Annotated in this window: 92 protein-coding genes, 1 tRNA gene and 1 pseudogene (1 of these 94 running past the window's edge); 44 read left to right on the forward strand and 50 right to left on the reverse strand. The window is 69.5% G+C overall.

Annotated features, from left to right (window positions below; genetic code table 11):
• Positions 1 to 167: 167 nt before the first annotated feature.
• Complete coding sequence (locus ACTZQ5_RS12675) at positions 168 to 1,205, reverse strand: phosphatase PAP2 family protein (protein ID WP_443585652.1); 1,038 nt, start codon at positions 1,203 to 1,205, stop codon at positions 168 to 170.
• Between the two features lie 164 nt (positions 1,206 to 1,369).
• On the opposite strand from ACTZQ5_RS12675, the gene ACTZQ5_RS12680 reads away from it, so the two are divergent.
• On the forward strand, positions 1,370 to 1,504 hold the full coding sequence (locus tag ACTZQ5_RS12680) for a hypothetical protein (protein WP_443585553.1): 135 nt from the start codon (positions 1,370 to 1,372) through the stop codon (positions 1,502 to 1,504).
• A complete protein-coding gene (locus ACTZQ5_RS12685) occupies positions 1,501 to 2,082 on the forward strand; it encodes a DUF1826 domain-containing protein (protein WP_443585554.1) in 582 nt (193 codons plus the stop codon). Before ACTZQ5_RS12680 ends, ACTZQ5_RS12685 begins: the two co-directional genes overlap by 4 nt.
• Here ACTZQ5_RS12685 and ACTZQ5_RS12690 read toward each other — a convergent pair.
• A complete protein-coding gene (locus ACTZQ5_RS12690; RefSeq protein ID WP_443585555.1) occupies positions 2,063 to 3,340 on the reverse strand; it encodes a chymotrypsin family serine protease in 1,278 nt (425 codons plus the stop codon). The two genes, ACTZQ5_RS12685 and ACTZQ5_RS12690, sit on opposite strands and share 20 nt — an antisense overlap.
• Before the next feature lie 134 nt (positions 3,341 to 3,474).
• Here ACTZQ5_RS12690 and ACTZQ5_RS12695 point away from each other — a divergent pair, with 134 nt between their 5' ends.
• The 4 genes from ACTZQ5_RS12695 to ACTZQ5_RS12710 all read left to right on the forward strand — a co-directional run bounded on the left by ACTZQ5_RS12695 (position 3,475) and on the right by ACTZQ5_RS12710 (position 8,718).
• The gene (locus ACTZQ5_RS12695) at positions 3,475 to 5,625 is read left to right on the forward strand and encodes a TonB-dependent siderophore receptor (protein WP_443585556.1); all 2,151 of its coding nucleotides are present in this window, start codon (positions 3,475 to 3,477) and stop codon (positions 5,623 to 5,625) included.
• An 8-nt stretch (positions 5,626 to 5,633) separates the two neighbouring features.
• The gene (locus ACTZQ5_RS12700; RefSeq protein ID WP_443585557.1) at positions 5,634 to 6,179 is read left to right on the forward strand and encodes a hypothetical protein; all 546 of its coding nucleotides are present in this window, start codon (positions 5,634 to 5,636) and stop codon (positions 6,177 to 6,179) included.
• The gene (locus tag ACTZQ5_RS12705; protein WP_443585558.1) at positions 6,176 to 7,639 is read left to right on the forward strand and encodes a PepSY-associated TM helix domain-containing protein; all 1,464 of its coding nucleotides are present in this window, start codon (positions 6,176 to 6,178) and stop codon (positions 7,637 to 7,639) included. The genes ACTZQ5_RS12700 and ACTZQ5_RS12705 overlap by 4 nt, the downstream gene beginning before the upstream one ends.
• Positions 7,640 to 7,701: 62 nt before the next feature.
• Positions 7,702 to 8,718, forward strand: coding sequence for an LLM class flavin-dependent oxidoreductase (locus ACTZQ5_RS12710; protein WP_443585559.1), 1,017 nt, complete (start codon positions 7,702 to 7,704; stop codon positions 8,716 to 8,718).
• On the opposite strand, the gene ACTZQ5_RS12715 is transcribed toward ACTZQ5_RS12710, so the two are convergent.
• Positions 8,719 to 10,110, reverse strand: a complete 1,392-nt coding sequence (locus ACTZQ5_RS12715; RefSeq protein WP_443585560.1) for a carboxylesterase/lipase family protein — start codon at positions 10,108 to 10,110, stop codon at positions 8,719 to 8,721.
• A 142-nt stretch (positions 10,111 to 10,252) separates the two neighbouring features.
• Here ACTZQ5_RS12715 and yghU point away from each other — a divergent pair, with 142 nt between their 5' ends.
• A complete protein-coding gene (yghU, locus tag ACTZQ5_RS12720) occupies positions 10,253 to 11,131 on the forward strand; it encodes a glutathione-dependent disulfide-bond oxidoreductase (RefSeq protein ID WP_443585561.1) in 879 nt (292 codons plus the stop codon).
• A gap of 6 nt (positions 11,132 to 11,137) precedes the next feature.
• On the opposite strand, the gene ACTZQ5_RS12725 is transcribed toward yghU, so the two are convergent.
• Entirely contained in the window at positions 11,138 to 12,850 is a 1,713-nt protein-coding gene (locus ACTZQ5_RS12725; protein ID WP_443585562.1) for a DUF2339 domain-containing protein, read from the reverse strand.
• A 330-nt stretch (positions 12,851 to 13,180) separates the two neighbouring features.
• Here ACTZQ5_RS12725 and ACTZQ5_RS12730 point away from each other — a divergent pair, with 330 nt between their 5' ends.
• Complete coding sequence (locus ACTZQ5_RS12730) at positions 13,181 to 14,221, forward strand: LacI family DNA-binding transcriptional regulator (RefSeq protein WP_443585563.1); 1,041 nt, start codon at positions 13,181 to 13,183, stop codon at positions 14,219 to 14,221.
• Positions 14,222 to 14,295: 74 nt separating this feature from the next.
• Here the strand turns inward: ACTZQ5_RS12730 and ACTZQ5_RS12735 are convergent, their stop codons facing one another.
• Genes ACTZQ5_RS12735 through ACTZQ5_RS12745 form a run of 3 tightly spaced genes read right to left on the reverse strand, consistent with a single transcriptional unit; the run spans position 14,296 to position 16,500 of the window.
• Positions 14,296 to 14,886, reverse strand: coding sequence for an NADPH-dependent FMN reductase (locus tag ACTZQ5_RS12735; RefSeq protein WP_443585564.1), 591 nt, complete (start codon positions 14,884 to 14,886; stop codon positions 14,296 to 14,298).
• 58 nt (positions 14,887 to 14,944) lie between these two features.
• Positions 14,945 to 15,772 (reverse strand): alpha/beta fold hydrolase, encoded by an 828-nt coding sequence (locus ACTZQ5_RS12740; protein WP_443585565.1) that lies wholly within the window; start codon positions 15,770 to 15,772, stop codon positions 14,945 to 14,947.
• Positions 15,773 to 15,801: 29 nt separating this feature from the next.
• The gene (locus tag ACTZQ5_RS12745; RefSeq protein ID WP_443585566.1) at positions 15,802 to 16,500 is read right to left on the reverse strand and encodes a pirin family protein; all 699 of its coding nucleotides are present in this window, start codon (positions 16,498 to 16,500) and stop codon (positions 15,802 to 15,804) included.
• A 105-nt stretch (positions 16,501 to 16,605) separates the two neighbouring features.
• Here ACTZQ5_RS12745 and ACTZQ5_RS12750 point away from each other — a divergent pair, with 105 nt between their 5' ends.
• The gene (locus tag ACTZQ5_RS12750) at positions 16,606 to 17,529 is read left to right on the forward strand and encodes a LysR family transcriptional regulator (RefSeq protein ID WP_443585567.1); all 924 of its coding nucleotides are present in this window, start codon (positions 16,606 to 16,608) and stop codon (positions 17,527 to 17,529) included.
• A gap of 36 nt (positions 17,530 to 17,565) precedes the next feature.
• On the opposite strand, the gene ACTZQ5_RS12755 is transcribed toward ACTZQ5_RS12750, so the two are convergent.
• Both ACTZQ5_RS12755 and ACTZQ5_RS12760 read right to left on the reverse strand, forming a co-directional pair.
• Positions 17,566 to 19,137, reverse strand: a complete 1,572-nt coding sequence (locus ACTZQ5_RS12755) for an MGH1-like glycoside hydrolase domain-containing protein (protein ID WP_443585568.1) — start codon at positions 19,135 to 19,137, stop codon at positions 17,566 to 17,568.
• Positions 19,134 to 20,747 (reverse strand): glycoside hydrolase family 43 protein, encoded by a 1,614-nt coding sequence (locus ACTZQ5_RS12760; RefSeq protein ID WP_443585569.1) that lies wholly within the window; start codon positions 20,745 to 20,747, stop codon positions 19,134 to 19,136. Before ACTZQ5_RS12760 ends, ACTZQ5_RS12755 begins: the two co-directional genes overlap by 4 nt.
• A gap of 302 nt (positions 20,748 to 21,049) precedes the next feature.
• Here ACTZQ5_RS12760 and ACTZQ5_RS12765 point away from each other — a divergent pair, with 302 nt between their 5' ends.
• The 4 genes from ACTZQ5_RS12765 (at position 21,050) to ACTZQ5_RS12780 (ending at position 27,668) form a co-directional block, all read left to right on the forward strand.
• Complete coding sequence (locus ACTZQ5_RS12765) at positions 21,050 to 24,262, forward strand: TonB-dependent receptor domain-containing protein (protein ID WP_443585570.1); 3,213 nt, start codon at positions 21,050 to 21,052, stop codon at positions 24,260 to 24,262.
• A 71-nt stretch (positions 24,263 to 24,333) separates the two neighbouring features.
• Positions 24,334 to 25,917, forward strand: a complete 1,584-nt coding sequence (locus ACTZQ5_RS12770) for a rhamnogalacturonidase (RefSeq protein ID WP_443585571.1) — start codon at positions 24,334 to 24,336, stop codon at positions 25,915 to 25,917.
• Positions 25,914 to 27,026: an endo-1,4-beta-xylanase gene (locus tag ACTZQ5_RS12775; RefSeq protein ID WP_443585572.1), complete on the forward strand. Its 1,113-nt coding sequence runs from the start codon at positions 25,914 to 25,916 to the stop codon at positions 27,024 to 27,026. The genes ACTZQ5_RS12770 and ACTZQ5_RS12775 overlap by 4 nt, the downstream gene beginning before the upstream one ends.
• A 114-nt stretch (positions 27,027 to 27,140) precedes the next feature.
• On the forward strand, positions 27,141 to 27,668 hold the full coding sequence (locus ACTZQ5_RS12780) for a MarR family winged helix-turn-helix transcriptional regulator (protein WP_443585573.1): 528 nt from the start codon (positions 27,141 to 27,143) through the stop codon (positions 27,666 to 27,668).
• Between the two features lie 10 nt (positions 27,669 to 27,678).
• On the opposite strand, the gene ACTZQ5_RS12785 is transcribed toward ACTZQ5_RS12780, so the two are convergent.
• Both ACTZQ5_RS12785 and ACTZQ5_RS12790 read right to left on the reverse strand, forming a co-directional pair.
• A complete protein-coding gene (locus ACTZQ5_RS12785) occupies positions 27,679 to 30,216 on the reverse strand; it encodes a PAS domain-containing hybrid sensor histidine kinase/response regulator (RefSeq protein ID WP_443585574.1) in 2,538 nt (845 codons plus the stop codon).
• A gap of 142 nt (positions 30,217 to 30,358) precedes the next feature.
• Positions 30,359 to 31,117, reverse strand: a complete 759-nt coding sequence (locus ACTZQ5_RS12790; RefSeq protein WP_443585575.1) for a Crp/Fnr family transcriptional regulator — start codon at positions 31,115 to 31,117, stop codon at positions 30,359 to 30,361.
• A 591-nt stretch (positions 31,118 to 31,708) separates the two neighbouring features.
• Here ACTZQ5_RS12790 and ACTZQ5_RS12795 point away from each other — a divergent pair.
• From ACTZQ5_RS12795 to ACTZQ5_RS12815, 5 genes are all read left to right on the forward strand, one after another.
• Positions 31,709 to 40,396, forward strand: coding sequence for a BapA/Bap/LapF family large adhesin (locus ACTZQ5_RS12795; RefSeq protein ID WP_443585576.1), 8,688 nt, complete (start codon positions 31,709 to 31,711; stop codon positions 40,394 to 40,396).
• Positions 40,397 to 40,508: 112 nt separating this feature from the next.
• Entirely contained in the window at positions 40,509 to 41,849 is a 1,341-nt protein-coding gene (locus tag ACTZQ5_RS12800) for a TolC family protein (protein WP_443585577.1), read from the forward strand.
• Positions 41,846 to 43,984 carry a type I secretion system permease/ATPase gene (locus tag ACTZQ5_RS12805; RefSeq protein ID WP_443585578.1) on the forward strand — a complete coding sequence of 713 codons (2,139 nt, stop codon included), beginning with the start codon at positions 41,846 to 41,848 and terminating at the stop codon, positions 43,982 to 43,984. The genes ACTZQ5_RS12800 and ACTZQ5_RS12805 overlap by 4 nt, the downstream gene beginning before the upstream one ends.
• Positions 43,981 to 45,168 carry an HlyD family type I secretion periplasmic adaptor subunit gene (locus ACTZQ5_RS12810; protein ID WP_443585579.1) on the forward strand — a complete coding sequence of 396 codons (1,188 nt, stop codon included), beginning with the start codon at positions 43,981 to 43,983 and terminating at the stop codon, positions 45,166 to 45,168. Before ACTZQ5_RS12805 ends, ACTZQ5_RS12810 begins: the two co-directional genes overlap by 4 nt.
• Positions 45,165 to 45,614, forward strand: coding sequence for a MarR family winged helix-turn-helix transcriptional regulator (locus ACTZQ5_RS12815; protein ID WP_443585580.1), 450 nt, complete (start codon positions 45,165 to 45,167; stop codon positions 45,612 to 45,614). The genes ACTZQ5_RS12810 and ACTZQ5_RS12815 overlap by 4 nt, the downstream gene beginning before the upstream one ends.
• 48 nt (positions 45,615 to 45,662) lie before the next feature.
• Here ACTZQ5_RS12815 and ACTZQ5_RS12820 read toward each other — a convergent pair.
• Positions 45,663 to 45,752: transfer RNA gene (locus ACTZQ5_RS12820), tRNA-Ser, on the reverse strand.
• A 178-nt stretch (positions 45,753 to 45,930) separates the two neighbouring features.
• On the opposite strand from ACTZQ5_RS12820, the gene ACTZQ5_RS12825 reads away from it, so the two are divergent.
• The gene (locus ACTZQ5_RS12825; RefSeq protein ID WP_443585581.1) at positions 45,931 to 46,707 is read left to right on the forward strand and encodes a DUF1134 domain-containing protein; all 777 of its coding nucleotides are present in this window, start codon (positions 45,931 to 45,933) and stop codon (positions 46,705 to 46,707) included.
• A gap of 34 nt (positions 46,708 to 46,741) precedes the next feature.
• Here the strand turns inward: ACTZQ5_RS12825 and pyrC are convergent, their stop codons facing one another.
• Positions 46,742 to 47,779, reverse strand: coding sequence for a dihydroorotase (gene pyrC, locus ACTZQ5_RS12830; protein ID WP_443585582.1), 1,038 nt, complete (start codon positions 47,777 to 47,779; stop codon positions 46,742 to 46,744).
• 80 nt (positions 47,780 to 47,859) lie between these two features.
• Between pyrC and ygfZ the strand changes: the two genes are divergently transcribed.
• Positions 47,860 to 48,588 (forward strand): CAF17-like 4Fe-4S cluster assembly/insertion protein YgfZ, encoded by a 729-nt coding sequence (gene ygfZ, locus ACTZQ5_RS12835; RefSeq protein WP_443585583.1) that lies wholly within the window; start codon positions 47,860 to 47,862, stop codon positions 48,586 to 48,588.
• On the opposite strand, the gene ACTZQ5_RS12840 is transcribed toward ygfZ, so the two are convergent.
• From ACTZQ5_RS12840 to ACTZQ5_RS12925, 18 genes are all read right to left on the reverse strand, one after another.
• Positions 48,567 to 49,868 carry a UDP-glucose dehydrogenase family protein gene (locus ACTZQ5_RS12840; RefSeq protein WP_443585584.1) on the reverse strand — a complete coding sequence of 434 codons (1,302 nt, stop codon included), beginning with the start codon at positions 49,866 to 49,868 and terminating at the stop codon, positions 48,567 to 48,569. The genes ygfZ and ACTZQ5_RS12840 overlap by 22 nt on opposite strands.
• Before the next feature lie 296 nt (positions 49,869 to 50,164).
• Positions 50,165 to 51,289 (reverse strand): OmpA family protein, encoded by a 1,125-nt coding sequence (locus ACTZQ5_RS12845; RefSeq protein ID WP_443585585.1) that lies wholly within the window; start codon positions 51,287 to 51,289, stop codon positions 50,165 to 50,167.
• A 114-nt stretch (positions 51,290 to 51,403) separates the two neighbouring features.
• Complete coding sequence (locus ACTZQ5_RS12850; protein ID WP_443585586.1) at positions 51,404 to 51,907, reverse strand: DUF2793 domain-containing protein; 504 nt, start codon at positions 51,905 to 51,907, stop codon at positions 51,404 to 51,406.
• Positions 51,908 to 51,909: 2 nt separating this feature from the next.
• Complete coding sequence (locus ACTZQ5_RS12855; protein WP_443585587.1) at positions 51,910 to 54,087, reverse strand: GTA baseplate fiber-binding domain-containing protein; 2,178 nt, start codon at positions 54,085 to 54,087, stop codon at positions 51,910 to 51,912.
• A gap of 401 nt (positions 54,088 to 54,488) precedes the next feature.
• Positions 54,489 to 55,286 carry a phage/gene transfer agent baseplate hub protein gene (locus ACTZQ5_RS12860; RefSeq protein ID WP_443585588.1) on the reverse strand — a complete coding sequence of 266 codons (798 nt, stop codon included), beginning with the start codon at positions 55,284 to 55,286 and terminating at the stop codon, positions 54,489 to 54,491.
• Positions 55,283 to 57,547, reverse strand: coding sequence for a DUF2460 domain-containing protein (locus ACTZQ5_RS12865; RefSeq protein WP_443585589.1), 2,265 nt, complete (start codon positions 57,545 to 57,547; stop codon positions 55,283 to 55,285). Before ACTZQ5_RS12865 ends, ACTZQ5_RS12860 begins: the two co-directional genes overlap by 4 nt.
• A gap of 112 nt (positions 57,548 to 57,659) precedes the next feature.
• Positions 57,660 to 58,199: a tail tape measure protein gene (locus tag ACTZQ5_RS12870; protein ID WP_443585590.1), complete on the reverse strand. Its 540-nt coding sequence runs from the start codon at positions 58,197 to 58,199 to the stop codon at positions 57,660 to 57,662.
• Positions 58,192 to 58,392 (reverse strand): phage tail assembly chaperone, encoded by a 201-nt coding sequence (locus tag ACTZQ5_RS12875; RefSeq protein WP_443585591.1) that lies wholly within the window; start codon positions 58,390 to 58,392, stop codon positions 58,192 to 58,194. The genes ACTZQ5_RS12870 and ACTZQ5_RS12875 overlap by 8 nt, the downstream gene beginning before the upstream one ends.
• Positions 58,389 to 58,727, reverse strand: a complete 339-nt coding sequence (locus ACTZQ5_RS12880) for a gene transfer agent family protein (RefSeq protein ID WP_443585592.1) — start codon at positions 58,725 to 58,727, stop codon at positions 58,389 to 58,391. Before ACTZQ5_RS12880 ends, ACTZQ5_RS12875 begins: the two co-directional genes overlap by 4 nt.
• The gene (locus ACTZQ5_RS12885) at positions 58,724 to 59,131 is read right to left on the reverse strand and encodes a phage major tail protein, TP901-1 family (RefSeq protein WP_443585593.1); all 408 of its coding nucleotides are present in this window, start codon (positions 59,129 to 59,131) and stop codon (positions 58,724 to 58,726) included. Before ACTZQ5_RS12885 ends, ACTZQ5_RS12880 begins: the two co-directional genes overlap by 4 nt.
• A gap of 13 nt (positions 59,132 to 59,144) precedes the next feature.
• Entirely contained in the window at positions 59,145 to 59,549 is a 405-nt protein-coding gene (gp17, locus tag ACTZQ5_RS12890; protein WP_443585594.1) for a tail completion protein gp17, read from the reverse strand.
• A complete protein-coding gene (locus ACTZQ5_RS12895; RefSeq protein ID WP_443585595.1) occupies positions 59,546 to 60,007 on the reverse strand; it encodes a head-tail connector protein in 462 nt (153 codons plus the stop codon). The genes gp17 and ACTZQ5_RS12895 overlap by 4 nt, the downstream gene beginning before the upstream one ends.
• A gap of 84 nt (positions 60,008 to 60,091) precedes the next feature.
• Positions 60,092 to 61,093 (reverse strand): phage major capsid protein, encoded by a 1,002-nt coding sequence (locus ACTZQ5_RS12900; protein WP_443585596.1) that lies wholly within the window; start codon positions 61,091 to 61,093, stop codon positions 60,092 to 60,094.
• 119 nt (positions 61,094 to 61,212) lie between these two features.
• Positions 61,213 to 61,575, reverse strand: coding sequence for an HK97 family phage prohead protease (locus ACTZQ5_RS12905; RefSeq protein ID WP_443585653.1), 363 nt, complete (start codon positions 61,573 to 61,575; stop codon positions 61,213 to 61,215).
• The gene (locus ACTZQ5_RS12910; RefSeq protein ID WP_443585597.1) at positions 61,572 to 61,880 is read right to left on the reverse strand and encodes a DUF6127 family protein; all 309 of its coding nucleotides are present in this window, start codon (positions 61,878 to 61,880) and stop codon (positions 61,572 to 61,574) included. Before ACTZQ5_RS12910 ends, ACTZQ5_RS12905 begins: the two co-directional genes overlap by 4 nt.
• Positions 61,877 to 62,980, reverse strand: coding sequence for a phage portal protein (locus ACTZQ5_RS12915; RefSeq protein ID WP_443585598.1), 1,104 nt, complete (start codon positions 62,978 to 62,980; stop codon positions 61,877 to 61,879). Before ACTZQ5_RS12915 ends, ACTZQ5_RS12910 begins: the two co-directional genes overlap by 4 nt.
• Before the next feature lie 43 nt (positions 62,981 to 63,023).
• Positions 63,024 to 64,355: a DNA-packaging protein gene (locus ACTZQ5_RS12920; RefSeq protein WP_443585599.1), complete on the reverse strand. Its 1,332-nt coding sequence runs from the start codon at positions 64,353 to 64,355 to the stop codon at positions 63,024 to 63,026.
• Positions 64,352 to 64,909: a hypothetical protein gene (locus ACTZQ5_RS12925; RefSeq protein ID WP_443585600.1), complete on the reverse strand. Its 558-nt coding sequence runs from the start codon at positions 64,907 to 64,909 to the stop codon at positions 64,352 to 64,354. Before ACTZQ5_RS12925 ends, ACTZQ5_RS12920 begins: the two co-directional genes overlap by 4 nt.
• A 285-nt stretch (positions 64,910 to 65,194) precedes the next feature.
• Between ACTZQ5_RS12925 and ACTZQ5_RS12930 the strand changes: the two genes are divergently transcribed.
• Positions 65,195 to 65,908 (forward strand): PAS domain-containing protein, encoded by a 714-nt coding sequence (locus ACTZQ5_RS12930; RefSeq protein WP_443585601.1) that lies wholly within the window; start codon positions 65,195 to 65,197, stop codon positions 65,906 to 65,908.
• 237 nt (positions 65,909 to 66,145) lie between these two features.
• Here ACTZQ5_RS12930 and ACTZQ5_RS12935 read toward each other — a convergent pair whose 3' ends face one another.
• The 4 genes from ACTZQ5_RS12935 to ACTZQ5_RS12950 all read right to left on the reverse strand — a co-directional run bounded on the left by ACTZQ5_RS12935 (position 66,146) and on the right by ACTZQ5_RS12950 (position 68,285).
• On the reverse strand, positions 66,146 to 66,439 hold the full coding sequence (locus ACTZQ5_RS12935) for a hypothetical protein (protein ID WP_443585602.1): 294 nt from the start codon (positions 66,437 to 66,439) through the stop codon (positions 66,146 to 66,148).
• Positions 66,440 to 66,524: 85 nt separating this feature from the next.
• On the reverse strand, positions 66,525 to 66,722 hold the full coding sequence (locus ACTZQ5_RS12940) for a hypothetical protein (protein ID WP_443585603.1): 198 nt from the start codon (positions 66,720 to 66,722) through the stop codon (positions 66,525 to 66,527).
• Between the two features lie 107 nt (positions 66,723 to 66,829).
• Complete coding sequence (dapF, locus tag ACTZQ5_RS12945; protein ID WP_443585604.1) at positions 66,830 to 67,786, reverse strand: diaminopimelate epimerase; 957 nt, start codon at positions 67,784 to 67,786, stop codon at positions 66,830 to 66,832.
• A gap of 67 nt (positions 67,787 to 67,853) precedes the next feature.
• Positions 67,854 to 68,285 (reverse strand): DUF6456 domain-containing protein, encoded by a 432-nt coding sequence (locus ACTZQ5_RS12950; RefSeq protein WP_443585605.1) that lies wholly within the window; start codon positions 68,283 to 68,285, stop codon positions 67,854 to 67,856.
• 88 nt (positions 68,286 to 68,373) lie between these two features.
• Here ACTZQ5_RS12950 and ACTZQ5_RS12955 point away from each other — a divergent pair, with 88 nt between their 5' ends.
• The 4 genes from ACTZQ5_RS12955 (at position 68,374) to ACTZQ5_RS12970 (ending at position 74,141) form a co-directional block, all read left to right on the forward strand.
• The gene (locus ACTZQ5_RS12955) at positions 68,374 to 68,931 is read left to right on the forward strand and encodes a helix-turn-helix domain-containing protein (RefSeq protein WP_443585606.1); all 558 of its coding nucleotides are present in this window, start codon (positions 68,374 to 68,376) and stop codon (positions 68,929 to 68,931) included.
• A gap of 448 nt (positions 68,932 to 69,379) precedes the next feature.
• The gene (locus ACTZQ5_RS12960; RefSeq protein ID WP_443585607.1) at positions 69,380 to 71,245 is read left to right on the forward strand and encodes an ABC-F family ATP-binding cassette domain-containing protein; all 1,866 of its coding nucleotides are present in this window, start codon (positions 69,380 to 69,382) and stop codon (positions 71,243 to 71,245) included.
• A gap of 323 nt (positions 71,246 to 71,568) precedes the next feature.
• Positions 71,569 to 71,886 carry an ArsR/SmtB family transcription factor gene (locus tag ACTZQ5_RS12965; protein ID WP_443585608.1) on the forward strand — a complete coding sequence of 106 codons (318 nt, stop codon included), beginning with the start codon at positions 71,569 to 71,571 and terminating at the stop codon, positions 71,884 to 71,886.
• Between the two features lie 167 nt (positions 71,887 to 72,053).
• Positions 72,054 to 74,141, forward strand: coding sequence for a catalase (locus ACTZQ5_RS12970; RefSeq protein WP_443585609.1), 2,088 nt, complete (start codon positions 72,054 to 72,056; stop codon positions 74,139 to 74,141).
• 494 nt (positions 74,142 to 74,635) lie between these two features.
• Here ACTZQ5_RS12970 and ACTZQ5_RS12975 read toward each other — a convergent pair whose 3' ends face one another.
• Together ACTZQ5_RS12975 and ACTZQ5_RS12980 are read right to left on the reverse strand one after the other, a co-directional pair.
• Positions 74,636 to 74,908: a DUF3297 family protein gene (locus ACTZQ5_RS12975; protein WP_443585610.1), complete on the reverse strand. Its 273-nt coding sequence runs from the start codon at positions 74,906 to 74,908 to the stop codon at positions 74,636 to 74,638.
• A gap of 93 nt (positions 74,909 to 75,001) precedes the next feature.
• Complete coding sequence (locus ACTZQ5_RS12980) at positions 75,002 to 75,361, reverse strand: hypothetical protein (RefSeq protein ID WP_443585611.1); 360 nt, start codon at positions 75,359 to 75,361, stop codon at positions 75,002 to 75,004.
• 327 nt (positions 75,362 to 75,688) lie between these two features.
• Here ACTZQ5_RS12980 and ACTZQ5_RS12985 point away from each other — a divergent pair, with 327 nt between their 5' ends.
• Complete coding sequence (locus ACTZQ5_RS12985) at positions 75,689 to 77,980, forward strand: TonB-dependent receptor (protein ID WP_443585654.1); 2,292 nt, start codon at positions 75,689 to 75,691, stop codon at positions 77,978 to 77,980.
• Positions 77,981 to 78,299: 319 nt separating this feature from the next.
• On the opposite strand, the gene typA is transcribed toward ACTZQ5_RS12985, so the two are convergent.
• From typA to ACTZQ5_RS13000, 3 genes are all read right to left on the reverse strand, one after another.
• A complete protein-coding gene (gene typA / locus ACTZQ5_RS12990; protein WP_443585612.1) occupies positions 78,300 to 80,141 on the reverse strand; it encodes a translational GTPase TypA in 1,842 nt (613 codons plus the stop codon).
• 150 nt (positions 80,142 to 80,291) lie between these two features.
• Complete coding sequence (locus ACTZQ5_RS12995; protein ID WP_443585613.1) at positions 80,292 to 80,735, reverse strand: hypothetical protein; 444 nt, start codon at positions 80,733 to 80,735, stop codon at positions 80,292 to 80,294.
• A gap of 39 nt (positions 80,736 to 80,774) precedes the next feature.
• Positions 80,775 to 81,911, reverse strand: a complete 1,137-nt coding sequence (locus ACTZQ5_RS13000; RefSeq protein ID WP_443585614.1) for an outer membrane protein assembly factor BamB family protein — start codon at positions 81,909 to 81,911, stop codon at positions 80,775 to 80,777.
• Between the two features lie 327 nt (positions 81,912 to 82,238).
• On the opposite strand from ACTZQ5_RS13000, the gene ACTZQ5_RS13005 reads away from it, so the two are divergent.
• The 3 genes from ACTZQ5_RS13005 (at position 82,239) to ACTZQ5_RS13015 (ending at position 85,102) form a co-directional block, all read left to right on the forward strand.
• The gene (locus ACTZQ5_RS13005; protein ID WP_443585615.1) at positions 82,239 to 83,477 is read left to right on the forward strand and encodes a toxic anion resistance protein; all 1,239 of its coding nucleotides are present in this window, start codon (positions 82,239 to 82,241) and stop codon (positions 83,475 to 83,477) included.
• Between the two features lie 4 nt (positions 83,478 to 83,481).
• Positions 83,482 to 84,213 carry a hypothetical protein gene (locus ACTZQ5_RS13010; RefSeq protein WP_443585616.1) on the forward strand — a complete coding sequence of 244 codons (732 nt, stop codon included), beginning with the start codon at positions 83,482 to 83,484 and terminating at the stop codon, positions 84,211 to 84,213.
• A 64-nt stretch (positions 84,214 to 84,277) separates the two neighbouring features.
• The gene (locus ACTZQ5_RS13015; RefSeq protein ID WP_443585617.1) at positions 84,278 to 85,102 is read left to right on the forward strand and encodes a glycoside hydrolase family 16 protein; all 825 of its coding nucleotides are present in this window, start codon (positions 84,278 to 84,280) and stop codon (positions 85,100 to 85,102) included.
• 4 nt (positions 85,103 to 85,106) lie between these two features.
• Here ACTZQ5_RS13015 and ACTZQ5_RS13020 read toward each other — a convergent pair whose 3' ends face one another.
• Together ACTZQ5_RS13020 and ACTZQ5_RS13025 are read right to left on the reverse strand one after the other, a co-directional pair.
• A complete protein-coding gene (locus tag ACTZQ5_RS13020; RefSeq protein ID WP_443585618.1) occupies positions 85,107 to 86,291 on the reverse strand; it encodes an MFS transporter in 1,185 nt (394 codons plus the stop codon).
• A 365-nt stretch (positions 86,292 to 86,656) separates the two neighbouring features.
• Complete coding sequence (locus tag ACTZQ5_RS13025; protein ID WP_443585619.1) at positions 86,657 to 88,876, reverse strand: beta-glucosidase; 2,220 nt, start codon at positions 88,874 to 88,876, stop codon at positions 86,657 to 86,659.
• Between the two features lie 205 nt (positions 88,877 to 89,081).
• Here ACTZQ5_RS13025 and ACTZQ5_RS13030 point away from each other — a divergent pair, with 205 nt between their 5' ends.
• The 11 genes and pseudogenes from ACTZQ5_RS13030 (at position 89,082) to ACTZQ5_RS13080 (ending at position 104,293) form a co-directional block, all read left to right on the forward strand.
• A complete protein-coding gene (locus ACTZQ5_RS13030; protein WP_443585620.1) occupies positions 89,082 to 92,153 on the forward strand; it encodes a TonB-dependent receptor in 3,072 nt (1,023 codons plus the stop codon).
• 168 nt (positions 92,154 to 92,321) lie between these two features.
• Positions 92,322 to 93,827 (forward strand): tryptophan halogenase family protein, encoded by a 1,506-nt coding sequence (locus tag ACTZQ5_RS13035; protein WP_443585621.1) that lies wholly within the window; start codon positions 92,322 to 92,324, stop codon positions 93,825 to 93,827.
• Positions 93,824 to 94,540, forward strand: coding sequence for a SapC family protein (locus ACTZQ5_RS13040; protein ID WP_443585622.1), 717 nt, complete (start codon positions 93,824 to 93,826; stop codon positions 94,538 to 94,540). Before ACTZQ5_RS13035 ends, ACTZQ5_RS13040 begins: the two co-directional genes overlap by 4 nt.
• Positions 94,533 to 95,555 carry a cupin-like domain-containing protein gene (locus tag ACTZQ5_RS13045; RefSeq protein ID WP_443585623.1) on the forward strand — a complete coding sequence of 341 codons (1,023 nt, stop codon included), beginning with the start codon at positions 94,533 to 94,535 and terminating at the stop codon, positions 95,553 to 95,555. Before ACTZQ5_RS13040 ends, ACTZQ5_RS13045 begins: the two co-directional genes overlap by 8 nt.
• Complete coding sequence (locus ACTZQ5_RS13050; protein ID WP_443585624.1) at positions 95,552 to 97,030, forward strand: tryptophan halogenase family protein; 1,479 nt, start codon at positions 95,552 to 95,554, stop codon at positions 97,028 to 97,030. Before ACTZQ5_RS13045 ends, ACTZQ5_RS13050 begins: the two co-directional genes overlap by 4 nt.
• Complete coding sequence (locus ACTZQ5_RS13055) at positions 97,030 to 98,082, forward strand: LacI family DNA-binding transcriptional regulator (RefSeq protein WP_443585625.1); 1,053 nt, start codon at positions 97,030 to 97,032, stop codon at positions 98,080 to 98,082. The genes ACTZQ5_RS13050 and ACTZQ5_RS13055 overlap by 1 nt, the downstream gene beginning before the upstream one ends.
• A 79-nt stretch (positions 98,083 to 98,161) precedes the next feature.
• On the forward strand, positions 98,162 to 99,358 hold the full coding sequence (gene uxuA, locus ACTZQ5_RS13060; protein WP_443585626.1) for a mannonate dehydratase: 1,197 nt from the start codon (positions 98,162 to 98,164) through the stop codon (positions 99,356 to 99,358).
• Complete coding sequence (locus ACTZQ5_RS13065) at positions 99,355 to 100,107, forward strand: FadR/GntR family transcriptional regulator (RefSeq protein ID WP_443585627.1); 753 nt, start codon at positions 99,355 to 99,357, stop codon at positions 100,105 to 100,107. The genes uxuA and ACTZQ5_RS13065 overlap by 4 nt, the downstream gene beginning before the upstream one ends.
• Positions 100,108 to 100,198: 91 nt before the next feature.
• Positions 100,199 to 103,252: a ligand-binding sensor domain-containing protein gene (locus ACTZQ5_RS13070; RefSeq protein WP_443585628.1), complete on the forward strand. Its 3,054-nt coding sequence runs from the start codon at positions 100,199 to 100,201 to the stop codon at positions 103,250 to 103,252.
• Between the two features lie 84 nt (positions 103,253 to 103,336).
• Positions 103,337 to 104,008 (forward strand): annotated as a pseudogene (locus tag ACTZQ5_RS13075) (HAD-IC family P-type ATPase); the annotation flags it as partial.
• A gap of 57 nt (positions 104,009 to 104,065) precedes the next feature.
• A complete protein-coding gene (locus ACTZQ5_RS13080) occupies positions 104,066 to 104,293 on the forward strand; it encodes a winged helix-turn-helix domain-containing protein (RefSeq protein ID WP_443585655.1) in 228 nt (75 codons plus the stop codon).
• A gap of 76 nt (positions 104,294 to 104,369) precedes the next feature.
• On the opposite strand, the gene ACTZQ5_RS13085 is transcribed toward ACTZQ5_RS13080, so the two are convergent.
• Both ACTZQ5_RS13085 and ACTZQ5_RS13090 read right to left on the reverse strand, forming a co-directional pair.
• Positions 104,370 to 105,998 (reverse strand): M28 family metallopeptidase, encoded by a 1,629-nt coding sequence (locus ACTZQ5_RS13085; protein WP_443585629.1) that lies wholly within the window; start codon positions 105,996 to 105,998, stop codon positions 104,370 to 104,372.
• Positions 105,999 to 106,061: 63 nt separating this feature from the next.
• Positions 106,062 to 108,929: a M16 family metallopeptidase gene (locus tag ACTZQ5_RS13090; RefSeq protein ID WP_443585630.1), complete on the reverse strand. Its 2,868-nt coding sequence runs from the start codon at positions 108,927 to 108,929 to the stop codon at positions 106,062 to 106,064.
• A 502-nt stretch (positions 108,930 to 109,431) separates the two neighbouring features.
• Here ACTZQ5_RS13090 and ACTZQ5_RS13095 point away from each other — a divergent pair.
• Together ACTZQ5_RS13095 and ACTZQ5_RS13100 are read left to right on the forward strand one after the other, a co-directional pair.
• Positions 109,432 to 109,998 carry an RNA polymerase sigma factor gene (locus tag ACTZQ5_RS13095; RefSeq protein ID WP_443585631.1) on the forward strand — a complete coding sequence of 189 codons (567 nt, stop codon included), beginning with the start codon at positions 109,432 to 109,434 and terminating at the stop codon, positions 109,996 to 109,998.
• Complete coding sequence (locus ACTZQ5_RS13100; RefSeq protein ID WP_443585632.1) at positions 109,995 to 110,966, forward strand: FecR family protein; 972 nt, start codon at positions 109,995 to 109,997, stop codon at positions 110,964 to 110,966. Before ACTZQ5_RS13095 ends, ACTZQ5_RS13100 begins: the two co-directional genes overlap by 4 nt.
• A 152-nt stretch (positions 110,967 to 111,118) precedes the next feature.
• On the opposite strand, the gene ACTZQ5_RS13105 is transcribed toward ACTZQ5_RS13100, so the two are convergent.
• A complete protein-coding gene (locus ACTZQ5_RS13105) occupies positions 111,119 to 111,340 on the reverse strand; it encodes a hypothetical protein (RefSeq protein ID WP_443585633.1) in 222 nt (73 codons plus the stop codon).
• Between the two features lie 122 nt (positions 111,341 to 111,462).
• Here ACTZQ5_RS13105 and ACTZQ5_RS13110 point away from each other — a divergent pair, with 122 nt between their 5' ends.
• On the forward strand, positions 111,463 to 111,723 hold the full coding sequence (locus ACTZQ5_RS13110; protein WP_443585656.1) for a DksA/TraR family C4-type zinc finger protein: 261 nt from the start codon (positions 111,463 to 111,465) through the stop codon (positions 111,721 to 111,723).
• On the forward strand, positions 111,720 to 112,571 hold the full coding sequence (locus ACTZQ5_RS13115; protein ID WP_443585634.1) for an exonuclease domain-containing protein: 852 nt from the start codon (positions 111,720 to 111,722) through the stop codon (positions 112,569 to 112,571). Before ACTZQ5_RS13110 ends, ACTZQ5_RS13115 begins: the two co-directional genes overlap by 4 nt.
• A gap of 107 nt (positions 112,572 to 112,678) precedes the next feature.
• Here the strand turns inward: ACTZQ5_RS13115 and ACTZQ5_RS13120 are convergent, their stop codons facing one another.
• The 5 genes from ACTZQ5_RS13120 to ACTZQ5_RS13140 form a co-directional block, all read right to left on the reverse strand.
• Positions 112,679 to 112,831, reverse strand: a complete 153-nt coding sequence (locus ACTZQ5_RS13120; protein ID WP_443585635.1) for a hypothetical protein — start codon at positions 112,829 to 112,831, stop codon at positions 112,679 to 112,681.
• 168 nt (positions 112,832 to 112,999) lie between these two features.
• Complete coding sequence (locus ACTZQ5_RS13125; RefSeq protein ID WP_443585636.1) at positions 113,000 to 113,677, reverse strand: hypothetical protein; 678 nt, start codon at positions 113,675 to 113,677, stop codon at positions 113,000 to 113,002.
• A gap of 87 nt (positions 113,678 to 113,764) precedes the next feature.
• A complete protein-coding gene (locus ACTZQ5_RS13130) occupies positions 113,765 to 114,061 on the reverse strand; it encodes a hypothetical protein (RefSeq protein WP_443585637.1) in 297 nt (98 codons plus the stop codon).
• Positions 114,062 to 114,200: 139 nt separating this feature from the next.
• Entirely contained in the window at positions 114,201 to 114,758 is a 558-nt protein-coding gene (locus ACTZQ5_RS13135) for a hypothetical protein (protein ID WP_443585638.1), read from the reverse strand.
• Between the two features lie 427 nt (positions 114,759 to 115,185).
• Positions 115,186 to 115,343, reverse strand: partial view of a M16 family metallopeptidase gene (locus ACTZQ5_RS13140; RefSeq protein WP_443585639.1) — the 3' end only. 2,710 nt of this gene lie beyond the right edge of the window; 158 of the gene's 2,868 nt are visible here — the last part of the coding sequence; its start codon lies off the right edge, out of view; it ends in the stop codon at positions 115,186 to 115,188.

The raw sequence follows: 115,343 nt of genomic DNA on the forward strand, positions 1-115,343 counted from the left end.
TCCGAGAGCGATACAAGCGCCTGGTTGTCGATGACCACTCCAGCAAGCCGTCCGGCCCGCCGCTGCGGTGACACCCATCTAGGCCCACCTCACAACCCCGTCAACACCATTTTGCAGTTTTTTGACGAAAGTCCGGAACCTTCGTCGCTCACCCCTGTCGGCAGCTGCTAGCCTGCGGTGCGTTCCGGCATGGCGCGGTGCAGGACGAGGATCGCTGCCGCAGCCACCATGGCGCCCAGCATCATGTCGGTGAGATAATGGGTGCCCTCCACCGGCGTCGCGAGCAGCATCGCCGCGTTCAGCGCCAGCACGGGCCAGCGGAGAACGGCGATCCGCCACGCGGCCTGGATGTAGATCACCGCCGCGGCCGTGTGGAAACTCGGTGCGGACACTAGGCCCCGCAGATGAGCGAGGTCGACGATGCGGACATGCCCGTCCCGCAAGGCCGGGATCAGCCCCTGCTGCCATTGCTCGCTCTCCGGCATATAAGGGATCGCCCCATGCCATAGGTACGAAAAGGGGCCGACCGCCGGCGTGAACGCATAGAGGACCAGCGTCGCCACCGCAGTCAACCAGAAGGTGGCGAGAAACCGCTGCGCCATCAGCCGCTGCCCCTGCATCGCGGCATAGCCGAGCAGCACGGCGGGCGTCAGATAGATGCTGCGATAGGCCCCCAGCCCCAGTGTCTGCAGCCAGGGATGCGCCGCGGTCGTCCGGTACCAGGCGAGCCAGTCGAACCCCATCGCCGAATCGATTCGCTGGAGGGCGGCATCGTGGAACCCGTGGGTGAGCGCCGCGATCGGGTAGCTCGCCACCGCGCCGGTCAGCGCGATAAGCGTGAACAGCGCATAGAATTCGGCGATGTCCGCCACCACCTGCCCATGCCGCCACGGCAGCCGCGCAGCGGTGAGCCGCACCGCCAGCGCGAGGCCGCCGCACAGCAGATACGGCAGGTTGCCCCTGCTGGACGGCACGATCGACAGCCCCGCCGCGTGCAGCAGCAGCGCGACCACCACCAGGCTCGCAGAGATCGCGGCCAGCAACGGCCGGCCATAACCGCGCATCGGCGGCGCGGCGGGTATCGACCCGGACCCGGCATAACGTTCGGCAGTGGCATAGGCATCGGCGGCATAACTGTGGGGCAAGGGCGACACTCTCTTGGAGGCATCCGCCTCCGCCAGCGCACCTTGCTCCACTATGAACATGTCCGGCAAGCCGTGCGTCCCGCACGCTGTACAGGATCGCCTCGCCTCATGTAGCGTGATACTATGTATCATTTCTTGGAGGAGTCGAGGCGAATGACGTACACGCGCTCACCTGTGAACCAGTTCCCGCCAACCATGCCGCGTGGCGTGTGGCGGTGATCGGCATGGACGCAGCGTGGATCCGCCGACGCCTCGACGCGGCGCCGGTTCGCGCGACCGGGTTCATGCCGGGGCTGGGGACCGCCCCTGCCGATCCGTTCCCCGCCTGGGGCGAGCGCATGGTGGAGACGGCGGCATGAGCGTCGCCGCGCTCGCCCGGACCGAGGCGGTGGCGATCGGTGGTGATTCGCTGGTCCTTGCCCGCATCGTCGTGCCGGAGGTCCATCTGGCGATCTGGCGCCGGTCGCTGCCGCCCGCGTTCGCCGCGCTGGCGGCGGCGGATCGTGCCGCGCTGGACGATGTCGATGCGGAGCTGGAGCTTGCCGCACTCGACACCATGCTTCCCGTCATCCTTGCCGATGCGGGCCATCGTGCGCCGGCGGATGCGGTGCGCGAGATCGTATCGCTGGCGGCGATGTTCGCCGCGATCATGGCCGCCGACCGGTTGCGCATCCGGCTGGAGGTGGTGGAGACCGACGCCTGCCGCCGCTTCCACGCCGATCACGTCACCGCCCGGCTGCTCACCACGCTGGCGGGGCCGGGCACGCAATGGATGCGCGTCGGCGAGGAAGGCCCGCCCGAACAGCTGGCCGCGGCCGAGGTCGCGATCTTCAAGGGCCGGCGCTGGGCCGAGGAGCCGGCGATCCTCCACCGCTCGCCGCCGATCGCGGGGAGCGGCACAGACCGGCTGTTGCTGGTCATCGATCCGCTGGGATGATCGCGGGTGCTGGCGTCGGCGGCGCGGCGGCGGTGAGCAGCTGCCAGCCGACCGGCAGATAGTCGGTCGACATATAGAAATAGAAGGCGCAGCTGCCGTCGGCGCGATAGCTGCCGCCTTTCAGGATGCCATAGGCGGTGGTGCCGAGGAACACGGGGCTGCCGCTGTCGCCGCTCTTGCACACCGGCCCGGCGACCGTGGTCCAGGTCGGCAGGCAGGCGCCGCCGCACAGGTCGCCGGCCGGCGCGAAATCGGTCAGCTCGACCAGCGAGCAGCTGTAGCCGGTGCGCTCGCCACGATGGCAGACGACGTCGCCGGCGCGCGTTCCCGCCCGGCCGCGCGCACCGGTGACCGGGCGGCTGACGGTACGGGCAGTATCGGCGAAGAACAGTGGCGCGAGCGGCACGGCGCTGGCGTTGATCTGCACGTCCTGGTTGCCCCAGCCCCACTGGCCGACGAAGGGCAGGTCGGTATCGCGCCCCTCCGCGTCGCGAGCGCTCAGCGCATCGGGACAATGCGCCGCCGTCGCCAGCGCGGTGCGCAGTCCGTCGGTGACGACGAAGCCGGCGGTGCACAGATAGCGGTGCGAATCGCCCGGCGGACTGCCGGTGACGCGTGCCCCGCCCTGGATGCCGGCGCCGGCCATGTCGAGCGCCGGCGTGTCGATCACCCGCAGCCGCACCGGCACGCGGGTGAGCGCCGCAAGGCGAGCGGCGAGCGGCCCCGCCCCTTCCCGATCGACGTCGCGCGGGGCCACCACGACGACCAGCTCGCCGGTCCGCGGGTCGAGGCCCATGCCGGGCGGCGCAAGCAGGCTCTGCCGGATCGGCTGCTGATAGGCGGCGATCGCCTGCACCAGTTCGGCATGGCTGGCGGCGGCACCGGTGCGATAGGTCACGACCACGGGTTCGCCGTCCAGCAGCACCGTCTCGTCGGGGACGGGCACATCGCCGGTCAGCAGCACCACGATGCGAAACGTCGGACGATGATCGATGGCGATGCCGGCCAGGCGCCCGGCATAGCGTGCGGCGAGTGCGTCGGTGAGCGGGCCGCTCGCCGCCTGCAAGCGCAGCTGGCGCACCGCCATGTCGAGCGGGACGCCAAGTCGGTCCGCCACCGCGGCGGCGTCCTGCAGCAATGCCGTATCGCCGGATTGGGTCGCGGCCACGGGCGGCGCGACGACCTGCGCCGACGCCGGCGTTGCCGCCATGGCCAGCGCCGCCGCTACCATTCCACCGATCCGCACGATCCACCCCACCGCGCCAATCTAGCGCAGCAACCTAGCTGAACCCTGAACGCCGGCACCCGCGCCACCCCCGTATAATGATAACGACTTGCAATAGCCAGAATCTGCGCTATGCCGCGCCCTGAGTTCAGGGAGTTTCACGAGACATGACGGCCTTCATCGCCTTGCTGGCGGCCACCGCGGCGGTTGCACCGAATACCGATCCGGTCGCCGACCCGCAGCGCAGCGACGACATCGTCGTCACCGGCAAGCGCAGCGAAGGCAGCGAGGATTACGGCGTCAAGGATCAGCGCACCGCCACCCGCCTGCCGCTGAGCCTGCGCGAGACGCCGCAGTCGGTCAGCGTCGTCACCCGCGCGCAGATCGAGGACTTCCAGCTCAACGACGTCAATGCGCTGCTCGCCACCGTTCCGGGGGTCAACGTGCTCGCCGGCGAAACCGACCGCGTCTATTATTCGGCGCGCGGCTTCGACATCCAGACCTTCCAGATCGACGGGGTCGGCCAGCCCTTCTCCTTCGGCATCCAGACCGGATCGATCGACACCGCGGCCTATGACCGGGTCGAGGTGGTGCGCGGCGCGCCGGGCCTGTTGTCGCCGACCGGCAATCCCTCGGCGGTCATCAACTTCATCCGCAAGCGTCCCTATCGCGAGTTCAAGGTGTCGGGTGCCGCGCAATATGGCTCGTTCGACAACCTGCGTCTCGACGGCGACGTCAGCGTGCCGCTGACCAAGGATGGCGGCATCCGCGCACGCGCGGTCGGATCCTACCTCGACACCGACAGCTACCTCGACCGGTATCGCCTGCGCCGCTGGACCGGCTATGGCATCGTCGAGGCCGATCTGGGGCCGAACACGGTGCTGAGCGGCGGCTACGGCCACCAGGACCATCGCAGCCATGGCGCGATGTGGGGCGCGATCCCGCTCTATTATACCGATGGCACGCGGATCGATTTCGGGCGCGACAGCAATTATGCGCCGGAATGGTCGAGCTGGGGCGTCGTCGACCGCCAGATCTTCGGAGACCTGACCCACGACCTCGGCAACGGCTGGACCGCCAAGTTGAGCGTGCTGCGCAAGGCGACCAGCGAAGCCGACACCTTGTTCTACATCTTCGGCAACCCGGTGCGCGGGGCGCCGGGCGGGATCGGCACCGATGCGAACGGCAACCCGGTCGGCATCCAGAGCTACCCCGGCGCCTTCAAGGGCGAGGCGCGCAACCTGACCATAGACGCCTATGCCAGCGGCAAGGTCGCCGTCGGCGGGCGCGAGCACGACGTGATGTTCGGCGTCCAGCGCGGGGCCGAACGCTACCGGCAATATTCGAGCTACGACGTGTCGGCGATCAACGTCTTCCTGCCGCTCGACACCCTGTTCGACGGCACCTTCGCCAAGCCCAACTTCCCGTCGCCCTACGACCTCAGCCTCAGTTCCCATACGCGGCGCGAGACGGTGTACGGCCTCGTCCGCCTCAATCTCGCCGATCCGCTGAAGGTGATGCTCGGCGGCAACCTGACCCATGCGACCAGCGAGGGCGCGTCGTACGGCACGCCGACCAATTACGACAATCGCCGCTTCCTGCCGTTCGTCGGCGCGACCTACGACCTCACGTCGACGATCAGCGCCTATGCGAGCTATGCGACGATCTTCAATCCGCAGACCCAGTTCGACGCCGGCAACCGCCTGCTCGCGCCGATCACCGGCGACAATCTGGAGGCGGGGCTGAAGGGGGCGTGGTTCGGCGGCCGGTTCAACGCCAGCGCCGCGCTGTTCCAGGCGCGGCAGAACAACACCGCGGAGGCGGCGGGTTTCGACACGGTGCTCGGCCGGCAGATCTACAAGGGCGTCGACGCGACCTCGCAGGGTATCGAGATCGAGATGAGCGGCCAGCCCGCCGCCGGCGTGCAGGTGACCGGCGGCTTCACCGTCATGCGCGTGCGCGGGGAGGACGACCAGCCGGTGCGCACCTTCGTGCCGCGCAACACCGGGCGCCTGAACGTCACCTGGAGCCCCGAGGCGTTCCGCCAGCTGAAGCTGGGCGCGTCGGTGAACTATCAGAGCCGCTTCTACTTCGTGCCCGGCGCGGTTTCGAGCACCACCGGCCAGCCCGTCCGCCTGACGCAGGGCGATGTCGCCACCGTCGATCTCGTCGCACGCTATGCGCTGACCGATCATGTCGCGGTGAGCGCCAACCTGCAGAATGCGACCAACGCCAGATACCTGACCGCCCTCACCTTCGACCAGAGCCGCTATGCCGCGCCGCGGACGATCCTGGGGACGGTGAGCGTGCGCTACTGATCGCGGCCATGACGATTCCCGCCGCCCTGATCCTGATCGCCGCCGGCATGCTGCTGGTCCGCTTCGGCTGGGACGGCGGGCGGGCCGCGGCGGCGGCCGGCTGGGCGGCGGCGATGCTGGGCCTCGCCCTGCTCGTCGCGCGCGACGGCGCCTGGGGGCTGGCGATCGGCACGGTCGTCGGCATGGCCTGTGCGCTGGCCATCGTCTTCCACGCTGGCTGGATTTCGCCGGCGAAGATCGCACGGCCGCCGCGCGAGGCACCGGCGATCCTGCTGCCGCGGCGCTGGGGCGATCTCGCCCGCCGCGTGGCGGTGTTCGTGCTGGCGGTGCCGGTCGCCTTCGCGGCGGCGCAGTGGCTGGCGTTCGGGGCACAGGCACTGGCGCGGAGCGGCGGCGCAGACGCGGCGGACGCGACCGCCCTCACGCTACTGCTGCAACCCGTGGCATGGGGCCTATTGATGACGTGGCAGATGACCCGCAGCGGCCCCGCCCGCATGATCGCAGCGCCGCTCGCCGCCGCGCTGCTCGGCACCGCTTTGTGGGGCGCAGCATGAGCCGGCCGCAGACGCTGGTGCAGCGCGCGCTCGGCGGCCATGCCGCGATCGGCCTGCTGGTGAGCGCGCTCCTCTACCTCATCGCGCTGTCCGGCACGATCGTCGTCATCCACGATCGCTGGCAGCGCTGGGAACAGCCGACGATTGCCGAAACCGCGGTGATGACCCCGCAGGCGGCGCAGGCGGCGATGGCCGCCGGGCTGGCGCAGGACGCCGGCAAGCCGGCGACCACGCACCTCTACCTGCGCATGCCGACCGCCGACCTGCCGCGCGCGGTGGTGACCACCGACCACGGCGGCTGGTACGTCGATGCGAGCGGCCGGGTGACGGGGCCCGAGGCGCATGCCTGGACCGAATTCGTCATCGCCCTGCACGAATACCTCCATTTGCCGGCGAGCTGGGGCATGATCCTGGTCGGCGCACTCGGCGTGGCGCTGTGCGCGCTGGTGCTGACCGGCGTGCTGGCGCATCCCCGCATCGTCCGCGACGCCTTCCGGCTGCGCATGCGCCACAACGACCAGATCGCGCGCGCCGACTGGCACAACCGGCTGGGGGTATGGACCCTGCCCTTCGTACTGGCGGTGGCGCTGACCGGCGCGTTCATCGGCCTCGGCAGCGTCGGCTTCTCGGTGCTGGCCAAGGCGTCCGGCGGCACGCTGGAACAGGCCTATGCCCCGATCTTCGGCACCGAACCGCCCGCCGATGCCGCGCCCGCCCCGCTCGCCGATATCGCCGCCGCGCTGGCGACGCTGCACGCCCGCATGCCCGACGCCGCGCCGACCTATGTCATCGTCCACGATCCGGCGACGCGTGGCAGCCATGTGCAGATCATCGCCGAACTGCCGCGGCGGCTGATCTACGGCGAAACCTTCACCTTCGATCCCGCCGGGCGCTTCACCGGGGCGCTCGGCCTGTCCGACGGCGCGATCGGCAAGCAGGTCGCGGCCTCCACCTACAACCTCCATTTCGGCAATTACGGCGGCCTCGCGGTCGAGGCCGCCTATATGCTGCTCGGCCTTGCCCTGTGCGTCGTCACCGCGACCGGCACCACCTTGTGGTTGCAGAAGCGCCGCCGCCGCGGCCTCGGCGGAACGCACCTTGCCGCGGCATGGGCGGTGATCGTGTGGGGGGCGCCGCTCGTACTCGTCGCCACGATCTGGCTGCGCGCGCTGGCTGGGGCCGAGGCGCCGCTGGTCGCCGCCTTCTGGGGATCGCTCGCCGCCGCGCTGGTCGTCGCGGCGGTGCGGCCGGGCTGGGTCCTCGCGCTGCCGCTGCGCGACGCGACGGCGGCCGGCACGATCGCGACGGCGCTCGTGCATCTCGCACTGTTCCACGCTGCGCCGCTGCCCGTGCTGGGGATCGACGCGGCCATGGCGCTGTGCGGCGCCGCCCTGATGCTGCTGCCGCGGATGGTCGCCCCGCGCCCGGCCCGTTACGGAAACGCAGCGGTTCCCGCCTGAGCCTTGTCGCGGCGGTCCGCCGTCCTCAGCTTGGGCCGGTCAAGCAGATGGACCCCAGCCCCATGAAGAACATCGGTTTCCTGTCGTTCGGCCATTGGTCCGCCGCGCCCGGATCGGCGACGCGCTCGGCACGCGACGTGCTGCTCCAGTCGATCGACCTCGCCGTTGCCGCCGAGGAACTGGGTGCGGACGGCGCCTATTTCCGCGTCCACCATTTCGCGCAGCAGCTCGCCTCCCCCTTCCCGCTGCTCGCCGCGATCGGTGCGCGCACCAGCCGCATCGAGATCGGCACCGGCGTCATCGACATGCGCTACGAAAACCCGTTCTACATGGTCGAGGATGCGGGATCGGCGGACCTCATCAGCGGCGGGCGGCTGCAACTCGGCATCAGCCGCGGCTCGCCGGAACAGGTGATCGACGGCTGGCGCCACTTCGGCTACGCCCCCGCCGCCGGCGAGAGCGACGCCGACATGGGCCGCCGCCATGCCGAGGTGTTCCTCCAGCTGCTGAACGGCGAAGGCTTCGCCCGGCCCAATCCGCGCCCGATGTTCCCCAACCCGCCGGGCCTGCTGCGGCTGGAGCCGCATGCCGAGGGATTGAAGGACCGGATCTGGTGGGGATCGGGCAACAACGCCACCGCCGTCTGGGCGGCGAAGCTCGGCATGAACCTGCAAAGCTCGACGCTGAAGGCGGACGAAAGCGGCGAACCGTTCCACGTCCAGCAGGCGCGGCAGATCCGCGTCTATCGCGAAGCCTGGGCCGAGGCGGGGCATGCCCGCACCCCACGCGTATCGGTGTCGCGCGCGATCTTCCCGATCCTCGACGATCAGGATCGCGCCTATTTCGGCCGGGGCGACAGCAGCGACCAGATCGGCGTCATCGACAACATGCGCGCGGTGTTCGGCCGCTCCTATGCCGCCGAGCCCGACCGGCTGATCGAGCAGTTGCGCGCGGACGAGGGGATCGCCGAAGCCGACACGCTGTTGCTCACCGTCCCCAACCAGCTGGGCGTCGCCTATAACGCCCATGTGATCGAGGGCGTGCTGCGCCACGTCGCGCCGGCGCTCGGCTGGCGCTGATCATTCCGGCGCCAGCGTCGCGGTGCCGGCCGGGGTCAGCGTCAGCATCGCCCGGTCGGTGTCGCGATACGGCCGCCAGGGCGTGCCGCCGCCATTGGGGTCGCCGCGCTTGACGAAATCGACCAGGTAGCGGCTCATCACCCGCGCCGCGGTGCGATCGGCCGCGACGGTGCGGTCGCCGTATTTGATCTCCGCGGTATCGAAGAAGAAGGGGATGTCGGTGGCATGCGCTGCGCCCTTGGTGTCCGGCGTCCGCGCCGATCCCGCGACATAATCGAAGCGGTAGTAATAGACCGGCACGCCCTGCCCGGCGAGCAGGCCCGCGATCTCGCGCGCGCCGGCGATCATCGGGCCGGCGGGGCCGCCGATATCGTCGCTGGTCGCGCCGATCATCACCGGCACGTGCACGAAGCCGCCGGTGCGATATGCCGTTCCGACATCCACGAAATCGCGACCGTCCGGCACCGGCCCGCTATACCCCGTCGCGCGGCCCAGCGTCGCGAGGTTGAGGCCGTCGACGACCTGTTCGGCGGACAGCGCGCGCAGCCGCTCCGCGGCCTGCGGATCGTCGGCGGCGATCCCCTTCGCTTGCGCAAAGGCGATCCCTGCCGCCTCCGCCGTGGCGATGCCGTTCGGGTCCGGTGCCGCCGACCCGCCCGATTGCACCACCGCGGCGCGGAACAGCCCACGCGCCGTTGGCGAGGTGACGAGCGCGTGCACCGACCGGCCACCGGCGCTTTCGCCGACGATCGTCACCGCCCGCGGATCGCCGCCGAAGCGCGCGACATTGGCCTGCACCCAGCGCAGCGCAGCCAGCTGGTCGAGCAGGCCGAAATCGACTTCGCGTGCGCCGCCCCCCTTGCCCAGCGCGGGATGCGCGAAGGCGCCGAACCGCCCCAGCCGATAGTTGAAGCTCACCACCACGATGCCCTGCCGCGCCAGCGCCGCACCGCTGTAGGTCGGCGGCGACGACCCGCCGTTGACGAAGCCGCCGCCGTAGATCCACACCATCACCGGCAGCCTGGCCCCCACACGCGTTCCCGCCGGCCTCCAGACGTTGGCGTACAGGCAGTCCTCCGCCGGGGTCGTGCCGAGTGGCGCCGCGTCGCTCGGGAAGGGCAGCTGCATGCAATCGGCGGCATAGCGGCGCGCATCGCGAACCGCGGTCCAGCGCGCAGGGGCCTGCGGCGCCCGCCAGCGCAAGGCGCCGACCGGCGGCGCGGCAAAGGGAATCCCCTTCCAGGAATCGACACCCGCCTCGCTTGCGCCGCGCACCGGCCCGTCCGCGGTCGCGACGACGAGCCGGTCCGGCGCGGAGGCGGATGACGCCACGCCGCCTGCCACCGTCGCCGCCACCGCGGCCAGCACCTGCCCGATCGGGAACCCCGCCATATCCGAATCCTCTGCCCTGCCAGTTGTTTGCCTCATGCTGCCACGCCCGCACGGCAGCCGGCAACCGCCCTGCCGCAGACGGGCTCGTCCCCGCCTGCCCACTCGGCTATGCGGAGCGACGCGAGGATAAAGGACAGGTACAATGACCGATGAAGCCGGTGCGAACAACCAGCCCGCAGGCTATGTGCCGCCCGCGGTGTGGGAATGGGACCGATCGAACGGCGGCCAGTTCGCCCAGATCAACCGCCCCGTCTCCGGCGCGACGCATGACGCGCCGTTGCTGGTCGGGCGCCACCCGTTGCAGCTCTATTCGCTCGGCACGCCCAACGGGCAGAAGGTGACGATCCTGCTCGAGGAGCTGCTCGCCGCGGGCCATGCCGGGGCGGAATATGACGCCTGGCTGATCGAGATCGGCAAGGGCGACCAGTTCGGCAGCGGCTTCGTCGCGCTCAATCCCAATTCCAAGATCCCGGCGCTCGCCGACCATGCCGCGACGCCGCCGACGCGCCTGTTCGAAAGCGGATCGATCCTGCTCTACCTCGCCGAACGGTTCGGCGCCTTCCTGCCGAGCGCGCCCGCGGCCCGTGCCGAAACGATCAACTGGCTGATGTGGCAGATGGGCTCGGCCCCCTTCGTCGGCGGCGGCTTCGGCCATTTCTACGCCTATGCCCCGTTCAAGATCCAGTACGCGATCGACCGCTATGCGATGGAGGCGAAGCGCCAGCTGCACGTGCTCGACACGCATCTGGCGACGCGCGACTATCTGGCGGGCGATGCCTATACGATCGCCGATATGGCGGTGTGGCCGTGGTATGGCGGGCTGCTCGACGGCGCCTATGACGCGCGGGAATTCCTCGACGTCGGCGCCTATCCGCATCTCGCCCGCTGGTCGGCGGCGATCGCCGCGCGCGAGCCGGTGCGCCGTGGCCGCATCGTCAACCGCGTGACCGGCGAACCCGGCACGTTCCTGCGCGAACGCCACGAGGCGGCGGACATCGACCGGGCGCTCGCCGGCGGCTGACCGGCGTCACCCCGTCACGCGCCGCCACGGCTGCGCATCGCGCACATCGAGCCGGCACAGCCCGGTGAGCCCATGTCGCCGCGCATAGGCAAGCGCGCGCGCGTCGTAATCCGCCGCCCACGGCGCGCCGAACGCCCAGTCCGGCGGGTTGAAGGTGGAAAAGCCGTTGATCGTCGGCACCTGCCAGCGCTCGGCGAGCAGCATCGCATCGACGTTGTGCGGGTAGAGCGCGTGCAGCTCCGCGTTGATGTACAGCGGCTCGGCCTGCCGCGTCGCCACGACGTAGACGCTGGTGCAGCCCGCCGGCGGCGCCGGAACGGCGGCGAGCGCGGCGCCATGGCGGCTGCGGCTCAGCTGCGCCGGCGTTTCCGCACTCAGGTTCTCGACGACCAGCACGCCCGCCAGCCCCGCCGCCAGCCACGGCCGCGCCGCGGCGAAACGCTCGGCGCGCTCCTGCCAGGCGGCGAGCGCGATCAGCAGGAACGGCAGCGTCAGCCACAATTGATAGCGCGACACCACGCGCATCCCCTTGGCGCCCGGCACCAGCTCGAACACCAGCCCCCAGGGCGAGGCGTACCAGAATTGCAGCGTCAGCGCCCAGGCGACCATCATCGCCAGCGCGAACGCGCGCCATGCGACCGGTGCCGTCCGATCGATCCCGACGCGGCGCCGCACCACGATCCGCCACGCCGCCGCCAGCACCAGCACGGCGAGGATCGGCGGCAGCCCCGCTTCATGCTCGCCGCCGAAGACGCGGCCCGGCAACGCGGGATCCTCGGGCAGCAGCCAGTGCGCCAGCGCCAGCAGCGGCCGGAACAGCCAGCCCCACAGGTAATTGCCCGCGCCGACGTTCACCATGTCGATGCCCGGCGTCACCAGATAGCCCAGCATCTCCTGATAGGGTTCGCCCCCCGTCTCGCGCATCGTCGGCAGGTAGGTGGCGAGGAACGGCACGATCAGCACCGCAAAGGCGCCCAGGCCGCAGGCGAGCGTCGCACCATGATCGCGCGCCAGCCGCCCCGCCGCGGCAGGCCGCCACCGGCCGCTCAGGGCGGCCCAGCAGGCGACGAACAGGCACGCCGAAAAGATCGTGAACCAGGCCATGTAGTAACCGGTCATCAGCCAGGCGGCGACGAGCGCGGCGAGCATCACCGCCAGCATGCGCGCCCGCGCGCGGCGCCCGTCCCGCTCCGCGCGCACCGCGCTGATCGCCAGCATCATCGCCACCGGCTGCAAGGCCACGCTCTGCAATTGCGCATGCACCGCCTGCAGGTGGATGTTGCTCGCTACCGTCCACAGCAAGGCGACCAGCGCCCCCGCGATCCAGCCGCGGGCGAGCGTACGGGCGGTCAGCCGATAGGCGGCGACGAACCCGATCGTCTTGAAGGTCCAGACGTTGAGCGTGTCGGCGTGAAACGGATCGGCGACCAGCCGCCAGCCGCTGTAGACCAGCCCGTACAGCAAATAGCCGTCGTTATAGCCGAGCGTGCCGCGGTACGGATGGAAGTAGAAGGTGTCGCGCCAATGCGCCGCGCCGGTCAGCACGTTGCGCCAATGTTCGAGGATGCTGATCTCGATGATCGCATCGCCGCGCTCGCCGAAACCGAGATCGAACCCGCTCGTCAGCGGCCCGCGAAAGAACAGCGCCATCGCGACGCAATAGGCGAACAGCACCGCAGCGGCCCGGACAGGTCCGCCGTCGCGGTACAGTCTTTCCATCTCCCTCGCCTACGGCCGGCACACCGCCATGTCCATATCGGTACCATTCCGGCACCGGACGGCTGCCGGCTGCGGGTAAAGGCGCATGCCATGCCAATATTCTCCGTCACCCCGGACTTGTTCCGGGGTCCACCGTGCCGCAAGACCCATAGTGTATCGATCCGCGGCACGGTGGATGCCGGACCAGGTCCGGGGTGACGGAGGATTGAAGAACACCCCCGGATCGGACACCTCATATGCGATAGCCCTGCCCTGGCGGGGGAGGATGAAGGGAATCCTCATCTTGAGTGTCGATCAGCCCCAGGACGACGACGGAAGGACGGTGACAGCTTGGCAGACGACCCGATAGGCCGCGCGGCCCCGCTGCGGCGCGCGACGATCACCGATGTCGCGGCCTATGCGAACGTGTCCAAGAAGACGGTGTCGCGCGTCATCAATCGCGAACCCAATGTCACGCCCCGGATGTTCGCCCGCGTCGAGGCGGCGATCCGCGACCTGCACTTCAGCCCCAATGCGCAGGCGCGCAGCCTGGCGCTCGGCCGGTCGTTCCTCGTCGGGCTGATCTACGAAAATCCCAGCCCGACCTATGTCGTCAACATGCAGCTCGGCATCCTCGACGTCCTGCGGCCGGAGGGGATGGAGCTGGTCGTCCATCCCTGCCGGCGCGATGCGGCGACGATGCTCGACGATATCCGCGCGGTGATCCAGCGCCAGCGCCTAGACGGCGTCATCCTGCCGCCGCCCCTGTCGGAGGACGAGGCGCTGGTGGCGCTGCTCCAGGCGATCGGCTGTCCCTATGTGCGGATCGCCTGCACCGCCCTCGACGCGCCCGGACGCATGGTGGTGAGCAACGACGCCTGGGGCGCGGCCGAGGCGGCGGAACGGCTCGCCGATCTCGGCCATCGGCGTATCGCCCTCTTGCGGGGTCCCGCCTCCTATCGCTCGTCGCACGTCCGCGGCGATGCCTTCACCGCCGCGCTCGCCGCGCGCGGGCTCGCGGTGGCAGCGGAGCATGATGTGGAGGGCGGCTATACCTTCGAAAGCGGCGTCGCGGCGGGGCACCGGCTGCTCGCCCTCGCCGAACCGCCGACCGCGGTGTTCGCGCTCAACGACGACATGGCGATCGGCGTCATGCAGGCGGCGCGCGAGCGCGGCCTCGCCCTGCCGCAGGACCTGTCCGTCATCGGCTTCGACGACCTGCCGATGGCCGCGCGGGTGTGGCCCAACCTCACCTCCGTCCGGCTGCCGATCCGCGAGATGGGCGCGAGCGCGTCACGCACCCTGCTTGCCGCCCTGTCGGGCGAGGTGGCGGAGGGCGACGCCGTGATCCGGCCGACGCTGGTGGCGCGCCAATCGGATATCGCACCGTAACATCGGCACGCGGGCGACGATCCGGTGCACGCCTCGTACCGATTCGAGGGTGATGCCCTTCGGCGTTCGTGCCCTCAATAGGGCGGCGCGCGGCGCGCGCGCTGCTCGCGTGCCGCTTCGGTCCACCAGCCCAGATCGTCGGCGAAGCGAGGAAAGGCCCGCTCCAGCGCCGCGCCGCCCTCGCCCGTAGGCGTGCCGTCCGCGTCGAAGGCGCGGCCGATGCCGCCGACCGCCAGCGTGCTCGACGTGACCACCATCCCCATTTCCGACAGGATGCCGTGCCAGGCGAGCTCGGCGCGCGCGCCCGCGAACCGGCCGGCGGAATAGCTGGCGATCGCGGCGGGACGCCAATACCATTCCTCCAGGAAATGGTCGGTCAGGTTCTTGAGGCCCGGCTGCACGCTCCAATTATATTCGCCGGTGACGAAGACGAAGGCGTCGGCCGCGCGGATCTTCGCCGCCAGTTCCGCCATCGCCGGCGGCGCCTCGCCTTGCCGATATTCCTTGAACATGCGGTCGAGCATCGGCAGCCCGACCGCCTTGGCATCGATCAGCTCGGGCTCGGCACCACGCGCACGAAAGGCGGTGACCAGCCATTCCGCCAGCGCGATGCCCTGCCGGTCTGACCGGTACGAGCCGTAGAGGATCAGGATGCGGTCGGCCATGGAACGGGTCCTTGCAAAGGGAAAGGGCGCGGCGGGGGGTCCGTCGCGCCCGTCGTGCTCAACCCTCGATGAAGGCGAGCAGGTCCGCGTTGATGACATCGGCATGCGTGGTCGGCATGCCGTGCGGCAGGCCGGGATAGCTCTTCAGCACGGCGCCCGCGACGATATCGGCGGACATTTTGCCCGTCGTCGTGAACGGCACCACCTGATCGTCCTCGCCGTGCATCACCAGCGTCGGCACGCGGATCGCCTGCAGGTCGGCGGTGAAGTCGGTTTCCGAGAATGCCTTGATGCCGAGCGTGTGGGCGAGGATGCTGCCCGTCATCCCCTGCCGCCACCAGTTGCGGCGCACGCCGTCCTTCACCTCGGCGCCGTCGCGGTTGTAGCCGAAGAAAGGCAAGGTGAAGTCCCAGAAGAACTGCGCGCGATTGGTCGCGGTCTGACTGCGTACCTCGTCGAACACCGCGATCGGCACGCCATCGGGATTCGCGTCCGTCTGGACCATGATCGGCGCGACCGCGCTGACCAGCACCGCCTTGGCGACCCGGCCCGGCCTGGCCTGCGCGACATAGCGCGCCACCTCGCCGCCGCCGGTCGAATGGCCGACGTGGATGGCTTGCCGATGATCCAGCGCGTCGGTCAGGGCGACCACGTCGGCGACATAGCTGTCCATGTCGTGGCCGGTCGCCGATTGAGAGGAGCGACCATGCCCGCGCCGGTCGTGCGCGACGACGCGATAGCCCTTGGCGACGAAGAACATCATCTGCGCATCCCAGTCGTCCGAGCTCAGCGGCCAGCCGTGATGGAAGTGGATGACCTGGGCGTCGCGCGGGCCCCAGTCCTTGTAGAAGATCTCGGTCCCGTCGGCGGTGGTGATGAAGGGCATGGTCTGTCTCCCTGTTCGAATGGTTGGCGTCAGGCGGCGTCGACAAGGACGATTTCGGCATCCTCCAGCGCGGTGACGGAGAGGATGGCCTCATCCTTGATCGCGGCGCCATCACGTGCATCGATGCGCACGCCATTCACGTCGATCGCGCCGGTGGCGGGGACCAGATAGGCGTGGTGGCCGGCGCCGAGCGCGTATTCGGCCGTCTCGCCCGCCTTGATCGTCGCGCCGAGCACGCGGGCGTCGGTGCGGATCGGCAGCGCGTCGCTATCGCCGTCGATGCCGCTCGCCAGCGTCACGAACGCCCCCGCGCGGTCGCCCTTGGGGAACGGCTTGGCGCCCCAGGACGGCTGGCCGCCGCGGCTCTTGGGCTCGATCCAGATCTGGAAGATGCGGGTTTCGCCGGGTTCGCGGTTGTATTCCGAATGGCGCACGCCGGAGCCCGCGCTCATCACCTGCACGTCGCCCGCCTCGGTCCGGCCGATGTTGCCGAGCGAATCCTGATGCGTGATCGCGCCGTCGCGGACGTAGGTGATGATCTCCATGTCGGCATGGGGATGCGGCGGAAAGCCGGTGCCGGCGGCGATCGTGTCGTCGTTCCACACCCGGATCGGCCCCCAGCCCATCTTGGCGGGATCGTAGTAGCTGGCGAACGAGAAATGGTGCTTGGCATCGAGCCAGCCGTGGTTGGCACCACCGAGTTCGGCGAAGGGGCGGCGTTCGATCATGGCGTATCTCCTTGGCGGGGAGCGGCGTTTCGCTCCGTTGCAAGCAAGATGGGCGATGATGCCGCTTGACGAAACGGCAATGATGGCATTGCATCGTTGCCGAAAATGCCACGCCGTCTCCCCGATCTCGAAGCCTGGGCGATCTTCGCCAAGGTCGCCGAAACCGGCTCCTTCGCGCGTGCCGCGCAGGAACTCGGCCTCGCCAATCCTACCGTGTCGAAGGCGATCACCCGGCTGGAGGCGCGACTGGGCGTCGCGCTGCTCGCGCGCACCTCGCGGCAGCTGACGCTGACCGAGGGCGGGCGCGGCGTGCTGGAGCGCGCCACCCGCATCCTGCGCGAGGGCGAGGCGGCGGAGGACGAGGCGACCGAACAATCGGCGGCGCCGCGCGGCCGCGTCAGGGTGAGCGCACCGCTGTCGTTCGGGATCGGCTATATGGCGGCGACGCTGCCCGGCTTCCTCGCCGCCTATCCCGAGGTGACGCTGGATATCGCACTGAGCGACCGCCACGTCGATCTGATCGCCGAGGGGTTCGACTTGGCGCTGCGCATCGCGCGGCTGGAGGATTCGTCATTGCTCGCGCGGCGGCTGTGTACGGTAAGACTGCTGCCGGTCGCCGCGCCCGCCTATCTCGATGCGCACGGCCGCCCCAGCCACCCCGCCGAGCTGCGCGATCATCGCGCGCTCGCCTATACCGGCGGCGCCTCGCCGGGGCTGTGGCGCTTCACCCATCCGCAGTTCGGCGAGGAGGCGGTGACCCCCCGCGTCGGCCTGTGGACCGACAATGCCGACCTGCTCGCCCCCGCCCTGCGCGCCGGCGCGGGGCTGGCCCTGCAACCCGAATTCCTCGTCTGGCGCGACCTGCAGGAGGGCGCGCTGGAGGTCGTGATGCCCGACTGGTCCGCGCCTCCCCTCGCGCTCTACCTGCTGATGCCACCCTCCCCGCTCAGGCCGCTGCGCGTGCAGGTGGTGATCGACCATCTCGCACAGGCGTTGAAGGAGGCGCCGTGGAGCTGCGAACAGGGGTGATCGGTCGAACGGGGCCACCCTTGGCCGCTCACCCGATCACACCGCCAGCTGCTGGTTGACGCGCAGCCGCACCGTCCGATCCCCCTGCCCCGGCCGCACCAGCTTGACCCGCTGCGACGCCGGGTCGACGCCGACCAGCCGCTTCGGCACGCCCGCCGCGTCGGTCACCAGCCGCGCTGCGCCGCCCGAGACGCGGGCCACCGGCCGGCCGTCCAGCGTCAGTTCCGCGCCGTCCCCGCGATAGCGGATCGCCGCCCGCCGCCCGCCATCGGTGCGCAGCGCCAGCACTGCGTCGCGGGCGGCGGCATGCCGCGGCCGGATCGTCCAGTGCAGGTCCTCGCCCTCTTCGCGCACGCCGATCAGCCGCCAGGTATAGTCCACCATCACCAGCGCGCAGGGCGAATAATCGGGCTCGTCCGCCCCCTTGGTGAAGACGCCGGTGTCGGGATCGATCTGCTGGCGGAAGCTCATGTCCGCCTGGATCGCCTCGCACCATTGATCCATCATCCGCGTGAACTCGGCGCCGCGGCCGTAATGGTCGAACCAGCGCCCTGCGCGAAGCGCGGTCAGCGCCTGCGCGGCGCCGCCCCAGCTGTTCGCCGGAATCGGCCGCACGAACGTCGGATCGTTCACCGCGATCGAGGGCAGCGGGAATCGTGTCCAGAACGCCTTGGGGTTACCCAGCTGCCGTTCCCACATCCGGTCGAACATCGCCTGGTCCGGCACCCGTTCGCCGCACATCCGGCTGAGGATGTCGGATCGGATCGCGACGAACCGGTCCTGCGGATCGCGATCATAGAAGGCCGCATCCTCCGCCGACCAGAGGCGCGCGACGATCGCGCCCCGCAAAGCCTCGGCCCGCTCGCGCCAGCGCTCCGCCTCCACCCGCTGGCCGAGCGCATCCGCCATCGCCGCCAGCGCCAGCCGGCCGCCATAGACGGTCGCCGACAGGTCGGGGCACAGCCGCGGCAGCGCCGGGTCGGCGGCATGCACCTTGGCGTTCTTGTTGGGGCATTGGTTGGGAAGGCCCCGCCAGCGCGGGCTGTTGTCGTGCCCGGTGTCGTAGGTGCAGAAGCCCTCGACCAGGCCGGTCCGCCGCGTGTCGCGATAGCGGCCCAGCCACGCATCCCACATCGCACCGCCGCGATACGCCTGTTCGAGCAACGCCGAATCGCCGGTCGCGCGGGCGAGTTCCCAGGCGGTGGCGGCGATCGGCACCACCATCTGGATCTGGCCGAAGCCGGTCTCCGTCTCCTTGTTGTTCGCCGGCAGCTGCCCGTCGGCGCGTTGCAGCTCGAAGAAGGTGAGGTGGCTGTCGCGCGCCACGTCGGGCCGCCATTTGCGATAGACCAGCGCCTCGTGCGGCCCGCATTCCTGCCAGATGCCGCGGTACACCGATCCCTCGATCAGCACCGGCCGGTTGACATAGGGCATGACCTGCACGTTGCCGGCGAGGATGGCGAGCGCCTTGTCATAGGCGGCCTGCCAGCGCGCGTTGCCGGTGGTGAAATGCGGCGCATCCGGATCGGCGGGGGCCGCGGCGGCGCGCACCGCGCCCGGCACGGTCAGCGCCGCGCCGGCGGCGAGGAACAGGCGACGATCGATCATGCGGCATCTCCCGACAGGGGTTCGACGCGGACCCAGTCGATGTCGACCGACCCGCCCGGCGTCTTGTGCGTGTAGGTGAACAGCGCCGGCCGCGATCCCTTCCACCACGAAAAGCGCGCCAGCGGAATGGCATCGCCGAGTGCGACGAACCGGCGCCCGCCATCCAGGCTGTAGCTGTAGCGCACCGTCTGCTCCGGCCCCACCTCGGCGCGCAGGTCGATACCGCGCCCGGTCAGCGCGACCGAAGGCGTCTCGCGTCCCTCGCTCGCCAGCGTCACGCGAGTCGTGCCGCCATCGCGCACCAGCCCGATCCAGCTCGGCCGCACGCCGAACAGCGACAGGCCGGCGCGCTGGCCGTCGGTCATCCGGGCGGGATCGATGCGCACGGTGATCCGGCGGCGCGGCCCCTGCAGGATCTGCGTCAGCGTGTTGCGCGCGGTGACCAGATGATCCGCCCGCCCCGCGGTCAGCCGCAGGAAGCCGGGCCGGGCGGTGAGGCTCCAGCGCGCGGCATCGGGATTGTGGTTCCACTCCCATTGCACGCCGAGCCGCGGCGAATCGAAGCCGTCCGAATCCTGCAACCGGTCGCGCGACGGCGGCGACCCGGTGTCGGGGATGCGGAAAGTCGCGACGGGCTGGCCGCCGTCGGTGCCGGGGATCGGCTGCCCGATCATCGGCCAATCGTCTTTCCAGACGAGCGGCTCCAGATAGGTGATCCGGCCGAATGCGCCGGTGCTGTTGAAATGGATGAACCAGCCCTCGCCGGAGGGCGTCTCCACCCAGCCGCCCTGGTGCGGCCCCTGCACCGCGGTGCTCCCCTGGCTCAGCACCACGCGCTGCTCGTACGGCCCGCGGATCGATCGCGCGCGCAGCGCCACCTGCGCGCCCTTCTCGACCCCGCCGAAGGGCGCGAGGATGTAGTAATAGCCGCCGCGCTTGTAGACCTTGGGCCCTTCGAGGATCGGCAGCTTCGCCTTGTCCTCGACGATCACCGTGCCGGCGTCGAGCACGCGGGTCCCGTCCGCGCTCATGCGATGGAGGATCAGCGGACCGGCACCGTGGCGCGAATGCACCAGCCAGGCGGTGCCGTCATCGTCCCAGAACGGGCAGGGATCCTCCAGCAGCGGCTGGTCGATCACCTTGACCGGCGCGCTCCACGGCCCCTCCGCCCGCGCCGCGGTCGCCATGAAGATGCCCTCGTCGGGTGTCGCCCAATAGACGTGGAAGCGGCCGGCATGGAAGCGGATCGACGGCGCCCAGACGCCGCCGGCATAACGCGTGCCGCCGACCGGCTTGGAGATCGCATCGGTCAGCGTGTGCGGCCCCGGCATGTCGTATTCCGGCGCGAACGGCAGCCGCGGCAGGACGTGGCCTAGGATACGCCAATGCACCAGATCGCTGGAGGCGAGGATCGGAATGCCCGGCGAGAAATGGAAGCTGGACGCGACCATGTAATAGGTCTTGCCGACCCGGATCACGTCGGGATCGGAATAGTCGGCATAGAGGATCGGATTGGCATAGGTCTTCGCCGCAGGTCCGGCATCGACGCCGGCCGATCCGGTCGCCAGCAGGCATGCGGCGAGCCACCAGCCCTTGGTTCGTCCGGTCATCCTGTCTCTCCCTCTTCGTGGGCGGCGCTGCTGCCCCGCCTCGTTAGCGCTATCTCGCTCCCAATGCTCGGGCAGCGGGAATAAAGTCCGACATATAGCCGTCCCATCAGATGGTTAGGCCACATCCATGATGGTAACGCTACCTCTTGACACCGCATCCCTCAACCATAATAAGGCTTCCCATAATATGGTACGCCAATCCGCCGAGGGGGCGGAACGGCACAGCGGATTGTCCGCCGATACACCGCGAGCGCTGGCCGGTCCTGCGACCGAGCACAGCGCCGCAACAAAGGGAGGATTGCATGAAGGACCTCGTCCACCGCCGCCGTCGCGCGCAGTTCCTGTGCGGCACGATGCTCGCACTCGGCCTTGCCGCCGCGCCCGCCGCCGCGCAGACCGCCGTGCAGCCCGGCGCCGCCTCGCCCGCGTCCCCCACCGGCGAACAGCCGCAGCTGCCGCCCGCGCCGACCGACGCCGATGGCAACCCGCAGACCAGCACGGTGCAGGACCCCAACGGCCAGGCCGGCAGCGCGGTCAACGCCGCTGGCCAGGCCGCCGATGAAGGCACCGGCGCCGACATCGTCGTGACGGGATCGCGCATCGCCCGCAACGGCTTCGATGCCTCCACCCCGGTGAGCGTCGTCGACGCCAACGACATCAAGCTGTCGGGCAACGTCAACGTCGAGCGCACGCTCAGCCAGCTGCCGCAGGCGGTGGGCTCGCAATTGGGCGGCGCCACCTCCAACACCGTTCCGGGCGGCTATGCCGACGTCAACCTGCGCGGCTTCGGCTCGACCCGTAACCTGGTGCTGGTCAACGGCCGCCGCTTCGCGATCTTCGGCCCCGAACAGGTCACCGACCTCAATACCATCCCCTCGACGCTCGTCGCGCGGACCGAGATCGTCACCGGCGGTTCCTCCGCCGTCTATGGCTCGGACGCGATCACCGGCGTCGTCAACTTCATCATCCGCGACGATTTCGAAGGCGTCGAGGGCCGTGCGCAGGTCAACATGGACCGGCCGACCGGCACCCCGGTGTACAATTTCGACCTGACGCTCGGCGGCAACTTCGCCGAGGGCAAGGGCAACCTCGTCGTCGCCGGCAACTACCTGAAGCGCGGCGCGATCACCCGTGGCGAGCGCGGCAGCTTCGCCTATGATTCGCTGCAGGACGGCTGCGTCACCCGCGACACGGTCAGCGCGACCCGCGCCGGCACGCCCTTCACCCCCGCCGCCGGCCTCGGCTGCGTGGCGGGCGGTGGTGCGCTGGGCTTCGTCGCCGGCGGCAGCGGCGACATCCCCAACGGCCGCTTCTCCGGCATCCCCGCATTCGGCGGATCGAATGCCGCGCTCAACGCGGCCTATGCGGCGGCGGGGCTCGGCCAGCTGACCAGCCGCGGCTTCACCTTCAACAACGCCGGCACCGCCGCGCGTCCGCAGATCACACCGCAGGACGATTTCAACCTCGGCCCCGACAATTACCTGATCCAGCCGCAGGAACGCTGGATGATCAACAGCTTCGGTCACTACGACTTCAGCGACAAGATCACCGGCTACATGGAGCTGCATTACAGCAACAACGTGGTCGATGCGCGGCTTGCGCCGACCAACGTCGGCTCGCCGACGCTGTTCAACGTCAACAATCCCTATCTGACGCCGCAATTGCAGGCGGTGCTGCGCCAGCTCGATCTCGCCGAAACCGGCACCACCACCGTCACCAGCGGCACGCTGACCCGCACCACCACGCCGGGCGACGGCCTCGCCGTGCTGACCGCCGGCCGCCGCTACGTCGAGGTCGGCGCGCGTCAGGCGAGCGAGCGGCGCAACGTGTTCCGCGGTGCCTGGGGCTTCCGCGGCGACCTGGGCGACGTCAGCGAGAACTTTCTGACCGACCTCAAGTACGACGTCTATTACACCTATGCGCGCAGCGAGGACACGTTGCTGCTGCGCAACGCCATCTCGCGCAGCCGCCTGCAACAGAACCTGCTGTCGGTGAACGGCGCGGCGCCGGTCTGCAACATCTTCGGTGCCAACGTCTCGGCCGCATGCGCCTCGGCGATCGCGATCAGCGCCACCAACACGACGATCGCGACGCAGCAGGTCGCGCAAGGCAGCATCACCGGCAACCTGTTCAAGCTGCCCGCCGGCCCCGTCGGCTTCTCCTACGGCTACGAATGGCGCAAGACGAGCGCGCAGTTCACGCCTGACAGCTTCCTGTCGTCGGGCGACGTCGCCGGCTTCAACCCTGGCCTGCCGACGCGCGGCAGCACCAGCGTCAAGGAAGTGTTCGGCGAGATCCGCGTGCCGCTGATCCACGACACGCCGTTCATCGACAGCCTCGTCGCCAACGGCGCCTTCCGCTATTCCAACTACAGCCTGTCGGGCGTCGGCGGGGTGTGGACCTATCTCGGCGGGCTCGACTGGCGGGTGAACCGCGACCTCGCCTTCCGCGGCCAGTACCAGCGCGCGATCCGCGCGCCCAACGTCGGCGAGCTGTACGGCGGCATCAACCGCGTCGTGGGTGTCGCCACCGATCCCTGCTCCAGCCGCGCGCCCGCCGCGCAGCAGACCGCGGCGGTGCGCGCGGTGTGCATCGCCACCGGCGTGCCGGCCGCGAACGTCTTCACCTCCGTGGTGCAGCCCAACACGATCATCCCTGCCGATTTCGGCGGCAACCCGAACCTCGGCGCGGAAAAGTCGGACACCTATACCGCCGGCGTCGTCATCACACCCCAGGCGGCACCGCGCCTGTACCTCAGCGTCGATTATTTCAACATTACGCTGGAAGGGGCGGTATCCTCGCTCGGCGGCGGTCTGCAGAATACCTTCAACCTCTGCTATACGGTGCTGCAGGACGCCAACAGCGAGTTCTGCCGCGCGATCAACCGCAATCCGACCACGGGCGAAATCAACGATCCCTATGTCGCGCGGATCCTCAATGCGAATACTGGGTCGCTCAAAACTTCGGGCATCGACTTCGCTGCGCGCTACCGCGTCAACCTTGGCTTCGGCCTGCCCGGCTTCGGCAGCAGCAGTTCGCTCGACTTTGGCACCAACTATACCTGGCTAGCAGAATTCACCTCGACTCCGGTCGCGGCCTTCCCCAACATCCAGAACAAGTGCGCCGGATCGTTCGGCCCAACCTGCGGCCAGCCGCTGCCGCGCTGGCGGGGCACCAGCCGGATCACCTGGAACATCGAGGATCTAAGCCTCAGCCTGCGCCACCGCTATATCGGGCCGGTCACCACCGACCGCTTCGTGGTGCCGTATCGCCAGGGATCGGCGGCGACGCCGACGCTGGCCAGCATCTCCTTCCCCAAGCTCGACGACCGCAACTATTTCGACCTGTCGTTCAGCTATGACATCGCCAAGCAGATCCAGCTGTTCGGCGGCGCCAACAACATCTTCAACACCAATCCGCCGATCACCACCCAGGGGCCCAACGCCAACACCTTCTCGGCGACCTACGATGTGCTCGGCACCGAATTCTTCCTGGGTGCGACCCTGAAGTTCTAACCGTCCCCTCCCTGGGCGGGGCGGCCCGTTCGCCGCCCCGCCCGCTTTTGTCTGCAAAGGAGCCGGTCGCGATGACGCTCGATCGCCGTTCGATCATCATGGGCGGGTCGGCAGGCCTCGCCGCCTTTTCCGCCGGCGCCGCGGCGCAAACCGCTGCACCGACCGCCGTGTCATCCGGCGAAGGCTGGCTGAACGTCCGACACTTCGGCGCAAAGGGCGACGGCACCACCATCGACACCCCCGCCTTCAACCGCGCGATCGAGGCGGCGGCGGCGCGCGGCGGCGGCACGGTGCTGGTCCCGGCGGGCACCTATGCCTGCTACACCATCCGCCTGAAGAGCCGCGTCACCCTGTATCTCGACGCCGGCGCGACGATCCTCGCCGCCGCACCGGGCGCCGGCGGCGGCTACGACCATGCCGAGCCCAACCCATGGGACATGTTCCAGGATTTCGGCCACAGCCACTGGAAGAACAGCCTGATCTGGGGCGAGGGGCTGCACGATATCGCGATCCTCGGCCAAGGCCTGATCTGGGGCAAGGGCCTCGGCCGCGGCGATGGCAAGGACAATTGGCTGAAGGACCCCAACGGTCCCGGCACCGGCAACAAGGCGATCGCGCTCAAGAATTGCCGCAACGTCCTGCTCCGCGATTTCCGGATGCTGGAGGGCGGCTGGTTCGCGCTGCTCGCCACCGGCGTCGACAACCTCACCATCGACAATCTGCTGGTCGACACCAACCGCGACGGCTTCGACGTCGATTGCTGCCGCAATGTCCGGATCAGCAACTGCACGGTCAATTCACCCTACGACGACGCGATCTGCCCCAAGAGCAGCTATGCGCTCGGCGAGCCGCGCATCACCGAAAACCTGACGATCGCCAATTGCTTCGTCACCGGCAATTACCGGATCGGATCGGTGCTCGACGGCACCTGGCAAAAGATGCCCGCATCCTTCGCCAAGACGATCCACGGCCGCATCAAGTTCGGCACGGAAAGCAATGGCGGCTTCCGCAACATCGCGATCAGCAATTGCGTGTTCGAGGACAGCCGCGGGCTCGCCTTCGAAACGGTGGACGGCGCGATGATCGAGGACGTCGTGGTCAGCAACATCACGATGCGCGGCATCGTCGATGCGCCGCTGTTCCTGCGCCTCGGCAAGCGGATGCGCGGGCCGAAGGGGCGGGCGATCGGCACGATGCGCCGCATCCGCATCCAGAATCTGGTCAGCTCGAACGCGACGATGCTGCCCTCGGTCATCGCCGGCCTTGCCGGTCACCCGATCGAGGACGTGGCGATCAGCGACGTCCATCTCCACCATGTCGGCGGCGCACCGGCAGCGATGGCACGGCTGCAACCGCCCGAGGAGGAACTGGGCTACCCCGAGGCGACGATGTTCGGCGATCTGCCCGCCACCGGCCTGTTCGCACGCCACGTCCGCAGCCTCAGCCTCGCCAACGTCGAGGTCGCGGTCGCCGCCGCCGACCCGCGTCCCGCCTTTCGCCTGGAGGATGTCGCGGGCGTCGACGCGTTCCGGATGACGGTGCCGGCCGGTATCGGCTTCGCGCTGCGTGACGTGACCGACTTCCGCAGCTTCGGCAGCCGCTCGCTGCCCGACCGCACGATCGCGGGACCGTTCACGGGAGAGATCGGACGATGACGATCGACCGGCGCAGCCTGATCGGCGGCATGGCAGCGCTCGCACTGCCGCTGCCCGCTATGGCCAGGGGCCGCGATACGCTGGGCGGCATCGCCGCAGCCAAGGGCATCCGCTTCGGCAGCACGATGGGCCACAAGAACTTCTACGATCCCGCCTATCGCGCGCTCAACGCCCGCGAATGCGCGCTGGTGGTGCCGGAAACCGAGATGAAATGGTCTGCGACCCGGCCTGACGCGCGGACCTTCGACTTTCGCGCTGCCGATCGCATCGTCGATTGGGCGAGCGCCAACGGGCTCGGCGTGCGCGGCCATACGCTGCTCTGGCATTCCGAACGCTGGATGCCGGATTGGATCAAGACCTACGATTTCGGCGCCAACCCGCGAACCGAGGCGGAGCGACTGCTCGCCGACCATGTGCGCACCGTCGCCGGCCGCTACGCCCCCCGCGTCGACAGTTTCGACGTGGTCAACGAAGCGATCGATTCCGATACCGGCACATTGCGCGAGACGGCGCTGTCCAAGCCGATCGGGGCGCAGGCGGTGATCGACATCGCCTTCCACACCGCGCGCCAGGCGGCGCCGAGGGCGCAGCTCGTCTACAACGATTATATGGGCTGGCGGCAGGACGAGGCCGTGCACCGCGCCGCCGTGCTCAAGCTGCTCGAAGGCATGAAGGCGCGCGGCACGCCCGTCGATGCGCTGGGGGTGCAGAGCCATCTCGGCAGCAAATACAGCGACAGTCCGACCGGCCTCGGCGCGATCGACGAACGCGGCTGGCGCGACTTCCTCGACGCCGTGACGGCGATGGGCCTCGACCTGCTGGTCACCGAGATGGACGTGCACGACAATCCCCTGCCCGGTGCCATCGCGCGGCGCGATGCCGAAGTCGCGGCGCATACCCGCGCCTATCTCGACCTGATGCTCTCCTACCCCCAGACGAAGACGGTGATGTGTTGGGGCCTCAGCGACCGCTACAGTTGGCTCAACGGCTTCCGCCCGCGCGCCGACGGGCTGACCAAGCGCCCGTGTCCGTTCGACGCCGCCTTTCGCCCCAAGCCGATGCGCGACGCCATCGCCGCGGCCTTCGCTGCCGCACCGCCACGCGCCTGAGCGGTTTTTTTGCGAAATAGGGTGCGGATGTTGTCCTTGCGTGTCGTCTGACACACGGGGGGCGGTGCTTGCATCGGTCCCCGCCCCTTGTCACGGACACCCGAGAAGCGACACATGCCCGATCCGATCAAGCCACCGGCTGCCCAATATCTGCGCGACGACGTCATCCGCGGCGGCATGGATCTGCTGCTGTTCGCCCACAAATCGCACCTGCGCCATTCGGATGCGGAACTGGCGGCGCTCGGCCTCGGGCGGGCGCACCATCGCTGCCTGTATTTCATCGCCCGGCAGCCGAACCTGTCGGTCGGTGACCTCATCACCCTGCTCGGCGTCACCAAACAGTCGCTCGGCCGGGTGCTCGGCGGACTGGTGGAGCGCGAACTCGTCCAGCAACGCCAGGGAGAGGCCGACCGCCGCCAGCGGCTGCTGTCGCTCACCCCCGCCGGAACCGCGCTGGAACAGCGCCTGTTCGCCGGCCTGCACAGCAACATGAGCCGCGCCTATGCCGCCTCGGGCGAGGATGCGGTCGCGGGTTACTGGACGATCATGCAGAACCTGATGAGCGACGATGTGCAACGCCAGTTCGCCGCCTTCCACGCCGCGCCCCATCCGCTATCGATGCGCGGCGCCGAGGCGGCCTGACGGCAGGCCCTCAGCCGCTTCGCGTCAGCACCGACAATGCAGACAGGCTGGCGGCCAGCTCGGCATTACGGAACGGCTTGGTCAGCCGCGGGATGTCGGCGTCGATCCCCTCTTCCTCGGCATAGCCCGACACGATCAGCACGGGCAGGTGCGGGCGGCTCGCCTTCAGTTCGCGGGCGAGCTGCGCGCCGCTCATCCCCGGCATCAGATGGTCGGTCACCAGCAGGTCCGGCTCCAGACCACCGCGCAGCAACCGCAGCGCCTCCTCCGCCGAGCCGGCCTCCACGACGCGATAGCTGAGATCGGCGAGCATGTCGGCGGTGCTCATCCGCACCAGTTCCTCGTCGTCGATCAACAGCGCTGTCCCCCGCCCCATGGTACCCGGTGCGATCTCCACCGGCCGTTCGTCGTCGCTCACCGTCGTCACGCTGATCGGCAGCCACAGGCTGATCGTCGCGCCTTCGCCGGGCGTGCTGTCGATGGTCAGGCCGCCACCGAGCTGCGCGGCCAGGCCATGGACCATGGAGAGGCCCAGCCCGGTGCCCTTGCCGACGCCCTTGGTGGAGAAGAAAGGCTCGACCGCACGCTTCATCGTTTCGGAATCCATGCCGAATCCGGTGTCGGCGACGCTCAGCCGGACGTAATGGCCACGCGGCAGGCCGCGACCGTCGCGCATCGTCACGCTCTGCGCGCGCGCCGCGATGGTCAGCGTGCCGCCATCGGGCATGGCATCGCGCGCGTTCACCGCCAGGTTGAGCAGCGCCATCTCCAGCTGGTTGAGATCCGCTCGCGCAGGCGGCACGTCGGCCAAGTCGACGCGCACGTCGATCGTCGGTCCCAGCGTCGCGGCGATCAGCCCGGCCATATTGTCCACCACCCGGCCGATATCGACGGCGGTCGGCTGCAAGGGCTGGCGACGTGCGAAGGCGAGCAGCCGCTGGACCAGGGTCTTGGCGCGTTCCGCCGATTGCAGGGCACCGCCGATCAGCCGCCGCTCGCGCTCGCTGCCCAGCCCCTTGCGCACCAGCATGTCGAGCGATCCGATGATCGGGGTCAGCAGGTTGTTGAAATCGTGCGCAACGCCGCCGGTCAGGCTGCCCATCGCCTCCATCTTCTGGCTCTGCCGCAGCGCTTCCTGCGCGACCTCCAGATCGGCCTCGCGCGCCTTGGCATCGCTGAGGTCGCGGCCGACCGCGACGAAATTGACGCCGTCCGCCTCGGGCGCGACCGTCCATTCGATGTGCTTCCAGCCGCCCGATCGCGTCGCGATCCGGTTCTCGAACCGTGTCGGCCGCCGCGTTTCGGCCATATGGGCGATCGAGGCGAGCGTATGCGATTCGTCCTCGGCGTGCATGAAGCTCGCATAGCCGCGGCTGAGCAATTCGGCCTCGGACCAGCCGAGCACCTGCGTCCAGGCCGGGCTGACCGCCGACATCATGCCGGCATAATCGGCGCGCGCCAGCATATCCTGCGACAGGTTCCACAGCCGGTCGCGCTCGGCGGAGCGCAGCGCGATCTGCTCCTCCAGCGTCTCGTTGAGTTCGCGCAGGCCTTCTTCGGCACGGGCACGCTCGACCGCAGTCTTGACCCGCTCGCCGACCTCCTGGACCAGGCTCTCCTCGGCGGGAGTCCAGACGCGAGGCACGGCGGACTGCACGGCGAGCAGCCCCACCCATTCGCTTTCCTCGAACAGCACGACGTCGACGAAGGCGCCGACCGAACGCGCCGTCAGACCGTCGCGGGCCGCGGCGCTCAGCCGATCGTCGCCCTGCACGTCGCGCACCACGACGGGCAGGCCGGTGCGATAGGCGCCGAGCAGGTCGGGCCCGAATGCCTCGAGCGAATGCCGCCCGACGATCGAGGGCACACCGCGGGCATGATCGCTGTCCACCGTCATCAGGCCGGCGGCGATCTCGGCATAGAAGACGCGGCTGGCATCCAGCCAGTCGCCCAGCCGTTCCGCCGCCAGCGCAATGATCGCGCCCGGCGTCTCGAGCGGACGCAACGCATCGGCGAGCGACAGCAGGAACGCGGTGCGCCGCTCCGCCGCCACGCGTTCGGTCGTCTCGCCCAGGATGCAGATCACCCCGCCCGGCGTGTCGCTCTCATCCAGCACCGGTGAGTAATCGAGGTCCATCCACACCTGTTCCGGCCGATCATGGCGATACAGGGTCAGTTCCTGGTCGTGGTAATGCAGCGTACCGCCAGCTAGTCCTACCTTCATGACATTGTCGTTGAAGTCGGCGACCTCCGGCCAGCCTTCGCGCACCTTGGAGCCGAGCAGGTGCGGATGGCGACCGCCGGCGAAGGCGGAATAGGCATCGTTGTAGAGCATGACGCCGTCCTCGCCCCACAGCATCACGATCGGCACCGGCGAACGCAGCAGGATGGCGGTGGCAGTGCGCAGGCTTTGCGGCCATGCCTCGATCGGGCCGAGCGGGGTCGCCGCCCAGTCCCGCGCCCCGATCAGCCGGCCGCACTCGCCCCCGCCGGTCAGGAAGCCGAGCGCGGCAGTATCGGGCAGGCTTCGGGCGGATGCGTCCGACATCGGGTGGTCAGGTCCTGCAAGCGGGTTGGCGGCGCGCAGGCTTCGGGGTCGGCGCATCCATCATGGGGCAATAACTTAGCCGAGCATCTCCACCAGCGGAAGCCATCGGGCAACGTTCCGTCGCAGGCGCCGCGCAGCGGGCCTAGGGCGCATTCCCGATGATGAGCCGACGATATTCCCGCTCGGCACGGCCATAGGTGTCGCCGGCCAGGTCGAGCAGCTTGCCGCGATCGGCGACGATCACCCGGCCGCGGCTGGTGCGCACCGCCTGTTCCTCCTCCAGCCGGTGCAGCGCATCGGTCACGCTGGAGCGGCGCACGCCCAGCATCAGCCGGAATTCCTCGTGCGTCATGCAGATCTCGTCGGCCCGGACGCGATCGTGATAGAGCAGGATCCAGCGTGCCATCCGCCGCTCGATGGAATGGGCGAGCGACGACACGATGGTGCGGCTCATCTGCAGCATCATGACGTTGGTGAAGCGCAGCAGCGTGCGGCGCAGCGTGTCGCTGCGATCGACCGCCTCCATCAGCACCCGCGCGGGCAGCCGCAGGGCTTGGCCGTCCTCCGCACGCATGACCACGTCGTGCGGCCAGATGTCGTCGCCGAGCAGCAGCGGCCAGCCGACGAAGCCTTCCTGCCCGACCAGCCCGACCGCGAACCGGTGATCGCCGTCGAGCGCATCGATGATCCCGGCGATCGCGCCTTCGGGAAAGCATACGCTGTCGATCGGCTCCCCGGCCCGCGCCAGCGCCTCGCCCGTCCGGAACGGCACCCGCTCCAGATGCGGGCGCAGCATGGCGAAATCGGCGGGCGCCAGATTCTGCAGCAGGAAATTGTCGGTCTGTGCCGCGCGCTGCCCCGTCCCCCGGATGATCTGCGGCTCGTCGATCAGATGGTCCATCGGCTCCGTCTATGGAGCTTCCAAGTGGTGCAGCAAGAGCAGATATGCCCGGTTTCGTACCAAAACGCTTCTCTTGCCAGTCGGTTGGCAGGAGTCTGTCCCGACGAACCGGCGTCGACGACGCCGGCCCGCCTCTTTCTGGCCTCAGCGCGGCCAGAGGCTGCGGACGTAATCCTGCACTACCTGCCATGGCGAACGGCCGGCGGCGGCACCCGCCGCGCCGCTGCCGTGGCGCAGGGCATAGATGCTCGCCAAGTCGCTATGCGCGCGCCGGGCCCGTTTGCATCGGGCACGCCGGGCCATGTTACGCTGACGTAACTCTCTGCGCCGCCAATAATCGGCATCGTAATCGATGACGCCGCCTCCGCTTTCATCATCCCCGTCAAACATTGGCGCGCTCTCCTCGTGCCATCGTCACGATGTCGTGATGCCTCGAACCTAGAGCCATAGCGGCAGGCCACAATGCGAATTGATTCCGATTTCGGAATCGAAGCATCCGGGCCACCGCACCTTGGGTTTTGTTGTCGTGGAGACGACGCCGTCGCCCTTGCCGGGCGGCCGAGCGGTCGTGTGGCGGACAGGGAGACAGCCATGAGCGCACAGATCATTTCCAAGGCCACCGGCGCGGTGACGGACGTTGCCGGCAACGCCATCGACCTCGACACCCCCAGCATCGTCCGGCTGGACCTCGATCGCTCGGCGGTGGCCGGGTTCGAGCGGGAGGGCCACGATCTCGTCATCCGCCTGACCAACGGCGAACAGATCCGCATCGCCGATTTCTACCCGGACAATGCGGTTGTCGCCAACGACCTCGTCCTGCGCGACGAGAGCGGCCACCAGTGGCTGGCGCGCGTCGGCGGCGGCACGCCGCGCTTTTCCGCCCTGCGCGACCTCGACGAGATCCTGGCCGCAGAGGCGCATGGCGGCGGATCGTCGCTGCTGGTGCCGGCGCTGCTCGGCGGCGTAGCGGCGGCTGGCGGCATCGTCGCACTGGCCGCGGGCGGCAGCGACGAGCGTGACGAGGGCACGTCGGGCCAGCCGCCGATCCCCGATCCCGACACCGGCAACGGCGCGCCCGATCGCGAGGCGCCGGCGGCCCCCACGGTCAGCGTCAGTGCCAATGGAACCGGCATCACCGGCCGTGGCGAGGCCGGCGCGACCGTCCAGGTCCGCGATGCCGCCGGTACGGTGGTCGGCACGGCCGTGGTGGCGCCGGACGGCAGCTATACGGTCACCCTGTCGCCCGCACAGACCAACGGCGAGCCGCTGCGCGTGACGCAGACCGATGCGGCCGGCAACGTTTCGGCCGCCACGCCGGTCGCCGCGCCAGACCTCACCGCGCCAGGCGCCCCGGTCGCCGCGATCGACGATGCGGGCACCAGCGTCCGCGGCACCGGCGAAGCGGGCGCGACCGTCACCGTGCGCGATGCGGCGGGCACGGTGATCGGCAGCGCAGTGGTGGCCGCCGACGGCAGCTATACGGTGACGCTGTCACCCGCTGCGGCGAATGGCGGCACGCTGTCGGTGGTGCAGACCGACGCCGCAGGCAACGCCTCCCCGCCGGCCGCCCTTGCCGCGCCGGACATCACCGCACCCGCTACGCCGACCGCCACCGTCGCCGGCGACGGCGCCAGCGTCACCGGCACGGGAGAGGCGGGCGCACGGATCACGATCGCCGATGCGAACGGCGGGGTGATCGGCAGCGGCACCGTCGCCGCCGACGGCAGCTTCACGGTCGCGCTGTCGCCGGGCCAGGCGAACGGCGAAACGCTGTCGGTGCGGCAAACCGATACGGCGGGCAATGCCTCTCCCGCGCTCACCGTCACGGCGCCGGACATCACCGCCCCCGCCGCACCGACGGTCGCGATCGATGCCAGCGGGATCGCGGTGAGCGGCACCGGCGAACCCGGCGCCCGCGTGACGATCACCGATGCGGCCGGCACGCCACTCGCTACCGCCAGCGTCGGCGCCGACGGCCGCTACACGGCAACGCTGGTACCCCCGCAGGTCGACGGCGGCCGGATCGACGCCATCCAGACGGACGCGGCCGGCAACGCCTCGGGCAGCGCGAGCACGATCGCGCCCGACCTTACCGCACCGGCGCAGCCGACCGCGGCCATCGCCGGCGACGGCGCCAGCGTCACCGGAACGGGCGAAGCGGGCGCGCGGATCACCGTAACCGGCGCCGATGGCACAGCGCTCGGCACCGCGACGGTGGGCGCCGACGGCAGCTACGCCGCTACGCTTTCGCCGACGCAGGCGAACGGGCAGGCGCTGACCGTGGTGCAGACCGATGCGGCCGGTAATGCCTCCACCCCGCTCGCCCTCGTCGCGCCCGATATCACCGCACCGGCAGCGCCCGCTGCCACGCTCGATGCGAGCGGCACGGTGGTGACCGGCAGCGGTGAACCCGGCGCGGGCATCGTCGTCCGCGATGCCGCCGGCACTACGATCGGCACCGCCCAGGTCGGCGCGCAGGGACAATATACCGTCATCCTGGCCAATCCTCAGGTGGATGGCCAGGCGCTGACCGTCACCCAGGCCGACGCCGCCGGTAACGTGTCGCCGCAGACGCCGCTGACCGCGCCCGACGCGACGGCCCCGGCCGCTCCCGTCGCCGCCGTCAGTGCCGACGGCGCGACCGTCACCGGCACCGGCGAAGCGGGTGCGACCGTCACCGTGCGCGATCCCGTCGGTGCGGTGATCGGCACCGCCACTGTCGGCGCCGACGGCAGCTACAGCGTTCCTCTCGCGCCGCCGCAGGTCGATGGCGAGGTGCTCGACGTGCGCCAGGCCGACGCCGCGGGCAACGTCTCGCCCCCGGCCACCGCCGCCGCCCCGGACCTGACGATCGCACCTGCCCCCGACGCACCGACCGCCAGCGTGACCGCGGACGGCGGCGCGGTGATCGGCACCGCCGCCGCCGGCGCGCTGGTTACGCTCTACGCAGCCGATGGCACGGTGATCGGCAGCGCCGCCGCGGCCGGCGATGGCGCTTATACGATCGCCCTCGCCCCGCCGCGCATCGATGGCGAGACGATCCGGGTCACGCAGACGGACGCTGCCGGCGCGGTGTCGCCCCCTGCCACCGCGCTGGCCCCCGATCTGACCGCGCCCGCTGCCCCGAGCGCGGTGCTCGATCCCGCCGGCACGGTGGTGACCGGCCGCGGCGAAGCGGGTGCGACGATCGTCGTGCGCGACGCGGACGGCACGATCGTCGGCACCGCCACCGCCAATGGACGCGGCGATTACGCCACCGTGCTGGACCCGGCACAGGCCGACGGCGGCACGATCGCGGTGACGCAGGCGGACGCTGCCGGCAACGTCTCCGCGCCGACCCAGGTCGCCGTACCCGATCTGACCGCACCGCTCGCGCCCGTCGCCGCGGTCGGTGCCGACGGCAGCGTGGTGACCGGCACCGGTGAACCCGGCGCCACCGTCACCGTGCGCGATCCCGCCGGCGCAGCGATCGGCAGCGGCACCGTCGCCGCCGATGGCAGCTATGCGGTGGCATTGCTGCCCGCCCAGGCGAATGGCGGCAGCGTCTCGGTCACGCTGACCGACGCTGCCGGCAACGTGTCGCCCGCGACCGCCGCCGCCGCCCCAGATGTCACCGCCCCCGCCGCGCCGACGGCTGCCGTCGCCGGTGACGGTGCCAGCGTCGTCGGCCTCGGCGAACCCGGCGCACGGATCACGGTGACTGACGCCGCCGGCACGCCGATCGGCACCGCCGTCGCCGGCGCCGACGGCCGCTTCGTCGCGCCGCTCGACAGCCCGCAGGCGAACGGCGAGACGATCCGCGTCGTCCAGACCGACGCCGCCGGCAACGCCTCCCCGCCGCTGACGCTCGCCGCGCCCGACATCACCGCGCCCGGTGCGCCCGCCGCCACGCTGGACGGCACCGGATCGGTCGTCACCGGCACCGGCGAACCCGGTGCGACCGTCAGCGTCGCGGCCGCGGACGGCACCGTGCTGGGCAGCGCGACCGTCACCGCGCAGGGCAGCTACACGATCGTCCTCGCCACTCCGCAGGTCGACAGCCAGCCGATCGCCGTGACGCAGACGGATGCGGCGGGCAACACCTCCGCCGCCACCGGTCTGGTGGCACCCGATCTCACCGCCCCCGCCGCCCCGACCGCGTCCGTCGCCGGGGACGGCACCGCCGTGACCGGCACCGGAGAGGTTGGCGCCACCGTCACCGTGCGCGATCCGCTCGGTCTGGTGATCGGCACCGCCGTCGTCGAGGCCGACGGTCGCTACACCGCCGCGATCGCGCCGGCGCAGACCGATGGCGAACAGCTGACCGTGCGCCAGAGCGATATCGCCGGCAACGTCTCGGCACCGGCGGCGGCGACGGCGCCCGACCTCGTCGCCGATCGCGATCCCGACGCGCCGACCGCCGCGGTGGCCGCCGACGGCACGGCGGTGACCGGCGCCGCAATGGCCGGCGCGGCGATCACCGTCTACGACGCCGACGGTGCGATCGTCGCGACGGGCGTTGCCGGCGCGGATGGCAGCTACAGCGTCGCGCTCGCGCCGCCGCGGATCGACGGCGAGACGGTGCGCGTCACCCAGACCGACGGCGATGGCGACGTGTCGCCGCCAGCGACCGCCATCGCGCCGGACCTCACCGCACCGGCGGCGCCCGTCGCGGCGCTCGATGCGACCGGCAGCGTCGTTACCGGCTCCGGCGAACCCGGTGCCACCGTCACCGTGCGCGCAGCCGACGGCACGCCGCTCGGCACCGCCACGGTCACGGCCGGCGGCGCCTTTGCCGTGCCGCTCGGCACGACGCTGACCAACGGCGAGGCGCTCTCCGTCACCCAGGCCGATGCCGCCGGCAACGTGTCCCCCGCAACACCCGTCCTTGCGCCCGACTTCACCGCGCCGCTCGCACCGACCGCGATCGTCTCGGCGGACGGCGCGGTGGTGACCGGCAGCGGCGAACCCGGCGCGACGGTGATGATCGCCGGACCCGACGGCACGATGATCGGTTCGGCACTGGTCGCCGCGGATGGCAGCTACAGCGCGACGCTGGCGACGCCGCAGCGCAACGGCGAAACGCTGACCGTGACGCAGGCCGATCCGGCCGGCAACGCCTCGCCCGGCATCGCGGCGTCGGCTCCCGACCTCACCGCCCCCGCCGCGCCGACGCTGGCGATCGCGGCGGACGGCACGGCGGCGACCGGTACCGGAGAGCCCGGCGCCACGGTGACCGTCACCGCCCCCGACGGCACGCCGCTCGGCACCGCGGTGGTCGCTGCAGACGGCAGCTTCACCGTTCCGCTCGCCCCCGCGACGGTCAACGGCGAGACGCTGGGCGCGACGCAAAGCGATGCGGCCGGCAACATCTCGCCTGCCGCGACGGCGCTCGCCCCCGATCTCGTCGCGCCGGCCGCGCCCACCGCCACCGTCGCCGCGGACGGCGCCAGCGTCACCGGCACCGGCGAACCGAACGCACGCATCGTCATCGTCGACGGTGCAGGCACGGTGGTCGGCATCGCCATCGTCGATGCCGGCGGCAGCTATGTCGCCACGCTCGACCCGCCGCAGATCGACGGCGACACGCTGACCGCGACGCAGACCGATGCCGGCGGCAACGTCTCGCCCGGCACCGCCGCGCTCGCCCCGGACCTCGTCGCGCCGGCCGCGCCCACGCTGGTCGTCGCCGACGACGGCGCCTCGGCGAGCGGCACCGGCGAGCCCGGCGCCACCGTCACGCTGCGCAACCCCGACGGCAGCGTCATCGCCACCGCGCCGGTCGCCGCCGACGGCAGCTACACGATCGCGCTGGTGCCGCCGCGGCTCGACGGCGAGCTGCTGTCGGTGACGCAGGCCGACGCCGCGGGCAACGTCTCGCCACCCGCCACCGACGCGGCGCCCGACACCACCGCGCCGGACGCCCCGGTCGCGGGAATCGACGCCGGCGGCACCACGGTGACCGGCACCGGTGAACCGGGCGCGACGGTGACCGTCACCGGCCCGGCCGGCGCGCTCGGGACGGCGGTGGTCGCGGCCGACGGCAGCTTCACCGTGCCGCTCGCCACCGCACAGGCGAACGGCGAGGCACTGACCGTCGTTCAGGCCGATGCCGCCGGCAACGCCTCGCCCGCGACGTCGCTCGCCGCGCCGGACATCACGGCGCCCGCCGCGCCGACCGCGACCGTCGCCGCAGACGGCGCCAGCGTCAGCGGCCAGGGCGAACCGGGCGCGACGGTGACGATCACCGCGCCAGGCGGCGCACCGATCGGCAGCGCCGTGGTCGCCGCCGACGGCAGCTATACGGCGGCGCTCGACACACCCCGCACCAACGGCGAACTGCTCGGCGCCAGCCAGCGCGACCCGGCCGGCAATCCCTCCGGCACCACATCGGCGCTCGCCCCCGACACGACGGCACCCGCCGCGCCGGCCGCGGCCGTCTCGGCGGACGGCGGCTTCGTCATCGGCACCGGCGAACCCGGCGCGCGCGTGACCGTCACCGGCCCGGGCGGAACGCTCGGCACCGCGCTGGTCGCGCCCGACGGCAGCTACGCCGTCCCGCTCACCACCCCGCAGACCGACGGGCAGACGCTGACCGTCGTGCAGGCCGACCGCGCCGGCAACGTCTCGCCGCCCGCCAGCCCGGTCGCGCCGGACCTCGCCGAGCCGCCGGCCCTCACCGCCGCCGTCACCGCCGACGGCGCGGCGGTCACCGGCACCGGCCTCGCCGGCGCGAGCGTCACCGTCACCGCACCCGGCGGCGTGCCGATCGGCACCGCCACCGTCGCCGCCGACGGCAGCTACACCGTCGTGCTCGACGTGGCGCAGCGCAACGGCGAGTTGCTGAACGTCGTGCAGACCGACGGTGCCGGCATCGCATCGCCGCCGGTCCCCGCGCTGGCGCCCGACCTCACCGCACCCGCCGCCCCCACCGCCAGCGTCGGCGCGGACGGCGGCACGGTCGCGGGTCTCGGCGAACCCGGCGCCACCGTCACCGTCACCGCCCCCGGCGGCGGCATCCTCGGCAGCGCGGTCGTCGGCGCGGACGGCGGCTATCTGGTCACGCTCGCCACCCCGCAGCGCAACGGCGAGGCGCTGGTCGCGACGCAGGCCGACGCGGCGGGCAACGTCTCCGCGCCGGCCAATGCGGCGGCTCCCGATCTCACCGCACCGCCGGCGCCGACCGCGCTGGTGGTTTCCGGCGACGGCACGACCCTATCCGGTGCGGGCGAAGCCGGCGCGCGGGTCGAGGTGCGCGGCGCCGGCAACGTGCTGCTCGGCAGCGGCACGGTGGCAGCGGACGGCAGCTTCACCCTGCCCCTCGCCCCCGCGCAGGCCAGCGGCGGCACGCTCGTCGTGACCCAGGCCGATGCCGCCGGTAACGTCTCCGACCCTGCCAGCATCGTCGCCCCGTTCGATATCGCCGCCTTCGACAATGCCGATACGGTGACGATCGACCTGGTGCCGGGCACCACCCCGGTCAATTACGGCACCGCCAATTACGTCGCGCTGGTGTCACTGGGTGCGCTCAACCTCCAGGCGGAGGTGCTGGCGGTGCCCGCCATCCGCTTCGAGGTGGCGGCCGGCCACAGCCTGGACGCCGTGTTCACCTATGACGCCCTGCTCGATCTCGGCGTCGCCAGCGGCTATGCGGTCGTCGTCCAGCGGCTGGAGGGCACGCAGTGGGTGGCGGTGAGCGGCACCGGCCCTGCCTCGCTGCTCGACGTCGGCCTGCTCAACGGCAACCTGAGCGCGACCGAGACGCTGGGACCGGGCGAATATCGTGCCTTCCTTACCTTCCAGGGCACGGCGGGCGTCGGTCTGCTCGGCAGCCTGAATGTCGCCGGCGTCGATTCGGACTTCACCGATATCGCCGCCGCGACGCCCGGCACCGCGACCGGCAACGTCATCACCGATGCCGGGCCGGCGGGCGAGGTCGACGTGACCGGCCCCGGCACGCGGGTCGCCAGCGTCACCGTCAATGGCGTCACCACCGCGGTCGCGGCGGGCGGCACGGTGATCGACGGCGCCTGGGGCACGCTGACCATCAATCCCGACGGCAGCTACAGCTACACGCCCGATGCCACGCCGACCGGCATCGGTCAGACCGACAGCTTCACCTACACCCTGCTCGATCCGACCGACGGCGAGACGGAAAGCGCGACGCTGTCGATCGCCATCGGCAGCCCGGATATCACCGGCGTGCCCGTCGCCGTCGCCGATCAGGCGGTCGCCGCGGTCACCTACGCCAATGTCGAAACCAGCGTGCCCGTCGCCCCCGCCTTCACCTTCGGCTCGCAGCCGGGCGGGCTGCTGCTGCCATCGACAGGTGCCGGCAGCGGCAGCTTCACCGTCGCACCCGATGCGACGGCGGACCTGACGATCACCGCGGTGCGTCAGCCGAACCTCTCGCTCTCGCTGCTCCCCAGCTATACGCTGACGGTGCGCGATGCCGGCGGTGCCACGGTGTTCACCGAAACGCGGGCGTCACTCGCCGGGCTGCCGATCGGCACGGGCGTCAGCTTCACGCTCGACGACCTGCCGAGCGGCACCTACAGCTACACCGTCAGCAGCCGCGCGGCGCTGGGCACGTTCGGCACCACCGTGTCACTGGGGTCCACCACCACCTTCCTCGACGCCTATACGCTCGCCACGCGCGAGACGGCGGAGGGCAATCTGTTCGCCAACGATACCGCGCACACGCCCTTCGCGATCCTGCGCGTCGACAGCGGCAGCGGCTTTGCCGAGGTCGGCGATACGCCGGTGACGCTCACCGGGCGCTACGGCACGCTGACCGTCGACGAGGCGGGGGGCTACGTCTACCAGCCCATAGCGGCGCTCGGCTATTCGGCGACCGACCTCACCGACAGCTTCACCTACCAGCTCGCTCAGCCGGGCGGCAGCTTCGCCACAGCGACGCTGACGGTGACGATCGACGTGCCCGCCGATGGTTCGGCCGCCGCGCCGCTGGTGACGACGCAGGTGTTCGCGGTCGAGGCCGATGTGATCCCGCTCGATGCGCTGACCGCCCACGTCGGCGTTGCGGCGGCCGACGCGCCGGTCGCCACGGCGACAGGGCTAGCCACCTACGACCTGTTCGAAGGCAGGGGCGAACTGGAGGATGTGCTTTCCCACTATCTCGCAACCCAGCCGCAGGACGGCGGAACCACGACCGCTGAAAGTGCCCATGCGGCGGTGATGATCGATGCGCCGCTACCCCCGGTCGTCGATCCGCTCGACTATCTGGTCACGCTTCCCGATCAGGACCATATCGGGAATACTGTCAATCATGGTGTTTAAGTCGCGAAATCCGATCTTATTTCTTTGTGTTACAACATGTTATAGGCATGTGAGTTATACGCTTTCTTAAATCTCCCGGTCCTTTTCTGCGTGAGAGGAAAGGACCGGGATTATGACCCATCCACGTCGGACGATCGGCGCGATACGACGCCTGGGGCTGGCCGCAGCGCTGGCGATGTGCGGCAGCGCTCTGGCCGGACAAACCGTCTTGATGCCCCTCGCGCGGCCATCCACGCTGCCCCTGACACTGGACGCCGCCGCCAGGGAGGCGATCGCCTGGCACCCCTCGGTCATCGAGGCGGCGGGTTCGCTCGCCGCGCGCGGCGAAGAGGTGAAGGCGGCGCGCGCCGGTTATCTGCCGACGATCAGTGCCGGCGCGGGCAGCGGCTATGACAGCCGCGTGTCGGGGGCCTGGCGCCCCCGGCCTCAGATCGGCGCCTCGCAGATGCTCTACGATTTCGGCAAGGTGTCGAGCGACGTCGCCGCCGCCCGCGCCGGCACCCGCGTCGGCCGCGCCGAGATGCTGCTCGCCATCGACACGCTGATCCGCGACACGGCTTATGCCTTGATCGAGGTCCAGCGCGCCGCCGCGCTGACCGCCATTGCGCGCGATCAGGCGGCAAGCATCCGTCAGATCAGCGATCTGGTCGGCAAGCGCTCCTCGCTGGGGGCGGCGACGCAATCCGATGCGCTGCAGGCGCAGGCGCGGGTCGAGGCGGCCACCGCCAGCCTCGCGACGATCGAGGCGGAGCGGCGGCGCTGGACCAGCAACCTCGCCTTCCTCATCGGCCGCGATGCGCCTCCCGCCGCGGTATCCGCCGACGTGCCCGACTGGCTGATGCGCAGCTGCTCCGGTCCGCCCCCCGCGTGGGACCGGGTGCCTGCGGTCATGGCCGCCGATGCCGAGGCCGAACGCGCTGCCGCGGCGCTGCGCCGCAGCCGCGCCGATCGTTATCCGACGCTGTCGGTCGGCGGCGACGCCTCCACCGACGTCGCTTCGCCGTTCGGCGACCGTAGCATCTACAATGTCGGCCTGCGCGTCTCGAGCAACATCTTCGGCGGCGGCGTCACGCGGGCGCGCATGCGCGGCGCCTCCTTCCAGCTCGAAGCGGCCGAGGCCGCCGCCCGCCGTGCCCGCAACGAAACCGGCCAGCGGCTCGCCGAGGCGCAGCAGCAGATCGACAGCCTGTCGCAGCTGGTGGCGACGCTGACCTCGCGCGAAACCAATATGCGCGAAACCGGCCGCCTCTACCGCATCCAGTATCTCGAAATGGGGACGCGCACCTTGGTCGACCTGCTCAACGCCGAACAGGAGCTGCAACAGGTGCGCTTCGAAGCGGTGAACACCGCGCACAACCTCCGCCGGCTGGAGGTCGACTGCCTCTACCTCTCCGGCCGGATGCGCGACGCCTTCGGCCTCGCCGGCACCTCGGTACGGGGGGTGACGCTGTGAGCACTGCGGCAGCCCTGCCGGCATCGGCAGTCGACGACTGGCTCGACCTCATGGCGCGCGTCGCTCGGCATTATCGCCTGCCCGTCTCCGAACGACGCGCGCGGCTGGCGGCGCAATGGAACCTTGGCGGCGACGAGGAGACGCGCATCCGCACCCTCGCCCGCGCCACCGGCCTGTCGGTGCGGTTCAGCGCGCCGCAGGCGATGCGGCTGACCAGCTGGCGGCTACCGGCGATCGTCCGCCTCAGCGACGGCGAGATCGCGCTGATCGAGGGCATCGATGCGGAGGGGCATGCCCGGCTCGTCCTGCCCGGCGACGGCGGCGAGACGCGGCGGTCGCTCGGCGATCTCGTCGCAGGCGCGACCGGCTTCGTCATCCCCCGCCCCTCGCGCTCGGCGCCCGACATGCGCGTCGACACCTATATCCGCCCCTTCGAGGACCATTGGCTGCGCCGCATCCTGCTGCGCGACGCGCGCTCCTACAGCCATGTCATGGTCGCCTCGGTGGTGACCAACTGCCTCGGCCTCGCCGGCGTGCTCTTCTCGATGCAGGTCTACGACCGCGTCGTACCGGCGGCCTCGATCCCGACGCTCACCATCCTGTTTCTGGGCGTGCTGATCGCCATCCTGTTCGATTTCATCCTGCGCCGCCTGCGCACCAACATCGTCGACGTGCTCGGCAAGCGCGCCGACCTGCGCATCTCCGACCAGGTGTTCGGCCATGCGCTGCGGGTGCGCAATCGCGCCCGGCCGCCCTCGACCGGCACGTTCATCGCGCAGCTGCGCGACCTCGATCAGGTGCGCGACCTGCTCACCTCCACCACCGTGGCGACGGTCGCCGACCTTCCCTTCTTCCTCCTGTTCCTTGCCGTGCTGTGGTTCATCGGCGGCGCGCTCGCGCTGGTGCCGCTCGCCGCGCTCGTGCTGCTGCTCGCGCCCGGCCTGCTCGCGCAGCGCCGCCTCAGGATGCTGGCGACCGAATCGATGCGCGAATCCTCGCTGCGCAACGCCATGCTGGTCGAGGCGGTGCAGGGGATCGAGGATATCAAGGCGCTCCAGGCGGAGGATCGCTTCCACCACCAGTGGAACCATTACAATGCCGTCGCCGGCGAGGCGCAGCTGCGCCTGCGCGGCCTCACCAACAGCCTGTCGGTATGGACGCAGAGCGTCCAGAACGGCGTCTACGCCGCGATCATCTTCGTCGGCGCGCCGCTCGTCATCGCCGGTGACATCACGACGGGCGTGCTCGTCGCCACCTCGATCCTCGGATCGCGGATGATGGCGCCGATGGCGCAAGTGACGCAGCTGCTCGGCCGGTTGCAGCACGCCCGCGTCGCGATAGGCAGCCTCAACCAGATCATGGCGCTGCCCGTCGACAGCGCCGATGCCGACCATCGCATCCCCCTGCCCGCCGTCACCGGCGACTTCGCGCTGCGCGCGGCGGTGTTCACCTATGGCGACCCCAATGTCGCGCCCGCGCTCACCGTCCCTGGCCTCGACATCGCCGCGGGCGAGCGGATCGCGCTGCTCGGCCGCAACGGCGCCGGCAAGTCGACGCTCCTCCAGGGCCTGTCGGGCATGCTCCAGCCGGTGTCGGGCGAAGTGCTGCTCGACGGCCTCGCGCTGCACCAGATCGATCCCGCCGACGTGCGCCGCGATATCGGCCTGCTCACCCAGAACAGCCGCCTGTTCCACGGCACGCTGCGCGAGAATCTGACGCTCGGCGCCCCCGCCGCGACCGATGCGGAGATCCTCGCCGCCCTCCGGACGGTCGGCGCCGATGCGATGGTCCGCGGGCTGCGCGACGGCCTCGGCCATGTCGTGCAGGAAGGCGGCCTCGGCCTGTCGGGCGGGCAGGTGCAGGCGCTGCTACTCGCCCGCCTCCTGCTCCGCCAGCCGACCGTCGCGCTGCTCGACGAACCCACCGCCGCGATGGACGAGGGCGCCGAACGCCACTTCATCGAACAGCTGGGCACCTGGAGCCGCGATCGCACGCTGATCGTCGCCACCCACCGCATGCGAATGCTGGAGATCGTCAGCCGCATCATCGTCATCGACAACGGCACGGTCGTGCTCGACGGACCGCGCGACCAGGTCCTCGCCACGATGCGCGGAACCCGGAGTGCAGCGGCATGACCACCCTCGCCCTCGACGACGACCATCTCTTCGGCGGCGAAGGCGAACACCGCCTGACCGCCGCGACGCGGCTGGTCTGGATTCTCGCCGTCCTGTTCGTCGCGGCGCTCGCCTGGGCCTGGTTCGCCAGCCTCGACGAGGTCGCGACCGGCGAAGCCCGCGTCGTCCCCACCAATCGCGAACAGGTGATCCAGTCGCTGGAAGGCGGCATCCTCAAGAAACTCGCCGTGCGCCAGGACGACATCGTCCGCCCCGGCCAGCTGCTCGCGCAGCTCGACCCGACGCAGGCCGGATCGACCGTCGACGAAAGCGCCGCCAAATACCGCGCCGCGCTCGCCAGCATGGCGCGACTCCAGGCGGAGGCTAACGGCGTGCCGCTACGCTTCTCGCCGGAGCTCGACGGCTATCCCGAGCTGAAGGCCTCCGAAACCCGCCTATACGACACCCGCCGCCGCAGTCTGCAATCGTCGGTCGCGCTGATCGACCAGAGCCTTGCGCTGATCGGTCGCGAGGTGACGATCGGTCAGCGCCTCATCACCGTCGGCGCGGCGAGCAACGTCGAGGTGCTGCGCCTGCAACGCCAGCGCGCCGACCTCGAACTCAAGAAGGCCGACCTGCGCTCGCAATATATGGTCGAGGCGCGGCAGGACCTCGCCAAGGCGACCGAAGAGGTCGACAGCCTCGCCCCCGTCGTGCGCGGCCGCTCCGACACGCTCCAGCGTCTGACCCTGCGCTCGCCGGTGCGCGGCGTCGTCAAGAACATCGAGGTGTCGACGATCGGCGGCGTCGTCCCGCCCAACGGCAAGCTGATGGAGATCGTGCCGCTCGACGATCGCCTGCTGATCGAGACGCGGCTGCAACCGCGCGACATCGCCTTCATCCGCCCCGGCCAGCGCGCCAGCGTGAAGGTCACCGCTTATGATTATTCGGTCTACGGCGGGCTCGAAGGCACCGTCTCCAGCATCTCGCCCGACACGATCCGCGACGAGGTGAAGCCCGACGTCCTCTACTACCGCGTCTACGTGCGCACCAAGGCGGATTCGCTGGTCAACAAGGCAGGCAAGCGCTTCCCGATCACGCCGGGCATGGTCGCCACCGTCGATATCCACACCGGCGCCAAGACGGTGCTGCAATATTTGCTCAAACCCCTCAATCGCGCCAGCGAGGCGCTGCGCGAACGATGAGCGAGCGCCCCACCCCCGACGGCACCACGACGGACTCCGCGCCGATCAGCCCGCAACTGATCGCGCGCGCCCGCCAGGCACGACAGCTGCGCGCGACGATGAGCACCTTCCTGCCGCACGACCTGCTGGTCGACACCGCATGGGACATGATGATCGACCTGTTCATCGCCGCAGGCACGGATCGTCCGCTCTACGTCAAGGACCTGATCCTGCTCTCAGGCGAAAGCGCGGCCAGCGCGATGCGGCGGATCGATCGGCTGCAAAGGGCCGCCCTGATCGAGCGCGATACCGACCCCGCCGACCACCGCCGCGTCCACGTCCGCCTCACCGCGACCGGCCGTGCCGCGATGACGGCGATGCTCGAACACCTGTTCGACGCCGCCACCCCGCCAGCCCACGACGCCCCCCACCCGAAGTCCTTCCGCCCAGCCCCGACGCGCGACTGAACGGCCGAAGATCAAGCGTCGTTATGTTGTGCGGGGCATGCGGCATGATGGCGGAGACGGAGGGATTCGAACCCTCGGTACGGTTTCCCGTACGACGCTTTAGCAAAGCGTTGGTTTCAGCCACTCACCCACGTCTCCGGATGCGGCAGAGGTGGCGCTATAGCGGGGGTCGGCGGGACGATCAACCGGCCTCGCGCATGTCACCCGACGTAAAATCGAGGCGCACCGGCGTTCGTTCATTGCCCGGCAAGCGCGCCGATGGTTAACTCGGCGCCGGCGTCGGTCCCGCATGGGCGGCGCATCGAAGGGGGATTGCATGCGAGTGTTGGGTTTCGGCATGGCTTTGGCGGCTCTGCTCGCGGGAAGCGCGCCTGCGCAGGTGACGACGATCGATCCCAACCAGGCGATCGACGGCGACCTCGCCACGCCTGCGCGGAGCCGGCCGACGCCGCGCGCCACAGCGACCGCCCCGGCGCCGCGATCGACCGCACCGGCATCCTCCGCACCCGCCTATCGCGCCGACACCCCCGCTCCGGGTTTCGAACAGGCTCCGGCGCAGGCGTCGCCCGCCCAGCAGCAGGCGCGCGCCGAGGCGACGAGCCGCGCCGCCGAAACCTACCAGCGCGAGGATCTGCTCGCCGCCGGCGAAGGCGTGTTCGGCAAGGGCGCAGCCGGCCTTGCCGGCATCCTCGAAAAGGTCCTGAAGGATCAGGGCCAGCCCAATGCCTATATCGCCGGGCGCGAGGCGGCGGGCGCGTTCGTCGTCGGCCTGCGCTACGGTTCGGGGGTGATGAGCCACAAGGTCGAAGGGCAGCAACCCGTCTACTGGACGGGTCCGTCGATCGGCTTCGACGTCGGCGGCGATGCCAACAAGGTGTTCGTGCTGGTCTACAATCTCTACGACACCGAAGAGCTGTTCCATCGCTTCCCGGCGGCCGAAGGACGGCTATACCTCGTCGGCGGCTTTGCCGCGACCTATCTGCGGCGCGGCAATGTGGTGCTGATCCCGATCCGGCTCGGCGTCGGCTACCGTGCCGGCGTCAACGTCGGCTATATGAAGTTCACGCACAAGGCGAAATGGCTGCCCTTCTAGGGGGCGCCTAAGCGGCCGGTTTGGCCGCCCCGCGTCACCCCTCGAACCGCCATGCCAGCGTCTCGCCGGCCATGAACGGCACCACCGCGGTGTCGCCTTCGCCGATCCGTGCCGGCACTTCGGCCGCGCCGCGCACCAGCGTCACCGTGCCTTCGTTCAGCGGCAGGCCGTAGAAGCGCGCGCCGTGTTCGGAGGCGAAGCCTTCGAACCGGTCCAGCGCATCCTCTTCCTCGAACACCTTGAGATACGCCTCCAGCGCATGGGGCGCGTTGAAGATGCCGGCGCAGCCACAGCCCGATTGCTTGGCGCCGACGACGTGCGGCGCGCTGTCCGTGCCCAGGAAGAAGCGCGGGCTGCCCGATACCGCCGCACGCCGCACCGCCAGCCGATGCGTCTCGCGCTTCAGCACGGGCAGGCAATAGGCATGCGGACGCAAGCCGCCGTCGAACAGCGCATTGCGGTTGATGAGCAGATGCTGCGGCGTGATCGTCGCCGCGATCGGATGCGCCGCCTCGGTCACGAAGGCGGCCGCCTCCGCCGTGGTGATATGTTCGAGCACGATCTTGAGCGCCGGATAGTCGCGGGTCAGCGGCGTCAGCACCCGCTCGACGAACACCGCCTCGCGATCGAAGATATCGATGCTGCGATCGGTCACCTCGCCATGGATCAGCAGCGGCATGCCGATCCGCTGCAACGTTTCCAGCACGCGCGTCAGCTTCAGGATATCCGTCACGCCATGCGCGGAATTGGTGGTCGCATGCGCCGGGTAGAGCTTGCAGGCGGTGAAGACGCCTGCGGCATGCCCGGCCGCGATGGCCTCGGTATCGCTGTCGTCGGTCAGGTAACAGGTCATCAGCGGCGTGAAGTCCGCCCCCTCGCCCAAGGCCGCGAGGATGCGGTCGCGATAGGCCTCCGCTGCGGCGACATCGGTCACCGGCGGCGTCAGGTTGGGCATGATGATCGCGCGGGCGAACTGGCGCGCGGTGAAGCCCGCCACCGCCTGCAGCATGGCGCCGTCGCGCAGGTGGACGTGCCAGTCGTCGGGGCGGCGGATGGTCAGGCGCTCGGTCATGCGTCCTCCCTATCGTCCGCATGGCCGCGCCGCCAGCATGACGCACTTGGAAATCGGGCCGCGCGGCCTAGTTTGGGCGGATGACCGCCACCACGCTCATCGATCGCGCGATCGTCCGCCTGTCCGGAGAGGATGTCCGCGGCTTCCTGCAGGGCCTCCTGACCAACGACGTCGGCGGCCCCCTGCCCGTGTGGGCGGCCCTGCTGACGCCGCAAGGCAAGGCAGTGTTCGACCTGTTGGTCTGGGAGGCCGGCGGCGATCTGCTGCTGGATTGCGAGGCGACGCAGGCGGACGCGCTCGTCCGCCGGCTCAGCCTCTACCGGTTGCGGCGCGCGATCACGATCGCGGTCGATCCGACGCTCGCGGTTCATTGGTCACCTGCGGGCACGCAGGGCGTCGCCGACCCGCGGCTGGCCGACCTGGGGCGGCGCTGGATCGCACCGCCCGCCGATGCCGCGACCGGCTGGCTCGCACATCGCCTGGCCCTCGGCGTCACCGAGGGCATCGGCGAACTCGGCAATGGCGAGACGCTCTGGCTGGAATGCAACGCGCGCGAGCTTGGCGGCGTCAGCTTCACCAAGGGCTGCTACATCGGGCAGGAGAACACCGCCCGCATGCATCACCGCGCCAAGGTCAACCGCCGGCTGGTGGTCGCGCCGATCGCGCCGGCGGGGGATCGGACGCGCGCCGTCTATCCCGCATTGGGGGTGATGGTGGAACATCGCCGGGTCGACGCCCTCGGCGATGCACTCTGCCCGACGTGGCTATCCGCGGCCCTCGCCGGGGATCAGCGTCCGACCGCGGTATAGGCGAAGCCGGCGCCCTCCACCTCGTCGCGACGATAGACGTTGCGCAGGTCGACCAGCACGGGCGCCGCCATCGCCGCCTTCAGCTTGGCGAGGTCGAGCGCGCGGTACGCATCCCATTCGGTGACGATCACCACCGCATCCGCACCCTCGGCCGCGTCGTACGCGTCCTTGCGATAATCGAGGTCGGGCATCGATCGGCGGGCTGCCTCCATCCCTTCGGGATCATGGGCGCGCACCGTCACGCCGGCATCGGCCAGCGCCTGCGCGATCGCGATCGACGGCGCATCGCGCATGTCGTCGGTGTTGGGCTTGAAGGTCAGGCCGAGCAGCGCGACCGTCTTGCCCTTGGGCTCGGCACCCAGCGCGTGCAGCACCTTGCGCCCCATCGCCCGCTTGCGGCTGTCGTTCACCTTCACCACCGCCTCGACGATGTGCACCGGGCTTTCGAAATCCTCGGCGGTCTTGAGCAGCGCCAGCGTATCCTTGGGGAAGCACGATCCGCCATAGCCCGGCCCGGCGTGCAGGAACTTCTTGCCGATGCGGTTGTCGAGGCCGATGCCCCGGCTGACATCCTGCACGTCGGCGCCCACCGCCTCGCACAGATCGGCGATCTCGTTGATGAAGGTGATCTTGGTCGCGAGGAACGCATTGGCGGCATATTTGATGAGTTCGGACGTGCGCCGGCCGGTGAACAGGATCGGCGATTCATTGAGGTAGAGCGGCCGGTAGACGCCGCGCATCACACGCCGCGCCTCCTCGTCGTCGGTGCCGATGACGATGCGGTCGGGGCGCTTGAAGTCGCCGATCGCGGCGCCTTCGCGCAGGAATTCGGGATTGGAGACGACCTGCACGTTCACGTCCGGACGCTTCTCGCGCAGGATCGCCTCGACCTTGTCGCCGGTGCCGACCGGAACGGTCGACTTGGTCACCACGACGGTCGGCCCCGTGACCGCGGCGGCGATCTCTTCGGTCGCGCCGAAGACGTAGGACAGATCGGCATGGCCATCACCGCGCCGCGACGGCGTGCCGACCGCGATGAACACCGCATCGACGCCCGCAACCGAGGCGGCGAGATCGGTGGTGAAGGTCAGCCGGCCCGCCGCGACATTGGTCGCCACCAGCGCCTCGAGGCCCGGTTCGTAGATCGGCATCCGCCCCGCCTTCAGCGCGGCGATCTTGCCCTCGTCCTTGTCGACGCAGATCACCTCATGCCCGAAATCGGCAAAGCAGGCGCCGGACACCAGGCCGACATAACCCGAACCGATCATCGTGATGCGCATCGATACCTCTTGGCGATTGAAAGCCCGAAGCAGCGCTCTCTAATCTAACAGCCGACGATTGCCAGCTTTCCGTCACCCATACGATCAGCCGTACCGGCGAGATCGTGGGTTGATCGTGCCGAATTGGCGCACGCCAGGGAAACCGATCGAGCGCCGGCGCACTCCAGTGCGCCGCCGCTGCCGAGACAGCCGATCACGCCGCCATCACGCCCGACGATCATTCATGCCGCACACGAAAAAGGGAGGCCGGTTTGCACCGACCTCCCCAATTCTCGTTTCCGAAGAGGAAACTGGTCTTACTGACCAGCGCCCTGACCGTAGGTGATTTCCACGCGACGGTTCTGCACTTCGCGGACGCCATCGGCAGTCTGCACGCGCAGACGGGTTTCGCCGAACGCCTCGGTCGTGACCACGCCCTCGGGGATCGAGTGCGACGTGAGGTAAGCCTTGGCGGCATCCGCACGGCGCTGCGACAGGCCGACGTTGTACTTCGCGGTACCCGAGGTGTCGGTGAAGCCGGCGACCTGGACCTGCGCATTGCCGCAGCTCTGGTACTGGCTGACCGCGTTGTCGAGGATCGACGCCGCTTCCGGCGTGATGTCCGACTTGTTCCACTCGAAGAACACGATGAACGGTCCCGGCGAGCACACGGGCGGCTGAGCGACGGGCTCGACCGGCGGCGGCGGCGGGGGCGGCGGGGGCGGGGGAGCCGGCGGCGGCGGCGGAGGAGTCGGCGAACCGAAGTTGTACGTGATGCCGCCCAGGATGCTGTGCGAACGGAAGCGGCCGTCGAAGGTCCGGTTCGTCACGTCGACCAGCTTGACGTTGTCGGCGTTGAAGAAGCGATACTTCAGCGTCGCGTCGATATGGTCGGTCAGCGGTGCACGGATACCGGCGAGGCCCTGCCACGCGAACACGGTGTCCGAATCGTCGACGAAGTTGCCACGGGTGTTCAGCTGGTAGTTCGCCTTGACGCGCGCCACGCCGACACCGCCGCCGACGAAGCCCTGGATGCCGTCGTCTTCACCGAAGTCGAGCAGGCCGTTCAGCATGAAGCTGAGCGCCGAGGTACGACCGCCGGCATAGTTGTAGCTACCCGCCGCCGCGTTGCTCAGCGCACCGGTCGACAGATAGGCCGGGGTGGTGACGGTCGAGGTGTAGCCATCGACGGTCGCGCTACGATAGCCGACTTCGGTTTCGACGCGGAAACCGCCGAAATCGTAGCCGATCGTGCCATCGACGTCATAGCCATAGTCGTGGTCGACCGTGGCGGCGCGCGACGTGTTGCCGATGTCATAGTTGATGTCTTCGACGATCATCGCACCACCTTCGATGCCGACGTACCACGACTTGTCGCGGGCGAGGGCGGGAGTGGCGAGTGCGGTGGAGGCCAGTGCCAGAACGACGGCAAGCTTCCGCATAGAAGTCCCCTTTCTTGAGTGTCACTACGGACAGCGCAAACTCACTATCTGAGCGATGGTTTCCACGCAAGCGCACAAAAGATCGCCTCTGTGGCAAGGATGCCACACCCCGGCTCAGCGTGCGATCAGCCCGTGCTGCCGCATGGCGGAGAGGATCGCCGCCAGCGTCGTGCGCGCCGCATCGTCGACCACGCCGCCCCCTGCGGGATCGGCGATGGCAGCGGCACGGGACCCCACCACCGGCTGCCCGCCGATCACGACCCGCGCGCAGGACACGTCACCTTCCTGCCACAGACCATTGTGGTAAGCTATTGGCTTTGCAGACGAAACACACCATCCGCCAAGCCCCTCCACCGGCGCGGCGAACCGCCAGCCGCCCGCCGTCCAGCCTGCCAGCGCATTTGCATGCCCCGCCCATGCGCCGCCCGGATCGGTGCCGACCACCCAGCATTCGCCGATCCTCGGCACCTCTGGCGGCAGGTTGACGCCGAGCGCCACCACCGCCGGCTGAACCAGCAGTTCCAACCGGGCAAGCGCCTCATTGTGCGTCAGTTCCTTGCCTGCCTGCCCCGCGGCGAGCAGCGGCAAGCCGAATCGCGCCGTCGTATCGTCCGTCATCGTCATGCTCCATCGTCCAGGGTCAGGATCGCCGGCGGCGACACCGCGATCGTGCCGCGCTGCACGATCTCGATCGTCGTGCGTCCGGATCCGCGATCCGCCGCCGGGATGCGTGCGGCAGGGACCACCGTCTCGATCGTCCGCACCGTGCCGTCGGCGGCTTCCAACGTCAGCCGATACGCCTCCGCCTCTTCGCCGAGCGGCGCATCCACTCCGTCGACCCACGCCCAGCCGCTGCGGCTGCGTCGCGTCCAGCTGACGGCGAGCGCGCCATCCGCCTCGATCCGTACGGCGGCATGGACCGGTGCGGGCGGCGCGACGGAGGCACCGGTGACGGTCATCGCCGCCTCCGCCGGCGCATCCGCATCGCCGATCCCGCTCGCCAGGATGCGCAGACGCCGCCCGATCGCCGCCGCCGGCAGGTCGATCGTCGCGACGGCGCCCCGTTCGATCACCGCGAAACGCGCGCCGGCCGCCTGCCCCCCGATCGCCGCCTCGCTGCCCCGTAGGCCACGCCGCAGATCCGACACGGCCCAGCGGCCATCGCCCAACGGCTCGGCCCGCCCGAACTGGATCAGCTCGTCGCCGACCAGTGCCAGGTTCTCTCCGCGCGCCAGGCTCACCGAATCGGCATCGCCCAGCATCATGTCGTCCCGGTCGAGCCTCACCACCAGCCGGCTGCGCCGATCGACCAGTCGCGGCGACGCGGCCGCGGGCGGCTCCACCACCCGCCCCAGCACGGAAGGGGCGGCGGTCGCCCCCGCTGCCGTCCAGCTCGCGCCGTCATCCAGGCTGTAGAGCAGCGCCGCCTGCCGCCAGCCGGCGCCCTCGCCATTGGCGATCACGCTCACCCGCGGTCCGGAGAGCGCCGCCGCCTCCAGCCCCGGCCATTCACCGACGACCAGCCGTGTCCGTCCGATCCGGCGATCGGGGGCGGCGATCACCTGCCCACTGCTCGCCGGCACCGGCAATGGCGCGCGGGTCAGCGGCACCAGGTCCAGCGTCGTCACCATCACCTCGACGCTGCTGGCTGCGACGCGCCAGCGCCCCGCTTCGCCGGCGATGCCGACGATCTCGCCCGGCGCGATACCCAGGCCGTCGATCCCCAGCGTGATGCGGCGGTGCGTCCGCTCCGCCTCGCCGCGCGCCAGCAACGCCGCCGCCACGCCCTTGGCGGCGGCGGCGCCCAGCACGGCGGGCAGTTCGACCCGGTCGATCCGCTCGCCCGCGCCCGGCCGGCGCGCGCGCTGCACGCCGATCTGATAATCCCGCGCCGGATCGTGGTGCGCCACCGTCACCTCGCGCGGCACGCCCGCCGCCGCCGCGATAGCCCGCACGCCGCGTCGGCCGGGCCGCCCCGCGCCGACACCGGCATCCGCGACGATCCGCGCCGCCCCGGCATCGCTCCGCCGCACCAGCCGCGCGCCGTCCGCCTGCCACCAGCCGCCGTCGATCGCCGTCAGCGTATCGAGCACGCCCCGCACGTTCGCTCCCGCGGCGGCGAACCCCTCGATCATCGTGCCCGCGCCACCCGCCGCGATGCCGTCGGCCTGCAACTCGTCCGCCAGCGCCGCGGCGATCGCGCCGCTCGCCACCGCGCCCGCATCGGCCTGCACCTCGAAGGTCAGCGACGGAATGCGATTGCCATAGTCGGCAAGGTCCAGCCCCTCGAACACCGCATAGGCGATGCCGCGATACGCCGGCGCCGTCCCCATGGCGGAGGCGATGAGCGGATCCACCGCCTGGTCCTCACCCCCCAGGTGGAGCCGGAACCCGGTGCGCGCCTTCCAGTCGCCACCCGCCCCACGCAACAGCTTGCCCTCCGCCCAGATCCGCCGCACGCCCAGGATCGGCCGCGCCGACAGCGCCACCGCGAACGACGCGCTGTAGCTATAGGTGTTGGTGCCCGGCTGCCCCTTGCCGGCGCGGCTCGTCGTCCGCGTCTCGATCAGGTCGGTCGACCAGATCACCGTGCCCGCCACCCGGATCGTGCCGAACAGCCGCGGGATGGGCGTGCCGTAACTCGACGTCTGCACCGCCAGTTCGGTCAGCCGCGGCCCGTCGCGTGCCGCCCCGCGAAACAGCCGCGCATCGATCGCCTGCCCGGCGAGCGCCCCCAGCGCGCCGCCGATCGGCCCGCCGATCACCCGCCCGACCGTGGTCAGCACCAGCGTCGCCATCCATCCCTCCCTCAAATCGCCATGCGCCGATCAGCGGCCACTCGGGCGCGCCCGGTCGCTCCACCACCCGCCGCAGCGCGGCGTCGGCGTGGACGAAGCCGTCCGCCGTCCGAACCGCGCCATGCAGTTGCCCTGGCCCCGTCCGCATCAGCAGCACATCGCCTGCCGCCATGCCGTCACCGCGCGCCAGATGCGTATCGAACCGCGCCGCCACCGCCGCGCCATCGCCGCCGCGCAAGGGATAGCCACTGGGCACCGTGCCCCTCCAGCCTGCCGCGCGCAGCGCCGCCGCGATCACCCCGATACAGTCGAGCCCGCTCGCCGCCGCCCGGCCGTGCAGCCGGAACGGCGCGCCGACCAGCGCCAGCGCCGCCGCAGCGACCGCCTCCCCTGCCGGCCGCTCAGCCACCGGGGTAACGGGTCAGCAGGTCGATACCCGGCAGATGCGGCTCGCCGCGAAAATTGGCGGCATTGCCGAACCGCGCATGGCAGGTGGCGAAACTCTTGTCGCACCCCTCGACCAGCTCCACCAGCGCGCCCGCCACCACCGCGAACGCCGGCGGCGCGCGCAGCATCACCCGCATGCCCGCCGATCCGTCCACCGCCTGGGTCAGCCCGGCATTCGCGCCGCCGAACCAGCGCAGCGTGCCGCCGGCATAGGCGCCCGCCACCGGCTCTGCCGTATCCAGCGTCACCTCCTGCCCCTCGACGCCCAGCACCCGCGCGAACCGCCGGCGCGTCCCCAGCGCCACCCGGCATCGCCGATCGCCCAGTTCGGCGCGGCATTCGGCGGACGTATCCTCCACCACCGGCCGCGCAAGGTCGCCGCTGGCGCCGGCGAGTTCCGCGGTGAAGCCCGCCTCGCCCACCTCGACCGCACCGATCCGCCCCTCACCCAGCCCGGCGATCACCACGCCGGTGTCCCAGTCCGCTGCGAACAGCGTCACGCGCGCACCGTCCCAGCGCCCGGCCAGCAGATCCGCTTCGTCGATCGCCGCGCTGCTCAACCCGCCGCGCACGTCCATCGTATCGGCGTCGAGCCCACCCGATCGCTCGATCGCAGAGGGCGTCATGCCCGGCGCCGCGCGATGGATCAGGCCGTCGACCTCCAGATCGCGGTCATGCGTGGTCAGCCCGATCGCGACGCCATCGCGCCGTTCGATCCGCCAGCACAATGCGACACAGTTGACCGCGCTCACCCGCGCACCTCGATCAGCGGCACCGACACCGCCTCGCCGGCCAGGAACGTCGAACGCTGCACCCGCAGCCGGTCCTCGGCAAAGCGGACCACCACATCGAACGTGAAACTCGCCGTCACCCGCGCGCCCGCCGCCGGCGCTTGGTCCAGCACCACCACGCCCTCCGCCTCCACCGCGAACCCCTGCGTCGCGATCCCGTCTACGCGCACGCGCACGCTGCCCGCCACCGGCCGCACGATCCGCCGCACCGCCGCGCCGTAATGGCGGACGAGCGGGAAGCGTCGCGTCGCGCCGTCGCCGGTGCCGAGCGCCTCGTCCATCCCGGCCGCATCGAAGGGATCGCGCAAGCGAAACGCCCGCGCCGGCCCCATCCGCGCGCGAAAGAAGGCGAGCAGCATCGCGATGTCCGCCTCCGACCGGACGCCCGGCCCGACATCGTAGCTGGTGCGCGCCTCCGCCCAGCCGGCGCTGCGCTGCTCCGCGCCGCCCGCCGCGGTCAGGATCGCGGTGGAAAAGGCCGGCGCCACCTCCGCCTCGCGCCCCAAGGCTAGCGGGAACAGCACGTCGTCGTAATCCTGCATCGCCCCGTCCCCCTCGAACCGCACGAAACCGTCGCGCATCACCTGCGGCAGGGCCCAGAGCACCACCGATTGCACCCCACGCCGGCGCGCCGTCACCGCCGCCGCCTCGATCCGCGTCCATTGCCCGCGCTGGTCGTGCCGCAGCACGAAGCCCGACAGATATTGCTGCCGCGCCGCCGGATAGCCGAGCCGCGCCTCCGCCGCCGCGACGCCGCGCGCGGTCGACACGGTGTCGCCCTCCGTCACCCAGTCGTAATCCTCCAGTTGCAGCACATCGAAGGCGGGCGAGGCCCAGCCGACCGGCATGTTGGCGCGCTTCGCCTCCGGTGCCGCCCGGTCGAGCACCGTCGGCAGGTAGGTCAGCAGATAGGTCGTCACCGCCGGATGCGCCGCCTTCACCGCCGCGGTCAGCGCCGCCGTGGAGGCCGCCAGCGCCGCGCCCGCCCGGTCGAGCGTCGCGCATTGCGCCGCATCCAGCGGCGCACGCAGGCTCGCGATCGGCACCGGCGCGAAGGCCGCCACCGCCGCCGCGTCGTACAGGCACGGCCGCCCGTCCGGCATCGTCCACCACCAGGGCTCGCCGACCTGGAAATGCGGCGCCAGCCCGGCCTCCGCACCGATCCCGACGAAGGCCGCCGCGACGCTGCGCAGATAGGCCATCGCGCCCTCATGCGCCGGCGACAGCAAGGTGGAGGGCGGCTCCCATCCGGTCAGCGCCGGGGCGCCATCGGCCGCGCGCTGCTTCCAGTCGTTCCAGCAATGCGCGTCGAACAATTCGTAGCTCAGCGACCAGATCACCGCATAGCCGAGCGCCTTGGCGCGTTCGGCGAAGTCGCGATGCCACGCCGCGCAGGCGACGTTCAGCACGCCGCCCGCCAGGCTGACGTAGAAGCCGCCGCCCAGCGCCTGGAGCCGGAAGTAATGGCTCATCCCCACATAATGGGTGATCGCGCCGCGATAGCCGAGGTGCAGCGCATTGCGCAGCAACCGTGCCGGCGTCAGGTTGTAGCTGTCGTCATAGCCGCCCGCGATCTGGCAGCCCTGCTCGGGCAGCACCGCATCGCCGATGGCCAGCACCGCGCCCGGCCCCTCGCACGCGATGCCGGACATCGCGACCCAGCCCTCCTGCGGCGCCGGCAGCGGCAGCGCGCTGCCATCGTAATCGGGGGCGACCAGCGATACGAACATCCGGTCGACATCGCCCGCCCACACCGGATCGGCCTCGCCCGGCAGCAGGAACCCGCCCGACAGCGCCGCGAAATCGAGCGTCACCACCGCATCCTGGGGCTTGCCGACGGCATAGTTCCACAACCGCACGTACCAGGCCCGCGGCCGGCCCGCCGCATCGCGCCCCTCGATCGTCAGCGTCGGCCCGTTCACCGCATCCAGCGGCTTGATCCCCGCCGATTCCCAGCGAAAGCGCAACCGGCACCCCCGGAAATCGCGGTCGGTGGCATAGCCGAGCAGCGGATGGTCGAACCGGTCCTCCGCGTCCCAGATCAACCCGGCAAGGTCGTCCCGCTTGTAGAACACCGCATCGACGCGCAGGCCGTCCGCCGCCGGATTGGTCGCCGCCGCCATCATCGGCCGCGGGAAATTGACCGTCCAGAACCGCGGGTCGAAGCGGCTCACCACCCCCTCCACCTGCCCCGCCCGCCGCGAACACAGCCAATGCGCCATACCAATCTCCCCGAATTCCTCCCCGGCACGGGGAGGGGGACCACCCCGCAAAGCGGGGTGGTGGAGGGGCAGCCCCGGGCGAAAACGCCGGCCGCCGCTCCACCACACACGCTCACCCCTCCAACGCCGCCTTCACCGCCCGCGCCACCTGCCGGCTCGACTGCTGCAACGCCGCCGGCGCCTCCCCTGCGCCCGCCTGCACGGTGATCGACACGCGCACGTCGCGCGCCATCGCCGCCACCGCCGGCTCCACCCGCCCGCTCGCCATCGGCACGAACAATTCCGGCCCGCGCTCGCCGACCACATAGCCGCGCCCCGGCGCCACCGGCCCGCCGGTCGCCCGCCCGGGCAGGCCGAGCAGCCCGATCAGCGCGCCCGCCAGCGATCCGCCGCCGGTCGCCGCCCCCACGCCGCCCCGCACCGCCGCACGGGCGATATCCGCCAGCACGCCCAGCGCCACCGCCTTGAGATCGTCGAAACCCAGCTTCCCCGATCGCGTCGCGCGCAGCAGCGCCGCCTCGATCGACCGCCCCGCGCGCTCGGCCCCGGCGCCCAGCGCCCCCTCGAGCGTGCCGCGCATCGCCTCCACGTCGCGCGCGAAGCCCGCCGTGTCGGCGCGCACCGCCACCGCCATCCGATCCACCTCATCCATCCGGAAACGCCTCCCGCATCGCGGCGATCGTCGCGGCGTCGGGCGGGGGCGTCGCCCCGCCCTCCCCGCGCACCGCCTCCACCACCGCCCTCAGTTCGGCCGGCGTCGCCCGCCAGAAGGCATCGGGACTCCAGCTCAGCGCCGCCCCAGCCGCTCCGGCCGCGCGCACCGCCGCCTCGGCAAAGCCGCTCACCGCCCGCCCAGGATCTGGCCGAGCAGCACCCGCAGCACCGGCGTCAGCCGCGCCAGGCCCGCCGCGATCAGCGCCTCGCCGAACCGCTCGCGCGTGATCCCCTCCGGGATCTCGCGCAGGCAGTGCCAGAACAGCGTCACCAGTTCGCCGATGCCGAGCTTCCCCGACGCCGCCCGCTCGACCAGGTCGAACAGCGATCCTAGCTCCGCCTCCGCCGCCACCAGCGCCTGGAACGACGGCCTGAGCGCGAGGTCGCAGCCATTCACCCGCACCGCGCACTCGCCCCGCGCGGGATTGGCTGCAGGGGCCGCGGGCACATCCGCCGCGCCGCTCATGCCGCCACCACCGGGCCGGAGCTTTCCAGGCTGAGCGTATAGGACCGCTCACCGTTGAAATCCCCGGCATAGTCCAGCCGCGTCACCAGGAACCGCCCGGTCATGCTGTCGCCGCCCTCGAAACTCAGCCGGTAATCGTCGATCGCACCCGACAGCGCGCTTGCCTTGATCCGCGCCTCGGCGGCGGAGCCGGTGAACACGCCCGCCCCCGAAACGCTGACGCTGCGCACGCCCGCGCCCGACAGCAGCTGCCGCCAGCCGCCCGAATCCTTGTTGGTCACCACCACCGCTTCGCCGTTGACGCTCAGCTGCGTCGTGCGCAGTCCCGCCACCGTCGCGAACGCCGGCACCTGCGCGCCGTCCCCCACCTTCAGCAGGAACGCACTGCCCTTCTCCACCGCCATTGCCTCTCTCCTTTCAGTTGATCCGGTACATCCGCACCGCGAACACGCTGCTCGCCACCCAGCGCTCGCCCCTGCCCTGCGCCACCTGGCTGCGTGCCAGGCGCAGCGCGGTCACCCGCCAGCCGCCGCCGAGGTCCGCCGGCATGTCGGCCAGCGCCGCCTCCACCCGCGCCAGCAGCGCCCGCACCCGCACCGGCGACAGCCCCGTATCGATGCACGCGACCGCCACCGTCCCCGTCCGCCCCGCCACCCCCGCCGCATCCCCCGCCGCGAGGATCGGATCGTCGACGACCACGAAGGGAGGCGCAGCCCGCGCCGGGGGCGCATCGAACACCCGCGCCGGCGGCGCATCGAACACGCGCCCGATCCCGCCGAGCCGCTGCACCACCGCCGCGTGCAGCACCGTGCCCGCACTCACAGCCGAAGCCGACGGTACGGCCGCCACAGCGCCGCCACCGCCGCCGGCGGCCCCAGCCCCCCTTCGCGATGCTCGAACAGATGCGCGGCGAGCAGCACCACCCCCTGCATCACCGGTTCGGGCAGCGCCGCCCACTCCGCCGCCAGTCCGACGGAATAGCGCACCCGCGTCGCCACGCTCACCCGCACCCGTCCGACGCCATCGGCATCGATGTCGATCGCGCCATCCTCCACCGGCATCGCGATCGATCGCACCGGCACCGCCGCCAGCCGCTGCCAGCCCGCCGCCGCATCCAGCGCCTCCTCCCAGTCGCGCGCGATCAGCACGCGCCCGCAAAACGCCTCCGCCAGCGCCAGCGCCGTCCCCGCCGCCCGCAGCAGCACCGCATCGCCTGCCTCCCCGATCCGCAAATAGGCCGCCGCCGCGCCCGCCGCTCCGGCGACCGCCGCGGTCGGCATCGCCGCCCCGCCCATAGGCCCCTGTCTCCTGTTGTCTCCTGTGCGAAGGGCGGTGCCGGCGCCAAACGCCGGCACCGCGCCCGATCACGCCGCCGCGAACTTCATCAGCTTGATCGCCTCGCTGTCCGCGACGCAGCCGCCGACCCGCTTGGTGGCGTAGAAGCCGACGAACGGCTTGTTGCTGTAGGGATCGCGCAGGATCGCCGTCTCGGCCCGTTCGGCGATCAGATAGCCGCGCCGGAAGTTGCCGAAGGCGATGGCGCAGGCATCGGCGCCGATATCGGGCATGTCCTCCGCCTCGACCACCGGATAGCCGAGCAGCGTCGCCGGCTGCCCCGCCGCCAGGCTCGCCTGCCACAGCGGCATGCCGTCATCGGTCTTGAACTTGCGGATTCGCGCCAGCGTCGCGGCGTTCATCACCCAGCTCGCGCCCTGCCGATATTGCGCGCGCAGGCTCTGCACCAGGTCGATCAGCCGCTCGTCCGGTGCAGCGCCGAAATCGCCCGCCGTGCCCGACGGCAGATATTGCAGCGTCCCCAATGCCCGCGCGCCGTCGCGCGCGGTGGAGGTCGGCGCCTTCAGGAACCCCTTGGGCCGGTTCACCCCCGATCCGTTGACGAACGCCGCGCCTTCCGCCTTGGCGAATTCCGCGGCGATCTCGCCCGCCAGCCACGCCTCGACGTCGAACGCCGCATCGTCCAGCATCGCCTGGCTCGCCGACGGATTGGCGTAGAGTTCGCCCATCGGCGGCACCAGCTCGGCGAACACCGGCGTCGCGGTTTCCGGCCGCGGCCCCGTCTCCGCCGCCCAGCCCGACGGCGTGCCGCCGGTGGTGACGAGCTTGCGATATCCCGCCGACCCCACCGTCACCACCTGCGCGATGCTGCGGATCGGCGATGCGTCGGTCAGCACCCGCGCGATCTCCGCATCGATCTCGCGCGGCACCGCATAGCCGCCGGCATCGCCCGCCACCCCGGTGAATGCCTTCATCTCCAGCGTGACGCCCTGCCGCACGAAGCCCTGAAAGGCTCCATCCGTCCGCTCCACGCGCGCGCCATCCAGCGCCGGCCTCTCGACCACGTCCATCATCGTCTCCTCATGTTGAAACCAAATCCTCCCCGGCACGGGGAGGGGGACCAGCGCAGCTGGTGGAGGGGCAGCCCCAGGCGATGTCGCTCGCGACCGCCCGCCGCTATCCAGCAGCGTCAGCCGATCGCATCGATCCGCGCACCCGGCTGCATCGGCACCGCCACCAGGCTCACCTCGGCCAGCGCCACGCGCAGCAGCTCGCGCCGCGCGCCCTGCCGCACCGCGACCGGCCGATATCCCACCGACAGCCCGTCCACCCCGCGCGCCGCGACCAGCGCCGCCGCCTCTGGATCGTCCACCACGCCTTCGATGCGCAGCCCGCGCGCATCCTCGGCCAGCGTCACGATCCGCCCCACCGCGCGCCCGCGATGCTGCCACAGCAGCGGCACCATCGCCGCGCCGGCAAAGGCGCCCGCCCGGAACACGTCGCCCGCGCGATCGGCCCGGTCGAACAGCGCGGCATAGCCCGCGAACCTCACTTCAGCCACGCGCCGAACCCCAGCTTCACCGCCAGCCCGGTCAGCAGCAGCGCGCCCGCCAGCCGCACGCACCAGCCCGCCGCCGCCTGCCACGCCGACCGCTTGGCATCGCGCCACGCGCCCAGCAGCTCGCGCAGCTCGGCAAGGTCGGCCCGCGCCGCCTCGTCCGCCAGCCCCAGCCGCATCAGCGCCCGCGTCGCCGACAATTCCCCCGCCTCCTCGGCGATCCCGCGCATCGTCGCGAGGTCCGCGCCCTCGCGCGCGCCCTGCGCCATCAGCTGCGCCAGCACCTCGCCACCGCTCATGCTCCGATCCCCACCATCGCGCGCTTCTCCTCCACCGACAGGAAGTCCGCCGCCGCCACGCTCGCCCACAGCCGCTCGCGGTCCTCCGCCAGCGCCGGCACCCGGTCGAGGTCGACGGCCAGGCTCGCGCCCTCGAACCAGCCCGCCAGCCCCTGCGCCAGCGCCGTCAGGATCGTGCCGGCGAGCGGCAGCACCGTCAGCCGCCACAGCGCCCGGTTCGCCTCGCGGTAATTGGCGTAGGTCGCATCGCCCGGCAGGCCGAGCAGCATCGGCGGCACGCCGAAGGCGAGCGCGATCTCACGCGCCGCCGCCGCCTTCAGCCCAACGAAATCCATGTCGGCGGGGCTCAGCGACAGCGCCTGCCACTTCAGCCCGCCTTCCAGCAGCATCGGCCGCCCGGCATTGCCCGCTCCGGCAAAGCCCGCCTCCATCTCCGCCTTCAACCGCTCGAACTGGTCGGCCGACAGCGCCGCGCCGTCGCCCGGGTCGTAGACCAGCGCTCCCGACGGCCGCGCCGCATTGTCGAGCAGCGCCTTGTTCCACTTGCCCGCCGCATTGTGCACCGCCACCGCGCCCGACGCCGCGCCCAGGCACCCCATGCCATAATGGTCGTCGACCGGATTGAAGCTGCGGATATGCACCACGTCGGGCCGCGGCCCCTCGGCATCCAGCCGCACCCGCCGCTCGCCGACCTGGTAGCGATAGGCGGTCGGCCAGCCGGCGGCATCCACCTCCACCGCCACCCGCTCGGGCCGCAGCGCATAGAGCGCCGCCGCCCCGCCCTCGCCGTCGCGCAGCACCTGCACATAGGCATTGCCATGCAGCAGCAGCTGCGCCGCCACGCTTTCCAGCAGCACCTGCCCGCCCGATCGCGCCGCGACCAGCGCCGCCAGCGCGGGATCGCTCGCCGTCACCGGCGCGGTCGCGACGCTTTCCGCCACCAGCTTCACCGCACGCTGGGCGATGGCATTGCCGACGAAGCCCGCCCGCACCTGCGCCTCGTACGATTGCGGCCACTCGCCCAGCGCCACGCCCGCGCCACCCCGCGACAAAGCCGGCCGCGCGCCTTCGCGCGGGCCTTTCCACCCGAACAACCGCATGATGATCTCCCGAAATCCTGTCCTGCCGACCGACGCGGCAGCGCTACAGCCGCCGCACCGCCGCCACGCCGCGCGGGCCGAGCATCAGCTCGGTCACCGCCCACACCAGCGCATCGGCGCGATCGGGCGAGCGCCCCGGCCCCTGATAGCCGCCGCCGGCGACCAGCCCGCACATCTCGTCCTCCAGCGCCTCGAAGCGGCCGCCGTGCCGCATCCGCCCGCGCTGGTAGAGCGTCGCGACCGGCTCGGCCCGCGCCACCTTGCCGCGGCTCGCCCGCACCAGCGTCAGCGGCAGCGACACGTCCGCGGCGAGCAGGACCGAACGCACCATCGCCCCGCCCTGGTTGGCCTCCGCCACCACCCGGTCGGCGCCATGTTGCGCGGCGCAACCCGCAACCGCCCGCGCCCAGCCCTCCGGCGATGCCGCAGCGACGCTCGCATCCGCCAGCACATAGCCGATGCCGTCGCCGTCCAGCCCGACCGCGACGATCCCGCAGGCATCGCCGCCTCCGCCTTCTTCGATCGCGCCGGCCGGCGGATCGACACCCACCACCACCCGTACCAGCCCCGCGGGCACCGGCGCACGGCACGCTTCCAGCCCGGCCCGCGACCACAAGGCGCCGGCCAGGTCCTCGACCATGTCGCCCTCCAGCTCCTGCCGCCCCAGCAGCGTGCCGCCGTAGCTGTCCTCGACATGGTCGACGAACGCCTGCGGCAGGAACGGATTGTCGCGCGTCGCTCCGCGCGTCTCGACCAGTCCCTTCGCCCGCAGCACGCGCTTCATCAGGTTCGTCGGCCGCGGTGTCGTCGTCACCAGCACGCGCGGCCGGGTCCCGCGCCGCATGCCCATCATCAGATTGTCCCAGGCGGCATCGCCGCGCCGCCACTTGGCGAGCTCGTCGCACCAGGCGGCGCTATGTTCCGGCCCGCGCAACTGCTCGGGCGCATCCGCCGAATAGACGTAGGCGATCGCCCCGTTGGGCCAGCGCACCTCGCCCCGCCCCATCACATAGCGCGGCGTCCGCCCCGTCTTGGCGACCGCGCGCAGCCCGCTCGGCCCCTCGATCATCACGCGGCGCACGTCGGCGGCGGTCGCCCCGACCAGCGCGATCGCCGCCCGCGGATCGGCGGCGGCGATCCCCGTCACCCATTCCGCCCCGGCGCGCGTTTTGCCGAACCCGCGCCCCGCCCGGATCAGCCAGATCCGCCAGTCGTCGCCCGCCGGCGCCACCTGCCCCGCCCGCGCCCAGCCGCCCTCCCAGCGTTCGGCGAGTTCGCGGCGGATCGCCGGGGTCAGCCGGCGCAGGAACGTCCCCCGCTCGGCCTCCGGCATCGCCGCCAGTTCCGCCAGGATATCGCGTCCGCCCGCCGTCATGCCTGCCCTCCCGCGTCGCCGTCCGCGACGCCCTCCGGCGCCGGCCGCTTCCCTGCTGCCAGCGCGGCCAGGTTGCGCAGGATCACCGCATCGCTCTCCTCGCGCGTCGCCGTCTTCGGCGCCGGACCGGTCGGCTTGCCGCGCCCCTCCCGCCGTGCCTTGTGGATAGTGAACAGCTTGATCGCCCCCTCCCAGTCCAGCGGCCCCAGCGCCTGGGCATCGTCGGGTGCGATCGTGCCGCCGCCACCGCCGGCCAGCACATAGCCGAGCAGCCGCGTCTCCAGCAGCTGGTAGCCCGCCTCCAGCGCGTCCGCCCAGGCTGCGGCAAAGGCCTTGCTGGTGCGGCGGCGATGATGCACCTGCGACGGCTTCAGCCCGATCGCCGCCGCCGACGCCGCGACGTTGCAGCTGCCCGCAAGGTGCGCGAAAAAGGCGTCGCGCATCGGTGCGTTCCACCGCACCCACTTCACCGGCGCACGTGCCCCCCGCCGCGACGGCCCCGCATCCGCACAGGCGTCATCCTCCGCCCCGGCGATCCTCTCCCCGTCGGTCATCGTCCCCCCGATCTGCAAAGACGTTCCGGTCGGCGAACACCGGCGCCTCACCGATCCCCGTCCCGACTCGCAATTCTTCAGCGTTCCTGTTATGTACCCAAAGAGCGTGACGATGTCAAGAACAATGAACCTATCTGGTTATAGATTATCAAGCCGATATTGCGACGCCGTAGCGGCGCTTGACAGCCCGCGCCGCCATACGTGAAAAGCCCTGTCCTATGATGCGCTGTGTGTGAACGTTACCACGTTCGCGCCAGCGGCATCCGAACAGGGCAGACCATCAACATGCACCCCGCAGCAGGACCGGTCTCGCATGCGCTGATCGGGCACGATCTCGCCATTCTCGCGCTGGACGACAGCTATGCGGCGCTGCTCGGTGATTCCGATGTCGCCCTCGTCGGCCGCTCCGCGCTCGACACGCTGCACCCCGACGATCGCAGCGCCGGCGCCGCCCTGCTCCAGCGCGTCTGGCGCGAAGGGCAGACGGTATCCGCCACGTTGCGCCACCAGCGTGCGCAGGGCGGCCCGGTATGGGTCAACGTCTACGTCTCGCGGATCGGGCCTGCCGGCGGTGCCCACGGCGGCCAGCTCGCCGTCACCTGCCGCCCGCTGCCGGACGGCGCCGGCCAGCCATCCACCGTCGAGGCGCAATGGCAGATGGCACGCCTGCTGCTGCAGGCGATCGACGGCGGCAAGCGCGCCTTCGGCGAATCGCTGATCGGCAATCCCGCCACGGAGCTGCTGCTGCTCACCTATGTCGCCGAGGCGGAGGCGCGCACCGTCCGGGCCGGCGACCTCGCCACGCGCATCGCCGTCTCCTGGCCGCTGGCCCAGCGCTGGCTGATCGCACTCGACGATGCGGGCTTCGTGGAATGCGAACTGCCCGGCCCGATCGAGCCGCACTCCCCCGTCCGCCTCACCCCGCGCGCGCTGGCGATGATCGAGGCGATCTTCGGCGCGCTCGTCGCCGTGATCCAGGGCTCGCTCGTCCCCGCCTGAACCGGCACGGCGTGGCGGGTGCCGGCTCTGCGTGAAGGGGAATGCCCTCCCGCTATTCGTCGTCACCCCGGACTTGGTCCGGGGTCCGCCGCGCCGCGCATCAACAGCCTATCGGTGTGCGGCACGGTGGATGCCTGACCAAGTCCGACATGACGGAGGTAAAAGGCTGCCCCCTATGTGATCACCCCCGGAAACAGCGCGCGTCGCGTACCGCTACACTGAACCCCACGCGATGCCCTACCCCTCACGCCCGCGATGCAGCGCCCGGCGCACCCGCGCGAACAGGCCGGGGCGCGGCATCGGCCGCGGCGGGGCGAACGGCGGCTCGAACTCGTGCGGTTCGAACGGCACCCTCGCCAGGTCGAGCATCAGCCCGGTGACGTCCTGGCTCAACGTCGCATGATTGTCGGCATCATAGGTCCGGCGCAGCGCCTGGCCGACCGGGTACAGCTTGCCGTCCTGCCGGAATTGCAGGTCGTCGTCCGTGGCGCCCGCGCCAGCGCCGATCCCGTCCTTGTTCGCGATTCCCATGCTCGCGACTCCCGTGCTCACGCATTAGCGTCCGCCCGTTCAACGAACGGACGGCGTCGCGGTTCACTGCATGGCCGACCCGGCCTCAGCCGATCGCGGGATCCTCGCCGTCCTGCGCCGGTCCCGCCGCCGCGGCGCCCTGCGCACCGCCGCCGTAGCAGCGGTCGAGATAATGGTTGGCGATGATGTAATGCGCCCTCACCGCCAACGGGTGCGTGGCGCGCTGCGCCAGTTCCAGTTCGGTTTCCGCGCGCTCGTAGAAATAGGTGCTGTCGTCCGGCATCGTCATGGGCTTCTGCAATCGATCCGGCGACACTGGCCGGTCGGGCCGGTCGTCGCCATCATCTGGATTATGGATGAAACGGGGTGGTCGTGGTCCGGCGGTGGCCGCTACCGGCTGGCCGCATCTGCCAGCGCGGCCCAGGCGGCGATCTCGGCATCGGCATGTGCCTCCACCGTCAGGTCGCCCGCCCGCGCCCGCGCCAGGTCGACCTCGATCGACCCCCACCATTCCCAGGTCGCATTGCCCGACAGGCTGACCATGGCATCGCGACCCACCGTCGCGCGCACCAGCCCGCCGGCGTTGAACACGGTGATCGGCGCATCATAGCCGAGCCGCCCGGTCAGGCAGGCGGCGAAACTCGACGCCGCCATCGCGCTGCCGCAACTGTCGGTCAGCCCCACGCCGCGTTCGAAGGTCCGCACGAACAGCGCCTGTTCCCCGCGCACCTCGACGAAGGACACGTTGGCGCGGTTGGGCAGCCACGCCGGTGCCGCCTCGCAGGCCTCGCCCACCGCCACCAACTCCGCCTCGTCGACCCTGTCGACGAACGCCACCAGATGCGGGTTGGGCATCGCCACCGCCGTGAAGCGCCGGTCCGATCCCAGCGGCGGCACCGGCGCATCGACGATCCGCTCGGCGCCCGCCTCCAGCGGCCATGCGGCGACATCCAGGCCCGCCGGCCCCGCCGTCTCGCGCACCGTATAGACGCCCGGCGCCAGATCGGCGTCGCGCACCGCCTCCGCCTCCGACGTCTTGAGGCTCACGCGGGCGGCGTCGATGCCCAGCGCCTCGAACCCCATGCGCGCCACGCAGCGCAGCCCGTTGAGGCACGTCTCCGCCTCGCTGCCGTCCGCGTTGAACATCCGCATCGAAAAGGCCGCATCGCCGGCGCCCTGGCCCAGCAGCAGCAGCCCGTCACCGCCCACCGGCCCGCGCCGGTCGGCCAGCGCCCGCGCCACCTTCGCCCACTCCCCGTCCGACAGCGCGATGCCGCGCGCGTCGATCAACGGGAAGTCGTTGCCCGAACCATGGCATTTCACGAAGTCGAAGCGCACGTCACTCATCCTGCATGCGGGACCGATGGCCCGCTTATGTTCTCGTCTTGCGGCGCCGATACACCCGCACGCCCGGTCACGGCAAACGATAATGGTCGGCCAAACGATCCAGCGCCAGCGTCAGCACCAGCCGCCCGGCCCGTGCTGGCCAGCCCAGCCCCTTCTCCGCCGCCGGCAATCCCTCGCCCGCACAGATCACGCGCCAGCAGATATCGGCCAGGCCGCCGCCCGCCGCCGCCATGGCGTCGTCGAAGCGCCGCTTGGCCGCGATCTGCGCGCTCATCGGGTCGAGCCCGCCCGCCGCGCCGCCATCCACCCGCGCCGACCAGCGCATCGTCACCCGCGGTCCCAGCGCCGCCGTCTCGTAATCGCCGCGCAGCCGCTCGCCCGCCTCGAACTGCCGCGCGTCGACCAGCCCGCGCGCCTTCAGCCATGTCAGCGGCGATTCCGCGGCGTTCACCGTCACGCTCCGCCCCGCGCCTGTCCGCCGCTCAACCAGTTCGCGCATATCTGCCTCCGCTCCGAATCGGCGCGGGGCTTGCCAAAACGGCAGGTATGTAGGACAGTGAAATAACCGCAACGGTTAAGGACCGGCGATGATTACCGCGATTCGTGAGGTACGTAGGGCCAAGGGTTTGACGCTGGACGAGGTCGCGCAACGCTGCTCGCCTCCAACAACCGCGCAGACGATCGGCCGGCTGGAGACGGGAACGCGTACCGTATCGGTCGCCTGGCTCAACCGCATCGCCGCCGCGCTGGAGGTCGCGCCCGCCGATCTCGTCACCCTGCCCGATCGCGCCGACCTGCCCGTCGCCGCGACGCTCGATGCCGAGGGCGCCCACGCCCCCCGCAAGCCGCTCACCCTCGTCGCGCCGCAGCCTGCCGCCGGCGGCGTCGCGCTGGTCGTCACCGGCAGCATCGGCGATTATCGCGCCGGCGACGAAATCTGGTGCGAGGTGCACGGCCCCGATCCGCGCGCGATCAACAAGGACGTTCTCGTCCCCCTTCCCGCCGGCCGCTTCCTCTTCGCCCGCCTGCTCGGCATCGACGGCGACGCCCTGCTCCTCCTCCCCCTCACCCCCGGCGCCCGCCCCACGTCGATCCCCACGCCCGCCTGGCTCGCCCAGGCCACCCGCCTGGTGAGATCGCTGTAGAACCAACTGATATTCATTCCTTCCCCGCCAGGGGGAGGATGAAGAGGATCCCTCATCTTGAATGTCGATCAGCTCTGGGACCATTCGACATCCAGTCCTCCCCCGCCAGGGGGAGGTGGCAGGCGCAGCCTGACGGAGGGGGAGGTAAGCGACGACCAGCGTTGGGAGCCCTCCCCCTCCGTCGCCTTCGGCGCCACCTCCCCCTGGCGGGGGAGGATGAAGAGGGGCCCTCATCGCGAATGGCGATCAGCCCTGGGATTCATGGCTCACGCAAAGCCGCGAAGCCGCAAAGATGTCGCGCCACCGGCTATGCCAGCCTGCCCTCACCTTCGCATACCACGGCGGCGCCAGGCCCGAACCTCTTCGCGTCTTCGCGCCTTCGCGTGAACGATCACCCCCCTCGCACCCACACTTTAGCCGCACCGCAACATCTGCTACAGCCCCGCGCATGCTCAACCTCAACGGCATCACCGTGCGCCTCGGCGGCCGCACGATCCTCGACGGCGCATCCGCGGCGCTGCCGCCGGGCAGCCGCGTCGGGCTGATCGGCCGCAACGGCGCCGGCAAGTCCACCCTGGTCCGCGTCATCGCCGGCATGCTCGAACCCGACGACGGTTCCGCCGACATGCCGCGCGGCGCCCGCCTCGGCTATATCGCGCAGGAGGCGCCCTCGGGCACCGCCACGCCGTTCGACACCGTGCTCGCCGCGGACACCGAACGCGCCGCGCTGATGATCGAATCCGAAACCTGCGAGGATCCCGACCGGCTCGGCGACGTCTACGAGCGGCTGATCGCGATCGACGCCTACACCGCTCCGATGCGCGCCGCGCAGATCCTGCTCGGCCTCGGCTTCGACGAGGACATGCAGCAGCGCCCGCTCGACAGCTTCTCGGGCGGCTGGAAGATGCGCGTCGCGCTCGCCGCCCTGCTCTTCTCGCAGCCGGACCTGCTCCTGCTCGACGAACCCAGCAACCACCTCGATCTCGAAGCGGTGATGTGGCTGGAGGATTTCCTGAAGGCGTACAAGGCGACGATCGTCGTCGTCAGCCACGAGCGCGATTTCCTCAACAACGTGGTGGATCACATCCTCCACCTCCAGAACGGCAAGATCACGCTCTACGCCGGCGGCTACGATAGCTTCGAGCGCCAGCGCGCCGAGCGCATGGCGCAGCTCGCCGCCGCCAAGGCGAACCAGGACGCGCAGCGCGCCAAGCTGCAGGATTACGTCGCCCGCAATTCCGCCCGCGCCTCCACGGCCAAACAGGCGCAGAGCCGGCAGAAGATGCTCGCCAAGATGCAGCCGATCGCCGAGCTCGCCAACGATCCCTCGCTGTCGTTCGACTTCCCCGATCCCACCGAACTCAGGCCCCCGCTCATCACGCTCGATATGGCGAGCGTCGGCTATGCCGAGACGCCGATCCTCAAGCGGCTCAACCTGCGCCTCGATCCCGACGATCGCGTCGCACTGCTGGGCCGCAACGGCAACGGCAAGACCACGCTCGCCCGCCTGCTCGCCGCGCAGCTCGCGCCGATGGACGGCGACATGAACGCATCCGGTAAAATGAAGGTCGGCTATTTCACCCAATATCAGGTGGAGGAGCTCGACGCCGACGACACGCCCTTGGAGCACATGACCCGCACCATGAAGGGCGCCAGCCCCGCCGCGGTGCGCGCGCAGCTCGGCCGCTTCGGCTTTTCGGGCGACAAGGCGACGGGCAAGGTCGGCCGCATGTCCGGCGGCGAGAAGGCGCGGCTCGCGCTCGCGCTCATCACCCGCGACGCGCCGCACATGCTGATCCTCGACGAGCCGACCAACCACCTCGACGTCGACGCGCGCGAGGCGCTGGTGCAGGCGCTCAACGCCTATACCGGCGCCGTCTTGCTGGTCAGCCACGATCGCCACATGCTGGAGATGACCGCCGACCGCCTCGTGCTGGTCGACAGCGGCACCGCCACGGAGTTCGACGGCAGCCTCGACGATTACATCGCCTTCGTCCTCGCCGGCGACAAGCAGCCCGAGGAACGCGGCAAGGGCGGCAAGAAGGACAAGGGCAAGCCGATCGGCCGCCCCATCGACCGCGACGCCGACAAGGCCCGCCGCAAGACGATCCGCGAGACGGAGGCGGAGATCGCCCGCCTCACCGCCGACCGCAACGCGCTCGACCAGGCGATGTTCGACCCCAAGTCCGCCGAACCGCGCTTCGCCAAACTCGCGATGAGCGACCTCCTGCAACGCCGCGCCGACGTCCAGACGCAGATCGACACGGCGGAGGCGCTCTGGATGGAAGCGAACGAGGCGCTGGAAGCGGCGTAAATCACGAGCCTCTACATCCGCACCCTACCTCCCTCCCCGGGGGCAGGGCTATCGCATATGGCTGGAACAGCTGCCGGGCTCGGGTGAAGGGGCCATCCTAATATCTCCGTCACCCCGGACTTGTTCCGGGGTCCACCGTGCCGCAAAACCCATAGCCTATTGGGTGCGGCACGGTGGATGCCGGACCAAGTCCGGAATGGTGGAGGGGAATCGATCGCACTTCCACTCGACCCACCCGCCCGCAACCCTCCGGTTGCCCAACTCCCCCACCCCCGCTAAACCGCAACCGATCGGTTGCCACCACCGCAACCAAAAGGTTGCGCATGACGTCCACCCGCAAACCCGAACACGCCGCCCGCCTCTTCGCCGCGCTCGCCGACCCGACCCGCCTCGCGCTGCTCGTCACGCTGCGCAGCGGCACCCCGCGCCCGATCGCCCGCCTCGCCGCCGGCGCCGGCATGACCCGCCAGGCCGTCACCAAGCACCTGCGCGTGCTCGAAACCGCCGGCCTGGTCAGCGCCATCCGCTCCGGTCGCGAGACGCATTACAGCTATCACCCCGGCGCGCTCGATCCCGCCCGCACCGCGCTGGACGCGATCGCCGGCAACTGGGCCGCCGTCCGCATCCCCGACGCCGACTGACGACAGAAATTCCGCATCCCCCGTCCAGCCGCCTAAGCATCTGCTTTCACAGGACAATGATCCAGATCACAGCTGTCAACGTCCGCCTGCGTACCGACAGCCTTCCCGCACGCCCGCAACCGCCCGATCGGTGAACCGTTGGCGCCTCGAACCACGAGGATTCCCCGATGACCGATACGCTCGCCCGCAACGCCGGACACGGCGGCGAAACGCACCAGATCGCCGATGCCGATCATCCGGTGCTGACCACCAATCACGGCACGCCGATCGCCGACAACCAGAACCAGCTGAAGGCGGGCGCCCGCGGCCCGGTGCTGATCGAGGACGAGATCTTCCGCGAGAAGATGAACCACTTCGATCACGAGCGCATCCCGGAGCGCATCGTCCACGCCCGCGGCTCGGCGGCGCACGGCTATTTCGAATGCACCGACAGCCTCGCCGACATCACGGTCGCCGACCTGTTCCAGAAGAAGGGGCAGCGTACCGAGGTGTTCGTCCGCTTCTCGACCGTCGCCGGCGGCGCCGGCTCGATCGACACGCCGCGCGACGTGCGCGGCTTCGCGGTCAAATTCTACACCCGCGAAGGCAATTGGGACCTCGTCGGCAACAACATCCCCGTCTTCTTCATCCAGGATGCGATCAAGTTCCCCGACCTGATCCACGCCGCCAAGATGGAGGCGGATCGCGGCTATCCGCAGGCGGCGACCGCGCACGACACCTTCTGGGATTTCATCAGCCTGATGCCCGAATCGACCCACATGATCCTGTGGGCGATGTCGGACCGCACGCTGCCGCGCACCTTCGCCAACATGGAGGGTTTCGGCGTCCACACCTTCCGCCTCATCGACAAGGCGGGCAAGAGCACCTTCGTCAAGTTCCACTGGAAGCCCAAGGCCGGCCTCGCCTCGACGATCTGGGACGAGACGGTGAAGATCGCCGGCGCCGATCCCGACTTCCAGCGCCGCGACCTGTTCGAACGGATCGATCGCGGCGACTTCCCCGAATGGGAACTGGGCGTGCAGCTGTTCGACGAGGATTTCGCCAACAGCCAGCCCTATGACGTGCTCGACGCGACCAAGATCATTCCCGAAGAGGTGCTGCCGGTCCGCATCGTCGGCCGCATGGTGCTCGATCGCTATCCCGACAATTTCTTCGCGGAGACCGAACAGGCCGCCTTCGTGCCGAGCCATGTCGTGCCCGGCATCGGCTTCTCCAACGATCCGCTGCTCCAGGGCCGGCTGTTCAGCTACACCGACACGCAGCTCTCGCGCCTCGGCTCGGTCAATTTCCACCAGCTGCCGATCAACGCCGCCAAGGGCCGCACCGCCGCCGCCGGCTGTCCGTTCATGAACCAGCAGCGCGACGGCCACATGCAGATGGCGGTCCCCAAGGGCCGCGCCAATTACGAACCCAACAGCCTCGCCCGCGCCGGCGAGGAAGGCGGCGCGCGCGAGGACCCGGACAAGGGCTACAAGACCTTCCCGTCCGAGGAACAGGGCCAGAAGCTGCGCATCCGTCCGGAAAGCTTCGCCGACCATTACAGTCAGGCGCGGCTGTTCTTCCGCTCGATGGACCCGGCCGAACAGGCGCACATCGCGTCTGCCTTCGTCTTCGAACTGTCGAAGGTCAGCCTGGAGCATATCCGCGTCGCGATGCTCGCCAACCTGCGCAACGTCGACGAGGATCTGGCGACCCGCGTCGCCGACGGGCTGGCGATGGACCTGCCCGACGCCGCGCCGACCGCGGCGCCGGTGCTCGACATGGACCCCTCGCCCGCGCTGCGCATCATCCGCGGCCCGCGCGAGGTCCATACGCTGGAGGGCCGCACCGTCGGCATCCTCATCGCCGACGGCACCGACGCGGGCGATCTCAAGACGCTGAAGCAGAGGATCGAGGCCGCCGGCGGCCACGCCATGACGATCGCGCCCAAGGTCGGCAAGGTCCCCCTGTCGGACGGCTCGACGCTCGCCGCCGACGCGCAGCTCTTCGGCCAGCCTTCGGTGACGGTGGACGCCTGCGCGGTGATCCTGTCCGAAGAGGCGGCCGCCAAGCTGGTGAAGGAAGGCGCCGCGGTGCAATGGGTGATGGACGCCTTTGGCCACCTCAAGGCGATCGGCCACAACGCCGCCGCCAAGCCGCTGCTCGATAAGGCCGGCGTCGAACCCGACGAGGGCGTCACCGACCTCGCCGCCTTCGTCGACGCGGCCAAGCAACGCTACTGGGACCGCGAACCCAAGGTCCGCACCCTCGCCTGACCACGCGCCGCAGGCCCGGACCCACCGTCCGGGCCTGCCGCCACCCGCATTGCGAACGTTACGGCGCAGACCCGCAGTCCTGCCCGCTTCGAGCATGACGGCTCACCCTCACCCCACCCCCATTCGCCCCGAGCCCGTCGAAGGGCCGCTCGCCACCAGCGCCACGCCCGTGGCAGCCCGCCCTTCGACAGGCTCAGGGCAGATGGGATGTCAGTGAACACAAGGCTCGTGGTGCACAGGCCCATGCCGGAGGGCAAACCGCCCGCTTCGGGCAGGACGGCACACCCTCGCCCCACACCCGTTGGCCCTGAGCCTGTCGAAGGGCCGCTCGCCACAAGCGGCACGCCCGTGGCAGCCCGCCCTCCGCCGGACCCACGGCAAACGGGACGCGACAAGTGGATCGATCGCCGCGAACCCGCCGGGACGTGACGGACCGCGATCGATCACCCGCCCCCGCGCAAGTCCGAACACGCGACGTGCGCGGCCCGAAACCCTCAGCCCTCGGCCGCATCCTCATCGGCGCCGGCCGCGGGGCGTTCGAACCACGCCTCGACCTCACCGGTCAGCTTGATCGTCAGCGGGCGGCCGTGCCGGTCCACCTTCTTGCCCAGCGCCACGCGGATCCAGCCGGCCGGGCGGTCATATTCCTCGACGTCGCGGCGTTCGATGCCCTTGAAGCGGATGCCGATGCCGCGCTCCAGCGCGGCCTGGTCGAAATGGGGGCTCGACGGATCGGTCGACAGGCGATCGGGAGGCGTATCGGTCATCCCTGCGCGCTTAACGGCAACCATCGGCGCCCGCCACGAAAAAGCGGCGCGAACCGAAGTCCGCGCCGCCTTCCCGACGAAACCGTCTGCGGCTCAATAGCCGTAGCCGTATCCATAGCCGTAGCGCGGCCCGTAATCGTAATAACGCTCACGCACGACCACCGGCGGCGGGGGCGGGGGCGCATAATAGCGGTCGCGATAGACGACCCGCGGCGGCGGCGGCGGCGCATCGTAATAATAGCCGCGGTCGTAATAGCGGTCGCGGTTGCTGCTGGCGACGGCCGCACCGATGCCCAGGCCGACGATCCCGCCGAGCAGCGCACCCGCGGCGACATCGCCACCGCCGCGATGGCGATAGCCGCCCCAGCGCTGCGCATCCGCCGGCGCCGCTGCGGTCAGCGCGGTGGCAGCGAGCGCGATCCCCAGACCTGCCTTCTTCATCAACGCATTCATGACGTCGAACTCCTCATGACAACGCCCGGGCAAAACGCGTGAGACTGCGAGCGTGTTGCATGCCTCCTAGGTGATTCGCCCTGAACCGGGCCGGAATGTCGTGTTCATCCAATGTTTAACCCCGCCCCGCCCGGCAGCGTCGACCGCCGGCAATCCCCATTCACGAATCCGACACAATCCGGGCCTATCGCACGCGCGACGCCGGGGGGCGGTCATCATCATCCGCGCACGGATCCGCGTCAGGGCAACGGCCCACGCGGGTGCCTGCCGACGGCTCCCCTCCAACACCAAAAGGGGACTATCGTGACCACCCGCCTGTTCAAGACCATGCTGCTGCTCGGCGCCGCCGCCGGCGCCACGCCTGCGTTCGCCCAAACCGCCACCCCCGCGACCGATGCGACGCCCGCCGCCGCCGCGCAGGCGGATGCCGGCGACCTCGGCGATATCGTCGTCACCGCCGAACGCCGTTCGGAAAACCTCCAGCGCGTGCCGCTGTCGGTCGCCGTCGTCGGCGGCGCCGACCTGCGCGCCTTCCAGGCAGGCGGCGAGGATATCCTGGCGCTCTCCGGCCGCGTCCCCGGCCTCTATGCCGAAACCACGACCGGCCGCATCTTCCCGCGCTTCTATATCCGCGGTTTGGGCAACGTGGATTTTTACTTAGGGGCCAGCCAACCCGTCTCCATCATCCAGGACGATGTCGTCCTCGAACACGTCGTGCTGAAGTCGAACCCGGTGTTCGACGTCAACCAGGTCGAGGTGCTGCGCGGCCCGCAGGGCTCGCTGTTCGGCCGCAACACGACGGCGGGCATCATCAAGTTCGACACCATCCGCCCGAGCCAGACCTGGCAGGGCCGCGCCTCCGCCTCGATCGGCAGCTATGCGACGACGACGCTCGATGCCGGCGTCGGCGGCCCGCTGATCGCGGACAAGGTCGCCTTCCGCCTGTCCGGCCTGATCCAGCATCACAACGACTGGGTCGACAACACCTTCGCCGGCGTCAGCGCGGACGGCACGCCGACGCCGCAGAAGAATGCGATGGGCGGCTTCGACGAGCGCGACGTGCGCCTCCAGCTGCTGCTGACCCCCAGCGATGCCTTCTCGGTCAACCTGTCGGGCCATGCCCGCCATTACGACGGCACCTCGACGCTGTTCCACCGCGCCGCGCTCAAGAAGGGCTCGAACTCGGTCGCCGCCGAACCGCGCGGAGCGGTCGCCTATGACGAGGGCAAGAACAACCCGCAGGATTACGACACCTACGGCTGGTCGGTGAACGCCGCCTACGACTTCGGGCCCGTCACGCTGACCTCGATCAGCGCCTATGAAACCACGTCGGGCTTCAGCCGCGGCGATACCGACGGCGGCGCCGCCGCGAACTATCCGGTGAACGGCGTTGCCAACGGCTTCGGGCAGAGCCAGGGCAACGTCCGCGCGCTCGGCCAGTATACGCAGGAAATCCGCCTCGCCTCGCCCTCGGCGGATCGCTTCACCTGGCAGGTCGGCGGGTTCTACTTCAACCAGAACGACACCACGGACTTCTACCAGCGCGCCTTCTTTCTGACGACGGCGGCGCGCAATCCCAACAACTGGGTGCGCCTGCACAACGTCAACACCAGCTGGGCGCTGTTCGGCCAGGCGAGCTTCAAGGTCACGGACGCCTTCACCATCACCGGCGGCTTCCGCGAAACCGACGACACCAAGAAGACGACGCTGCTCAAGACCGCGAACACCGTCGCCAACGTCTCCACCTACACCGGCCGCCGCTACGTCCGCCTGTCGGACACGACTCCGAGCTGGGACGTGTCGGCGCTCTATCAGGTCGATCCCGACAACAGCCTGTACGCGCGCGTCGCCCGCGGCTTCCGCGGCCCGACGATCCAGGGCCGCTCGGCGGTGTTCAACGCCGACTTCACCACCGCGAACAGCGAGACGATCACCAGCTACGAAGTCGGCTCGAAAAGCCTGCTGCTCGACGGCCGCCTGCGCTTCAACACGTCGCTGTTCACCTACACGGTCGACGACATCCAGCTGAACGGCAACGACAGCTTCGGCAACGGCGTCCTCTTCAACGCCGACAAGGCACGCGCCTATGGTATCGAGATCGATAGCGAATTCCGCCCGATCCCCAACCTGACGCTGACGCTGGGCGCCAGCGCCCTGTCGTCGAAGATCCGGGACAAGCGCGTCTATGCGCAGGTCTGCGGCCTCAACGGCGTCGTGGTCTGCACCGTGCTCGATCCGACGATCCGCATCGGCAGCAACGTCTTCGCGCAGATCGACGGCAATCCCCTGCCCAACGCCCCGCGCTGGAACCTCGATGCGACCGCGCGCTACGACGTGCCGCTCGGCAACGGCGGCCGCGTGTTCGCCGCCACCGACTGGAACATCCAGGGCTACACCAACTTCGTGCTTTACAGGACGCGCGAATTCTACGCGACGGGCAACTTCGAAGGCGGCCTGAAGATCGGCTACACCACCCCCGACGACCGCTTCGAAGTCGCCGCCTTCGCCCGCAACATCACCAACGAAAAGAACCTGAAGGGCGTGATCGAAAACTACATGGCCGCCGTCTTCAACGAACCCCGCATCATCGGCCTGTCGGTGAGCGGCCGGTTCAAATAAGCGAACCTGTACCAGACGGCAGGGGGCGGCACCGCAAGGCGCCGCCCCCTTTTTTCTTACCCGCCACCTATCCCCGTTCGCCCTGAGTCTGAAGGGCAAGGCACGTCGAGCGTCATGCCCGCGCTTCGACAAGCTCAGCGCTAACGGTGAGGATAGGCTCCGCCTCATCCCGTCATTGCGAGCGGAGCGAAGCAATCCAGAGCTGGATCAGGACGCCCTGGATTGCCGCGCTTCGCTCGCAATGACGGATACCCCCGCGCCCACAAAAGAGGAGGCGCCCGGTTCCCCGGACGCCCCCTCTTCGAACCCACCGAAAGCGTTACGCCGCCATCTTGGCCCGCGACGCCTTCTTGCGCTCGTGCGGATCGAGGTGGCGCTTGCGCAGGCGGATCGACTTGGGCGTCACCTCCACCATCTCGTCGTCATCGATATAGGCGATCGCCTGTTCCAGCGTCATCTTCTTGGGCGGAGTGAGGCGGATCGCATCGTCCTTGCCGCCGCTGGCGCGGAAGTTGGTCAGCTGCTTCGCCTTCATCGGATTGACCTCGAGGTCGTCCGTCTTGGCGTTCTCGCCGATGATCATGCCCTCGTACAGCGCCTCGCCGTGGCCGACGAACAGGATGCCGCGATCCTCGAGCGGGCCGAGGGCATAGGACTGCGCCTCACCCGCACCGTTGGAGATCAGCACGCCGTTCTTGCGGCCTTCGATGTTGCCCTTGTGGGGGCCATACTTCTCGAACAACCGGTTCATGATGCCGGTGCCGCGCGTGTCCGACAGGAACTCGCCGTGATAGCCGATCATGCCGCGCGAGGGCGCGGAGAAGGTGATGCGCGTCTTGCCGCCGGTCGACGGGCGCATGTCGGTCAGCTCCGCCTTACGCAGGTTCATCTTCTCGACGACGGTGCCCGAATGCTCCTCGTCCACGTCGATGATGACGGTTTCGTACGGCTCGGTCTTCTTGCCGTCCTCGTCCTCGCCGAACAGCACGCGCGGGCGGCTGATGCCGAGTTCGAAGCCCTCGCGCCGCATCGTCTCGATCAGCACGCCCAATTGCAGTTCGCCGCGCCCCGCCACCTCGAAGCTGTCGCGATCGGCCGCCTCGGTCACCTTCACGGCGACGTTGGACTCGGCCTCGCGGAACAGGCGGTCGCGGATCATGCGGCTCGTCACCTTGGTCCCCTCGCGACCCGCCATCGGCGAATCGTTCACCGCAAAGCGCATCGACAGCGTCGGCGGGTCGATCGGCTGCGCGTGCAGCGCCTCGGTCACGCTGGTGTCGGCGATCGTGTTGGCGACCGTCGCGACGGTGAGGCCGGCAAGGCTGATGATGTCGCCCGCGCTCGCTTCCTCCACCGGCACGCGATCGAGGCCGCGGAACGACAGGATCTTGGACGCACGGCCGACCTCGACGACGTTGCCGTCATTGTCGAGCGCGTGGATCGGCTGGTTGGTCTTCACCGTGCCCGAGTTGACCCGGCCGGTCAGGATGCGGCCCAGGAAGTTGTCGCGGTCGAGCAGCGTCACCAGGAAGGTGAAGGCTGCGTCCTTGTCCAGGTTCGGCGCCGGCACGTGGCTGACGATCGTCTCGAACATCGGGATCAGCGTGCCTTCGCGCGCGTCCATGTCGGTCGAGGCATAGCCGTTGCGGCCCGAGGCATAGAGCACCGGGAAATCGAGCTGCTCGTCATTGGCATCGAGGCTGACGAACAGGTCGAACACCTCGTCCAGCACCTCCTGGATGCGCGCGTCGGGGCGATCGACCTTGTTGACGACGACGATCGGCTTCAGGCCCAGCGCCAGCGCCTTGCCGGTCACGAACTTGGTCTGCGGCATCGCGCCTTCCGACGAATCGACCAGCAGGACGACGCCATCGACCATCGACAGGATGCGCTCCACCTCGCCGCCGAAGTCGGCGTGGCCCGGCGTATCGACGATGTTGATCCGCACCGTCTCGCCGCCGCCCGGGGGCGCCCAGTCGACCGAGGTCGGCTTGGCGAGAATGGTGATCCCGCGCTCCTTTTCGAGGTCGTTCGAATCCATCGCGCGCTCTTCGACGCGCTGGTTGTCGCGGAAGGTGCCCGACTGGCGGAACAGCTGGTCGACCAGGGTCGTCTTGCCGTGATCGACGTGCGCGATGATCGCCACGTTGCGGAGGCTCATGGGAATTCCTGATGTGAAGATGGATTGCGCGCGCCCATAGCCGAAATGCTGCGCCGCGGGAAGGGGGTGGCGGCGGCGGATAGATGACGGAGATCACGCTGTCGCGGACCGCCGCGCATGCACCCACCCAACCGCCGAGCGATCGCGGCCCTATCTCAGCTTCACCGCGTGCAGACCCGTCTTGGTGGAAATGATCAGATATCCATCCGGCGTGATGGCTAGGTTGCCGCCAAACGACGTGGTCCATGTAGGCGCAGGATTGCCGCCGTTTAGTTCAACGGCGAACGTCGTCGTCGCATTCGCGACGAACAAGTGGCTGTCTGTGACAATCACATTGCTGGTCAGGTTTCCGCTGCCGCCCACATTGATCGAGCTCGTGACTAGACCAGTGGCCACATCAATCAGGTCGACGATCGTGCTGGAAGACCGAACCGCATAGATTTGCCCGCTACGGACTGCGGGCTGCCCCGTGTAGCTATAACTCGTACGCCACATCGGCTTGCTGCCATTGATGGCAAAACCGATAATCGGCAACGATTTACCGAACAGATAGTTATCGGCATATGTGAAGATATGGCCATTGCCATCCAGCATCGGAGCGCCGTCGTATTCCCCAAAATAACTTATGAAGTTTTAAGAAAAGAACGGATTCTGGATACTCTGGAGAAGTTTGCCGTCCCGACTCAGAATTGAGAGTGCTCCCACTCGAAAAAAGTAGACGTACTTCTGGTCGACTGCGACGCTTTCCCCCTGCATCACATAACCGCCATACTGAGAATTGTCAGCATTCCGCCAGATTCTGTCTCCGGTGGCGGCGTTCGCGTCAAAGACGACGTTTCCATAATAACCGGACGTGAAGAACACTTCATCTCCGACGAGCGTCAATACGCTACCGGTACTGAATTGCGCGTCGTAAGTTACCGTGCTGACATAACCACCGTTCGAGGCATTGATGACCTGAAAAGGTGCCGCGGAGGACGTGTTATTAGGCGCCATCGACGCCACGCGGCCGTTCGCATACGCTGGAGCGAATGGCGCCGTATTCTGGTAGACATTGTTGCCGCCCAGATCAAATCCCCAAAGTGACGTACCGCCCGACGTCGATACGGCCTGCGTGTAGATATGGCCGTCCGCCTGCAACACATTATAGAACACGCTTCCTGTCCGAGCCGCGATATCGCTGGGAGGTTTGGGTGTCGTGATCGTCCATGCGTCAGCGAATCTTGCGGACGAGTAGCTCCCGGCGACGTAGCCGGTGTGCCCCGGATCGCCCTGCAAGGTCGACCAGTTGCCGTCGCTGGGAATGGGAGAGGAGATCGGCAGAGTCGCCGATGTGGGCGTCGGTGTCGGTGTGGGCGTGGGCGTGGGCGTGGGCGTGGGCGTGGGCGTGGGCGTGGGAGCAGGTGTCGGTGTCGGTGTCGGTGTCGGGGTTGGCGAAGGGGCGGGCGTGACGCTTATGGCCCCGCCTCCGCTCGATCCATCGCTGCCGCCGCATGCCGCCACCAAAGCCAACAAGGGGAGCACCCCCAGCCTCAAATGTTTCATGTATCCCCCATGTTGACCAGTACGGAGAAAGGCCGGCGCAATAGTATCACCCGAGAATGGATCGACAAGCATCCGGCAAGGTGGCTCGACATTTTTTGCATCGACGATCTGCCGCGCACGCGACCTTTCGATGATTATCAACCGCGCGATGAGCATGAATTTTTGAACACTCCCATGCGGATCTTCGGCAGGTCCAGACCGCACAATCGAGCGGGACCGTTTCACGGAGCGCGCATGACAACCCTTCACTTCGATCCATAAGCCGTCGCGCCGGGAATACGCAGGCGCTCCCAAACATTGGCAGGTCGCTGTCCTACACCCCGCCGTTCCGCTACACTACCGCCATGGTCACGCCCGTCCTTGCTTGCTCCCGTCGCACGGGGCACATGCGGGGCGCGATTCCGACGCCGACGTGCCGTCAACTTCGGCAACTTCCGCGCCCGAATCACCCCCGGCCGCGGCGAGGCGTATTATTAGCGTGACACACTTGAACCCCGCCCCTGCAACCGGCACATTGCGGGCGACCGGGCCGATGCCTGCTGGAGGACGATGATGGCGACCACCGCCGATACGCTGACTGGACAGACTGGGACCGGACAGACCGGGACTGCACCCAGCCTGGTGCTCACCCCGCCCGATCCCGTGCCGACGGTACAGGCCGAGCGCGCCGCCGGGCTGGTGCCGGTGGACGAGGCCAAGAAGACGCAGCTCGAGGCGCGCGTCGATACCTTCGTCAGCGAACTGGTGGCGCAGGACGTCAACAGCCCCGAATTCGGCAAGCGCGTCGATGCGATCACCGCAATGGGCGCCAAGGAAATCCGCGAGGCGGCGGGCCAGTCCAACCGGTTCCTCGACCGCCCGATCCGCGCGATGGACAAGGACACCGGCGTCGGCGCCGACCTTGCGCAGCTGCGCCGGGTGATCGAAGATCTCGATCCCGGCCGCAAGGGCGCGCTCAGCGGGCCGAAGAAGATCTTCGGCATCATCCCCTTCGGCTCCAAGATGCGCGACTATTTCGACAGCTACCAGTCGTCGCAGACGCACATCAGCTCGATCCTCAAGAACCTTGCCGGCGGCAAGGACGAGCTGCTGATGGACAATGCCGCGATCGATACCGAACGCGCCAACCTGTGGGCGGCGATGGGCCGGCTCGAACAGATGATCCACCTCAGCAAGACGATGGACGCGCGGCTGGAGGATACGGCCAACGAACTCGACCATACCGATCCCGCCAAGGCCAAGGCGATCCGCGAGACCGCGCTCTTCTACACCCGCCAGCGCACGCAGGACCTGCTGACCCAGATGGCGGTGACGGTGCAGGGCTATCTGGCGCTCGACCTCGTCAAGAAGAACAACGTCGAGCTGGTGAAGGGCGTCGATCGCGCCAGCACCACCACCGTCTCGGCGCTGCGCACCGCGGTGACGGTGGCGCAGGCGCTGACCAACCAGAAGCTGGTGCTGGAATCGATCACCCAGCTGAACACCACCACCGCCAACATCATCGATTCGACCGGCAAGCTGCTGCGCAGCAACACCGCCGCGATCCACGAACAGGCCGCCGCCTCCACCATCCCGCTGGAAACGCTGCAACGCGCCTTCCAGAACATCTACGACACGATGGACGCGATCGATACGTTCAAGCTGAAGGCGCTCGATTCGATGAAGACCACCGTCACCGCACTGGGCAGCGAGGTGGAGAAATCCAAGGGCTATATCGCCCGTGCCGAGGGCGCCGCGCAGGGCGCGCTGAGGGGTCCGGGCGGCGACCAATACCGCCTGGAGTCGCTGTGACGCGATGACCGAGGTCGACCAGCAGATCGAACGCGCCCGCGCCGTGATGGCGCGGATCAGCGAGGATTATCGCGGGCAGGTCAGCACCGCCTATCGCGCGCACGGCAAGCGGCTGAAGCGCAAGGCGGTCGGCGTCGGCACCCGCCTCGCCTTCATCTTCGCGGTCAATGCGATCATCCTGATCGCGGCGGGCGTGCTGGGCGTGATGCTGCCGACGGGGATCGGCCTGTTCGGCGGGCTCGCCGTGCTGCTGCTGATGGCGGCGGTGACGATCGCCATCGCCATCGCGCCCGCCGCGCGCGCGCCGTCGGCAAAGACGCTGCGCGAGGTCGACATCAAGGCGCTGCCCGCCAAGACCGAACGCTGGCTGGAGGCGCAGCGGCCTGCGCTGCCGGCGCCGGCGCGCGGGCTGGTCGACCAGATCGGCGTCCGCCTCGAAACGCTGTCGCCGCAGCTCGGCCGGCTCCAGGGGCGCGAGGAAGAGGCCTATGAGGTGCGCCGCCTGATCGGCGAGCAACTGCCCGCCTTCGTCAACGATTATGCCCGCGTGCCCGAACCGCTGCGCCGCGTCGAGCGCAACGGCCGCACCCCCGATGCCGAACTCGTCGCCGGCCTCCAGCTGATCGAGCAGGAGATCGCCGACATGACCGCCCGGCTGGCGCAGAACGACCTCGACAGCCTGTCGACGCGCGGACGCTATCTCGAGATCAAATATCGTGACGAGACCGGCGGGTAAGCTCGCTTGCCCCGCCGGCTCTTTGCGCTAATCATCTGGCGGAGAACGATAAAGGGGAGAGACGATGCTGATCCTGCTGCTCGCCGCGCAAGCTGCCCAGGTGCAGCCGGCGCCCGCCGGACCGACGCTGGGCGCCAGCGACCACCGTGTCGACCAGCCGATCGCCGCCCCCGCCCGCAAGCCCGACTTCGCCGACGAATTCAACGGCGCCCGCGTCGATACGACCACGTGGCGCTTCGACGGCGATTATAACAAGCAGGGCTGGTTCAACCACGAGAAGCAATATTACGGCCCCGCCAACGCCCGCGTCGCCGGCGGCACCCTGACCCTCACCGCGCGCCGCGAGACGCCGACCGCGCCCGATTCCGGCGGCCAGTCCTATACGTCGGCCAAGCTCGTCAGCCGCGACACCTTCGGCTACGGCTTCTACGAGGTCAGCGCCCGCCTGCCCTGCGGCCGCGGCATGTGGCCGGCGATCTGGATGCTGCCGACCAGCGGCACCTGGCCCGCGATGGGGGAGATCGACATCATGGAGATGGTCGGCTGGAACCCCAATGTGGTCCACGCGACGCTGCACAGCGAAGCCTACAACCACGTCAAGGGCACGCAGCGCGGCGCTGACGTCACCGTGCCGACCGCCTGCACGGCATTCCACCGCTACCAGCTCGACTGGCGGCCGGACGCGATCCTGATCGGCGTCGACGGCCGCTCCTATATGCGCGTCGCCAACGACAAGCCCGGCGGCGCCGCGGCCTGGCCCTTCACCCGTCCGTTCCGCATGATCCTCAACCTGGCGGTCGGCGGCGACTGGGGCGGCGCCAGGGGCATCGACGATGCCGCGCTGCCGCAGGCGATGCGCGTCGACTATGTCCGCTACTGGCGGCGATGATCGCTCACCGCCACGCCTTGACGCCGAGCATGCCCAGGCCGCCGCACGCGGTCAGCACCGCCAGCATCACCATCACCGCGCTGAAATCCTGTGGGCTGGCGAGCCACCAGGTCAGCGGCGGCCCGAGCAGCGAAGGCGCGGTGTTGGCGAGGTTGAGGAAGCCCAGGTCGCGGCCGCGGTGCCGCGGGCTCGGCAGCAACTGCATCGCGAACGCCGCATGCAGCGCCACGAACACCGAAGATCCCAGCGTATACACGCCGAACGCCACCGCCCCCGCCACCCAGCCGCGCGCCGCCGCCATCCCGATCAGCCCGACCACCGCCACCCCCGCGGCCAGCAGCAGGAACGGCTTGCGCCGCCGGGTGAGGTCGGAAAGCCGGCCGAGCAGCAACGCAAAGGGCAGCGGCACGACAAAGGCCAGCGTCAGCAGATGGCCGATCCGCACCGGCAGGCCGCCATGCTCCCCCGGGGGCAGGAAGCTCTCGAAATAATAGAGCAGATAGGCCTGCGTCACCACCGCGGCGATCTGCACCAGCAACCGCGATACGCCCGCCACGACCAGGTCGCGGCGCGGCGGCGCCGGCGCCGGCGCCGTGCCCTCCTCCACCACGAGCCTCTGCCGGGTCAGCAGCAGCGGCAGGGTGCACACTCCGGTCACCACCGGCACCATCGCCAACCGCCCCGCCTCCGACGCCGATGCCGCGCCGACCAGCACCGCCGAGAATGCCGAGGCGGCCGGCGCGCCGAGCGACAGCAGGCCGCCGGCCAGCCCCTTCTGCGCGTCCGGTATCTCCTCCGCCATGGTCGCCATCATCGGTGCGAGCAGGGCATTCACCGCCAGCTGGAAGGCGACGATCGCCGCGACGATCGCCCCCGGCGTCGTGGCGAGCGCGACGCCGGCGTAGGTGACGGCGGTGGCGACGATCCCGCCCGCCATCCACCGCCGCCGGCCGCCGCCCCGGCGCAGCGAGCGGTCGCTCAGCCAGCCGAACAGGATGTTGGACGCGCTCGCCGCGACCGCGCCGGCGGTGGCGCAGGCGGCGAACACCCCGATCCGCGCCTCGCCCCCCAGCCCCTCCACCTTCACCGGCAACAACAGCGTCAACAACGGCAGATAGGCGATGACGCCACCGACATTCGCCAGCGCGAAGATGAGCAGAAAGGCGGGCGAGCGACGGACGGACGACATGGGGCCGCGAACCTGCCCGCCCCGGCGCCTTCCTGCAACCGACACCCGCGTACCGCCATGTGCCGTGTGCCGTCTCGCACCTGTTCAAGGACCAACCGTGCTCCTCGATCGGCGCACCGGTTCAAGAGACCTAGGGCCGACCAACCTTCAATCCTCCCCCGCCAGGGGGAGGTGGCAGGCGCAGCCTGACGGAGGGGGAGGTAAGCGACGACCAGCGTTGGGAGTCCTCCCCCCTCCGTCGCCTTCGGCGCCACCTCCCCCTGGCGGGGGAGGACGACAAAGGCCCGTCATCCTGCCTGTCGACTGGTCTTAGGGATCTGTCGCTACGCGTTCCCCAACGACGGACCTCCCCGTAGACACGCCCGTCAGGGTCGCATCGTCGCCCCCTCCAGCATCGCGGTCGACACCATCGTCCGGTCGCCGGCATCACGGGCCAGTGCCACCCGGTAGCGGCCCGGCGCGATCCGCCAGCCGGGCAGCTTCACGTCGTAATCCGCCACCACCCGCGGCTCCGCGGTCAGCGTCACCCGCCGCGTCTCACCCGGCTTCAGCGTGACGCGCGTGAAGCCTGCCAGTCGCATCGGTGCGTCGCCGCCGTCGCGCGCCACGTACATCTGCGGCACGTCCGCGCCGGCCCGCTTGCCGGTGTTCACCACGTCGAACGTCACCGACAGCCGCGCGCCGCCGGTCACCACCGGGTTGCGATAGGCGAACTGCGTGTAGCTGAGCCCGTGGCCGAAACGGAACAGCGGCGTCAGCCCCTTCTTCTCGTACCAGCGATAGCCGACATCGGCGCCCTCGACGTAATCGACCGGGAAGCTTTCCAGCACATAGGTGGATGCCGCCGCCGGATTCGCCGCCGCTGCCGCTTCCAGCCCGCCCAGCCGGTCGAGGCCGACGGGCCGCGGGCGTGGCGGCTGCGAGGCGTCTGCGGGAAAGGTGATCGGTAGCCGGCCCGACGGATTGACCCGCCCGGTCAGGATCGCGGCCAATGCCTCGCCACCCCGCTGGCCGGGGTACCAGGCCTGCACCACAGCCGGCACCGCCTTGATCCACGGCATCAGCACCGGCCCGCCGGTTTCCATCACCGCCACCGTGCGCGGCTGGGCGGCGGCGATCGCCGCGATCAGCGCGTCCTGCTGGTTGGGCAGGCGCAGGTCGGGCACGTCGTCCGCCTCCGTCGTCCATTGCGTCGCAAAGACGATGGCGAGATCCGCCGCCTTCGCTGCCGCCACCGTCGCATTGAGGCTGCGTCCGTCGACCCAGTCCACCCGCACGCCCGGCAGCGCCTTGCGCAGCGCGGCGAGCGGCGAGGAGGCGTGGTAGGTGATCCGCGCGAACGACGCCGATCCGCCGGTCGCCAGCGGAAGCTCGACCGGCGCGCCGCCGACCGATCGCACCTGGCTCGATCCGCCGCCGGACAGCACGCCGACATCGGCATTGCCGCCGATCACCACGATCCGTTTGGCGGTGCGCGCGATCGGCAGCAGGCCGCCGTCGTTCTTCAGCAGCACGATGCCCGCCTCCGCCGCACGCTGCGCCACCTCGGCATGTGCGGCATAGGGCGGCGTCTGCGCACGCGTCGGCACCGGCGCGTCATAGGCGCCCGTCTCGATCAGCCCGGTCAGGTAGCGCGCGACCATGTCGTCGATCCGCGACTGCGGCACCTCGCCCTTCTCCACCGCGGCCTTCAGCGGCGCGGCGAAATAGAGCGCCTTGTCCAGTTCCTGTCCCGATTGCTGATCCAGTCCGGCATCGGCCGCCTTGATCGTCGAATGCACCGCGCCCCAGTCGCTCATCACCCAGCCCGGGTAGCCCCAGTCGCGCTTCAGCACGTCGGTCAGCAGGTGGCGGTTCTCGCACGACCAGTCGCCGTTCACCTTGTTGTAGGCGCACATCACCGATCCCGGCCGGCCGCCCTCGATCGCCAGCTGAAAGGCGAGCAGGTCGCTCATCCTCAGCGCCGCCTCGCCGATCCGCGCATCGACGACCATCCGCCCCGTCTCCTGCGCGTTGAGCGCGAAATGCTTGACCGTCGAAACAATGCGGTTGGACTGCACGCCCGCGATATGCGCCCCCGCCAGCGTGCCGGCGAGCAGCGGGTCCTCCCCCATATATTCGAAATTGCGCCCGTTCCACGGATCGCGCGTCAGGTTGACGCCGCCTGCCAGCAGTACGTTGAAGCGCTTGGCGCGCGCCTCCGCGCCGATCATCGTGCCGCCCGCCCGCGCGACGGCGGGGTCGAAGCTCGCCGCGGTGGCGAGTGCCGAGGGCAAGGCGGTGGCAACGTCGCCCACGCGCTGCTCGACCTGATTGGCGACGCCGAGCGAGGCATCGCTCTCGCGCACCACCGGCACGCCCAGGCGGGGGATGCCGTCGATATGGCCCGCGGACGGGATCAGCGCCTCGCGCGTCTTGCCCGCCGCCATCGGCGGGAACAGCCCGTGGAGCAGCGCGATCTTCTCATCCAGCGTCATCCGCGCGACGATTCCGTCGGCCCGCGCCCGCGCCGCACCGGCCGTCGCGTCCGCCGGCGCCTGCGCCGCGGTGCGCGTCTGTGCCGCAGCCGACGCCAGGGCCGCCATCGCAAGCACGCTCGTGCCCGCCCACATCACCAACCGCCTCATTGCATCCTCCCACACATGTTTTCGGCTCTTGAAAGCATATCGCGTGAACGTTCACAACTACGCTGGATCAACAACATCAATCGCTTGACAGACTTTCCGCGATGAAAGAAGTGAACGTTCTCAAAGAGCGCGGGATCGCCGCGTCCGACAGGGGAGGTTCTAGATGCAGAGCGCACATGCTCGCTTGCTTTCGCAATTCGCCATCGGCGTATCCACCATCGCACTGGTCGCATTGCCCGGTGCTGCCGCCGCGCAGGACACGCGCGCGCCCGACGCCGCCGCCACCGTCGGCAATCCCGGCCCGTCCGAGATCGCGCCGCAGGCCAGTGCACCCGAAGGCGAGACGGGCGACGACATCGTCGTCTCCGGCATCCGCGCCTCCTTGCGCGAAGCGGTGGACATCAAGCGCAACGGCCAGGGCGTCATCGACGCGATCAGCGCCGAGGACATCGGCAAGTTCCCCGATACCAACCTCGCCGAATCGCTCCAGCGCATCACCGGTGTGTCGATCGACCGCTCCAACGGCGAAGGCTCGACCGTCACCGTCCGCGGCTTCGGTCCCGAATACAATCTCGTCACGCTGAACGGCCGCCAGATGCCGACCTCGACGCTCGGCGACGGCGCCAGCGCGCCGGCGTCGCGCTCGTTCGACTTCGCCAACCTCGCCTCCGAAGGCATCGCCGCGGTCGAGGTCTACAAGACCGGCCGCGCCGCCGTCCCCTCGGGCGGCATCGGCTCGACGATCAACATCCGCACCCCCCGTCCGCTCGAAAAGCCGGGTCTGCGCGGCAGCATCGCCGCCAAGGGCGTGCTCGACACCTCGCGCAACGGCAAGGACCCGGTGACGCCCGAAGTGTCGGGCATCTTCTCGGACACCTTCGCCGACGATCGCATCGGCATCCTCGTCTCGGGCGCCTACCAGCTGCGCAAGGCGAGCAACAACTCCGCCAGCGTCGGCTTCCGCGACGGCTTCCTCGGATCGGAAAACAACTGGGGCACGCTCGCCCAGCCCGGCACGCCGGGATCGCAGAACATCACCAACCGTCCCGGCCCCAACGCGGTCTACGAGATCCCGCAGAGCGCCGCCTACGACCTCATCGACATCCGCCGCGAGCGTATCAACGGCCAGCTCGTCCTGCAGGCGAAGCCGACCGACACGCTCACCGCGACGCTCGACTTCACCTATTCGCGCAACAAGGTGGAGGTGCGCGACAGCAGCGTCGGCATCTGGTTCAACTTCGGCGACACGTCGTCCGCGTGGACCGACGGCCCCAACGCCGGCCCGGTCTTCTACACCGAGCGGTTCGCGCCGGGTAAGGACCTGTCCTACAGCAGCGCGCTGACCGCCAACCAGTCCGAGAACAAGTCGCTCGGCGGCAATCTGACCTGGGACGCGCCCGGCAACGTCACCGTGTCGCTCGACGGCCATCATTCCACCGCCACCTCGAAGCCGACCAACCAATACGGCAGCAGCACCTCGATCGGCGGCGCGATCTTCGGCGTGCAGAACCAGACGATCGACTTCACCAACGACCTGCCGATCATCTCCTACAACATGTATCCAGGGATCAATCCGCTCGATCCCTCGCTCATCACGCCCACCGGCAACGCCTTCCGCAACGCCTATTTCCGCGACGAGATCAACCAGGGCCAGCTGAAGGGGCATTACGACCACCAGGGCGACATCCTCGACAGCATCGACGCCGGCTTCTCGTTCGTCGACAACCAGGTGCGCTCGGCCTACGGCTTCATCCAGAACGAAACCTGGGGCGGCGTCGATCCGCGCGGCGCCAGCTTCGGCGCGGCGGCGGTGCCCGACGATTTCTTCCGCCAAGTCAGCCTGCCCGACAAGTTCAAGGGCGTGCAGGGTGCCGGCAGCTCGGCGCTGCCCCCGGCGATCTACACCTTCGACTTCGAGCGCATGGCCGAACTGCTGCGCCAGCAGTACAACATCTGCTCCAGCCCGCAGACCGGCACGGTGCAGGCCAACACCTGCCTCGCCAATTTCACCACCGATCGGCGCATCCGCGAAAAGACGATCTCGCCCTTCGTCCAGTTCAACCTGAAGTTCGACCTGTTCGACCGGCCCGCGCACCTCATCGCCGGCGTCCGCTACGATCAGACCAACGTCGATTCCTCGGCGCTGGTGCCGATCCCGACCGGCACGCGCTGGACGGGCGCCAACGAATTCGCGCTCTCCTATGCGGCGAACAGCGCGTTCACGACCTTCAAGGGCAGCTACCAGAACTGGCTCCCGGCGTTCGACTTCGACATCGAGCCCGTGCGCAACGTCAAGCTGCGCGCCTCGTACAGCCACACCATCACGCGCGCCGATTACGGCAGCCTGCAGGGCGGGCTGGAACTCGACTCCAACCCGCGCATCGGCGGCGGCACCGGCCGCAACGGCAATGCCGGCCTCGTGCCCTACAAATCGAAGAACATCGATTTTTCGGCCGAATGGTACTATTCCAACGAAAGCTACATCTCGGTCGGATATTTCAACAAGGACGTCTCAAACTTCATCGGCACCACGCAGGTCAACACCCCGGCCTTCGACTTGCGCAATCCCGGCTCTGGTCCGCGCTACCGGGCGGCGGTGGCGGCACTCGGCACCACCGATGCGGTGCGGGTGCGCGACTATATCCTGCGCAACTATCCAGGCTCTTCGCAGGTCACCGGCCAGACCGAGGCGGGCGGCGCCACCTACCTCAACGGCAACATCTTCGGCCTGCCCGAAGACGATCTGTTCAACTTCCAGATCTCGCAGCCGTTCAACAGCGATCAGACCGCCAATATCCACGGCTGGGAATTCGCGATCCAGCACCGCTTCTGGGATACCGGCTTCGGCACGATCCTCAATTACACGATCGTCAACGGCGATGCGAAATACAACAATACGCTGGATCCCTCGATCGGCCAGTTCGCACTGACCGGGCTCAGCGACAGCGCCAATGCCGTGCTCTATTACGACAAATACGGCCTGCAATGGCGCATCGCCTATAACTGGCGCGACCAGTTCTACGCCGGCGGTGCCTTCGATCCTACCTATGTCCAGGCCTACGGCCAGGTCGACGGCAGCATCAGCTACGCCTTCACGCCCAAGGTCACCGGTTTCGTCGAGGTCATCAACCTCACCGGCGAGGGGCGTCGCGGCCACCGCCGTTCGGACAATTTCGTCACCTTCGCGCAGCCGGGCTACGCCCGCTATTCGGCCGGCGTGCGCTTCACGTTCTGACCGGCCGGCCCGGAACCGGCCGTTCGCCTGAGCCTGGCGGGGCAGGAGTCTCAATCCTGCCCCGACGGGTTCGGCACCACCGGCGAACGGGGGCAAGGCCCGTCCTGGGCTAGCTTTTTGCGCGGGCTCGCGGCAGGCCCGTCGGGCAAGGATCGAAGAGGACGAGGGGTGGACACGGCCATCGCCAGCATCGTGATCGTCGGCGGCGGCACGGCCGGCTGGCTCGCCGCCTGCCGCATCGCCGCGGCCGCGGCCGGGCGGGTCGCGGTGACGCTGATCGAATCGCCCGACGTACCGACGATCGGGGTCGGCGAGGGCACCTGGCCGACCATCCGCCGCACGCTCGCCGCGATCGGCATTCCCGAAACCGAATTGCTCCTCGCCTGCGACGCGTCGTTCAAACAGGGCACGCGCTTCGTCGGCTGGACGACCGGTGCCGATGACGATCGATACTACCACCCCTTCACGCTGCCGCTCGACGCCGATCCGGCGGACTGGGCGGACCGCGCCTATGCCGATGCGGTGTCGCCGCAGCCGCACGTCTGCGCCCGCGATCTCGCGCCGCGCCAGCGCGCCATGCCCGATTACGCCGGCGCGCTGAACTACGCCTATCACCTCGACGCTGCGAAGCTTGCCGCACTGCTGATGCGGCACGCCACGCAGCGGCTCGGCGTCACCCATGTCCGCGACCACGTCACCGGCGTCGATGCCGCCCCCGGCGACACCGTCGCCGCGGTCCGCACGCGTGCCTTGGGGCCGATCGCCGGCGACCTGTTCATCGACTGCACCGGCCATGCCGCACTGCTGATCGGCGGGCATTGCGGCGTCGGCACCGTGGATTGCGAGCATATCCTCTTCAACGATCGCGCGCTCGCCGTGCAGATGCCGGTCGCATCCGACAGCCCGATCGCCGCGCAGACGGACGCCACCGCACATGCCGCCGGCTGGATCTGGGACATCGGCCTGCCGACGCGCCGCGGCATCGGCTGCGTCTATGCCTCCGCCTACATGAGCGACGACGCGGCCGAGGCGACGCTTACGGCCTATTGCGCCCGCACCGCGCCCGGCGTGCCGATGCCGGCGCCCCGCCGCCTCACCTTCCGCTCGGCCTATCGGGAGCGGCAATGGCAGGGCAACGTCCTCGCCATCGGCCTGTCCGCCGGATTCCTCGAACCGCTCGAGGCTTCGGCGATCGTCACCATCGAACTGTCGCTCGACGCGCTGCTCGCCGATTTTCCAGTCTCCGCCGCGGTGATGCCGATCCAGGCGCGGCGCTTCAATGCGCTGTTCCGTTATCGCTGGGAACGGATCGTCGAATTCCTGAAGCTGCATTACGCGCTCGGCCGGCGCGACGAACCCTATTGGCGCGCGCACCGCGATCCCGCCACGATCCCGGATCGCCTCGCCGACAATCTCGCCCTGTGGCGTCATCGCCCGCCCTCTGGCATCGATCTGCCTGCGCAGGACGAGGTCTTTCCGGCCGCAAGCTATCGCTACATCCTCTACGGCATGGGCGTCGCGCCGCCCGCACCCGGACCGATCGCGCAGCCGGCCGCCGATGGCGCCGCCCTCGCCCAACTCGCGACCCGCACCCGCGCGCTCGCCGCCAGCCTGCCGACCAACCGCGCCTATCTGGACGCGGTGCGCGCTTCACCCGAAAGATGTGCCCGATGAGCCACCACGCCCTTCTCACCGCCGAAGCGCACCGCACCCTGCGCATCCGCACCGAAGCCGATGCCGCCCTCGGCGATGCGCAGATGGCCTCGATCGTCATGCCGGCCGAGTTCCGGCAGGTGCAGAATGCCTATCCGATCCTCTTCCGCCTCAACGACCAGCGCGACCGCTTCACCGCGCTTGCCCTGTTCGGTTTCGAGGCGGGCGAGAACCTCTACCTGACGCCCGGCGGCTGGGATGCGCGCTATCGTCCGCTCGCCATGGAGGTGCAGCCCTTCCTCATCGGCGGCGGTCCCGACGGCAGCGGCGACCGGCAGGTGCATATCGACATGGCCTCGCCGCGGATCGGCGGTGACGAGGGCATGCGCGTGTTCGACGACGCAGGCGCTCCGACGCCCTACCTCGAAGGGATCGCCGATCGGCTGGGCGCACTCGACCAGGGGTATCGCGACAGCGCCGCCTTCTTCGCCGCGCTGGAGCGGCATGCGCTGCTCGAACCCTTCACGCTCGACGTCACGCTGGACAGCGGCGCCACCCATCGCCTGGTCGGCTTCCATACCATCGACGAAGAGCGCCTTGCCGCGCTCGACGCCGCTGCGCTCGGCGAGCTCCACGCCGCCGGCCATCTGCTGCCCGTCTTCATGGCGGTGGCGAGCCTTGCCAACCTCGGCACGCTCATCGCGCGCAAGAACCGGCAAGCATCCGGTGGCTGAAGCGGCTCCTGCCCCCATGCCGGTGCCGGAGGTCGCGATAGCCGATGCCGCCGCGCTCGACGTGCACTTGCGCGATGCCGACCGGCCGTTCGTCGTCCGCGGCCTTGCCGCCGACTGGCCGCTGGTCCGCGCCGGGCGCACCTCTGCCTCCGCGGCACGCGACCTGCTGCTGGGTCACCACCGCGACCGCCCCTTCACCGTCTCCGTCGGCCAGCCGGGCAGCGGCGGACGGCTGTTCTACGATGCGGCGATGCAGATGAACTTCCGCACGATGGAAGCGAAGCTGCCGGAGATCTTTGCACGCATCCACGCCTTCGCCGGGCAGCCGGACGCACCCGCCATCTATCTTGCCTCGATCGACATGCACCAGTTCTTCGACGGGCTGCACGAGGCGAACCGGATCGACCTGGGCACGCGCGAACCGCTGGCGAGCATCTGGATCGGCACGCGCACCCGTATCGCCGCGCACAACGACGTGCCGCACAATCTCGCGGTCTGCGCGGTCGGCCGCCGCCGCTTCACGCTCTTCCCGCGCGAACAGTTCCGCAATCTTTACCTGGGGCCGGTCGACCATACCCCCGCCGGTCGCGCGGTCAGCATGGTCGATTTCCACGCGCCCGATCTTGCCGCGCATCCCCGCTTCGCCGCCGCGCTCGCCGAAGCGCAGGTCGTCGAGCTGGAGGCGGGCGACGCACTCTACATCCCCGCCTTGTGGTGGCACCATGTCGAGGGGCTGGAGGATTTCAACGTGCTGGTGAACTATTGGTGGCGCGACGCCCCCCGCTGGCTCGGCCAGCCGCAGGAGGCGCTGCACCACGCAATGATGACGATCCGCGATCTGCCTGCCGACCAGCGCACGCATTGGCGCGAGATGTTCGACCATTACGTCTTCGCCGCCGATGCCGATGCGCTCGTCGCGCACATCCCGGCGGAGGGGCGCGGCGTGCTCGATCCGATGACGCCCGCCTTGGCGGCCCGCATCCGCGCCTATCTGCTGCGGGCGCTCAGCCGATGACGCCGCGCCGCATCGTCGTCGCCGGTGGCGGCACCGCGGGCTGGATGGCCGCCGCCGCGCTCGCCCGCGTGCTTGGCCGCGCCGTCACCGTCACGCTGGTCGAATCAGATGCGATCGGCACCGTCGGCGTCGGCGAATCGACGATCCCGCCGATCATCACCTTCAACCGCCTTCTCGGGATCAACGAGGCCGAATTCATGGCCGCGACGCAGGCGACCTTCAAACTGGGCATCCAGTTCGATGGGTGGAAGACGCCCGACAGCGGCTATTTCCATTCCTTCGGCCTCACCGGCAAGGACCATTGGGCGGCCGGATTCCAGCATTTCTGGCTGGATGGCCTGTCGCGCGGCCATGCCGAACCCTATGATGATTACTGCCTCGAACTGATCGCCGCGCGCGAAGGCAAGTTCGCGCACTTGCCCGACGACCGGCTCAACTACGCCTACCAACTCGATTCGACGCTCTACGGCCGTTTCCTGCGCCGCATGGCGGAGGGTGACGGCGCGCACCGCATAGAGGGCCGGATCGCGGAGGTGGAACTGGATGGAACCAGCGGCGACATCGCCGCGCTGGTGCTCGAATCCGGCCTGCGCGTGGAGGGCGACCTGTTCCTCGACTGCACCGGCTTTCGCGCGCTGCTGATCGAGCGGGCGCTGCATGTCGGCTTCGACGACTGGACCCACTGGCTACCCTGCGACGCCGCTATCGCGGTGCAGACGGCGAGCACCGGGCCGGCCGTGCCCTTCACCCGCGCGACTGCGCATCAGGCGGGTTGGCAGTGGCGCATCCCGCTCCAGCATCGTGTCGGCAACGGCATCGTCTATTGCAGCCGCTACATGGCCGAGGATGCGGCGCTCGAACGCCTGCTCGGCACGATCGAAGGCGAGGTGCTGACCGAGCCCAACCGGCTGCGCTTCACGACGGGCGCGCGGCGGCGGCAGTGGCATCGCAACTGCATCGCGATCGGCCTTGCCGGCGGCTTCATGGAGCCGCTCGAATCGACCAGCATCCACCTGATCCAGCGCGCCATCCTGCGGCTCATCCGCATGTTGCCCGCCGGCCCCGTCTCGCCTGCCGACGTCGCCGAATTCAACGACCAGCAGCACACCGACATGGTGCAGATCCGCGACTTCCTGATCCTCCACTACAAGGCGACCGAGCGGCGCGACAGCGCGTTCTGGCGGCAGTGCGCGGGGATGGAGATCCCGGACAGCCTGGCGCAGAAGATCGCGCTGTTCCGCGATACCGGCCGCGTCTTCCGCCGGAACGAGGAATTGTTCGCGGAAAACAGCTGGGTGCAGGTGATGATGGGTCAGGGTATCATCCCGGCCAGCCACCATCCGATCGCCGCCAAACTGTCCGACGACGATCTCGCCCGGCTGCTGGCGACGCTGCGGCAGGGTGTCGCGCAGACGGTCGCCGGCCTGCCGCACCACGCCGACTATGTCGCGCGCTATTGCGGAGCCGCCGCCTGATGGCGCGCCGCCGCCAGTCCGTCACCATCCGCCACGTCGCCGCCGACGCCGGCGTGTCGTTGCAGACGGTCAGCCGCGTCATCAACAAGGAACCCAATGTGCGGCCGGAGATGCTGCAACGCGTCCAGGCCTCGATCGCGAAGCTCGGCTACGTGCCCTCGATCGCGGCGCAGCGGATGGGCGGCTCGCGCTCCTATCTGATCGTCGCGCTCAACGATCGCGAGCGCACCATCGCCGACTGGCGCAGCCGCCAGGGGACCGACTGGGTCGACCAGATGCTGCTGGGCGGCATGCTGACCTGCGCCGAACATGGCTATCGCCTGATCGTCGAGCTGGTCGACACGCACAGCGACCATATCGAACGCGAGCTGACCGGCGCGATCGCCGCGTTGCAACCCGATGGCGTGATCCTGACACCGCCGCATTCGGAAAACCCGCTCATCACGCGCCTGTTGGAGGCGCAGGGGATTAGCTTCGCGCGCATCGGCTCGCTCAAGGCAGGCGGCGGCTTCGCCCTGACCATGGACGACGAGGGCGCGGCGCGGCTCGCCACGGAGCATCTCGTCGGCCTGGGCCACCGCCGCATCGGCTTCATCGCCGGCTCTGCCGAATACGAATTGAGCGGCTGGCGGGTCGCGGGATGGCGACAGGCGATGGCCGCGGCCGGGCTGCCGACCGAGGGACTGCTGGCACAGGGCGATTTCGGTTTCGCGTCAGGCCGCGCCGCCGCCATCGCCCTGCTCGATTCCGCCGCGCCACCGACTGCGATCATCGCCAGCAGCGATCAGATGGCGCTTGCCACCCTGGAATGCGTGCGCGAACGCGGCCTCGACGTGCCGGCCGACCTGTCGATCGTCAGCTTCGACGACACGCCGATCGTCCGCTTCGCCCATCCCCCGCTCACCGCGATCGTCCAGCCGATCGCAGAGGTCACCGCACGGGCGGTCGAGTGCATCATCGCCGAACAAGCCGGCCGCCCCGTGCCTGCCGGGCCGGTGGTCGTACCGGCGACGCTGGCGGTGCGCGGCTCCACCGGGCCGTTGGCCGATTGATTGGCCTGCCCACTTGATAGCCACTGGCCTGTCCTCCCGCCTTGATATATCGGTGCGGCGGTAAGCCAGGGAGACGCGGGTGCACACCGATACGCTGATGACGCAGACGATGCGCTGGTTCGGGCCGGGCGATCCCGTCTCCCTCGCCGCCATCCGGCAGGCGGGTGCCAGCGAGGTGGTCACCGCGCTGCACGACGTGCCCAACGGCGCCGTCTGGACGCAGGACGCGATCGCCGCGCGCAAGGCATCGATCGCGCAGGCGGGGCTCGGCTGGACCGTGGTCGAAAGCCTGCCGGTCGACGATCAGATCAAGACGCGCGGACCCATGTGGGACGAGCGCATCGCCGCCTATCGCGCCAGCCTGACCCATCTCGCCGCATGCGGCATCACCGTCGTCACCTATAATTTCATGCCGCTGCTCGACTGGACGCGTACCGATCTCGCCTATCCCATGCCCGACGGCGCGCTCGCACTGCGGTTCGACTGGGATGCCGTGGCGGCCTACGATCTCCACATCCTCCGCCGTCCCGGCGCCGAACGCGATTACGACGACGCCCGCATCGCCGCCGCCGCCGCGCACCATGCCGCCCTGTCGGAGGAGGAGGCGCGCCGCCTCGAAGCCACCATCCTCGCCGGCCTGCCCGGCAGCGAGGAAAGCTTCACCTCGCAAAGCTTCCTCGCCGCGATGGAGCAATATGCCGACGTCGACGCAAGCCGGCTGCGCGACAACCATGCGGCGTTCCTCGATGCGGTCTGTCCACATGCCGAGGCGCTGCGCCTCCGCCTCGTCGTCCACCCCGACGATCCGCCCTTCCCCATCTTCGGCCTGCCGCGCGTGGTGAGCACCGAGGACGATCTGGCGCAGCTGTTCGCGCGGGTGCCCAATCCGGCGAACGGCCTGTGCTTCTGCACCGGCTCGCTCGGCGCGCGCGCCGACAACGACCTCGCCGGCATCGTCGAGCGTTACGGATCGCGCATCGGGTTCCTCCACCTGCGCTCGGTCGAGCGCGACGGCACCCGCGCCTTCCACGAGGCCGCCCATCTGGACGGCGATGCCGACATGCCCGCCGTCGTCGCCGCCATCCATCGCCTGTCGCGGCGCGAAGGACGCAGCATTCCGATGCGCCCCGATCACGGTCACCTGATGGCCGACGATCTGGGGCGCCGCTGCAATCCCGGCTATCCGCTGATCGGCCGCCTGCGCGGCCTCGCCGAATTGCGCGGGCTGGAGCGCGGCATCGCCTATGCCGCCGCCGCGCAGGAGCCGCAGCCATGAAGCAGCGCGGCGAAAAGCTCTACCAGCGCGTCGTCAACGCGATCAGCGAACGCATCGCCCAGGGCCGCTACACCATCGGCACGCGCCTGCCCGGCGAACGCGAGCTTGCCGAGGAGTTCGCGGTCAGTCGCCCGACGATCCGCGAAGCGATGATCGCGCTCGAAATCCGCGGGCTGGTGGAGGCGCGGCACGGGTCCGGCCTGTACGTCACCGCCGCACCCGCGCAGCAGGTCGGGCCGGCCGAACTCGACATCGGCGCCTTCGAACTGATCGAGGCGCGCATCCTGTTCGAGGGCGAGGCGGCCGCGGTCGCCGCGACGATGATCGACGATGCCGCGCTCGCCGACCTCGACGCCGCGCTTGCCGAGATGGCGGCCTGCGATCCGTCCAGCAGCGCCGCCTTCGACACCGACCGCCGCTTCCACCTGCGCATCGCGGAGGCGACCGGCAATACCGTCATCGCGACTGTGGTCGACATGCTCTGGCGGCTGCGTGACAGCGCGCCGCTCAGCGCCCATATCTTCGCCGAGGCATGGGCCGGCGGTGTCCATCCCCGCGTCGAGGAGCATCAGGCGATCGTCGAGGCACTGCGCGCACGCGATTCCGCCGCCGCCCGCGGCGCGATGCGCGCGCACCTCAACCGCGTGGTCGAAGATCTGCTCGCCGCCACCGAGGTCGAGGCGCTGCGCCGCGCCCAGTCGGAAATCGAGGAACAGCGCGGCGCCCTGCGCCGCCGCCTCCATGCCTGATGCTGCGGTGGCATGTGCCGCCCGTCATGCCTAACCCCTTCCCGCTACAGGAATAAGCAGCGCAGGCCGTTCCGGCCTTAAACACTCTTCAATGCTGGCATGGCAGGGTGCCGGGATGCTGTTCGCCCGCTCCCTCGCCTGTGTGCTCGTCGCCTGCGCGACCTGTGCGCTGGCGGCGTCGGCACCGCTGGCGCCCCATGCGGCGGCACTGCGCGAGCGCGGCGACGCGGCGCGGCCCGATCCCTGGCGCGCCGCCGCCGACCGGTTCTTCAAGGTGGTCGCGCGCGACGAGGCGATCCCTGATGCAGGCCTGCCACGCGCCGTGGCGCAGGATGGCGACGGCTTCGTCTGGCTCGCCACCGACGCCGGCCTCGCCCGCTGGGATGGTACGGGTTTCAAGAGTTATACCACCGAAGCCACCGCCGATGCGGGTGCCCTGCCGGAGGTGATGGTCAACCTGCTGTTCGCCGATGCCGCCGGCCGGTTGTGGCTGGGCATGAGCGCCGAAGGGCTGTTGTGGCACGACCCCGTCACCGAACGATTCGTGCGGCCGCCCAATCGCACGCCGCTCGATGCGACGCATGTCACCGCGATCGACGACGATGGTGCAGGCGGCCTGTGGGTCGCCAGCGATATCGGCCTTGCCCATGTTCGCGGCGCCGACCGGCGGGTGACGCTGATCGCGCCGGATGCCGCCAACAATGTGCCGAACGGCCCGATCCGCGCGCTGCATCGCGACACGCGCGGCGCGCTGTGGATCGCCGCCGATCACCGCCTGTTCGTCCGCCGGACGGGCGCGAGCCGGTTCGTGCCGGTCGCGCTGCCGGGGGCCGGTGCCATCGCCGATCTGCTCGACGACGCGCGCGGCAACCTCTGGGTGTCCACCTCCAACGGCTTCTACACCGTCGATGCCGGTGGCGCGGTGCGTCACCTGCCAGTGGGCGAGCGCGAGCGGCCGCCGGTACTGGGTGCGATGATCCGCGCCGGCGACGGCACGATCTGGACGGCGTCGCGCACCGGGATCTGGATCGTCGATCCGGCGACGTCGCGCATCCGGCACTTGCGCCACGATCCGCTCATCGCCAGCAGCCTGCCCGAAGATGGGCTGAACCAGCTGATCCGCGATGCCGCCGGCCGGGTGTGGGTGGTCGGCGATGCGACGCTTGCCTATGTCGATCCCGCGCCGCGCCGCGTGCTCGGCTTGGTCGGCGCGCTGCGTCCGGCACCGGGCGCGCTGCCCGATCAGGCCTGGGCGGTCGGCGCCGCGCCCGATGGCACGCTCTGGTACGGCGCCGCCGACGTGCCGGCCGCCCGCCTGGCGCCGTCTGCAGGCGGCATCGCGCCGCCGCAGCGGCTGCCGGGGGCGCGTCGCGACGTCCATGCCTTCGCCTTTCCGCCCGGCCGTGGCGCCTTCACCGCCGGCGACGACGGGCTGTTCCACCTGTCGCTTGCCGGCACCGACGCGCGACGCCTGTCGGCGGAACCCTGGTCGCGCCTGCTGCTCGACGGCGATCGGCTGTATGTCGGCGGCACCGGCGTCGGCGTTGTCGACGTGCGGCGGCCGGGTGCGCCTGCGCGCGCCGCCTGGTCCGCCCGGCTCACCGATCCGCGCGTCCGCTCGTTCGCCGTCACTGGCGACGGATCGCTCTGGGTCGGTACGGCGCGCGGGCTCAATCGCGTCGATCCGAGGACAGGAACCGTGGAGCAATTCCGCCCCCGCACCCGCGCCGGCGCGGCGTTGCGCGGCAATTACGTCAGCACGCTGCTGACCGATCGGCAGGGCCGGCTCTGGGCCGGCACCGTCGGCGGCGGCCTCACCGTGTTCGAACGCCACGGTGCCGCCTGGCGGAGCATCGCCCATCTCGGCCGCCGCGAGGGCCTGCCGCACGATACGGTCGACAAGCTGCTTGCCGGCCCGGACGGCGCGATCTGGGCAAGCACCGACGGCGGCATCGCCCGGATCGATCCCGCCACCCGTGCGATCACTCTGCTGAAGCCGGCCGACGGCGTCGCCTTCACGGCGAACTGGACCGGGGCGGGCGATATCCTGCCGGACGGACGGCTGGTGTTCGCCGGCTTCGGCGGACTGACGATCATCGATCCTGCGCTGCCGGCCACCACGCCCTGGCAGGCCCCGCTGCGCTTCACCGCGATCCGCGGCGGCGGCCGCTCCATCCCCGCGCAACAGGCGACGACGCTCACCATCGGCTCCGACGAACGCAGCCTTACCGCCGAATTCGCCCGGCTCGATTATGCCACGGGTCGCGATCAGGCCTTCGCCTATCGGCTGGAGCCGCAGGAGAGCGAATGGACGCGGGTCGACGCCCAGCACCGCATCGCCCGCTACACCAATCTGCCGCCGGGGCGCTCGACGCTGGTGGTCCGTGCGCTGGAGGGCAGCGGCGCCAGCGGCGACCGCCTTCGTCCGATCGGCGCACCGCTGACGCTGACGCTCGACGTGGAGCATCGCTGGTCGGAAACGCCGATCGTCCGCGCCGCTGTCGTCGCCGGCGTGCTGGCCGCCACGCTCGGCCTCGTCCACCTGCGGCTGCGGTCCGCGCGCCGGCGAGAGCGATTGCTCGAAACGCTGGTCGAACGGCGCACCGCCGAACTGCTCGTCAGCCGTTCCGAACTCGAAAAGCTCGCTTATTCGGATACGCTCACCGGCCTCGGCAATCGCCGCCTCTATGGCGAGGTGCTGGCGCGACTGGTCGCCGCCGCATCCGCCAGCTCGCCGTTCGCGCTGCTGCTGATCGATCTCGACCGGTTCAAGCAGGTCAACGACGGCTTCGGCCACGATGTCGGCGATGCCCTGCTGGTCGAGGTCGCCGACCGGCTGACCACGACGGTCCGCCAGCGCGACAGCATCTTCCGCCTCGGCGGCGACGAATTCGCGATCCTGATCGCCGATGCGCGCGACGATCAGGGCGTCGCCGACCTCTGCCGGCGCCTCCAGGCCGCCTGCGCGCCGCCGGTGACGATCGACCGGCGCACGCTCCACCCCGCGCTCAGCATCGGTGCGGTGGTGGCGCGCGACGGCGCGACTACGGCGGAGGCGCTCTACAAGGCGGCGGACCTCGCCCTCTACGAGGCGAAGCGTGCCGGCCGCGGCACCTGGCGATTGGCACCCACCGCCGCCGGCTGACGCCCGCAACCCTATGCCAGGCTAAGCGGCCCCGCCGGTCGCGCGACGCTCACCGCCAAAGTCGCCTATGCACCCCGGCAGCAGGCGGTCGGCACCAGCCCTGGCTTCGCCACTTATCCCGGCGGGTCGATCCCGGTCGCCATCCTCGCCGCCTTGCTCATCACTCTCATCCCGACGACGATCGCCGGCATGGACCGGCTGGTGCGCTTCAACGTCCTCGCCTGACCGACGCCGCCGCCGCGCTGCCGCAGGATGCGGAGGTCATTCCCTTCACCGCGCAGACGCGCATCTCGGGCGTGCGGATCGTCGAACCACGCAGCATGGGCATCCGCACGGTGATGATCACCGGCGACAATCCGCGCACCGCCGCCACCACCGCAGAAGCGGGCGTCGACGATTTCCTCGCGCAGGCGACGCCGGCGGACAAGCTGACGCTGACCCGACAGGAACAGCAGGGTGTCCGCCTCGTCGCGATGTGCGGCGACGGCACCGACGATGCGCCCGCTCGCCCACGCCGATGTCGGCGTCGAGATGCACACGGGCGCGCCGGCGGCGCGCGAGTCAGGCAACAGGGTCGACCTCGACAGCGATCCGACCAAGCTGATCGAGGTCGCCGGCCTCGGCAAGCAGCTGCCGATGACCCGCGGCGCGCTCACCACCTTCTCCGTCGCCAATGATGTCGCCAAATCTTTCGCGATCATCCCGGCGATGTTCGTCGCGCTCGCCAGGGCGCCGCGCATCGCGCGAGTCTGCGGCGACCTCTCGATCGATTTCGGCCGCCGCCTCGTCCGCCGGGCGGGCGAAGGGACCCACCTGACGCACAAGGAATACGACGTGCTAGCGCTCCTCGCCCGATACATCGGCGGTGTCCTGACGCGTTCCCGCATCATGGACGTCGCCTGGACCCGGCAGGAGGATCCCCGCACCGAGTATCTTCGCATCCTCATCCGCAACCTCCGCCACAAACGTGATGCGCCCGGTCCGGTCGGGAGCGTGATCCCTAATGAACTGGGCGTCGGCTATCGGCTGCGGGACGAGTGATGCATCGGGCGACGGCGCTGCATCATCGGCGCTGTCACGATCCACGCTTGAGGCGCCATAGTGGCGAGGAGGACGATCAATCCGCCGGCCGCGAAGCAGTCGGCTGGCCTTTGGCGAACTTGGCCGCATAGGGGCTGTCGCCATACCATCGCGGCGCTTCCGGAGCGTCGGCCAGATCGCGAGCGATCTCATAATTGACCTGCGCGAACTTGACCGCTGCATCCCAGTTGAACGGCAGGTCGATCTGATCCCGCGGCGAATGATAGGTTTTGGCCAGGAAAGCCTGGAACGCCTCCTTGCCACCGTTCTTGACGCCGGTCGCCAGCATGATCGACGGCACACCTTGCTTGACGAAGCTGTAATGGTCCGATCGTGTGAAGATATTTTCCTCGGGCATGAAATCGGGCGACACGGTCAGGCCGATCTTCGCCGCCGCACGTGCCACCGTTTGCCCGATGGTCGAATGTTCGGCGCCGAAGGCGACGACGTCGTCGAGCTTGTACAGCAGGATCGGCATGTCGAGGTTGACGTCGGCGATCACCCGTGCGCCTGCCGGCACCACCGGGTTACGGGCCAGATAGGCCGAACCGAGCAGCCCCGTTTCCTCGGAGGTCAATGCGGCGAACATGACGCTGCGCTTCGGAGCCACCCCGCTGTCGACGAACGCCTCCGCGGCGGCAAGCATCGTCGCGACCCCCGCGGCATTGTCCATTGCGCCGTTGAAGATCTTGTCGGGGCCTTCCGCCTCCGCATCATCCCCGAGATGGTCGAGATGGGCGGTCAGCAGGACATATTCCTTGCTCAACTCGGGATCGGTACCCGGCAGCACGCCGATGACGTTAGGAGACTCCATCGTCTTGGCAGAGGTGCTCGCCGCGAAATGCACCCTCGGCTTGAGCGCACGTCCCTTCAGCCTTCCGCCTGGTGTGGCCGCCACGGCGAAGATGTCATTGGCCGTGAGGCCGCTGCCGGCCAGCAAGGAGTCGAATGCCGGCTGAGCGATATAGGCGGTCGCGCGTATGCCGGGGGCTTTCAGCAGCGGTTGCCCGTCCGGTTCCAGGATTTCCCGTCGTGACGAGGCCATCGCGCGTACTGCATTCTGCCAGGAGAAGCTTTTCAGCGTCTTCGGGGTCAAGACCGTCAGGACGCCGATGGCGCCGTGGTCCATGGCGATGCGCGCCTTGTCGCGGCCGGACAGGGCCGCAACGTCCTGCGGCGCGCCTTCCGGAACACCGGACAGCACGACCACGAACTTGCCGCGCACGTTCAGCCCGCGATAATCGTCATACCCCTGCTTGCGCGCATCCAGCCCATAGCCGACGAACACCGCCCGCGCCTCCAGCGACTGATCGGGAAAGCGCCCGTCGGGCGCCATCGCGACCGACACACCGTTGTCGAAACGCGAACCGCCGACCGTGATCGCCGCCGGCTTGGCGGGGTCGATCGCGATCGTACGGAAACGGATCGTCTGATACCAGCTTCCGTCCACGCCCGGTTTCAGCCCCATCGCTTCGAACCGCGACGCCACATAATGCGCGGCGATGTCATAGCCCGGCGTGCCCGGCTTGCGCCCGTCGAGCAGGTCGTCGGCGAGGAACGCGACCGTCGCGCGAATCTCGCCAGGGCGGATCGTCGGGGGCTTCGTCTGGGCAGGGGCAGCGCCGGCAATGCAGGCGAGCAACATGCAGATGAGGTGGCGGGGCATGAATATCCTTCTGCATGATGACGGCCGTTGCATACGGTCCCCGGATGGCGACGGCGTCGGGTTTCAGCGTGCGGCGATGACCTGTGCAGGTGTCACCACATCGATCGGCAACCCCAGTCCTTCCAACTGCGGCCGGATCACCTTGGCATTGCCGGCAACGACCCACACCCACTTCGATGGGTCGAGTTCCTTCTTCAGTTCGGCATTGACGCCGGCCAGGGTCAGGGCCTTCAATCGATCATCGTATCTGGCGTAGAAATCGTCCGGCCAGCCCTTCTCGGCCAGGGTCTGCGCACCATCCAGCATTGCCGATCCCGTCCGGTATTCGGCAACGCGCTTGCGCAGCAGGTCGGCCGTGCTCTGGTCGAATTCCTGTTGGGTGATCGGGCGTTTCGACAGGATGTCGGTTACTTCCTTGCGCACCTCGGCGATTCCGGCGCCAACCTTGTCGGGCTGGATTTCCGTGCTGACGATATAGGACGACCGCAGCTTGCCGTTCTCGAACTGGCCGTTCGCACCGTACGACCAATGCTTGTCCTCACGCAGGTTCATGTTGATGCGCGACAGAAATTCCCCGCCGAGTGCCATGTTGGCGACCCTCGCCGCCAGCGCCTCGTCACCATAAGGGATCGACAACAACTGGCCGCCAGCGATCGTCGCCTGCACGGCGTCCGGCATGTCGATCAGCACGATGCGCGGTGTGCTGGCGGCGGTTGCCTGCACGCGGGGCGCAGGAACGCCTGCCGGCCCTCTTGTGGACACGCTCCACGCCCCCAGCGTCGCATTCAGCTGCGGCATCAAGGCGGACAGGGGTTCGTTCGATTCGATGTAGAGCTTCGCACCCTGCGGGCGCACCCAACGATCAAACGCCGTTTGCAGATCGGCACGCGTGATGCCGTTGATCTCTGCCGCACTGCTGATGTTCTCCAGTCGGGCAGATGCCGATCCGGGTGCCAGTTCCCTGGCCAGGGTGGCGCGGACGAGCATGCCCGTGTTGGTCGGCGCTGCGTCCAGACCTGCCAGCGCCTCCCGCCGCTTTTCTTCCAGCCGGTCGACGGGAAAATCGGGACGCGTCAGCATCATCATCCCGATATTCAGCGCCTTGTCGAAGCTGGGTGTCGGACCGCTGATAGACATTGATACGCTATCGCCATCGATGCCGGCGAAGGCCTGGATGCCGGTCGTCTCCTGCTGGCGCCTGAACCAGTGATCGTCATGCCCGGCCGCGCCCTCGTCGAGCATGCCGATCATCCAGCTGTTCACGTTCGGCTTGCCGGGCGCATCGTCCACCGATCCGAACGGGAAGGTCAGGACGGCCTGAGTGAAGGGAACGCTCTTGGACTGGACATAGGTGACGGGGATTCCGTTGTTCAGCGTGGTCCGCTGGATGTCGGGAAACCGGACCGTCCCAGGCTCGCCGACCGCCGGCAGCGGGCCACGCGTGCCGGCGTGCGGCTGCGTCGCGGCAGCGGATCCGATCGGCGCGACGACCGCGGCAACGGCCGGTTCGGCGCCTTCGTCACCGGGCGGCGTCAAACGCGGCCCAGGCTTCAGGACCGCGCGATAGGCCGGACGGGTGAGCCACTTGCGCGCCGCGGCCATGACCTCCATCGGGGTCAATGTCACATACGCTTCCAGATTGCGCTTGTATGCAGCGGGCGACCCCCTCAGCGTTGCCGCACTCAGGAGCAAGTTGGCGCGCATCTCCATGAATTCCGCGCTGCGGATCGTGGGAATGATCGACGCACTCTTGAACCGTTGCAGCGCCTCGGCTGGCGGCGTCGCGCGCAGGAACTCGGCGATGCTCGCATCCAGCGCGCGCTCCGCCGTCTTCGGGTCGACGCCGGGCCGCACCGTACCGCGTATCGTGAATTCACCGACGCCGCGCAGTTCCAGGTCGGAGGCGGAAACGGACGTGAACAGCTTATCCTGCCGAACGAGCTTGTCGTAAAGCGGGGCACCGTCGATACCCGCCATCAGCGCGGCGGCGGCGTTGAGCGCGGCGGCATCCGGGGCATTGACGCCGGGGATGGGCCAAATGCGGGTAATCGACGTTTGCGATACGGGGGCGGTCAGCGTCTGTTCGATCGGCGCCTTCAGGACCGGCACTGGCGAAACCGGGTAGGATGTTTCCCGACCGCGGGGAATGTCGCCGAAATATTTCTCGACCTTCGCCTTGGCCGTAGCCAGGTCGATATCGCCGGCGAGGATCATGGTGGCGTTGTTCGGGCCATAATAATCTTTGAACCATTGATGGACATCGGCAAGCGAAGCCGCATTCAGGTCCTTCATCGATCCGATGATCGAATGACCGTAGGGGTGCCCCCTCGGATAGATCACCGCGCGGCTGCTGTACCCTGCAATGCTGCCGGGGTTGTTATCGTTGTTGCGCTTCTCGTTCTGGACGACACCGCGCTGTTCGTCGAGCACCGCCTGCGTCACTGCGCCCAGCAGGTGCCCCATGCGGTCGCTCTCCATGAACAGCACGCGGTCGAGGCTGCCGGTGGGAACCGCCTGATAATAGTTGGTAGAGTCGAAGCTGGTACCGCCGTTGGCGCTGATGAGCCCTGCATCGCGCAGATGGGCGAAATAATCCCCCGGCACGTTCTCGGTCCCGTTGAAGACGAGATGTTCGAAGAGGTGGGCGAACCCGCTCTTGCCGGCTGGTTCATACGTCGATCCGACATCGTAGGTAATCGACGTGTAGACGATCGGGGCAGTGCGATCGGTCATCACGATGACCTTCAGGCCATTGTCCAGCGTGAAGGTCTGATAGGGGATTGTGAAGTCGGCGACCAGTTTCGCGAGATCCGCGGTCGTCGTCTTCGCCGCTGATTGCGCGGCCGTATCGGTCACGATCGGCCCGGCATCGGCCATGACTGGCAGCAGGAATGCCACAGCGCTGGCGAGCAGCAAGTAACGCAACGTCATCGAACTCGTCCTTGAAGTGGGAAGTGGTCGCCAGGCATCCGAAGACCTGGGCAATCGAAAGCCGGACGTTCCGCCCAGGCATATCGCGGTAGCCGTATCGGCCTGAGATCGGCGGCTAGTGTGGCGGTCCACGGCGGTCGCTCGCGGCCTTCAGCGTGCCTCCCGAAATATCGGCACGAACCTTGACCGCTTGCGGGACCGTCGTCGCCTACCGGGCCGCGACACACCCGAGGCATATGCCCGTGCCGTGATCACCGGCGTGCAGCTACCGATCGGTAAGCGAACGGTGCCAACCTTGTCATGCACTTCCCCTCATCCAACTATATCTGATGACCGTTATGGACATACCGTATATAGGGTAAGACAATCCGACGGCGGAAATCCGTAACGCGATGCCCCGATTTATTTTTCGGAGGCCGGAAGCGGCGGCGTTACGGATTTCGTCGGCTGGATTGTCTTAGCCTGTGACGGACAATCAACGCAGAAAGGGGCGGCACGACGAATGATCGGGGACGATCAGCTCAAATCCTGGTTTTGCGAGGCGGTTTTGCCGCTCGAAGCCGAGCTGACGCGCTTCATCCGTCGCAACTGGCGTGCCGCCGACGACGTGCAGGACCTACGGCAGGAAATCTACGAATTGGCATTAACGGCTGCGCGGCAGGCACTGCCGATGCAGACGCGCGCGCATCTGTTCACCATCGCGCGCAACGTCATCATCAACAAGGCGAAGCGGGGCCGCGTGGTCAGCTTCGAGCAGATCGCCGATCTGGAAACGCTGGATACGGGCGTGGACTATCGCGCGACGGAACAGCACCTGGACGCGCGCGATGCGCTTCGCCGCACGCAGATCGGCCTGGACGCCCTGCCTCCTCGCTGTCGCGAAGTCGTGCGTCTGCGCAAGATCGAGGGGCTGAGCACCCGCGAGACGGCGGAGCGGCTGGGCGTCGGACTCCACACCGTCGAACGCCAGCTGGTCCTCGGTATCCGCGCGATGACCGACTTCCTCCTGGGCGGCGATGGGCGGATCCGGAGGGAGACGGCTGCGCGGAGGCGGAGGGCGCCGTCATGACCCCCCGCCAGAAGATCGAGGATCGCGCGGCTCAGTGGCTGATCCGCCGCGATCAGCCCGGATGGGGATCCATGGATCAGGCCGAATTGGATACATGGCTCGACCAGTCGATGGCGCACAAGGCGGCATTCTGGCGGCTGGAGCAGGGCTGGCGAGATGCCGATCGCGTGGCGGCGGTCCCGCCGCCCCGCCCGCACGACCAGATTCGTGCACCGGCGCTGCCCCTCGCCGTCCGGACATGGCAAATCCCGTTGGCACTGGCAGCGTCGTTTGCCGTGCTGATGGCCATCCCTCCTTCCACCCGCACGCGCGGCAGTGATGCGCAGCACAGGTTCGACACCAGGATCGGCCAAGCGCGCACGATCGCGACCGCGGACGGCAGCCGCATCGAGTTGAACACCGCCACGACCTTGCGAACACGCATTCTGGCCAAGCGACGCGATGCCTGGCTCGACCGTGGCGAGGCGTTCTTCGACATCCATCATGAGGGAGATCGGCCGTTCGTCGTCCATGCGGGTAGCAAGACCATTACGGTTCTGGGCACGCGCTTTTCCGTGCGAAGAGACGGCGGGAAGGTTACCGTCGCCGTCGTCAGCGGCCGGGTGCGGATCGACGATGCCGTTTCGCCATCGGCAGCTACCCATTCTTCCACCGTTGCGGCAGGCGATGTGGCCGTGACGACCGGCCCGTCGACGCTGGTGACGGCAGGTGCCACCGAACGACTGGAAACGCTGACGGCGTGGCGTGACGGCATGGTCATGTTCGACCAGACGCCGCTTGGCGATGCGGTGCGGGAAATGAACCGCTACCGTACGCTCCCGATCGCCATCCACGACCCGGAGATCGCCCGGTTCCGCATCGGCGGTTCGTTCAGGTCGGACAACAGCGAAGGCTTCCTGCGCTTGCTCGCGAATGCCTACGGCCTGAAGGTCACGCGAACGGCCGATGCGATCAGCATCGAACGGTGATCTGCCGGGATCGGCCGAGTCCGGCGCGCATGTTCACCTGACATCACTGCCCCCCTTCGCTGGCATACGAGGGCCGCATCACCCTGGATGCGTGACGATCGATCTTACGACCCGACGGGATCGGAGACGAAGTGCAGCGCCATCCGCTCGGTTCAGCCACCCTCGCGTCGAGCACCCGCGATCATCCGGCGTGCGATCGTGCGCACCGCCTCGTCGTCCTTGTCCCCGCCATCGGCAGGATCGCCCAAGCGGTCGAGACTCGCTTCGAGGACGTCGAGCAGTCCCGGATGGTGCGCCTCGACATATTCCATCAGTTTGAACAGCAGGTGCTCGGTTGCGATCTCGCGGCGGCGGGTCTGCACGGCGTCATCCATTATCCTGATACCTTCGCTACTGACGTTCGCAAAACGCAGAAGAGCGGCCGCCGGGCCCAGCCTCGCGACCCATGGCGGTGTACGCCGGCGATACCCATATCGGCGATCAGGAGGAACGGCGGATGGCTGGCGGGTGGACGCGCGACGGCGCGGTGCAGGATCAGATCGACGATACCGTGGCGGATGCCGTGCTTGCCGCCCGGGCGACCATGCCGACCGGCGAGAGCGAACCCTTCTGCGCGACGTGCGGCGACGACATTCCGGAAGGGCGCCGCCGCGCCATGCCCGGCGTGCGCACCTGTGTGGCCTGTCAGCGCCGGCAGGACCGGCCACTCGTCTCCGCTTTCAACCGGCGCGGCAGCAAGGACAGCCAGCTCCGATGAGCACGGCGGCCGACGGCGTGCTGCCCGATCTCCAACCCGACTTCGTCGTAATCGACGTCGAGACGGCGTGTGCGCGTGTCAGCAGCATCTGCCAGGTGGGTATCGTCGGCTTCCTGGATGGCCGAGAGCTTTTCGCTTGGGAGACGCTGCTCGACCCGCGCGACGAGTTCCATCCGGCAAACATCCGGATCCATGGCATTGCCGCGCACCACGTCGCGGGAAAACCGACCTTCGCCGATGTCCATGCTACGATCGATCGGCATCTGACTGGTCGCGTCACGGTGGCCCATTCTCTCTTCGACAAAGGCGCGCTCGCCGCCGCGTGCCGCATCCATGACCGGCCGTCCATCGAGACGCACTGGCTGGACAGCGTGCGCGTGGCGCGACGCGCCTGGCCGGACCTCGACAATCATCGGTTGGGCTGCCTGGCCCGCTTCCTGGGCGTGCCTCACCGTCACCACGACGCCCTTAGCGACGCGCGCGCCGCGGGCTGGGTGATCGTCCGTGCCATCGAACACACCGGCCTGTCGCTCGCCGACTGGACCGCACCACCGCGACAGCCCGGACCTGCACCGAAACCAGCCCCGGATGGGCCGTTGGCCGGCGAACGGATCGCCATCCTTGGCGAACCGCGTGACGGACCGCTCGCACATGCGATCGCCATGCGCGGCGGCGCGATCCACGCATCTGTCGGGCTGACCACGACGATGCTCGTGGTGGCCGCGGACGAACCGTTCGGCCGCTCGATCCAGAGCAGCACGATGTTTCGCCGTGCCGTGAAGGCCGCCAATGCCCGCGGCCTCAGGATCGTGTCGGCTCGATCGGCAGGGCTTGATCGGAAAGCGTGAACGATCCCCAATGGCACATCACCCGGCATCGAGCGGGAGGTCGCTGGGCTCTCGATCGCTTGCAGGTGCCGCCGACACGCGGCACCGGGCGACTCAGGGATGCCCGATCAGAACAGCACCCGCAGGGGCACACCGATCGTACGCGGCGTCCCGAGTTGCCCGGCATAGGCGAAGGGCGATGCGCCGACCATCGCCGTGATCGACAGGCTCTGAAAGTACGATCCAGCCGGGCAGGGCCCAGCCGACGGATTCAACATCATGCCGCCGTGCTGCCCACGGGACCCACCGGCTTCGTCGATCCGGCCGCTCCGATCCTCCAGCGCCGCGGCCGGTTCCGCGAGGATTGTGCGGGAAAAGGCGCTGCGTGAGGACCCGGGCCTGGCACGCCCCCAATCGGGTGCCGCGTCGCGCCAGCGCCGCGCCGGTCGTCAGCGCCGACCGTCGATCACGGCTTGAACCATCAGTCGTGGAAATACCGTTTCCAGCGGCTTGGTATCCGGCAGTATGTAGACATACCCGCCCCTGCGACCGAACAGCGGCTTCACGCTCTTGGTATAGAAGGCGGCCGGAACGTTGATGCAGCCGAAGGTGATGCGGTTGTCGTCGGGCGTGGGCGACAGCATGCGCTCGCGGCGATGTTCGCTTTTCTTGCCTGGAACCGGTACCGGGTGAAGTGCGACGGACGTGGCGTAATCGACCCAGAGGACCCGCTGGTGTCCGGCCGCCGGGCCGAATTTCGCCAGAAACCGTCCCGCCGGCGTCGTCTTCTCCGCCGGGCCGATCTCCGACAGGTTCTTGCTGCCCACGCCGGGCGTGGCATCATCGCCGATGGCGATGCCGACCAGCACCGGCGTCCTGCCCAATTCCCTCCCGGCGCCATCCAAGAGGATCAACGAGGCACTGTCCTTGTCGATGATGACATAGGGGAGACCACGATTGTCTCGCGAAGCCGCTATCCAATCCGCGACACGCATGGCCGACGATGAGAGCTCGACGGCGCTCGGCATGGCCGGAGAAGCCGCCTGCGGCAGCAGGGGCGGCGGAGCGGGAACGGCTTTGGCTTGGATCGCCGTGTATCCGGCGAGCGCCAGAAAAAATGACATCATCTGCAAAGGCGCTCGGCACAGAGGACCAGCGCCGCGGTTCGGCGACGCTGGTAAAGGTCAATGGCGGGGCGAGCCCGGCGGCGCGCCTCAGTTGCGTGCGCGCTTCGGCCGGCTTTCCTGCGCCTGCAGCCGCTGATCGATCGTGTCGACGCGTCCGTTCAGCTGTTCCAGCCGCTGGCCGTTGCCCTGGGTCTGGGTCGATGCGGCCTGTGCCTCTGCCAGCGCCTGACGTGCGGTACCGTCCGTCTGCTGCAAGCGGGATTCCAGCGTATCGACCCGCGCGCTGACGGGGGCGATCTGCTCGCGCACATAGGATTTGGTCGCGCAGCCGCCCAGGCTCGCTGCACCGATCATGATCCCGACCACTGGCGACAGTCTCTTCATCGCTGGCGACATATACGCGTCCTCCCACATTGTTGACCAAACGGAACAATCCGGAAACCGGCTTGAAGTTCCTGCGAGCCGGTCCCGGTGCGAGCGTTCTTTGGTGTCGCCAGGTGAACGGCACCTGACTGCGGCGTGGCTAGCGGCGCTTGTGAGACCGCTCGTTCCGATCGCGCGAGAAGGGGTCTTTGGGCACGGGTGCAGCTCCGCTTCCGGGGGCCGCGCCGGTGACGGGCCTGGCGGACACGGCGGCGATGCAGCGCTTCAATTCGGCGATGGCGGGCGCGCTGCCGTCGAGCATCAAGCGGGCGACGGGCACGTCACCGCGGTCGATGTTCAGGAACTTGGACGTCGCGAGATCGGTCGTGAACCGGGGTGCGAACTGCGTGACGAAACCCCGTTTCCCGTCGGAAGCCATGCCGATGGCGGATTGCCTGACGTAGCGGCGGTTCGAGAGACGGAAGTCGAGCGTCAATCGCTCACGGGGTTTGATCGACCAATTGTCGTTCAGCACGGACAGGTGGTTCCGACCATCTGCGTCGAGGCCGAACAACAGCGTTGTCCCGCCGTCACCGCCATAGTCCCGGGTCATGAAGCACCCTGGCGCATCGCTGCTGGGCGCCAGGGTCCATGCCCCCTGGCTGCGTACGGTATAGCTTTGCGCAGAGGCCTGCGCGTTCATCATGACGAGCAGCACAGCCGCTCGTCGGACGATGCGGCGGAGCCGGAGCGGAGGAACCGGATCTGTCCCGCGACGGACCGATGCCGGGTGCAGCGCCCCAAACAGCGATGCCCTCCCTCGGGCGGCGGGTTCGATCGATCGGTGAGGCATGACCATCATTTCATCTCCCTGCCGACCGTAGCCGAGTGCGGCAAAGTTGGCCAAGGCCACATCGCTGCGACCACCGATCGACCCAAGGCATCGACCTTGAACGCGCTGGTGCCGTGTCGTGCCGCTCGACCGCCCAACCCTGGCCATCGGGGAGGTCCTGCCGCGTCAGGCCGGGGAAGAACGATGCAATGTCGGGGACCGGCCCGTCATGGCGCATGCAGGCGATCCGGGGAGCCGAGGACGGTGGCGGAACAGGCGTTGACCGGCCGCCCCGCCACGGCGTTTCGGGACGCTATTTGCCGGCGATGACTTGCGCCGGGGTCATGACCTCGACCGGCAGGCCCAATCCCTCGAGTTGCGGACGGATGACCTTGGCATTGCCGGCGACGACCCACACCCATTTCGAGGGATCGAGCTGCTTCTTCAGCTCGGCATTGGCCTGCGCCAGGG

Origin of the sequence: Sphingomonas cellulosilytica, from assembly GCF_052321755.1 — a bacterium.
Taxonomy (GTDB): Bacteria; Pseudomonadota; Alphaproteobacteria; order Sphingomonadales; family Sphingomonadaceae; genus Sphingomonas.

Coding starts and splice junctions, on each gene's coding strand:
- ACTZQ5_RS12850 (WP_443585586.1), bottom strand. CDS start 51,907: ATGACGGACGATACGACGGCGCGATTCGGCTTGCCGCTGCTCGCCGCG.
- ACTZQ5_RS12770 (WP_443585571.1), top strand. CDS start 24,334: ATGACGCTCGATCGCCGTTCGATCATCATGGGCGGGTCGGCAGGCCTC.
- ACTZQ5_RS12845 (WP_443585585.1), bottom strand. CDS start 51,289: ATGCGGAAGCTTGCCGTCGTTCTGGCACTGGCCTCCACCGCACTCGCC.
- ACTZQ5_RS12935 (WP_443585602.1), bottom strand. CDS start 66,439: ATGGGAATCGCGAACAAGGACGGGATCGGCGCTGGCGCGGGCGCCACG.
- ACTZQ5_RS12900 (WP_443585596.1), bottom strand. CDS start 61,093: ATGGACGTGGTCGAGAGGCCGGCGCTGGATGGCGCGCGCGTGGAGCGG.
- ACTZQ5_RS12795 (WP_443585576.1), top strand. CDS start 31,709: ATGAGCGCACAGATCATTTCCAAGGCCACCGGCGCGGTGACGGACGTT.
- ACTZQ5_RS12925 (WP_443585600.1), bottom strand. CDS start 64,909: ATGACCGACGGGGAGAGGATCGCCGGGGCGGAGGATGACGCCTGTGCG.
- ACTZQ5_RS13105 (WP_443585633.1), bottom strand. CDS start 111,340: ATGGATGACGCCGTGCAGACCCGCCGCCGCGAGATCGCAACCGAGCAC.
- ACTZQ5_RS12960 (WP_443585607.1), top strand. CDS start 69,380: ATGCTCAACCTCAACGGCATCACCGTGCGCCTCGGCGGCCGCACGATC.
- dapF (WP_443585604.1), bottom strand. CDS start 67,786: ATGAGTGACGTGCGCTTCGACTTCGTGAAATGCCATGGTTCGGGCAAC.
- ACTZQ5_RS12735 (WP_443585564.1), bottom strand. CDS start 14,886: ATGGCCGACCGCATCCTGATCCTCTACGGCTCGTACCGGTCAGACCGG.
- ACTZQ5_RS12975 (WP_443585610.1), bottom strand. CDS start 74,908: ATGACCGATACGCCTCCCGATCGCCTGTCGACCGATCCGTCGAGCCCC.
- ACTZQ5_RS13025 (WP_443585619.1), bottom strand. CDS start 88,876: ATGGCGGCCCTGGCGTCGGCTGCGGCACAGACGCGCACCGCGGCGCAG.
- ACTZQ5_RS12970 (WP_443585609.1), top strand. CDS start 72,054: ATGACCGATACGCTCGCCCGCAACGCCGGACACGGCGGCGAAACGCAC.
- ACTZQ5_RS12740 (WP_443585565.1), bottom strand. CDS start 15,772: ATGCCCTTCATCACCACCGCCGACGGGACCGAGATCTTCTACAAGGAC.
- ACTZQ5_RS13020 (WP_443585618.1), bottom strand. CDS start 86,291: ATGTCGTCCGTCCGTCGCTCGCCCGCCTTTCTGCTCATCTTCGCGCTG.
- ACTZQ5_RS12840 (WP_443585584.1), bottom strand. CDS start 49,868: ATGCGCATCACGATGATCGGTTCGGGTTATGTCGGCCTGGTGTCCGGC.
- ACTZQ5_RS12775 (WP_443585572.1), top strand. CDS start 25,914: ATGACGATCGACCGGCGCAGCCTGATCGGCGGCATGGCAGCGCTCGCA.
- ygfZ (WP_443585583.1), top strand. CDS start 47,860: ATGACCGCCACCACGCTCATCGATCGCGCGATCGTCCGCCTGTCCGGA.
- ACTZQ5_RS12810 (WP_443585579.1), top strand. CDS start 43,981: ATGACCACCCTCGCCCTCGACGACGACCATCTCTTCGGCGGCGAAGGC.
- typA (WP_443585612.1), bottom strand. CDS start 80,141: ATGAGCCTCCGCAACGTGGCGATCATCGCGCACGTCGATCACGGCAAG.
- ACTZQ5_RS13070 (WP_443585628.1), top strand. CDS start 100,199: ATGCTGGCATGGCAGGGTGCCGGGATGCTGTTCGCCCGCTCCCTCGCC.
- ACTZQ5_RS12750 (WP_443585567.1), top strand. CDS start 16,606: ATGCCACGCCGTCTCCCCGATCTCGAAGCCTGGGCGATCTTCGCCAAG.
- ACTZQ5_RS12710 (WP_443585559.1), top strand. CDS start 7,702: ATGAAGAACATCGGTTTCCTGTCGTTCGGCCATTGGTCCGCCGCGCCC.
- ACTZQ5_RS13115 (WP_443585634.1), top strand. CDS start 111,720: ATGAGCACGGCGGCCGACGGCGTGCTGCCCGATCTCCAACCCGACTTC.
- ACTZQ5_RS13050 (WP_443585624.1), top strand. CDS start 95,552: ATGACGCCGCGCCGCATCGTCGTCGCCGGTGGCGGCACCGCGGGCTGG.
- ACTZQ5_RS12955 (WP_443585606.1), top strand. CDS start 68,374: ATGATTACCGCGATTCGTGAGGTACGTAGGGCCAAGGGTTTGACGCTG.
- ACTZQ5_RS12895 (WP_443585595.1), bottom strand. CDS start 60,007: ATGCCGACCGCGGCGGTCGCCGGAGCGGCGGGCGCGGCGGCGGCCTAT.
- ACTZQ5_RS12930 (WP_443585601.1), top strand. CDS start 65,195: ATGCACCCCGCAGCAGGACCGGTCTCGCATGCGCTGATCGGGCACGAT.
- pyrC (WP_443585582.1), bottom strand. CDS start 47,779: ATGACCGAGCGCCTGACCATCCGCCGCCCCGACGACTGGCACGTCCAC.
- ACTZQ5_RS13110 (WP_443585656.1), top strand. CDS start 111,463: ATGGCTGGCGGGTGGACGCGCGACGGCGCGGTGCAGGATCAGATCGAC.
- ACTZQ5_RS12815 (WP_443585580.1), top strand. CDS start 45,165: ATGAGCGAGCGCCCCACCCCCGACGGCACCACGACGGACTCCGCGCCG.
- ACTZQ5_RS12995 (WP_443585613.1), bottom strand. CDS start 80,735: ATGCTGGATGGCAATGGCCATATCTTCACATATGCCGATAACTATCTG.
- ACTZQ5_RS12885 (WP_443585593.1), bottom strand. CDS start 59,131: ATGGCGGTGGAGAAGGGCAGTGCGTTCCTGCTGAAGGTGGGGGACGGC.
- ACTZQ5_RS13125 (WP_443585636.1), bottom strand. CDS start 113,677: ATGATGTCATTTTTTCTGGCGCTCGCCGGATACACGGCGATCCAAGCC.
- ACTZQ5_RS12950 (WP_443585605.1), bottom strand. CDS start 68,285: ATGCGCGAACTGGTTGAGCGGCGGACAGGCGCGGGGCGGAGCGTGACG.
- ACTZQ5_RS12725 (WP_443585562.1), bottom strand. CDS start 12,850: ATGGAAAGACTGTACCGCGACGGCGGACCTGTCCGGGCCGCTGCGGTG.
- ACTZQ5_RS12880 (WP_443585592.1), bottom strand. CDS start 58,727: ATGAGCGGCGCGGCGGATGTGCCCGCGGCCCCTGCAGCCAATCCCGCG.
- ACTZQ5_RS13085 (WP_443585629.1), bottom strand. CDS start 105,998: ATGCCCCGCCACCTCATCTGCATGTTGCTCGCCTGCATTGCCGGCGCT.
- ACTZQ5_RS13040 (WP_443585622.1), top strand. CDS start 93,824: ATGAGCCACCACGCCCTTCTCACCGCCGAAGCGCACCGCACCCTGCGC.
- ACTZQ5_RS12790 (WP_443585575.1), bottom strand. CDS start 31,117: ATGGACCATCTGATCGACGAGCCGCAGATCATCCGGGGGACGGGGCAG.
- ACTZQ5_RS12780 (WP_443585573.1), top strand. CDS start 27,141: ATGCCCGATCCGATCAAGCCACCGGCTGCCCAATATCTGCGCGACGAC.
- yghU (WP_443585561.1), top strand. CDS start 10,253: ATGACCGATGAAGCCGGTGCGAACAACCAGCCCGCAGGCTATGTGCCG.
- ACTZQ5_RS12765 (WP_443585570.1), top strand. CDS start 21,050: ATGAAGGACCTCGTCCACCGCCGCCGTCGCGCGCAGTTCCTGTGCGGC.
- ACTZQ5_RS12825 (WP_443585581.1), top strand. CDS start 45,931: ATGCGAGTGTTGGGTTTCGGCATGGCTTTGGCGGCTCTGCTCGCGGGA.
- ACTZQ5_RS12785 (WP_443585574.1), bottom strand. CDS start 30,216: ATGTCGGACGCATCCGCCCGAAGCCTGCCCGATACTGCCGCGCTCGGC.
- ACTZQ5_RS13095 (WP_443585631.1), top strand. CDS start 109,432: ATGATCGGGGACGATCAGCTCAAATCCTGGTTTTGCGAGGCGGTTTTG.
- ACTZQ5_RS12855 (WP_443585587.1), bottom strand. CDS start 54,087: ATGGCGACGCTGGTGCTGACCACGGTCGGGCGGGTGATCGGCGGGCCG.
- ACTZQ5_RS12685 (WP_443585554.1), top strand. CDS start 1,501: ATGAGCGTCGCCGCGCTCGCCCGGACCGAGGCGGTGGCGATCGGTGGT.
- ACTZQ5_RS13120 (WP_443585635.1), bottom strand. CDS start 112,831: ATGATGTTGAATCCGTCGGCTGGGCCCTGCCCGGCTGGATCGTACTTT.
- ACTZQ5_RS12985 (WP_443585654.1), top strand. CDS start 75,689: ATGCTGCTGCTCGGCGCCGCCGCCGGCGCCACGCCTGCGTTCGCCCAA.
- ACTZQ5_RS13130 (WP_443585637.1), bottom strand. CDS start 114,061: ATGAAGAGACTGTCGCCAGTGGTCGGGATCATGATCGGTGCAGCGAGC.
- ACTZQ5_RS12870 (WP_443585590.1), bottom strand. CDS start 58,199: ATGGATGAGGTGGATCGGATGGCGGTGGCGGTGCGCGCCGACACGGCG.
- ACTZQ5_RS12695 (WP_443585556.1), top strand. CDS start 3,475: ATGACGGCCTTCATCGCCTTGCTGGCGGCCACCGCGGCGGTTGCACCG.
- ACTZQ5_RS12760 (WP_443585569.1), bottom strand. CDS start 20,747: ATGACCGGACGAACCAAGGGCTGGTGGCTCGCCGCATGCCTGCTGGCG.
- ACTZQ5_RS13010 (WP_443585616.1), top strand. CDS start 83,482: ATGACCGAGGTCGACCAGCAGATCGAACGCGCCCGCGCCGTGATGGCG.
- ACTZQ5_RS13055 (WP_443585625.1), top strand. CDS start 97,030: ATGGCGCGCCGCCGCCAGTCCGTCACCATCCGCCACGTCGCCGCCGAC.
- ACTZQ5_RS12705 (WP_443585558.1), top strand. CDS start 6,176: ATGAGCCGGCCGCAGACGCTGGTGCAGCGCGCGCTCGGCGGCCATGCC.
- ACTZQ5_RS12980 (WP_443585611.1), bottom strand. CDS start 75,361: ATGAATGCGTTGATGAAGAAGGCAGGTCTGGGGATCGCGCTCGCTGCC.
- ACTZQ5_RS13030 (WP_443585620.1), top strand. CDS start 89,082: ATGCAGAGCGCACATGCTCGCTTGCTTTCGCAATTCGCCATCGGCGTA.
- ACTZQ5_RS12755 (WP_443585568.1), bottom strand. CDS start 19,137: ATGATCGATCGTCGCCTGTTCCTCGCCGCCGGCGCGGCGCTGACCGTG.
- ACTZQ5_RS12715 (WP_443585560.1), bottom strand. CDS start 10,110: ATGGCGGGGTTCCCGATCGGGCAGGTGCTGGCCGCGGTGGCGGCGACG.
- ACTZQ5_RS13100 (WP_443585632.1), top strand. CDS start 109,995: ATGACCCCCCGCCAGAAGATCGAGGATCGCGCGGCTCAGTGGCTGATC.
- ACTZQ5_RS12675 (WP_443585652.1), bottom strand. CDS start 1,205: ATGTTCATAGTGGAGCAAGGTGCGCTGGCGGAGGCGGATGCCTCCAAG.
- ACTZQ5_RS12700 (WP_443585557.1), top strand. CDS start 5,634: ATGACGATTCCCGCCGCCCTGATCCTGATCGCCGCCGGCATGCTGCTG.
- ACTZQ5_RS13005 (WP_443585615.1), top strand. CDS start 82,239: ATGGCGACCACCGCCGATACGCTGACTGGACAGACTGGGACCGGACAG.
- ACTZQ5_RS12965 (WP_443585608.1), top strand. CDS start 71,569: ATGACGTCCACCCGCAAACCCGAACACGCCGCCCGCCTCTTCGCCGCG.
- ACTZQ5_RS12915 (WP_443585598.1), bottom strand. CDS start 62,980: ATGCGGTTGTTCGGGTGGAAAGGCCCGCGCGAAGGCGCGCGGCCGGCT.
- ACTZQ5_RS12680 (WP_443585553.1), top strand. CDS start 1,370: ATGGACGCAGCGTGGATCCGCCGACGCCTCGACGCGGCGCCGGTTCGC.
- ACTZQ5_RS13090 (WP_443585630.1), bottom strand. CDS start 108,929: ATGACGTTGCGTTACTTGCTGCTCGCCAGCGCTGTGGCATTCCTGCTG.
- ACTZQ5_RS12745 (WP_443585566.1), bottom strand. CDS start 16,500: ATGATCGAACGCCGCCCCTTCGCCGAACTCGGTGGTGCCAACCACGGC.
- ACTZQ5_RS12865 (WP_443585589.1), bottom strand. CDS start 57,547: ATGGCGCATTGGCTGTGTTCGCGGCGGGCGGGGCAGGTGGAGGGGGTG.
- ACTZQ5_RS12910 (WP_443585597.1), bottom strand. CDS start 61,880: ATGAGCGGTGGCGAGGTGCTGGCGCAGCTGATGGCGCAGGGCGCGCGC.
- ACTZQ5_RS13015 (WP_443585617.1), top strand. CDS start 84,278: ATGCTGATCCTGCTGCTCGCCGCGCAAGCTGCCCAGGTGCAGCCGGCG.
- ACTZQ5_RS12920 (WP_443585599.1), bottom strand. CDS start 64,355: ATGACGGCGGGCGGACGCGATATCCTGGCGGAACTGGCGGCGATGCCG.
- ACTZQ5_RS13065 (WP_443585627.1), top strand. CDS start 99,355: ATGAAGCAGCGCGGCGAAAAGCTCTACCAGCGCGTCGTCAACGCGATC.
- ACTZQ5_RS12940 (WP_443585603.1), bottom strand. CDS start 66,722: ATGCCGGACGACAGCACCTATTTCTACGAGCGCGCGGAAACCGAACTG.
- ACTZQ5_RS12800 (WP_443585577.1), top strand. CDS start 40,509: ATGACCCATCCACGTCGGACGATCGGCGCGATACGACGCCTGGGGCTG.